At 61.7% G+C, this 114646-nt stretch carries 104 protein-coding genes, 2 pseudogenes and 1 riboswitch (2 of these 107 running past the window's edge); of the genes and pseudogenes, 57 read left to right on the forward strand and 49 right to left on the reverse strand.

Going from position 1 to position 114646, the window contains the following annotated elements; all coding sequences use genetic code 11:
• Both AC245Y_RS11030 and AC245Y_RS11035 read right to left on the reverse strand, forming a co-directional pair.
• Window positions 1-450 carry the 5' portion of a DUF1775 domain-containing protein gene (locus AC245Y_RS11030; RefSeq protein WP_017994168.1) on the reverse strand. It extends 549 nt beyond the left edge of the window, so only the first 450 of its 999 coding nucleotides appear in the window; its start codon is at window positions 448-450; its stop codon lies off the left edge, out of view.
• Between the two features lie 73 nt (window positions 451-523).
• Complete coding sequence (locus AC245Y_RS11035; RefSeq protein WP_017994169.1) at window positions 524-904, reverse strand: hypothetical protein; 381 nt, start codon at window positions 902-904, stop codon at window positions 524-526.
• Window positions 905-1061: 157 nt separating this feature from the next.
• Window positions 1062-1154, forward strand: a riboswitch (glycine riboswitch).
• Between the two features lie 157 nt (window positions 1155-1311).
• Between AC245Y_RS11035 and gcvT the strand changes: the two genes are divergently transcribed.
• From gcvT to gcvP, 3 genes are read left to right on the forward strand one after another with little or no spacing between them, the layout of a single operon-like run.
• Window positions 1312-2448, forward strand: coding sequence for a glycine cleavage system aminomethyltransferase GcvT (gene gcvT / locus AC245Y_RS11040; RefSeq protein ID WP_017994171.1), 1137 nt, complete (start codon window positions 1312-1314; stop codon window positions 2446-2448).
• A 23-nt stretch (window positions 2449-2471) separates the two neighbouring features.
• Window positions 2472-2834 (forward strand): glycine cleavage system protein GcvH, encoded by a 363-nt coding sequence (gene gcvH / locus AC245Y_RS11045; RefSeq protein WP_017994172.1) that lies wholly within the window; start codon window positions 2472-2474, stop codon window positions 2832-2834.
• Complete coding sequence (gcvP, locus tag AC245Y_RS11050) at window positions 2834-5698, forward strand: aminomethyl-transferring glycine dehydrogenase (RefSeq protein WP_017994173.1); 2865 nt, start codon at window positions 2834-2836, stop codon at window positions 5696-5698. The genes gcvH and gcvP overlap by 1 nt, the downstream gene beginning before the upstream one ends.
• Window positions 5699-6005: 307 nt before the next feature.
• On the opposite strand, the gene AC245Y_RS11055 is transcribed toward gcvP, so the two are convergent.
• Window positions 6006-6974, reverse strand: coding sequence for an SDR family NAD(P)-dependent oxidoreductase (locus AC245Y_RS11055; RefSeq protein WP_012757589.1), 969 nt, complete (start codon window positions 6972-6974; stop codon window positions 6006-6008).
• 95 nt (window positions 6975-7069) lie between these two features.
• Here AC245Y_RS11055 and AC245Y_RS11060 point away from each other — a divergent pair, with 95 nt between their 5' ends.
• The 3 genes from AC245Y_RS11060 (at window position 7070) to AC245Y_RS11070 (ending at window position 9151) form a co-directional block, all read left to right on the forward strand.
• Window positions 7070-7693: a TetR/AcrR family transcriptional regulator gene (locus tag AC245Y_RS11060; RefSeq protein ID WP_020486980.1), complete on the forward strand. Its 624-nt coding sequence runs from the start codon at window positions 7070-7072 to the stop codon at window positions 7691-7693.
• 86 nt (window positions 7694-7779) lie between these two features.
• The gene (locus AC245Y_RS11065) at window positions 7780-7941 is read left to right on the forward strand and encodes a hypothetical protein (protein ID WP_162770400.1); all 162 of its coding nucleotides are present in this window, start codon (window positions 7780-7782) and stop codon (window positions 7939-7941) included.
• Window positions 7942-8104: 163 nt separating this feature from the next.
• Window positions 8105-9151, forward strand: coding sequence for a glycoside hydrolase family 25 protein (locus tag AC245Y_RS11070; RefSeq protein WP_017994176.1), 1047 nt, complete (start codon window positions 8105-8107; stop codon window positions 9149-9151).
• A 31-nt stretch (window positions 9152-9182) separates the two neighbouring features.
• Here AC245Y_RS11070 and AC245Y_RS11075 read toward each other — a convergent pair whose 3' ends face one another.
• A complete protein-coding gene (locus AC245Y_RS11075) occupies window positions 9183-11468 on the reverse strand; it encodes an FdhF/YdeP family oxidoreductase (protein ID WP_017994177.1) in 2286 nt (761 codons plus the stop codon).
• A gap of 484 nt (window positions 11469-11952) precedes the next feature.
• Here AC245Y_RS11075 and AC245Y_RS11080 point away from each other — a divergent pair, with 484 nt between their 5' ends.
• The 3 genes from AC245Y_RS11080 (at window position 11953) to AC245Y_RS11090 (ending at window position 13238) form a co-directional block, all read left to right on the forward strand.
• Window positions 11953-12471, forward strand: a complete 519-nt coding sequence (locus tag AC245Y_RS11080; RefSeq protein ID WP_012757593.1) for a Dps family protein — start codon at window positions 11953-11955, stop codon at window positions 12469-12471.
• A 164-nt stretch (window positions 12472-12635) separates the two neighbouring features.
• Window positions 12636-12845 (forward strand): hypothetical protein, encoded by a 210-nt coding sequence (locus AC245Y_RS11085; protein ID WP_113545022.1) that lies wholly within the window; start codon window positions 12636-12638, stop codon window positions 12843-12845.
• Between the two features lie 87 nt (window positions 12846-12932).
• Window positions 12933-13238, forward strand: coding sequence for a flagellar basal body rod protein FlgC (locus tag AC245Y_RS11090; protein ID WP_017994179.1), 306 nt, complete (start codon window positions 12933-12935; stop codon window positions 13236-13238).
• A 58-nt stretch (window positions 13239-13296) separates the two neighbouring features.
• Here the strand turns inward: AC245Y_RS11090 and sufA are convergent, their stop codons facing one another.
• From sufA to AC245Y_RS11130, 8 genes and pseudogenes are all read right to left on the reverse strand, one after another.
• Complete coding sequence (gene sufA / locus AC245Y_RS11095; RefSeq protein WP_017994180.1) at window positions 13297-13689, reverse strand: Fe-S cluster assembly scaffold SufA; 393 nt, start codon at window positions 13687-13689, stop codon at window positions 13297-13299.
• 97 nt (window positions 13690-13786) lie between these two features.
• Window positions 13787-14167, reverse strand: a complete 381-nt coding sequence (locus AC245Y_RS11100; protein WP_003559708.1) for an SUF system Fe-S cluster assembly protein — start codon at window positions 14165-14167, stop codon at window positions 13787-13789.
• 12 nt (window positions 14168-14179) lie between these two features.
• Window positions 14180-15421 (reverse strand): cysteine desulfurase, encoded by a 1242-nt coding sequence (locus tag AC245Y_RS11105; protein ID WP_017994181.1) that lies wholly within the window; start codon window positions 15419-15421, stop codon window positions 14180-14182.
• A gap of 12 nt (window positions 15422-15433) precedes the next feature.
• The gene (sufD, locus tag AC245Y_RS11110) at window positions 15434-16708 is read right to left on the reverse strand and encodes a Fe-S cluster assembly protein SufD (RefSeq protein WP_026157360.1); all 1275 of its coding nucleotides are present in this window, start codon (window positions 16706-16708) and stop codon (window positions 15434-15436) included.
• Window positions 16709-16733: 25 nt separating this feature from the next.
• Window positions 16734-17489 (reverse strand): Fe-S cluster assembly ATPase SufC, encoded by a 756-nt coding sequence (gene sufC / locus AC245Y_RS11115; RefSeq protein WP_003539985.1) that lies wholly within the window; start codon window positions 17487-17489, stop codon window positions 16734-16736.
• A gap of 83 nt (window positions 17490-17572) precedes the next feature.
• A pseudogene (locus tag AC245Y_RS11120) lies at window positions 17573-17817 on the reverse strand (hypothetical protein).
• A gap of 1 nt (window position 17818) precedes the next feature.
• Window positions 17819-19288, reverse strand: a complete 1470-nt coding sequence (sufB, locus tag AC245Y_RS11125) for a Fe-S cluster assembly protein SufB (RefSeq protein WP_012757600.1) — start codon at window positions 19286-19288, stop codon at window positions 17819-17821.
• A gap of 93 nt (window positions 19289-19381) precedes the next feature.
• Complete coding sequence (locus AC245Y_RS11130) at window positions 19382-20599, reverse strand: cysteine desulfurase family protein (RefSeq protein ID WP_012757601.1); 1218 nt, start codon at window positions 20597-20599, stop codon at window positions 19382-19384.
• Window positions 20600-20816: 217 nt separating this feature from the next.
• Between AC245Y_RS11130 and AC245Y_RS11135 the strand changes: the two genes are divergently transcribed.
• Window positions 20817-21494: an alpha/beta hydrolase gene (locus AC245Y_RS11135; protein WP_012757602.1), complete on the forward strand. Its 678-nt coding sequence runs from the start codon at window positions 20817-20819 to the stop codon at window positions 21492-21494.
• Between the two features lie 142 nt (window positions 21495-21636).
• Window positions 21637-22812: an acyltransferase family protein gene (locus AC245Y_RS11140; protein WP_017994183.1), complete on the forward strand. Its 1176-nt coding sequence runs from the start codon at window positions 21637-21639 to the stop codon at window positions 22810-22812.
• On the opposite strand, the gene AC245Y_RS11145 is transcribed toward AC245Y_RS11140, so the two are convergent.
• Both AC245Y_RS11145 and AC245Y_RS11150 read right to left on the reverse strand, forming a co-directional pair.
• Window positions 22809-23336: a GNAT family N-acetyltransferase gene (locus tag AC245Y_RS11145; RefSeq protein ID WP_017994184.1), complete on the reverse strand. Its 528-nt coding sequence runs from the start codon at window positions 23334-23336 to the stop codon at window positions 22809-22811. The two genes, AC245Y_RS11140 and AC245Y_RS11145, sit on opposite strands and share 4 nt — an antisense overlap.
• Window positions 23333-24451: an anhydro-N-acetylmuramic acid kinase gene (locus AC245Y_RS11150; RefSeq protein ID WP_017994185.1), complete on the reverse strand. Its 1119-nt coding sequence runs from the start codon at window positions 24449-24451 to the stop codon at window positions 23333-23335. Before AC245Y_RS11150 ends, AC245Y_RS11145 begins: the two co-directional genes overlap by 4 nt.
• 131 nt (window positions 24452-24582) lie before the next feature.
• Here AC245Y_RS11150 and tyrS point away from each other — a divergent pair, with 131 nt between their 5' ends.
• Complete coding sequence (tyrS, locus tag AC245Y_RS11155) at window positions 24583-25839, forward strand: tyrosine--tRNA ligase (RefSeq protein WP_026157361.1); 1257 nt, start codon at window positions 24583-24585, stop codon at window positions 25837-25839.
• 70 nt (window positions 25840-25909) lie between these two features.
• Here the strand turns inward: tyrS and AC245Y_RS11160 are convergent, their stop codons facing one another.
• Window positions 25910-26221, reverse strand: coding sequence for a hypothetical protein (locus AC245Y_RS11160; protein ID WP_032996376.1), 312 nt, complete (start codon window positions 26219-26221; stop codon window positions 25910-25912).
• Between the two features lie 224 nt (window positions 26222-26445).
• On the opposite strand from AC245Y_RS11160, the gene AC245Y_RS11165 reads away from it, so the two are divergent.
• Window positions 26446-28107, forward strand: coding sequence for an alpha-amylase family protein (locus tag AC245Y_RS11165; RefSeq protein WP_017994187.1), 1662 nt, complete (start codon window positions 26446-26448; stop codon window positions 28105-28107).
• Window positions 28108-28147: 40 nt separating this feature from the next.
• On the opposite strand, the gene AC245Y_RS11170 is transcribed toward AC245Y_RS11165, so the two are convergent.
• Window positions 28148-31546 carry a YhdP family protein gene (locus AC245Y_RS11170; protein ID WP_026157363.1) on the reverse strand — a complete coding sequence of 1133 codons (3399 nt, stop codon included), beginning with the start codon at window positions 31544-31546 and terminating at the stop codon, window positions 28148-28150.
• A gap of 125 nt (window positions 31547-31671) precedes the next feature.
• Here AC245Y_RS11170 and AC245Y_RS11175 point away from each other — a divergent pair, with 125 nt between their 5' ends.
• The 5 genes from AC245Y_RS11175 (at window position 31672) to AC245Y_RS11195 (ending at window position 36531) form a co-directional block, all read left to right on the forward strand.
• Entirely contained in the window at window positions 31672-32145 is a 474-nt protein-coding gene (locus AC245Y_RS11175; protein WP_012757610.1) for a peroxiredoxin, read from the forward strand.
• Window positions 32142-32969, forward strand: coding sequence for a ferritin-like domain-containing protein (locus AC245Y_RS11180; RefSeq protein ID WP_012757611.1), 828 nt, complete (start codon window positions 32142-32144; stop codon window positions 32967-32969). Before AC245Y_RS11175 ends, AC245Y_RS11180 begins: the two co-directional genes overlap by 4 nt.
• A 104-nt stretch (window positions 32970-33073) precedes the next feature.
• A complete protein-coding gene (locus tag AC245Y_RS11185; RefSeq protein WP_012757612.1) occupies window positions 33074-34396 on the forward strand; it encodes a peptidoglycan DD-metalloendopeptidase family protein in 1323 nt (440 codons plus the stop codon).
• 138 nt (window positions 34397-34534) lie between these two features.
• On the forward strand, window positions 34535-36100 hold the full coding sequence (locus tag AC245Y_RS11190) for a DEAD/DEAH box helicase (protein ID WP_012757613.1): 1566 nt from the start codon (window positions 34535-34537) through the stop codon (window positions 36098-36100).
• An 8-nt stretch (window positions 36101-36108) separates the two neighbouring features.
• Window positions 36109-36531: an NUDIX domain-containing protein gene (locus AC245Y_RS11195; RefSeq protein ID WP_017994189.1), complete on the forward strand. Its 423-nt coding sequence runs from the start codon at window positions 36109-36111 to the stop codon at window positions 36529-36531.
• Here the strand turns inward: AC245Y_RS11195 and AC245Y_RS11200 are convergent, their stop codons facing one another.
• Window positions 36532-36849 carry a TfoX/Sxy family protein gene (locus tag AC245Y_RS11200; RefSeq protein WP_003540033.1) on the reverse strand — a complete coding sequence of 106 codons (318 nt, stop codon included), beginning with the start codon at window positions 36847-36849 and terminating at the stop codon, window positions 36532-36534.
• Window positions 36850-36896: 47 nt separating this feature from the next.
• On the reverse strand, window positions 36897-37391 hold the full coding sequence (locus AC245Y_RS11205; protein WP_003559728.1) for a flavin reductase: 495 nt from the start codon (window positions 37389-37391) through the stop codon (window positions 36897-36899).
• A 183-nt stretch (window positions 37392-37574) separates the two neighbouring features.
• Here AC245Y_RS11205 and AC245Y_RS11210 point away from each other — a divergent pair, with 183 nt between their 5' ends.
• The 6 genes from AC245Y_RS11210 to AC245Y_RS11235 all read left to right on the forward strand — a co-directional run bounded on the left by AC245Y_RS11210 (window position 37575) and on the right by AC245Y_RS11235 (window position 42731).
• The gene (locus tag AC245Y_RS11210) at window positions 37575-38657 is read left to right on the forward strand and encodes a branched-chain amino acid ABC transporter substrate-binding protein (protein ID WP_017994190.1); all 1083 of its coding nucleotides are present in this window, start codon (window positions 37575-37577) and stop codon (window positions 38655-38657) included.
• A gap of 64 nt (window positions 38658-38721) precedes the next feature.
• Entirely contained in the window at window positions 38722-39399 is a 678-nt protein-coding gene (gene rpe / locus AC245Y_RS11215) for a ribulose-phosphate 3-epimerase (RefSeq protein WP_017994191.1), read from the forward strand.
• Window positions 39396-40121, forward strand: a complete 726-nt coding sequence (locus AC245Y_RS11220; RefSeq protein ID WP_012757617.1) for a DUF2259 domain-containing protein — start codon at window positions 39396-39398, stop codon at window positions 40119-40121. Before rpe ends, AC245Y_RS11220 begins: the two co-directional genes overlap by 4 nt.
• 32 nt (window positions 40122-40153) lie before the next feature.
• Window positions 40154-40639 (forward strand): hypothetical protein, encoded by a 486-nt coding sequence (locus AC245Y_RS11225; protein ID WP_085989690.1) that lies wholly within the window; start codon window positions 40154-40156, stop codon window positions 40637-40639.
• 118 nt (window positions 40640-40757) lie between these two features.
• On the forward strand, window positions 40758-42065 hold the full coding sequence (purB, locus tag AC245Y_RS11230; RefSeq protein ID WP_017994193.1) for an adenylosuccinate lyase: 1308 nt from the start codon (window positions 40758-40760) through the stop codon (window positions 42063-42065).
• 246 nt (window positions 42066-42311) lie between these two features.
• The gene (locus AC245Y_RS11235; protein WP_017994194.1) at window positions 42312-42731 is read left to right on the forward strand and encodes a hypothetical protein; all 420 of its coding nucleotides are present in this window, start codon (window positions 42312-42314) and stop codon (window positions 42729-42731) included.
• 210 nt (window positions 42732-42941) lie between these two features.
• Here the strand turns inward: AC245Y_RS11235 and AC245Y_RS11240 are convergent, their stop codons facing one another.
• Window positions 42942-43409, reverse strand: coding sequence for a low affinity iron permease family protein (locus AC245Y_RS11240; protein ID WP_017994195.1), 468 nt, complete (start codon window positions 43407-43409; stop codon window positions 42942-42944).
• Window positions 43410-43558: 149 nt separating this feature from the next.
• On the reverse strand, window positions 43559-44365 hold the full coding sequence (locus AC245Y_RS11245; protein WP_012757623.1) for a DUF2189 domain-containing protein: 807 nt from the start codon (window positions 44363-44365) through the stop codon (window positions 43559-43561).
• A gap of 175 nt (window positions 44366-44540) precedes the next feature.
• Here AC245Y_RS11245 and AC245Y_RS11250 point away from each other — a divergent pair, with 175 nt between their 5' ends.
• From AC245Y_RS11250 to AC245Y_RS11280, 7 genes are all read left to right on the forward strand, one after another.
• A complete protein-coding gene (locus tag AC245Y_RS11250) occupies window positions 44541-45095 on the forward strand; it encodes an alpha/beta hydrolase (RefSeq protein ID WP_012757624.1) in 555 nt (184 codons plus the stop codon).
• Window positions 45096-45191: 96 nt separating this feature from the next.
• Entirely contained in the window at window positions 45192-47483 is a 2292-nt protein-coding gene (locus AC245Y_RS11255) for a putative bifunctional diguanylate cyclase/phosphodiesterase (RefSeq protein ID WP_017994197.1), read from the forward strand.
• Window positions 47484-47732: 249 nt separating this feature from the next.
• Entirely contained in the window at window positions 47733-48497 is a 765-nt protein-coding gene (gene purC, locus AC245Y_RS11260) for a phosphoribosylaminoimidazolesuccinocarboxamide synthase (protein ID WP_003540062.1), read from the forward strand.
• Between the two features lie 15 nt (window positions 48498-48512).
• A complete protein-coding gene (gene purS, locus AC245Y_RS11265; RefSeq protein WP_012757626.1) occupies window positions 48513-48755 on the forward strand; it encodes a phosphoribosylformylglycinamidine synthase subunit PurS in 243 nt (80 codons plus the stop codon).
• 44 nt (window positions 48756-48799) lie between these two features.
• The gene (locus AC245Y_RS11270; protein WP_017994198.1) at window positions 48800-49354 is read left to right on the forward strand and encodes an RNA 2'-phosphotransferase; all 555 of its coding nucleotides are present in this window, start codon (window positions 48800-48802) and stop codon (window positions 49352-49354) included.
• On the forward strand, window positions 49351-50022 hold the full coding sequence (gene purQ, locus AC245Y_RS11275; RefSeq protein WP_017960637.1) for a phosphoribosylformylglycinamidine synthase subunit PurQ: 672 nt from the start codon (window positions 49351-49353) through the stop codon (window positions 50020-50022). The genes AC245Y_RS11270 and purQ overlap by 4 nt, the downstream gene beginning before the upstream one ends.
• A gap of 44 nt (window positions 50023-50066) precedes the next feature.
• Entirely contained in the window at window positions 50067-50462 is a 396-nt protein-coding gene (locus AC245Y_RS11280) for a hypothetical protein (RefSeq protein ID WP_017994199.1), read from the forward strand.
• A 126-nt stretch (window positions 50463-50588) separates the two neighbouring features.
• Here AC245Y_RS11280 and AC245Y_RS11285 read toward each other — a convergent pair whose 3' ends face one another.
• The gene (locus AC245Y_RS11285) at window positions 50589-50846 is read right to left on the reverse strand and encodes a DUF1127 domain-containing protein (protein WP_012757630.1); all 258 of its coding nucleotides are present in this window, start codon (window positions 50844-50846) and stop codon (window positions 50589-50591) included.
• Between the two features lie 81 nt (window positions 50847-50927).
• On the opposite strand from AC245Y_RS11285, the gene AC245Y_RS11290 reads away from it, so the two are divergent.
• Both AC245Y_RS11290 and AC245Y_RS11295 read left to right on the forward strand, forming a co-directional pair.
• On the forward strand, window positions 50928-52346 hold the full coding sequence (locus AC245Y_RS11290; RefSeq protein WP_017994200.1) for an aminotransferase-like domain-containing protein: 1419 nt from the start codon (window positions 50928-50930) through the stop codon (window positions 52344-52346).
• A gap of 122 nt (window positions 52347-52468) precedes the next feature.
• On the forward strand, window positions 52469-53047 hold the full coding sequence (locus tag AC245Y_RS11295; protein ID WP_012757632.1) for an acyloxyacyl hydrolase: 579 nt from the start codon (window positions 52469-52471) through the stop codon (window positions 53045-53047).
• 91 nt (window positions 53048-53138) lie between these two features.
• Here AC245Y_RS11295 and lhpI read toward each other — a convergent pair whose 3' ends face one another.
• Complete coding sequence (gene lhpI / locus AC245Y_RS11300) at window positions 53139-54881, reverse strand: cis-3-hydroxy-L-proline dehydratase (RefSeq protein WP_017994201.1); 1743 nt, start codon at window positions 54879-54881, stop codon at window positions 53139-53141.
• Window positions 54882-55140: 259 nt separating this feature from the next.
• Here lhpI and purL point away from each other — a divergent pair, with 259 nt between their 5' ends.
• Window positions 55141-57375: a phosphoribosylformylglycinamidine synthase subunit PurL gene (gene purL / locus AC245Y_RS11305; protein ID WP_017994202.1), complete on the forward strand. Its 2235-nt coding sequence runs from the start codon at window positions 55141-55143 to the stop codon at window positions 57373-57375.
• A 19-nt stretch (window positions 57376-57394) separates the two neighbouring features.
• Window positions 57395-57628, forward strand: a complete 234-nt coding sequence (locus AC245Y_RS11310) for a BolA/IbaG family iron-sulfur metabolism protein (RefSeq protein ID WP_003540079.1) — start codon at window positions 57395-57397, stop codon at window positions 57626-57628.
• A 34-nt stretch (window positions 57629-57662) separates the two neighbouring features.
• Here the strand turns inward: AC245Y_RS11310 and AC245Y_RS11315 are convergent, their stop codons facing one another.
• A complete protein-coding gene (locus AC245Y_RS11315; RefSeq protein WP_017994203.1) occupies window positions 57663-58844 on the reverse strand; it encodes a hypothetical protein in 1182 nt (393 codons plus the stop codon).
• A 151-nt stretch (window positions 58845-58995) separates the two neighbouring features.
• Between AC245Y_RS11315 and AC245Y_RS11320 the strand changes: the two genes are divergently transcribed.
• From AC245Y_RS11320 to AC245Y_RS11345, 6 genes are all read left to right on the forward strand, one after another.
• On the forward strand, window positions 58996-59226 hold the full coding sequence (locus tag AC245Y_RS11320) for a hypothetical protein (RefSeq protein ID WP_017994204.1): 231 nt from the start codon (window positions 58996-58998) through the stop codon (window positions 59224-59226).
• A 61-nt stretch (window positions 59227-59287) separates the two neighbouring features.
• On the forward strand, window positions 59288-60109 hold the full coding sequence (locus AC245Y_RS11325; protein WP_017994205.1) for a c-type cytochrome: 822 nt from the start codon (window positions 59288-59290) through the stop codon (window positions 60107-60109).
• 144 nt (window positions 60110-60253) lie between these two features.
• Window positions 60254-60589 (forward strand): Grx4 family monothiol glutaredoxin, encoded by a 336-nt coding sequence (grxD, locus tag AC245Y_RS11330; protein WP_012757638.1) that lies wholly within the window; start codon window positions 60254-60256, stop codon window positions 60587-60589.
• Window positions 60590-60726: 137 nt separating this feature from the next.
• The gene (locus AC245Y_RS11335) at window positions 60727-61932 is read left to right on the forward strand and encodes a multidrug effflux MFS transporter (RefSeq protein WP_012757639.1); all 1206 of its coding nucleotides are present in this window, start codon (window positions 60727-60729) and stop codon (window positions 61930-61932) included.
• 35 nt (window positions 61933-61967) lie between these two features.
• Window positions 61968-63248: a multidrug effflux MFS transporter gene (locus AC245Y_RS11340; RefSeq protein WP_017994207.1), complete on the forward strand. Its 1281-nt coding sequence runs from the start codon at window positions 61968-61970 to the stop codon at window positions 63246-63248.
• Between the two features lie 102 nt (window positions 63249-63350).
• The gene (locus AC245Y_RS11345; RefSeq protein ID WP_017994208.1) at window positions 63351-64190 is read left to right on the forward strand and encodes an acyl-CoA thioester hydrolase/BAAT C-terminal domain-containing protein; all 840 of its coding nucleotides are present in this window, start codon (window positions 63351-63353) and stop codon (window positions 64188-64190) included.
• Window positions 64191-64231: 41 nt separating this feature from the next.
• On the opposite strand, the gene AC245Y_RS11350 is transcribed toward AC245Y_RS11345, so the two are convergent.
• From AC245Y_RS11350 to AC245Y_RS11400, 11 genes are all read right to left on the reverse strand, one after another.
• Window positions 64232-65056 (reverse strand): inositol monophosphatase family protein, encoded by an 825-nt coding sequence (locus AC245Y_RS11350; RefSeq protein WP_017994209.1) that lies wholly within the window; start codon window positions 65054-65056, stop codon window positions 64232-64234.
• A 40-nt stretch (window positions 65057-65096) separates the two neighbouring features.
• Window positions 65097-65924, reverse strand: coding sequence for an inositol monophosphatase family protein (locus AC245Y_RS11355; protein WP_017994210.1), 828 nt, complete (start codon window positions 65922-65924; stop codon window positions 65097-65099).
• 47 nt (window positions 65925-65971) lie between these two features.
• The gene (gene ttcA, locus AC245Y_RS11360; RefSeq protein ID WP_017994211.1) at window positions 65972-66844 is read right to left on the reverse strand and encodes a tRNA 2-thiocytidine(32) synthetase TtcA; all 873 of its coding nucleotides are present in this window, start codon (window positions 66842-66844) and stop codon (window positions 65972-65974) included.
• A 60-nt stretch (window positions 66845-66904) separates the two neighbouring features.
• Window positions 66905-67834, reverse strand: coding sequence for a glutaminase (locus tag AC245Y_RS11365; RefSeq protein ID WP_017994212.1), 930 nt, complete (start codon window positions 67832-67834; stop codon window positions 66905-66907).
• Between the two features lie 102 nt (window positions 67835-67936).
• On the reverse strand, window positions 67937-68554 hold the full coding sequence (rpsD, locus tag AC245Y_RS11370; RefSeq protein WP_003540107.1) for a 30S ribosomal protein S4: 618 nt from the start codon (window positions 68552-68554) through the stop codon (window positions 67937-67939).
• A 224-nt stretch (window positions 68555-68778) separates the two neighbouring features.
• Window positions 68779-70290, reverse strand: a complete 1512-nt coding sequence (locus AC245Y_RS11375; protein WP_026157365.1) for a helicase HerA domain-containing protein — start codon at window positions 70288-70290, stop codon at window positions 68779-68781.
• Between the two features lie 107 nt (window positions 70291-70397).
• Window positions 70398-71645, reverse strand: coding sequence for an MFS transporter (locus AC245Y_RS11380; protein ID WP_017994214.1), 1248 nt, complete (start codon window positions 71643-71645; stop codon window positions 70398-70400).
• A gap of 24 nt (window positions 71646-71669) precedes the next feature.
• Entirely contained in the window at window positions 71670-72473 is an 804-nt protein-coding gene (gene murI / locus AC245Y_RS11385) for a glutamate racemase (protein ID WP_017994215.1), read from the reverse strand.
• Entirely contained in the window at window positions 72454-73284 is an 831-nt protein-coding gene (locus AC245Y_RS11390; protein ID WP_017994216.1) for an RNA methyltransferase, read from the reverse strand. Before AC245Y_RS11390 ends, murI begins: the two co-directional genes overlap by 20 nt.
• Window positions 73285-73288: 4 nt before the next feature.
• On the reverse strand, window positions 73289-75328 hold the full coding sequence (locus AC245Y_RS11395; RefSeq protein ID WP_017994217.1) for an FUSC family protein: 2040 nt from the start codon (window positions 75326-75328) through the stop codon (window positions 73289-73291).
• Window positions 75329-75425: 97 nt separating this feature from the next.
• Window positions 75426-75953, reverse strand: coding sequence for a hypothetical protein (locus AC245Y_RS11400; protein WP_026157367.1), 528 nt, complete (start codon window positions 75951-75953; stop codon window positions 75426-75428).
• A gap of 186 nt (window positions 75954-76139) precedes the next feature.
• On the opposite strand from AC245Y_RS11400, the gene AC245Y_RS11405 reads away from it, so the two are divergent.
• The 3 genes from AC245Y_RS11405 to AC245Y_RS11415 all read left to right on the forward strand — a co-directional run bounded on the left by AC245Y_RS11405 (window position 76140) and on the right by AC245Y_RS11415 (window position 78582).
• Complete coding sequence (locus AC245Y_RS11405; RefSeq protein WP_012757653.1) at window positions 76140-77351, forward strand: NADP-dependent isocitrate dehydrogenase; 1212 nt, start codon at window positions 76140-76142, stop codon at window positions 77349-77351.
• Between the two features lie 70 nt (window positions 77352-77421).
• Window positions 77422-77868 carry a GNAT family N-acetyltransferase gene (locus AC245Y_RS11410; protein ID WP_012757654.1) on the forward strand — a complete coding sequence of 149 codons (447 nt, stop codon included), beginning with the start codon at window positions 77422-77424 and terminating at the stop codon, window positions 77866-77868.
• Window positions 77869-77955: 87 nt separating this feature from the next.
• Window positions 77956-78582, forward strand: coding sequence for a glutathione S-transferase family protein (locus tag AC245Y_RS11415; RefSeq protein WP_012757655.1), 627 nt, complete (start codon window positions 77956-77958; stop codon window positions 78580-78582).
• Between the two features lie 47 nt (window positions 78583-78629).
• Here the strand turns inward: AC245Y_RS11415 and AC245Y_RS11420 are convergent, their stop codons facing one another.
• The 3 genes from AC245Y_RS11420 to recA all read right to left on the reverse strand — a co-directional run bounded on the left by AC245Y_RS11420 (window position 78630) and on the right by recA (window position 83534).
• Window positions 78630-79481, reverse strand: coding sequence for an AraC family transcriptional regulator (locus tag AC245Y_RS11420; RefSeq protein ID WP_017994219.1), 852 nt, complete (start codon window positions 79479-79481; stop codon window positions 78630-78632).
• A 149-nt stretch (window positions 79482-79630) separates the two neighbouring features.
• Window positions 79631-82285 (reverse strand): alanine--tRNA ligase, encoded by a 2655-nt coding sequence (alaS, locus tag AC245Y_RS11425; protein WP_017994221.1) that lies wholly within the window; start codon window positions 82283-82285, stop codon window positions 79631-79633.
• 154 nt (window positions 82286-82439) lie between these two features.
• The gene (recA, locus tag AC245Y_RS11430; RefSeq protein ID WP_017994222.1) at window positions 82440-83534 is read right to left on the reverse strand and encodes a recombinase RecA; all 1095 of its coding nucleotides are present in this window, start codon (window positions 83532-83534) and stop codon (window positions 82440-82442) included.
• Between the two features lie 229 nt (window positions 83535-83763).
• On the opposite strand from recA, the gene AC245Y_RS11435 reads away from it, so the two are divergent.
• The 3 genes and pseudogenes from AC245Y_RS11435 to AC245Y_RS11445 form a co-directional block, all read left to right on the forward strand.
• Window positions 83764-84708, forward strand: a complete 945-nt coding sequence (locus tag AC245Y_RS11435; protein ID WP_017994223.1) for a carbohydrate kinase family protein — start codon at window positions 83764-83766, stop codon at window positions 84706-84708.
• 88 nt (window positions 84709-84796) lie between these two features.
• Window positions 84797-85723 (forward strand): pseudouridine-5'-phosphate glycosidase, encoded by a 927-nt coding sequence (locus AC245Y_RS11440; RefSeq protein WP_026157368.1) that lies wholly within the window; start codon window positions 84797-84799, stop codon window positions 85721-85723.
• A 273-nt stretch (window positions 85724-85996) separates the two neighbouring features.
• Window positions 85997-87163, forward strand: a pseudogene (locus tag AC245Y_RS11445) (IS481 family transposase); the annotation flags it as partial.
• A gap of 81 nt (window positions 87164-87244) precedes the next feature.
• On the opposite strand, the gene cckA reads toward AC245Y_RS11445, so the two are convergent.
• Entirely contained in the window at window positions 87245-89848 is a 2604-nt protein-coding gene (gene cckA / locus AC245Y_RS11450; protein WP_017994225.1) for a cell cycle histidine kinase CckA, read from the reverse strand.
• 299 nt (window positions 89849-90147) lie between these two features.
• Here cckA and AC245Y_RS11455 point away from each other — a divergent pair, with 299 nt between their 5' ends.
• Both AC245Y_RS11455 and AC245Y_RS11460 read left to right on the forward strand, forming a co-directional pair.
• Window positions 90148-91206, forward strand: a complete 1059-nt coding sequence (locus AC245Y_RS11455; RefSeq protein ID WP_026157369.1) for a flagellar biosynthetic protein FliO — start codon at window positions 90148-90150, stop codon at window positions 91204-91206.
• A gap of 399 nt (window positions 91207-91605) precedes the next feature.
• Window positions 91606-92241 carry a DUF1062 domain-containing protein gene (locus AC245Y_RS11460; protein WP_017994227.1) on the forward strand — a complete coding sequence of 212 codons (636 nt, stop codon included), beginning with the start codon at window positions 91606-91608 and terminating at the stop codon, window positions 92239-92241.
• 100 nt (window positions 92242-92341) lie between these two features.
• Here AC245Y_RS11460 and dksA read toward each other — a convergent pair whose 3' ends face one another.
• The gene (dksA, locus tag AC245Y_RS11465) at window positions 92342-92761 is read right to left on the reverse strand and encodes an RNA polymerase-binding protein DksA (RefSeq protein WP_003559816.1); all 420 of its coding nucleotides are present in this window, start codon (window positions 92759-92761) and stop codon (window positions 92342-92344) included.
• Between the two features lie 276 nt (window positions 92762-93037).
• Here dksA and AC245Y_RS11470 point away from each other — a divergent pair, with 276 nt between their 5' ends.
• The 4 genes from AC245Y_RS11470 (at window position 93038) to AC245Y_RS11485 (ending at window position 96921) form a co-directional block, all read left to right on the forward strand.
• Window positions 93038-93532, forward strand: coding sequence for a SixA phosphatase family protein (locus AC245Y_RS11470; protein WP_012757665.1), 495 nt, complete (start codon window positions 93038-93040; stop codon window positions 93530-93532).
• Between the two features lie 75 nt (window positions 93533-93607).
• Window positions 93608-95083 (forward strand): YcjX family GTP-binding protein, encoded by a 1476-nt coding sequence (locus AC245Y_RS11475; RefSeq protein ID WP_012757666.1) that lies wholly within the window; start codon window positions 93608-93610, stop codon window positions 95081-95083.
• Window positions 95080-96159, forward strand: coding sequence for a YcjF family protein (locus AC245Y_RS11480; protein WP_017994228.1), 1080 nt, complete (start codon window positions 95080-95082; stop codon window positions 96157-96159). Before AC245Y_RS11475 ends, AC245Y_RS11480 begins: the two co-directional genes overlap by 4 nt.
• Window positions 96160-96369: 210 nt before the next feature.
• Window positions 96370-96921, forward strand: a complete 552-nt coding sequence (locus AC245Y_RS11485) for a hypothetical protein (RefSeq protein ID WP_003540146.1) — start codon at window positions 96370-96372, stop codon at window positions 96919-96921.
• Window positions 96922-96989: 68 nt separating this feature from the next.
• On the opposite strand, the gene folK is transcribed toward AC245Y_RS11485, so the two are convergent.
• The 3 genes from folK to folP are packed head-to-tail and all read right to left on the reverse strand — an operon-like array spanning window position 96990 to window position 98732.
• Window positions 96990-97508 (reverse strand): 2-amino-4-hydroxy-6-hydroxymethyldihydropteridine diphosphokinase, encoded by a 519-nt coding sequence (folK, locus tag AC245Y_RS11490; protein WP_017994229.1) that lies wholly within the window; start codon window positions 97506-97508, stop codon window positions 96990-96992.
• Window positions 97501-97866 carry a dihydroneopterin aldolase gene (folB, locus tag AC245Y_RS11495; RefSeq protein WP_003540148.1) on the reverse strand — a complete coding sequence of 122 codons (366 nt, stop codon included), beginning with the start codon at window positions 97864-97866 and terminating at the stop codon, window positions 97501-97503. The genes folK and folB overlap by 8 nt, the downstream gene beginning before the upstream one ends.
• On the reverse strand, window positions 97863-98732 hold the full coding sequence (gene folP, locus AC245Y_RS11500; protein ID WP_017994230.1) for a dihydropteroate synthase: 870 nt from the start codon (window positions 98730-98732) through the stop codon (window positions 97863-97865). Before folP ends, folB begins: the two co-directional genes overlap by 4 nt.
• A gap of 101 nt (window positions 98733-98833) precedes the next feature.
• Between folP and AC245Y_RS11505 the strand changes: the two genes are divergently transcribed.
• Entirely contained in the window at window positions 98834-99460 is a 627-nt protein-coding gene (locus AC245Y_RS11505) for a DUF922 domain-containing Zn-dependent protease (RefSeq protein WP_017994231.1), read from the forward strand.
• A gap of 317 nt (window positions 99461-99777) precedes the next feature.
• Here AC245Y_RS11505 and AC245Y_RS11510 read toward each other — a convergent pair whose 3' ends face one another.
• Complete coding sequence (locus AC245Y_RS11510; protein WP_003540151.1) at window positions 99778-100098, reverse strand: 2Fe-2S iron-sulfur cluster-binding protein; 321 nt, start codon at window positions 100096-100098, stop codon at window positions 99778-99780.
• 262 nt (window positions 100099-100360) lie between these two features.
• Window positions 100361-100744, reverse strand: coding sequence for an Hpt domain-containing protein (locus tag AC245Y_RS11515; protein WP_017964526.1), 384 nt, complete (start codon window positions 100742-100744; stop codon window positions 100361-100363).
• Window positions 100745-101206: 462 nt separating this feature from the next.
• Between AC245Y_RS11515 and AC245Y_RS11520 the strand changes: the two genes are divergently transcribed.
• Both AC245Y_RS11520 and AC245Y_RS11525 read left to right on the forward strand, forming a co-directional pair.
• On the forward strand, window positions 101207-108202 hold the full coding sequence (locus AC245Y_RS11520) for an apolipoprotein A-IV repeat region-like domain-containing protein (RefSeq protein WP_017994232.1): 6996 nt from the start codon (window positions 101207-101209) through the stop codon (window positions 108200-108202).
• A 91-nt stretch (window positions 108203-108293) separates the two neighbouring features.
• Window positions 108294-108854 carry a cysteine hydrolase family protein gene (locus tag AC245Y_RS11525; RefSeq protein WP_012757673.1) on the forward strand — a complete coding sequence of 187 codons (561 nt, stop codon included), beginning with the start codon at window positions 108294-108296 and terminating at the stop codon, window positions 108852-108854.
• Window positions 108855-108909: 55 nt separating this feature from the next.
• Here the strand turns inward: AC245Y_RS11525 and AC245Y_RS11530 are convergent, their stop codons facing one another.
• Window positions 108910-109659, reverse strand: a complete 750-nt coding sequence (locus AC245Y_RS11530; protein ID WP_017994234.1) for an aminoacyl--tRNA ligase-related protein — start codon at window positions 109657-109659, stop codon at window positions 108910-108912.
• A gap of 370 nt (window positions 109660-110029) precedes the next feature.
• On the opposite strand from AC245Y_RS11530, the gene AC245Y_RS11535 reads away from it, so the two are divergent.
• Window positions 110030-110905 carry a D-alanyl-D-alanine carboxypeptidase family protein gene (locus tag AC245Y_RS11535; RefSeq protein ID WP_017994235.1) on the forward strand — a complete coding sequence of 292 codons (876 nt, stop codon included), beginning with the start codon at window positions 110030-110032 and terminating at the stop codon, window positions 110903-110905.
• Window positions 110906-111017: 112 nt separating this feature from the next.
• Here AC245Y_RS11535 and AC245Y_RS11540 read toward each other — a convergent pair whose 3' ends face one another.
• From AC245Y_RS11540 to AC245Y_RS11555, 4 genes are all read right to left on the reverse strand, one after another.
• Complete coding sequence (locus tag AC245Y_RS11540; protein WP_017994236.1) at window positions 111018-112271, reverse strand: sensor domain-containing diguanylate cyclase; 1254 nt, start codon at window positions 112269-112271, stop codon at window positions 111018-111020.
• Between the two features lie 147 nt (window positions 112272-112418).
• On the reverse strand, window positions 112419-113030 hold the full coding sequence (locus AC245Y_RS11545) for an ABC-type transport auxiliary lipoprotein family protein (RefSeq protein ID WP_012757677.1): 612 nt from the start codon (window positions 113028-113030) through the stop codon (window positions 112419-112421).
• A 24-nt stretch (window positions 113031-113054) separates the two neighbouring features.
• Window positions 113055-114425, reverse strand: coding sequence for an MlaD family protein (locus AC245Y_RS11550; protein ID WP_012757678.1), 1371 nt, complete (start codon window positions 114423-114425; stop codon window positions 113055-113057).
• 9 nt (window positions 114426-114434) lie between these two features.
• A protein-coding gene (locus tag AC245Y_RS11555) for an ABC transporter ATP-binding protein (RefSeq protein WP_011652197.1) crosses the window boundary here: on the reverse strand, window positions 114435-114646 show its 3' end. The gene runs 634 nt beyond the window's last position; 212 of the gene's 846 nt are visible here — the last part of the coding sequence; its start codon lies off the right edge, out of view; the stop codon is at window positions 114435-114437.

A 114646-nucleotide genomic window follows, 5' to 3' on the forward strand; every position in this document is an offset into this window, starting at 1 on the left:
GGCCGTGACCGTCTCGCCGCACATCTGCGTCACCGGAAAGGCGAGCGAGGTGCCGGCCTCAACGCCTGATACTTTACCCTGGATGACGAAGGTATCGTAGAAATCGTCGGAGAGATTGCCGTTCTTCCAGCGTACTTCGATCGCGCCGGTTTTCACCTTGTCACCGTGATTGTCGTAGGTCTTCTGGTAGTCACCCTTGATCACCTCGAGCTCCCAGCCTGCCTTCGGCTGCGGCTTGGCGAAGACGAATCCCTCAGGCAGCTTGACCCGCACTTCCGTGGTCGCCTTGCCGTCGCAGCCATGCGGCACCTGCAGCGTGGCGAGAATGGTGCTGTCCTGCGTCGCCTCTCTGTCGAGGAAGGTCACATGCGCCTCGGCGCTGGCAAAGGCGGTCGCGGAAAGAACGGCGGCAAGCCCGAATGTCTTGCCAAATGTCTTGATAGTTTTCATCGGATGTCTCCTCGCCGGCCACGGACCTCTCTCGGGCGGACCGGCATGCTGCATCATGGATTGCGAAGGCAGATCAGGCGAGGATGGGAGGCGCGCGGGAATTCGGCCGGCTGACAGCGCTTGCGCCTGAAACGGCTGATGTTTCGATCGGCGAATTCATCAGCGAAGCGAGTTTGCGCTCGAGCCACGAGCCCGCATCCGGCGTCGGCAGGATGGTGGAGGCCGACAGCCGGCAGGCTTCGCAATTCGGCTTGAAGGCGACGGTCTTGCCGTCGGCATCCTTCACGGTGACGCAGAGCGAGGCGAAGGTGCCGTCGGGCAGCACATAGGCCGCGGCATCATAGCCTTCGGCGGCGACAGCCTGTGGCACCTGATGGGCGAGGCCGAGCAAAAGCAGGCTCAATGCGCAAAGCATGCGCAGGAAGAGCGTCGCTTTCAGTCCGGTCTGCCGCATGAGATCCCCTTCAACAGAAGGCCGCGATAGCCGGTTTTAGCACGGAATGCAAAAGCAGATTTGCCTGAGATCAACGCTTGCTGGGAATAAGACGACAAAAATTTGCCCGGTCACGACATTTGGTCTTGCCAAGTGCTGCACCCGCCGGATAATTGCGCCAACCTTGTTGGGAGAAGCCGGTGCTTTCGCCACCGGTGCCGAAGGAGCAACCGCCCCGGAAACTCTCAGGCAAAAGGACCAGCACGGGGCAGACGGAACTCTGGAGAGAAGCGTTCTCGAAACGCTCGCCGAAGGGATAACAATCTCAGGCAAAGGGACAGAGGGGGCTCAGGAGAGAAGTGCGCAGCCGCGCCTTCAGATTTGAGCCCGCGCCTTCGTGAAGAAGGCGCAAACCCCGGAGGCGTCTTTTGGACGATACTGCTGCCCTGAAAAGAACCCCGTTGCATGCCCTGCATCTCCAGCTCGGCGCCCGCATGGTGCCGTTCGCCGGTTACGACATGCCGGTGCAATATCCGGCCGGCGTGATGAAGGAGCATCTTCATACCCGCGCCGAAGCCGGCCTCTTCGATGTCTCCCACATGGGCCAGGTCATCGTGAAGGCGAAGTCGGGCAGCTATGAGGATGCGGCTCTCGCGCTCGAAAGCCTGGTCCCCGTCGACATATTGGGCCTTGGCGAAGGCCGCCAGCGCTATGGCTTCTTCACCGACGATACCGGCTGCATTCTCGACGACCTGATGATCGCCCATGTCGACGACCACCTCTTCGTCGTCGTCAACGCCGCCTGCAAGGAGGCCGACGTCGCCCATTTGCAGGCACACATTAGCGACCAATGCGACATCACCGTCCTCGATCGCGCCTTGATCGCGCTGCAGGGACCGCGCGCCGTTGCGGTTCTTGCCGAACTCTGGGCCGATGTCGCAGCGATGAAATTCATGGACGTGCGCCACTGCCGTCTGCACGACGTTTCCTGTCTGGTCTCGCGCTCCGGCTATAGCGGCGAGGACGGCTTCGAGATCTCGATTCCATCAGACAAGGCCGTGGATGTCACCAAGCGGCTGCTCGAACATCCGGACGTCCAGGCGATCGGCCTTGGCGCTCGCGATTCGCTGCGCCTCGAAGCCGGCCTCTGCCTCTACGGCAACGATATCGACACGACCACCTCGCCGGTCGAGGCCGCACTCGAATGGGCTATGCAGAAAGCAAGGCGCGGCAGCGGTGCGCGCGCCGGCGGCTTCCCGGGCTCTGGCCGCATCCTCTCCGAACTCGAAAACGGCGCCGCACGCCGCCGCGTCGGCCTGAAGCCAGAAGGCAAGGCGCCAGTGCGCGGCCATGCCAAGCTCTATGCCGATGCCGAGGGCAAGATCGAAATCGGCGAGGTCACCTCGGGCGGCTTTGGCCCCAGCGTCGAAGGCCCCGTCGCCATGGGCTACGTGCAGCTCTCCCATGCTGCGGCAGGCACGCTCGTCTACGCCGAGGTGCGCGGCAAATATCTGCCGACCACCGTCAGCGCCCTGCCCTTCGTCACACCGACCTACAAACGCTAAACCTTTTCCAGAGAGGACCAACCATGCTGAAATTTACCGAAGAACACGAATGGCTGAAGATCGAAGGCGGCGTTGCGACGGTCGGCATCACCACTTATGCCGTCGATCAGCTCGGCGACTTGGTTTTCGTCGAACTGCCGGAAGTCGGCGCGACCTTCTCCAAGAACGGCAATGCCGCGACCGTTGAATCGGTCAAGGCTGCTTCCGACGTCTATTGTCCGCTGGATGGCGAGATCACCGAGGTCAATCCGGCCATCGTTGCAGATCCATCGCTGGTCAATTCCGATCCTCAGGGCGCCGGCTGGTTCTTCAAGCTGAAGCTTGCAAATGCTGCCGACGCCGATGGCCTGCTCGACGAGGCGGCCTACAAGGAGCTCACTGCGTAATGACGACGCCGACAGAATTCCAGTTCACCGACTATCAGCCCTACGATTTCGCCAATCGCCGCCATATCGGCCCCTCGCCGGCCGAGATGACCGACATGCTGAAGGTGATCGGTTATAACAGCCTCGACGGCCTGATCGACGCGACGCTGCCGCCCTCGATCCGCCAGAAGGCGCCGCTCGTCTGGGGCGCGCCGATGACCGAGCGCGAGGCGCTCGACAAGCTGCGCGAGACCGCCAACAAGAACAAGGTGCTGGTCTCGCTGATCGGCCAGGGTTATTACGGCACGATCACGCCGCCGGTCATCCAGCGCAACATCCTGGAAAACCCGGCCTGGTACACCGCCTATACGCCTTACCAGCCGGAGATCAGCCAGGGCCGCCTGGAAGCGCTGCTGAACTACCAGACGATGGTCTGCGACCTCACCGGCCTCGACGTCGCCAACGCCTCGTTGCTCGACGAGGCGACCGCCGCCGCCGAAGGCATGGCGATTGCCGAGCGCGTCGCCAAGTCGAAGGCGAAGGCCTTCTTCGTCGATGCCGACTGCCATCCGCAGACCATTGCCCTGATCCGCACCCGCGCCGAGCCGCTCGGCTGGAGCGTCATCGTCGGCAATCCATTCACCGATCTCGATCCCGTCGATGTCTTCGGCGCGATCTTCCAATATCCCGGCGCGCACGGTCACGTGCATGATTTTACCGGCCTGATCTCGCGCCTGCACCAGACCGGCGCCATAGCGATCGTCGCCGCCGATATCCTGGCGCTGACGCTGCTGAAATCGCCCGGCGAAATGGGTGCCGATATCGCCGTCGGATCCTCGCAGCGCTTCGGTGTGCCGGTCGGCTACGGCGGCCCGCATGCGGCCTATATGTCGGTCAAGGATGTCATCAAGCGTTCCATGCCCGGCCGCCTCGTCGGCGTTTCCGTCGATGCCCGCGGCAACCGCGCCTATCGCCTGTCGCTGCAGACCCGCGAACAGCATATCCGCCGCGAAAAGGCGACGTCGAACATCTGCACCGCCCAGGTACTGCTTGCCGTGATGGCCTCGATGTACGCCGTCTTCCACGGCCCGAAGGGTATCAAGGCGATCGCCCAGCAGGTGCACCAGAAGGCCGTGCTGATGGCCAAGGGCCTGGAAAAGCTCGGTTATGAGGTCGAACCCGAGACCTTCTTCGACACGATCACCGTCGATGTCGGCCATATGCAGGGTCTCATCCTGCGTGCCGCCGTCGCCGAAGGCGTCAATCTGCGCAAGGTCGGCGAAACCAAAATCGGCATGAGCCTCGACGAACGCACCCGGCCGGCGACGCTCGAAGCCGTCTGGCGCGCCTTCGGCGGCAATTTTACCATTGCCGATTTCGAGCCTTCCTACCGCCTGCCGAAGGGCTTGCTCCGCACCAGCGATTACCTCACCCATCCGATCTTTCACATGAACCGCGCCGAAAGCGAGATGACGCGTTACATCCGCCGGCTCTCCGACCGGGATCTGGCGCTCGACCGCTCGATGATCCCGCTCGGTTCCTGCACGATGAAGCTCAATGCGACGGCGGAAATGCTGCCGATCACCTGGCCGGAATTTTCCGACATCCATCCCTTCGTGCCGGCCGACCAGGCGCTCGGCTACCGCGAGATGATCGACGACCTGATCGAAAAGCTCTGCGCCGTCACCGGCTACGACGCCTTCTCCATGCAGCCGAATTCCGGCGCGCAGGGCGAATATGCCGGCCTGCTGACGATCCGCAACTATCATATCGCCAATGGCGACGGCCATCGCGACGTCTGCCTGATCCCGACCTCTGCGCATGGCACCAACCCGGCCTCGGCTCAGATGGTCGGCATGAAGGTCGTCGTCGTCAAGGTGCGCGAAAATGGCGATATCGATCTCGACGATTTCCGCGCCAAGGCTGAGCAGCATGCGGCAAACCTCTCCTGCTGCATGATCACCTACCCTTCGACGCACGGCGTCTTCGAGGAGACCGTCAAGGAAATCTGCGACCTCGTGCACGAGCATGGCGGCCAGGTCTATCTCGACGGCGCCAACATGAACGCCATGGTCGGCCTATCCCGCCCCGGTGACATCGGCTCCGACGTTTCGCATCTCAATCTGCACAAGACCTTCTGCATTCCGCATGGCGGCGGCGGACCCGGCATGGGCCCGATCGGCGTCAAGGCGCATCTGGCCCCCTACCTGCCCGGCCATCCCGAAACCGACGGCCGTCCGGGTGCGGTCTCGGCCGCCGCCTTCGGCTCCGCCTCGATCCTGCCGATCTCCTGGAGCTATTGCCTGATGATGGGCGGCGAAGGCCTGACGCAGGCGACCAAGGTGGCGATCCTCAGCGCCAACTATATCGCCACCCGGCTGAAGGGCGCCTATGACGTGCTCTACAAGTCGTCTGCCGGCCGCGTCGCGCATGAATGCATCATCGACACCCGTCCGCTGGTCGACAGCTCGGGTGTCACCGTCGACGACGTCGCCAAGCGGCTGATCGACTGCGGCTTCCATGCGCCGACCATGAGCTGGCCGGTCGCCGGCACGCTGATGATCGAGCCGACGGAAAGCGAGACCAAGGCCGAACTCGACCGTTTCTGCGAGGCGATGCTGGCGATCCGCGAGGAAGCCCGCGCCATCGAGGATGGCCGCATGGACAAGGTGAACAACCCGCTGAAGAACGCTCCGCACACGGTGGAAGACCTCGTCGGCGAATGGGACCGCCCCTACTCACGCGAACAAGCCTGCTTCCCGCCCGGTGCCTTCCGCGTCGACAAATACTGGTCGCCGGTCAACCGCGTCGACAATGTCTATGGCGACCGCAACCTGATCTGCACCTGCCCGCCGGTGGAAAGCTACGCAGAGGCCGCCGAATAGCGGTCAAGCCTGACGCTGTAGCGACGGGCCCAGCAATCTGAGCCCCTTCCATCAAGGGAGGGGCTTTCCTAATTCTGATAGAAATGTGCGGCTAACCTGTCTTGTTAGCCGATCCAGGTTCAATTCCTCGGCAGGGGCACCAGTTTCCCAGTTCCCCTGCTCTCTATCAGCGTCGAAGCGTGCCGGTTTGCGGGCTAGAACAGGATGATTTTAGGCCGGGTCGGCCTAAAATCTGAATCCTGTTCTACATTATATAGTTAGAGCATGATGTCGTCCGAAAACCGCTTACACTTTTCGGCATCATGCTCTAGAAGCGCTCGCCGACCATATGCTCGCTTTTCGTCCACAATCCCCTGGCCGTCTCGGGATCGAGCGCGTAGGTACGCACGCCTTCGGAAATCGGGCTGATCTCCGCATCCGTCACTTCGGAGACGTGGCAATTCTCGCAATATCTGCCACCGACCGCGTCTGCAGGGGCGACGAAACCTGCCCAGACGGAGGTAGCCGCACCCTGAGGAATCGTCTTCCACTGGAAAGGCGGCTTGCCCTCGGCGGAGAGTGCTGCGTTGATCTGCGTTATCATGCCTTCAATCATGTCAGGGTCGAGATGACGGTCGAGCTCGGTCTGGATGCCGCCGGGATGCAGTGCCGTTGCACGGATGCCGCGCTCCTTGAGGCGCCGGTCGAGTTCCACCGCGAACAGGATATTTGCGGTTTTCGACTGGGCATAGGCCGCCCAGGGCTCATAGGTCTTGCTCTCGAAATTGAGGTCATCGAGGCTGAAAGGTGCCATGCGATGGCCCGAGGATGCGACGATCACCACTCGGCCGCCCGATTTGACGAGCGGTGCGATGCTGTTGACCAGCACGAAATGACCGAGATGGTTGGTGCCGAACTGCGTTTCGAAGCCATCGGCGGTGCGGCCGAAGGGAGCGGCCATCACGCCGGCATTGGCAATGACGACATCGAAGGGCCGGCCATCCGAAATGAGCGCATCGGCACAGGCGCGCACGCTTGCCAGAGAGGCAAGATCAAGCTCGACGATATCAAGGCTGCCGCCATTGGCCGCACCGGCACGCACGACTTCCGTTGCCGCCCTCGCCTTTGCAAGGTCACGTGCCGTACCCGTCACCTGCGCTCCATGGGCTGCCAACACACGCGCGGTTTCCACGCCGAGGCCGGCCGAAACACCCGTCACCAGAACACGCTTGCCCTTGAGATCGACGCCGGCGAGCACCTCATCGGTGGTCGATGTCGCACCAAAAAGTCCACTCATGATTATCTCCTTGATCATGGACGCACCGCTCCAGGCTGGTGGACCATTGCCCGCCGGCCTCAAATGAAATAAAAGGAGGATGCCTCCAGATAAATATGGAGGGTACCTCCGCTTATCAAGGGGACCTCTCGGAAATGGCCGAAAAAAGCGACGAGCCCACCGCCCGAAAGCCGCGTGCGGATGCCGAACGCAATCGTCTTCTGCTGATGGAGACGGCAAAGACCGTCTTTGCCGACAAGGGTTCCAGCGCCAGCCTGGAGGAAATCGCCCGCATCGCCGGCGTCGGCATCGGCACGCTCTATCGCCATTTCCCGACCCGCGACGCACTGGTTTCCGCCATCTACCGCAACGAGACGGCGCAGCTTGCCGCTGCCGCCAAAAGCCTTGCCGAGACACATCCGCCTGTCGAAGCGCTTCGCCTGTGGCTGGTGCAGTTCGTCGACTATGTCGTGACGAAACACGGCATGTCCGAAGTGCTGGATTCTTTGGTCGGCGGCACCTCCGAGCTCTATGCCGATTCTGCCGATTTGATCATAGGTGCCGTCAATCTGCTGGTGGATCGCGCAGTCGCCACCGGTGAAATCCGTCTGGCGATGGACCCGCTCGATATCCTGCGCGCCCTGGCCGGCGGCGCGAGCATCAGCAGTGGCCCCGCCTGGCGGGAGGCGGCAAGGCAACTCATCGATATTCTGATTGCGGGTATGAGAGCCAGTCGCTGAGGCTGTCGTACCATTGCGGCACGGCTGTCTCAGATGACGGTTGGGGACATCGACATGGAGGGTTTCCGCGCGCAAGGTGGAAGAACTTGTCGGCGATTGGGAGCCGCGAACAGGCCTGCTTTCCACCCGGCGCCTTCCGTGTCGACAAATACTGGTCGCCGGTCAACCGCGTCGACAACGTCTATGGCGATCGCAACCTGATCTGCACCTGCCCGCCGGTGGAAAGCTACGCAGAGGCGGCTGAGTAGCAGCGTTAGGCAAAGCTCCTTCCCCAGGTTGGGAGGGTCTGCATGCTTTTGGTGCGCAAGGATCAAATTTAACCTTTCTTAGCAAGTCTCTGTTAGCAATTCAGAAAGGCGGCTTCCATCAACATGGATCTCCGTCGATCCCTTGTTCTGCGTGCAGGTTCTTATGCGTACATCGGCAGTGCCAGCAATCCTCCTCGCCGCCCTGATCCTGTCGGGATGCGCCGCCAGTTCTGGCGCCGAAGATGTGCTGGGCAACGTGCCGTCGTCGGAAACGACCAATGCCATCGCCCAGCCAAGCGGCCCGATTCCTGCCGCTGCCGTGGGCGATCCTGCGCCGCAGGCAAGCCCGCCGCAGCAAGCGTTGCGCTGGGCGGGAGAGGTTCCGGAGCCGCAGGCGCTCGTGTCCGCCGACAGGCCGGTTGGCATGCCGCTGCCGATAGATAAACCGGTCGCGCTGCTGATGCCGGCCAATCCCGCCGGCAATGCAATGCCCGATGTCGGCACGAGATCGCCGACACGCGGCCAAATTTACGGCCACCGCTTCCGCGATGCCAAGCCGATCAACTTCGGCTCCACCTCGCCGAGAAAGCTTGCCGTGCATGGCGTCGATGTCTCGCGTTGGCAGGGCGAGATCGACTGGGAAACGTTGCGGCGGCAAGGCGCCAATTTCGTCTACATCAAGGCGACCGACGGCGGCGATCACCTTGATCCGATGTTCAAGAAAAACTGGCGCCGCGCCAAGGAAGCCGGCCTGAAACACGGCGCCTATCACTTCTTCTATTGGTGCCGGACGGCAGGCGAGCAGGCCGACTGGTTCATCCGCAACGTGCCAAGGGAAGCCAACGCTCTTCCGCCCGTCATCGACGTCGAATGGAACGGCGAATCGAGCTGCAAGAGGCGCATCTCGCCTGCACGTGTCCGGGAAAAGATGCAGGTCTTCATGGACAAGCTGGAGCGCTACTACGGCCAGCGCCCGATCATCTACACGGCGCCGGACTTCTACCGCGACAATTTGAAGGGCCAACTGCTCGACTACCCATTCTGGCTGCGCTCTGTGGCCGCTCACCCCTCCAAGGTCTATCCGGGTCGCAAGTGGCTGTTCTGGCAATATTCCGGATCCGGCCTTTCCGATGGCGTTGACGGCAAGATCGACCTCAACGTGTTCAACGGCAATGAAAGCGATTGGCACGACTGGGTGGCGTCGCGATAGCCGAAGCTTGCAATGGCTCCGCGCCCCGTCCTCACGCGGACTTCTGCACCTTCACCGGCACGCCTTTGTAGGCAGGCGTTCCCGATTTCCGGTCGTAATCGCCAAGCGCGATGACCCTGTTCATCTCGGGATAATATCCGGCGATGGAGCCAACAGGGATGTCGTAGGCCACTGCGGTGAAGCCTCTGACCGCCCTGCTGCTGGTTTCAGCGACCGACTCGATATCAACCTTATCGCCATCGGCGAGGCCGCGTGCGAAGAGATCCCCGCTGTTCATGAAGATCACGTCACGGCGGCCGAAGACGCCACGATAGCGGTCGTCAAGGCTATAGATTGTCGTGTTGTACTGGTCGTGACTGCGCAGCGTTGTCAGAACCAGTGTGTCTGCGTCTGCAAGTCGCGGATCTTCCTCCAGCCCAGGCGCGATGAGGAACTGTGCTTTTCCTGACGGCGTGCGCCATTGCCGGTCGGAGGCCGCCACCGTCAGCCGGAAGCCGCCGGGTTTCCTGACCCGTGTGTTGAAATCATGGAAATCGGGAAAGACCACCTCGATCTTTTCCCGAATGCGATTGTAATCGCTGATCATCCCGTCCCAATCGATACCGTATTTGACGCCGAGCGTTGCCTTGGCGATCCCGGCGATGATCGCCGGTTCGGATCTCAGCTCTTCGCCCGGTGGTTTCAGGAAACCGCGCGAGGCGTGCACCATCGACATGGAATCCTCGACGGTCACCGATTGTGGTCCCGTCGTCTGAATATCCTGGTCGGTGCGGCCGAGAACGGGAAGGATGATGGAGGTTCGGGCGATCAGCAGGTGCGAGCGGTTGGGTTTTGTCGCCAGATGGACCGCAAGATCGAGCTTGCGCATGCCGGCGAATGTCGCCTCCGGATCGGATATGGCGACGGCGAGATTGCCGCCGAGGCAGACCAGCGCCTTCGACCGGCCTTCGATGATCGCCTCGATGGCCTCGACGGCGTTATGGCCCTGCTCCTCCGGCGGGCGAAAGCCAAAGGCCTTTTCCATGCCGTCGAGAAGCGCCTTGTTGGGGATCTCGGTGATTCCGACGGTGCGGTCGCCCTGAACGTTCGAATGCCCCCGCAGCGGGCAGATACCGGCGCCCTGGCGGCCGATATTTCCCCGCAACATCAGGAAATTGGCAAGCTGCTGGACATTGGCAGTGCCGTGGCTGTGCTGGGTGATGCCCATGCCATAGCAGAGGATGACGTTGCGGGCGTTGAGATAGACATCAACGGCGCTGTCGAGCGCCTCGAGCGTCAATCCCGATCTCTTCAGGATCGACGCCCACTCCGTCTTTGCAATATCGGCCTTAAGAGCCTCCAGTCCGATCGTGTGGGCTTCGATGAATTCCCGGTCGAGAAAGCCTTTGCCGCCTGCCGCGATATCGGCATCGTCGCGCTCGAATATCCGCTTCATCAGGCCCTTGAGGGCAGCGAGATCCCCTCCGGTGCGCAGCTGATGATAAGCAGATGCGATCGGCGTCGAAGACATCGTCGCCATTTCCACCGGGTTCTGCGGTGCCGCAAATTTCTCGAGCGCGCGTTCTTTCAGGGGATTGAAGACCACGATCGGGACGCCGCGCCTCGCGGCATCATGCAGAGTGGTCATCATCCGCGGGTGGTTGGTGCCGGGATTGTGGCCGAAGCTGAAGATCGCATCGGCATGATCGAAATCTTCCAAGGTCACCGTGCCCTTCCCGACCCCGATCGAGTCGGGCAGACCGACGCTGGTCGCCTCATGGCACATGTTCGAGCAGTCGGGAAAATTGTTGGTGCCGTAGGCCCTGACGAAAAGCTGGAACAGGAAGGCTGCCTCGTTCGAGGCGCGTCCCGATGTGTAGAATTCGGCCATGTCAGGATCGGGCAGTTTGCGCAGTTCGGCGCCGATCAGCGTGAAGGCTTCCTCCCAGCCGATCGGCAGGTAGCGGTCGCTGGCGTGATCATAGACCAGCGGATGCGTCAGGCGGCCCTGGTCTTCCAGCTGATGGTCGTTACATTGCCACAGTTCGGCGACCGTATGCGCCGCGAAAAAGTCAGGCCCGGCACGTTTCGCCGTGGATTCCCAGGTGATCGCCTTGGCGCCGTTTTCACAGAACTCGAATGAACTCGTATGTTTGGGATCGGGCCAGGCGCAACCCGGACAATCGAACCCCTCGGGCTGATTGGCTTTCAGCAGCGTCGCAGCCCCCTGCGCAATGACCTGCTGGCGCGCAAGGGTTTCGGCGACGGCTTTGAGTGCACCCCAACCGCCGGCAGGGGCCGTGTATTTCTCGATGCCTTTCGGCCGCTTCTTGGTCATCACCTGCTCCACAAATCCGTCCGAGGGCCAGCGCCTATTATCAATGCAAAGGGATGCCATGCGATAGATGGCGCGGACATCCTTTTAAAAGATCGGACCGCTCCGAGGGGGCGGAGCGGTCCTGGCGGATCATGGGATCCACGAGACTCGGCGCGGGAGGGGACATGCCGATGTCTATCGGCACATTCGCGGTGCCGGTCTCCACATGGAAGTCACTTCCGAGAGACAGCCAGACCTTACGTCCCGGCAGCAGACCACGAAACTATACATAGGTATGGGGGATCTTGTTGATACCATATTGCCCAAGCTCGTGGTGCCCGCTGAGACCTAAACAGAAGGATAGGTCCGGCTACACCAGCATTGAATGTCCTGCTTTCCAAACCTGCTCTACGGTTCTTTCAAGGCCAGCGAAGCAGGAACGCCAAATTGACGGCCGCGCAGCCAGATCGCTCATTCCCGAAATCCCCAGCCAGGGAGAACAGCCATGGACCGTATCGAACTCGAAAACCGTCGCAAGGCGTCGCTTGCCACTCCGTCCGACCTTGCCTCCAACGCGACCGCCGACATCTCGGGCCCGCTGGCAGCGCTGCTTGCCGATACCTTTGCCCTCTATCTCAAGACCAAGAACTTCCATTGGCATATGAGCGGCCCGCATTTTCGCGATTATCACCTCCTGCTCGACGAACAGGGCGACCAGATTTTCGCGATGACCGATGCGATCGCCGAGCGCGCCCGCAAGATCGGCGGCATGACGATTCGCTCGATCGGTCATATCGGCCGGCTGCAGCGCCTTCTCGACAATGACGCCGATTTCGTCACGCCGCGCGACATGCTCGCAGAACTGAAAGACGACAACCAGCAGCTCATCTCGTTCATGAGGCAGGCGCACGAGGTCTGCGCCGAGCATAACGACGTCGCCACATCAAGTCTGCTCGAAGTCTGGATCGACGAGACGGAACGCCGCGCCTGGTTCCTGTTCGAAACAACCCGGAACGCCGCATAACCGGCTGACCGTCCGCTGGAAAGGGTAATGTCATGACCACTATCCGGACACTTGAGGATCCTCAACTCGGAAGATTTGGTCTTCTGGCGAAGGCGGCCGCCAACGGATCAGCTTTCGTCGACACTTGTTATGAAGCGCTATGTCACGGACGCGAATGGCCTCCGTTGCGGTCGTTCGGGAACCATGTCAATCGACGCCGGCTGATCATCGGCCAGTTACTCATCCTGGCTGCGGCGCTTGCATTTGCAGCCGCCGCATCGCCCATGTCGGCCCTGGTGGCGGCGTCTCTTATCGCCGCCGCAGGCTCCACTGCCGCCTATCCTGGATACAGTGCCGTGCCGATCCTGAACAGAGGCGACGGCACGAGGCCCTGACCTAAGGCTTTTGCTAACGCAAAGCCTTCAGCATTTCCTAAAGCCTCGCAGCTACAAGCTTACCATCCAGTTCTGGGGAAACGGCTGATGAGCATATCGGGCATTACGAGCACTGCTCTTTCGGGAATGCGGGCACAGACGACGCGAGTTAGCGCGATTGCCAACAACATCGCAAATAGCAGCACGCCGGGCTATGCTAGGCTGAACACCAGCCTCACCTCCGTTGAGTCAGGCGGCGTGCAGGCCGTCGTCAGCCCGACTGCGTCAGATGTCGATCCGGCTGCCGAACTGACCGACCTGATCGAAGCCGATCAGAGCTACAAGGCGAACGCCGTGGTCTTCGAGACCGGCGCCGACATGTGGGAAATGCTCATGAGCATCAAGCGCGACTGAACACGCCCGATTTCATCGGAGACTTGCTGGCCGAGAATTTTCCGCCGCTCTGAAACTGTCAGGAATGCGCCGGTTCGCCCTGGCGCTGGGCGGCAAGGGCCGCGAGATCGGCAGGCTTCAGCTCGACGGATTCACCGCAGCCGCAGGCCGATGTCTGGTTCGGATTGGTGAAGGTGAAGCCGGAGCGGAGCGTCGTCATCTCGAAGCCCATCTCGGTGCCGAGCAGATAGAGAGCTGCGGATGGCTCGACCCAGACTTTGGCACCGTCGCGCTCGATCAGGTCGTCCTTGGCGTTGGGCTCGGTCACCAGGTCGATGGTATATTCCATCCCGGCGCAGCCGCCCTTCTTGATGCCGACGCGCACACCCTTGGCGTCAGGCCCCGAGTTCTCGACGATTGTCTTGACGCGGGCCGCAGCACCGTCCGTCATGCTCATGATTGCAAAGCCCATCGGCCCCATTCTCCTTCCGCAACCGGGGTCAAGATCCGGCGCTTCGTGATTCAAATGTAGTCTTCCGAGGTAAACGGATCAATACCACGGTGCCGTATCAGTACCAGCCGACGGCGACCTGCGCCTCTTCCGACATGCGGTCCGGCGTCCACGGCGGATCGAAGGTCATGGCAACCTCGACGCCCGACACGCCTTCGACGGCGCCGACGGCGTTTTCGACCCAGCCGGGCATCTCGCCGGCAACCGGGCAGCCGGGTGCAGTCAACGTCATCATGATTTTCACCATCCGGTCGTCCTCGATGTCGATCTTGTAGATCAGACCGAGCTCGAAGATGTCGGCGGGAATTTCCGGATCGTAGACCGTCTTCAGCGCGCTGATGACGTCGTCGCTCAGCCGCGCCAGCTCATCGGCCGGAATGCTGGAATGCACGATGCCTTCGCGCACGTCGATCTTCTGTTCGCTTTCGTCCAGGCTCATCACGGACACTCCTCAAGCAAAGAACTTGCGCGCATAATCAAGCGCATCGGCCAGGGCATCGACCTCGGCGCGGGTATTGTACATGCCGAAGGATGCACGGCATGTGGAGGTGACGCCGAAGCGTTTCAAGAGCGGCATGGCGCAATGCGTGCCGGCCCTGACTGCAACACCCTGCCGGTCGATCACCATCGAGACGTCGTGGGCATGAATGCCGGCAAGTTCGAAGGAAAAGATGCTGCCCTTGTCGGGCGCCGTGCCGAAGACTCGCAGCGAATTGACGGATTTCAGCCGCTCGACCGCATAGGCGGCAAGATCGGCCTCATGCCGGGCGATCGCCTCGCGGCCGATCTTCTCCATATAATCGAGCGCATAACCGAGCCCGATCGCCTGCACGATCGGCGGTGTGCCTGCCTCGAAGCGATGCGGCGGGTCGTTATAGGTAACCACGTCCTCGGCGACTTCGAAGATCATCTCGCCACCGCCCTGGAAGGGGCGCATCTCAAAAAGCCGCTCCTTCTTGCCATAGAGCACGCCAATGCCCGATGGGCCGTAGAGCTTGTGGCCGGTCATGACGTACCAGTCGCAATCGATATCCTGCACGTCAACAGGCAGATGCACGGCGCCCTGGCTGCCATCGATCAGCACCGGGATGCCGCGCTCATGCGCGATCCGGCAGACTTCCTTGACGGGAACGATCGTGCCGAGCGCATTCGACATATGGGTGATGGCGACGAGCTTGGTGCGCTCCGTCAGGCTCTTTTCGAAATCCTCGATATGGAAGGCGCCGTCGTCGTCAACAGGCACCCAGACCAGTGTGGCCCCCTGCCGCTCGCGGATGAAGTGCCAGGGCACGATGTTGGAATGATGCTCCATGATCGTCAGCACGATCTCGTCGCCTTCACCAATCTTCGGCATGCCCCAGCCATAGGCGACGGTGTTGATCGCTTCCGTCGAATTCTTGGTGAAGACGATGTCGTTGACCGAGGGCGCATTGAGGAAACGGCGCACCTTCTCGCGCGCTGCCTCATAGGCGTCCGTGGCCGCATTCGAGAGATAGTGCAGGCCACGATGCACATTGGCATATTCATGGGAATAGGCATGCGAGATGGCGTCGATCACCACCTGCGGCTTCTGCGCCGATGCGCCGTTGTCGAGATAGACCAGCGGCTTGCCATGCACCTTCTCCGCGAGAATCGGGAAATCCCGGCGGATGGCTTCGACGTCGTATTGCGTGGCCGGCACTATCTTGTCCATTGATATATCCGATCAGGCGTGCTTTTCGAGCCAGGCCGAAATCACGCCTTCCAGCGCCTCGACCAGGGCTTCATCATCAAGTTCCTCGACGATCTCGGCGACGAAGGCGTTGACGAGCATCGCACGCGCCTTGTTCTCCGGAATCCCGCGCGCCATCATGTAATAGAGATGGTTGGCGTCGATATCGGTCACCGTGGCGCCGTGGCCGCACTGCACGTCGTCGGCGAAGATTTCGAGCTCGGGCTTGACCGAGAATTCGGCATCGTCGGACATCAGCAGCGTGTTGCAGGCCATCTTGGCATCGGTCTTCTGCGCATCGGGCGCCACCCGGATCATGCCCTGGAAGACACCCTTGGCACGGTCGAAGACGACGTTGCGGATGACTTCGGTCGACCCGGTATTCGGCACGTCGTGGCCGAGCACCATCGTCACGTCAGTATGCGTGTCGCCGCCGAGCAGATTGATGCCGCGCAGCGTCAGATCGGCGCCCTCGCCTGTCACCTTGATGTTAAGCTCCTGGCGCACCAGCTTGCCGCCGGCATTGATGACAAAAAGCCGGAGCTTGGCGTCTGCGCCGAGATCGATGCGGATCTGGCCGAGATGCGTATCGTCGGCTCCCTGCTGCTGCAGGATGATCCAGGTCAGCTCGGCGCCTTCGCCGACCGTGATGTCGCTGACGTGGGACACCAGCGCAGCATCGCCGGTCACCGCAAGGTGACGCTCGATGACGGTCGCCTTGACGCCGGGGCCGAAGGACACAGGCAGGCGCGTATGTGTCTGCCCGCCCGCATGGATGAACTGGATTTCGAGCGGGTTTTCAAGCTCGGTCTCGGCAGGCACGTCGATGACATAGCCGTCACGCACGAAGCTGCCATTGATGCGGCCGACCACGTCGTCGCTGCCGAGCGCATCCAGGCCATCCGCGGCGGAGCCGTCGAGCAGATGTTCGGAATAGGCCGAAACGCTAAGACCGTCGGCCGTAGCCTTCTGGTTGGAATGGCCTTGGATCACCGCCAGCACCGTGGCATCAGCAACGAGCGGCTCCAAAGCCTCCGAGCCGGCATCGCCCGCCTGCTGCGGAACGGTGCGCAGCAGATTCTTGAGGTCGGTATAGTGCCAGGCTTCGATCCGGCGCGTCGGCAGGCCGGCCTTCTTCAGGTCGTCGAGAAGCCGGTCGCGCAGTGCCGTCACCGCGCCATTGCCCGGCAGTTCGCCGATCTGCTGGTTGAAGGCCTCGATCAGCGCCGTCTCGGCCGCAGTCAGGCGGCTCGTCGTCTGCATGTTCATGGACGTCGTCCTTTCCACCCGAAACTCAGGCCGCCGTGCCGATGATGTCGGCATAGCCGTTGGCTTCCAGCTCATGCGCCAGCGTCTTGTCGCCCGACTTGATCACCTGGCCCTTGTAGAGCACGTGGACGGTATCCGGCACGATATAGTCGAGCAGGCGCTGGTAGTGGGTGATGACCACGACCGCGCGGTCCGGCGAACGCAACGCGTTGACGCCGTCGGCGACGATCTTCAGCGCATCGATGTCGAGGCCGGAATCGGTTTCGTCAAGCACGCAGAGCTTCGGCTCGAGCAGCGCCATCTGCAGGATTTCGGCCCGCTTCTTCTCGCCGCCGGAGAAGCCGACATTCAGCGGGCGCTTCAGCATCTCGGTATTGATCTGCAGCTTGCCGGCGGCATCCTTGACGCGGCGCATGAAGTCCGGCGTCGTCAGCTCGTCCTCGCCACGCGCTTTGCGCTGCTCGTTCATCGCCACCTTCAGGAACTGCATGGTGGCAACACCCGGGATTTCGACCGGGTACTGGAAGGCAAGGAAGATACCCTTGGCGGCGCGTTCGGCCGGATCGAGCTCGAGAATGCTCTCGCCATTGTAGAGAATGTCACCCTCGGTGACTTCGTAATCGCTGCGGCCGGAAAGGACGTAGGAGAGCGTCGACTTGCCAGAGCCGTTCGGCCCCATGATCGCGGCGACTTCACCGGCCTTCACCGTCAGGTTCAGGCCACGGATGATCTCGGTGCCGTCTTCGGCGATACGGGCATGAAGGTTCTTAATTTCAAGCATCTTTGGTTCCTGCGTTTTTCTCTGCGCAGCTCACTAGGAGCCTCGCGTAATTTCTAAGGGACATCGACATGTTGCGCTCGGCGCTATCGAGCAAAAAAACGGACGACGCGGAAAACCGCGACCGTTACGAGCCCAACCCATTCGAGAAAATCCGAGATCCCCTGAAAGATCATTCCCGGTTTTTCCATGCGCTGCCGGAGAAACACATAAGGCTGCTCCGGCGGCGTTTCGGTCTCGTTTCTTAGCTCGCGGGGCGAATTTTCGCCAATATCTCCCCGCGCATATTCGTCAGACGTTCAAGAATGCGCTTCTTGTCCGCTTCGCTCATGTCAGCCCACAGAGCCTTCCAGCGAAATGCTGATCAGCTTCTGCGCCTCGATGGCAAATTCCATCGGCAGTTCCTGCAGGACTTCCTTGACGAAGCCGTTGACGATCAGTGCGATCGCCGCTTCGGTCGGGATGCCGCGCTGCAGGCAGTAGAACAGCTGGTCCTCGGAGATCTTCGAGGTTGTCGCCTCATGCTCGAACTGCGCCGTCGAATTCTTCGCCTCGATGTAGGGCACGGTATGGGCGCCGCACTTGTCGCCGATCAGCAGCGAATCGCACTGGGTGAAGTTGCGCGCATTCGATGCCTTGCGGTGAGCCGAGACCTGGCCGCGATAGGTGTTGTTGGAAACGCCGGCCGCGATGCCCTTGGAGACGATGCGGCTCGACGTGTTCTTGCCGAGATGGATCATCTTGGTGCCACTGTCGATCTGCTGATGGCCGTTGGACACGGCGATCGAGTAGAACTCGCCGCGGCTATCGTCGCCGCGCAGGATGCAGGACGGATACTTCCAGGTGATCGCCGAGCCGGTCTCGACCTGCGTCCAGGAAATCTTCGAGCGGTCGCCACGGCAATCGCCGCGCTTGGTGACGAAGTTGTAGATGCCGCCCTTGCCGTTCTTGTCGCCGGGATACCAGTTCTGCACCGTCGAATATTTGATTTCGGCATCGTCGAGCGCAACCAGCTCGACCACGGCGGCATGCAGCTGGTTTTCGTCGCGCTGCGGCGCCGTGCAGCCTTCGAGATAGGAGACGTAGGCGCCCTCTTCCGCAATGATCAGCGTGCGCTCGAACTGGCCGGTGCCCTTCTCGTTGATGCGGAAATAGGTCGACAGCTCCATCGGGCAGCGAACGCCCTTCGGCACGAAGACGAAGGAACCGTCGGTAAAGACCGCCGAATTCAGCGTCGCGTAATAATTGTCCGTGGTCGGTACGACCGAGCCGAGGTACTTCTGCACCAGTTCCGGATATTCGCGGATGGCTTCCGAGATCGACATGAAGATCACGCCGGCCTTCTTCAGCTCTGCCTTGAAGGTGGTGACGACCGAGACGCTGTCGAAAACGGCGTCGACGGCGATCTTCGGCCTCTCGACACCAGCAAGGATCTCCTGCTCACGCAGCGGAATGCCGAGCTTCTCATATACCTTCAACAGCTCCGGATCGACCTCGTCAAGCGACTTCGGACCCGGCGTGCTTTTCGGCGCGGCGTAATAATAGATGTCGTTGAAATCGATCTTGGGATAGTCGACGCGCGCCCAGGTCGGCTCTTCCAGCGTCAGCCAGCGACGATAGGCCTCGAGACGCCATTCCAGCATCCACTCAGGCTCCTGCTTCTTCGCCGAAATGAAACGAATGATGTCCTCGGACAGGCCTTTCGGCGCCTTGTCCATCTCGATGACGGTCTCGAAACCGTATTTGTACTGGTCCACATCGATCAGGCGGACCTGGTCGATTGTTTCCTGCACGGCAGCCATCTCATTCTCCAATCTCGCCGGATACAAGGTCCGGCAGCTTGTAGTGTTTGGGCAATTGTCTTGCCCTTTATGTAAGGGGCCAAAAGGGACTTTTCAGCCCGATTGGCAAGCAGAAATTTGCGTTTCCGCAAGTTTTGACACAGGGCAAGCCGCCTCGCCAGCCGACCTGCGTCGGTTGGCGATCTTTGCGAAAGCCGCAATCGCCCTGTCGATATCCTCTTCCGTCGTCGAAAAGCCGAGCGAAATGCGCAGCGCTCCGAGCTTGGCGTCACGTCCCATCGCCGTCAGCACATGGCTTTCGCCAAGCCGGCCCGATGAGCAGGCCGAACCTGCGGAAAGTGCAACGCCTTCGAGATCGAAGGCGATCTGTCCGGTCTCGGCCTTCAGCCCCGGCAGGGTGAAGAAGATCGTATTGGCGACACGCTCGCCACCCTCGCCGTGGATCATCACGTCGGCTGCCGTCTGACGCATGCCGGCTTCGAGCCGCTCGCGCAACGCGCCGATTGCCGCATTGCGCGCCTCGAGTTCGTCGACCGCCGCTTCTGCTGCCGCGCCAAAGCCGATCAGCGCCAGCGAATTCTGTGTCCCCGAGCGGTGACCCCGCTCCTGTCCGCCGCCCTGGATCAGCGGCCTGGGCATCAGCGCCTCGCCGCGCGCAATGAGCGCGCCGGCCCCCTTCGGCCCGCCGATCTTGTGCGAGGAAACGATCATGAAGTCGGCGCCGATCTTCTCTATATCGAGCGCGATGCGGCCGGCCGCCTGCACGGCGTCGACGACGAAGAGGCCACCATGGGCATGGACGATCTTTGCCGCTGCCTCGACAGGCTGCACGATGCCCGTCTCATTGTTGACGAGCATGATAGCGACCATCGGCAGGCCGGCAGCCTTGTCATGCGCTTCGAGCAAGCGGCCGAGCGCATCGAGATCGACGATGCCGGCTTCCGTCACCGGGATCTCCGTCATCGTCTCTCTGGCGAAGCGGCCGCCTTCGCGCACCGCCGGATGCTCGATCGCCGAAAAATAAAGCTGGCCGAGCCGAAGCGGCGTGCGGCCCATGCGGAAATCCGGCGTCAGCACCAGATTGGCGGCCTCAGTCGCGCCGCTGGTAAAGACCACATTGCCGGCGTCGGTGCCGACCAGTGCCGCCACTTTGCGTCGTGCGCCTTCGATCGCAGCGCGGGCGGCACGCCCTTCGCCGTGAACGGAATTTGGATTGCCGAAAATGTCGATGGCGCGCATGATCGCCGCGCGTGCCGTGGGGTGCAGCGGCGCTGTGGCATTCCAGTCGAGATAAAGGCGTGGCGGCGCCATGATCTTCAGTCCTGCGCTTGACGAGCTTGCTTCGGCACCCGCGGCTCATTTTTCTTGAAATTTCCGCCGGGCTTGCCTTATGACACATTCCACGATGCGTGGATCGCCATGCAAGTTTCGAATTGTTCTAAACTGCGTTTTAGAAAAGCTGACAACACTAGTCAAGTCATGTTGTCATCCAACGCAGCGCGAACGCGAAATAAAACCCGGAGTACCAATGCCCGAAGTTATTTTCAACGGCCCAGCCGGCCGTCTTGAAGGCCGCTACCAGCCCTCCAAGGAAAAAAGCGCGCCCATCGCGCTCATTCTGCATCCGCATCCTCAGTTCGGCGGCACGATGAACAATCAGATCGTCTACCAGCTCTTCTATATGTTCCAGAAGCGTGGGTTCACGACGCTGCGCTTCAATTTCCGTGGCATCGGCCGCAGCCAGGGTGAATTCGACCACGGCGCCGGCGAACTCTCGGACGCTGCCTCGGCGCTCGATTGGGTGCAGAGCCTGCATCCTGATTCCAAGACCTGTTGGGTCGCCGGTTATTCCTTCGGCTCCTGGATCGGCATGCAGCTCCTGATGCGCCGGCCGGAGATCGAGGGCTTCATGTCGATCGCGCCGCAGCCGAACACCTATGATTTCTCCTTCCTGGCGCCCTGCCCCTCTTCCGGCCTGATCATTAATGGTGAGGCCGACAAGGTGGCGCCGGAAAAGGATGTCAACGGCCTGGTCGAGAAGCTGAAGACCCAGAAGGGCATCCTCATCACCCACCGCACCGTTACCAACGCCAACCACTTTTTCAATGGCCAGGTGGAAACGCTGATGGGCGAATGCGAGGATTACCTCGACCGTCGTCTCAACGGCGAACTGGTGCCGGAACCCGCCGCCAAGCGGATTCGCTGACACCCAAATCTCGGCCTCATCGAGGCCATGACGGTCCGCAACACAACCGGGCCGGCTGTCCCGGAACAGATCACCTACCGTGTTGCAATCCATGTTGCAGTGCGGTAGGGTCCTCGCGATCCTAACAAAAGCGAGGTCCGTAATGACCAAGTCGTTCGGGGAAGTCCTGGATAAGTATAGGGGAATTGGTCCGGGGTTCGATTTTCTTCGAATAGGGCTCGCCTTTTCCATCGTATTGACCCATTCCTTTTTGTTAACCGACAACAATGACTTCATCAGGGGGTCAGTATTCTGGTTTACTGAATACGCTCTTGTTCCGATGTTCTTCGCTTTGAGCGGATTTCTGATTGCCGGTAGCGCCCAGCGCTTGAGCCTTCGGAATTTTCTGATCAACCGAGGCTTGCGCATCGTCCCGGCCCTTGCCGTCGATATCGTCGTTTGCTCGCTGATCATCGGGCCGATCATTACGGTCGTTTACCACTCCGAATATCTTACCGATCAGCGGTTTTTCAAATACTTCCTGAATATCGTCGGCTGGATCCATTACGAGCTTCCGGGCGTCTTCCAGGACAATCCGAGCCAGCGTGTCAACGGCGCTCTGTGGACGGTTCCCTGGGAAATCTTCTGCTACATCATCATGTCGTTCCTGATGATCACCGCCATCGTCAAGACGCGCTACAAGCTGCTGGCGGTGACGATCGCCTACATCGTCATCGGCCTTATCGTGCAGAAGATGCCCTATCTGCTGCCAGGCTCGATCAAGCCGATCGCTCGCTTCCTGTTCATGAGCCGCGGCTCCCAGCTGATAACGGCCTTCATGATGGGCATCGTCGTCTTTCAGTTCAAAGCGGTCATTCCGCATTCTCGCTGGCTGTTTGCCGCCGCCTGCCTGGTTTGCATCGTCGCTATCCTCACCCTCGACAGCAGTGCGACGGAATCGGTGATGAACCGGCCCCTGGTCATCACCTCTCTCGTTTACATCACCGTCTTCGTCGGCCTGTCCGAGGTGCCCATTCCGGCCTTTTTCAGGAAAGGCGACTATTCCTACGGCGTCTATCTCTATCACGACCCGTTTTTGCAGATCTGGATCAGTTCGTTCCCATCAGTGTTTCTCTACCCGAAATACGGTGCGCTGGCGCTCTATCTCGTCGGCCTGCCATCGGCTCTCGCCGTTGCCGTGCTGTCCTGGCATTTCATCGAGAAGCCGATCCTCGGCCTTCGTAAGAAGTTCTCATTCATCGCCCAGGTCAGGGGCGTCGAGGATGGCAATCAGGCTGGGCGCGAATCCCATGTCCGGCCGGTCGCCGTAAAGAGTTAGAGCTTTGCCGGCCGCATACTGGCGATAAGTTCGAAAGCCGTGCCAAGCACTCCATCGATCAGGATCGGCGCGCGTTCGCGCATGCCGATCTTTCTGAGGACGCATTGCGAGGCAATGTTTTCGGGATGCGTGAAGGCGATGAAGCCGGATGCAAACTGCCGTTCGAAGAACCAGTCGGCCAACGCGCTCGCCGCTTCGGTCGCCAGGCCCTTGCCCCAAGCCTCCTCGCGCAGGGAATAACCGAGTTCGAATTGCTCGTTCCTGAACCTCGAAATCCCCGCGCGGCCGACGAAGCTGCCGTCCTCGGCAAGGAGCTTGTATTTGGTCGTGCCGTCGCGCGCCTGCTCCTCGAACCAGCCCTGCAGCCGCTGCTCAGCCTTCTCGAGGCTCCAGGGTGCGATGCCGGAGAGATAGCGTGTCGTCGCCATGGTCGAATGCAATTGCTCTACGAGGGCGGCATCGCCTTCGTCCCACATGACGAGGCTGAGCCGTGGCGTCTTCAGCATGACCCTCTGCTCTCTCATGCCGTTGCCAGCACCCCACCGCTGACGGGAGCGTCGACGCCCGTCGTGCCCGGAAATGTCAGCGGCAGCCCATCCAGCGACCGGACGGCGAGATAGGCCCAGGCCTCGGCTTCCATCGCATCGCCGTCGAAGCCTGCCTCCTCCGCCGTCAACACCTTCGATCCCAGCCGTTCGGCCATGGCCGAGAACTCCGCCATCACGGTGGCGTTCAGCCGCCCGCCGCCGCAGACGATATAGATCGCTGGGGTCTCGGGAAGGAAGTTGGCAGATATGATGATCGACGCGGCGGCGACATGGGCCAGCGTGCGTGCGCCGTCTTCGAGGCTCGCGTCCTCCGGCCGAAGCGGCGCGAAATCGCCGCGGTCCAGCGAACGGCGAACATTGCCGCGGAAGAACGGGCTTTGCAGATAACGTTCCGCCAGGCTGGCCACCACCCTGCCGCGTCCGCCGATCTCGCCGCCGGGATCATAGGTTTTGCCGGTCTGCATCTCCACCCACTGGTCGATCAGCGTATTGCCCGGACCGCTGTCGAAGGCCGATATCCGGCCGTCCGTGCCGATAAAGGTGAGATTGGAGATGCCGCCGATATTGACGAAGCACACCGCCTGTCCCGCCTGCTGGAATTTTCCTGCAAGTGCTGCGTGATAGGCTGGCACCAGCGGCGCTCCCTGCCCGCCATGGACCATGTCGTTGGCGCGCATGTCGTAGACCACCGATATGCCGGTTCTCTTCGCAAGTTCCTGGCCGTCGCCGATCTGGATCGTCAATCCCTCATCAGGGCGATGAAGCACCGTCTGGCCATGGAAGCCGAGAATATCGACGGCATCGGCAGAAAGCCCGAAACGCTCCAGGAATACCGTAACGGCAATTGCATGCCGCAACGTCAGTTCAAGCTCGATATCGCGAAGCTCAGCCGGTCGCTGGCTTCTCTCACTGAGTGGACGCGACAGTTCCAGCGCCCGTTTGAGCTGCCCGCGAAAATCCGCGCCATAGGGCACGCCCATGAACGGGCCGCGCTCGATAAAGCCGCGGCCGTCGGTCCTGATCAACGCGACGTCGATTCCGTCCATCGACGTGCCGCTCATCAGCCCGATCGCGGTCCTGATGACATCCATGAGGCTTGCCTCCCATGCGATTCCCGGATGCACTTTTATAAAAACAGTGCTAAACGCGCCGCGACAGATCAACAACAACGAACTTGCGCGAGGCCCAGATGGGCGAGCGCAGATATCAAGAGACGAAGGCCATGTCCGAGTTCAAGTCCGATTTCCTCCGCACGCTGAAAGAGCGCGGCTTCATTCATCAGGTCTCCGATGAAAGCGGCCTCGATGACCTGTTCGCCAAGGAAACCGTGACGGCCTATATCGGCTACGACCCGACGGCATCCAGTCTTCACGTCGGCCATCTGACACAGATCATGATGCTGCATTGGCTGCAGGCGACGGGCCACCGCCCGATTTCGCTGATGGGCGGCGGCACCGGTATGGTCGGCGATCCCTCTTTCAAGGAGGAGGCGCGTAAGCTGATGACGATCGAGACGATCGAGCAGAATATCGCCTCGATCAAAAACTGCTTCTCAAACTACCTCGATTATGACAGGCCCGCCACCGCCGCGCTGATGATCAACAACGCCGAGTGGCTGCGCGCATTGAATTATCTGGAGTTCCTGCGCGATGTCGGCCGTCATTTCTCGGTCAACCGCATGCTGTCCTTTGACAGTGTGAAGACGCGCCTTGACCGCGAACAGTCGTTGTCCTTCCTGGAATTCAACTACATGATCCTGCAGGCCTACGATTTCGTCGAGCTTGCCAAGCGCTACGATTGCCGCCTGCAGATGGGCGGTTCGGACCAGTGGGGCAATATCGTCAACGGTATCGATCTCGGTCACCGCATGGGGACACCGCAGCTCTATGCGCTGACATCGCCGCTGTTGACCACGTCGTCCGGTGCGAAGATGGGGAAATCGGCTTCCGGTGCGGTCTGGCTGAATGCCGATCTGCTCCCTGTCTATGACTTCTGGCAATATTGGCGCAATACCGAGGACGCTGATGTGCCGCGTTTCCTCAAGCTCTTCACCACGTTGCCCATGGATGAAATTACACGGCTTTCGGCGATCGGTGGTTCGGAGCTGAACGAGGTCAAGAAGATCCTGGCAACTGAGGTTACCGCGATCCTGCACGGCCGCCCGGCCGCCGAGCAGGCCGCTGAAACCGCGCGCAAAACCTTCGAGGAAGGCAGCCTCTCGGAGAACCTGCCTTCGGTCGATATCCCCGCCACCGAACTCGACGGCGGCATCGGCCTGCTGTCGCTGATCGTTCGTGCCGGCCTTGCCGCCTCGAATGGCGAAGCTCGCCGTCACGTCCAGGGTGGCGCGGTCCGAATCAACGACGAGACGGTCAACGACGAACGCAAGATGATCGGCAGCGGCGAAATCACCGCCGACGGCGTCATCAAGCTCTCGCTCGGCAAGAAGAAACACATCCTGATCCGCCGCGCGGCGTAAGCGGCGTCAAATTTTGAACGGATATCGAAGCCGGCGTCCGCGCCGGCTTTTCTTTGCCTCACTATTCGGGTCAGCGAGCAAGATCGTTCAGCTCCCCGCCGGTATTCCGCGTCATCTCGTCTGGTCTCTTGAGAAGATAGCCGGGCGGATCGACGCTTGAAGCGGGCTTCACCCGCGACCACCAGCTAATCGAGAAGATCGGCGGCGTCATTTCCGCGTCCAGAGGAACCATCAGGACGTGGTCGGAACGGATGACCGCCTCTTGCGATTTCAGCCGCACGCTCTTTTCCGCAGAAAGCGAAGCGTCGGCAATCATGACGGCCATCACGGCGGCCGATGCAAAAGAAACTGTCCGGGCGCACTGCATGGCATCCTCCGACATTGCACCGGCCGTTGCCTGCTGACCGGGGCAGTATAGTACATCAGATTTTCCTAAAATAGGCAAAGCATCACTGCCGGATTTGTCAGCCTGGATTGGAACCGGCTTTGTCGAGGAGGAGCCTGCGCATTTTCAACTGCGAAGTTTAGCGACCCATATAGCGAATGCATTGTCGGAACCTTTTCCGCCCGCCGGGATTTGCGACCAGATTGGATTGGAGCCCCGGCATGATCAACGACCTCTGGTATAAGAACGCTGTCATCTACTGCCTCTCCGTCGAGACCTTCATGGATGCGAATGGTGACGGCGTCGGTGATTTTCAGGGTCTGATGCGGCGCCTCGATTATCTCTCCGGCCTTGGCGTGACGGCGATCTGGCTCATGCCGTTCCAGGCATCGCCCGGTCGCGATGATGGCTACGACGTTTCCGACTATTACAACGTCGATCCGCGTTATGGCTCGCTGGGCGATTTCGTCGAATTCACCCACGGCGCCAAGCAGCGCGGTATCCGGGTGCTGATCGATCTGGTGATTAATCATACATCCAAGGATCATCCCTGGTTCCAGGACGCCAGGACCGATCCGCGCTCGCGCTATCGCGACTGGTACGTCTGGTCGGAGAAAAAGCCTGATAATGCCGATCAGGGCATGGTCTTCCCGGGGGTCCAGAAGACGACCTGGACCTATGACGACAAGGCCAAGGCTTATTATTTTCACCGCTTCTATGATCATCAGCCCGATCTCAATACGTCGAACCCCGAGGTGCAGGCGGAAATCCTCAAGATCATGGGCTTCTGGCTTCAGCTCGGCGTTTCCGGCTTCAGGATGGATGCGGCCCCCTTCATCATCGCGACGAAAGGCGCCGACGTTACCAAGCCTGTCGAACAGTTCGATATGCTGAGGAAATTTCGCGAATTCCTGCAGTGGCGCCTGGGCGATTCCATCATCCTGGCAGAAGCCAATATCCTGCCGAAGGACAATTTCGAATATTTCGGCGATGACGGCGACCGCATGCAGATGATGTTCAATTTCCAGGTCAATCAGGCGCTATTTTATGCTTTCGCCAGCGCCGATACCCGGCCGCTCAAGAAGGCCATGGAGGCCACCAAACCGCGCCCTGCGACCGCGCAATGGGGCCTCTTTCTCCGCAACCATGATGAACTGGATCTCGGCCGGCTGACGGAAAAACAACGCGCCGCGGTATTTGCCGCCTTCGGGCCTGAAAAGGACATGCAGCTTTACGACAGGGGCATTCGCCGTCGCCTCGCGCCCATGCTCGGCGGCGACCACCGCAGGATCGAAATGGCCTACAGCCTGCTGTTTTCACTGCCTGGAACGCCCGTCATCCGATACGGCGACGAAATCGGCATGGGCGACGATCTAGGCCTGGCCGAGCGCAATTGCGCACGCACGCCGATGCAGTGGTCGACCGAACCGGAAGGCGGGTTCACCAAAAGTGAAAAGCCGATCTCGCCCGTTATCAAGGACGGTCCCTACGGTTTCCAGCATGTCAATGTTGCCGAACAGCGGCGCGATCCCAATTCTTTGCTGAACTGGACAGAGCGGATGATCCGGATGCGCAAGGAAGCCCCTGAGATCGGCTGGGGCGACTTTTCTGTAATCGACACCGGGGATGACGGCGTGCTGGCGCTTCGTTATGACTGGCGCGGCAATTCCGTGTTGATCCTGCACAATCTGCATGCGCAGCCGGCGGAAGTGACCTTCGATCCCGAGATAGGCGAAGACGGGCGGCAATTAATCGATATCGCCGATGGCGCGAGCAGCAAAGCGGACGAAAAAGGATTTCATACCGTCACGCTCGATGCCTACGGCTATCGCTGGTATCGCGTCGGCGGTCTCGATTATCTCCTCAGGCGGATGGAGATTTAGGTAGGTCTCGCCACGACCTCTGCCGTAACCGCTTCCCGCCTCACTGGAATTCAAAAATCTGCCGGAAGACGCCCGGCGCGATGATCGACAGCGGATTGATCTGCAGGTTCGGCTGGTCGAACTTGCCTGTCAGCTTGAAGGTGATACCGATCAGGCCGCGGTCGCTGCCATTGCCGAGGATGACCCCGATCAGCGGCAGTTCGGCGAAGAGGCGGTTGAGGCCGTAGGCGGGCATGAAGGTGCCGGTCATGTCCATGTTGCCCTTGCGGTCGCGCACGATGCCCTGGAAGGTCGCGCCGATCTGATCGCCGCGCAGCACGCCGTTCTCGATGCCGACCATGCCATTGCGCGATACGACACGGGCAAAGCCGCGCTGGAAGCGCTGCGACGAGGTATCGATGTCCCGCTTGACGGCTTCGTTGAGGCTGCGCTGCTCATTTCCGACCGGTGTCGAGACGATCGAGCGCAGCCGTTGTTCGTTGACGATCGCGAAGCGGCGCACGTCGAGCGAGCCGTCCCAGCCGCCCTCCGCCCCTAGCCGGATCGCCAGGTTGAGCAGGCCGCCCTGCATGTGCTGGTAGAGATCGGCGAAACGCGATACCGCGCCGGCATCGCCGCTGGTGATGTTGATGACGCCGCCGTCCTTCATCTGGCTGACCACGGCCTCGCCACTGTCGGTAACGGCGGAAAAATTGAGCGCCTGCAGCTTGTCGCCGCGCAGTGATATTTGCGCCTGGAAATTGCCGACCTTCTCGTCGTTGAAACCGATGACGTTTTTCAGCCTGGCGCGCACCGAGACGCCGGTGTCGCCGCCATCCCCGTCACCATCGCCGTCCGAGCCCGATTTCAACCGCTGGATGACCGGTCGCGCATCGGCGCTGTCACCGGAGACCGAGACGTCGAAATTGCCTTTGCTGCGCTTCACCGACAGGGCAAAATCGTCGAGCGAGGAGAGCTTGACGCTGTCGAAATCGGCCGAGATCAGCCCACCCTTGCCGATGTTCAACGATCCATTGGCGCCAAAACCGTCGCCCTTCAGCCGGAAGTTCTTGATCTGGGTATTGTCGGCCGGCCCGGATGTTTCGAATTCGGCCGTGGCGGCAATGCCGCTGCCCTTCGCCCAGCCGATCCAGGGCAGTTCGAGCAGCGACTTGGTGAGGTCGAGCTGGACGTCCTGCCGGTCGTCGTCGATCCGCGTCAGCACCATCTTCACGCTGCCGCCGACGATGCCGGAAAGGCCGGGTATCAGCTTATTGCGCTGGTCCTCGGAAAGGGTCGCGGTGATCACCCGTTGTTTGGCCGCCGCGTCGGATGCCTCGACCGGTTCGGTAAGATCGATATCGGCCGGGACGCCGTCGATCTGGGCTTTGGCGTCAAGCGTGATTCTTTTAGGATTGCCGTTCAGCGTTCCGTCGAGATTGCTGATCATCCTGCCGGAAAACGGCTTGGCAAGATCGATATTGGTGAGCTTCATTGCCGCCGACCATTCGGCAGGCGGCGGGTTTTGCGAGGAAAGCAGACCGAAATGGGCCTTCACATTCGCCTCGATCCGGCCCTTGAGATCGTCGGGCGTAAAGCCGGCGCGCTGCAGCACCCGGATCGGCCGGTAGGTCAGAAGCTCGCCGACGGCGTCCGCCGCCCCGGAGACCGCGAGATCGATATCGGCCATCAGCGGTTTATCGTAGGTGGCGGGCAGGATGAACGTCCCCTGCCCGAGACCGACCGACCGACCGGAGGGGAAATAGGAGGTGCCGCTCTTGATCGCGATCGTCGCAACCGGGCCTGTCAGGTCGAAATGCGCTGACGTGTCGCGGATCGGCGGAATGTCGCCGGCGACGTTCATCCGCGCGCCCGTGATGTCGAAGCCGATGCGGATCTGGTTGGCGTCGAGCTTCAATCCTTTTCCGCCGGCTGCCTCGTCCAGCCTGCCGAAGGGAATGAAGACGGAAATGGAAGCGTCGGTGACGGTGCCTCCGAAGAGATTGCCGTGCACCCAGGTGCGCACCTTGGGCGCCATCCAGAACGGCCAGAGCTGCTTGATCGCAATCGTCTGCAACTGCGCTGACTGGCCGGCGAAGCTGATCTCCGGCGATTTGTCGCCGAGTTTGACGTGCAGTGATCCGTAGAGCGCGCCGAGCGGGCTGGAAACGGTTATGTTGGGAAACTGGAACTCACGGCCGGCGACCATGTAGCGCCCGGTCGCCTGGATGTCGAAGGAGAGTGGCTCCTCGCCGGAGCCGCCGGGGGCAGCCGTGCCGCCACTGACGAGCAGGTCGATGCCGAAGCCTTTGCCCGCCTGCGGGTCGAGCTTGTCGAGATCAATCAGCGCGCCATTGATGGGAAGCGTAGTCGCGCCGAACCGGGCGTTCGATCGGGCAATCTCGAGCTTCTGCTTGGCGAAATCGTAGACGAGATTGATTTGCCCGCCCGAGAGCTGCTGCGGATCGCCGTCCGCATAGATTTGGCCAGGATTGATGTCGACCGTCGCCGTCAGCGCCGGCTGCGCGCCATCGCGCGCCCGGGTGGCCGACACTGTCAGATCGGCAAAGGCGCTCAGTCCTTGCCGGATCATGCCCTGATCGTTGCGTTTCAGCGCGAAGGGGGTGAGGTCGGCATGTCTGAGCGTCGCCACGACTTTGGACACGTGGCCGTCGTCTTTCTCGGCCCGCACGTCGAGCTCCGCCACTTCGCCGTTGAGCGCGACTTCGCCGGTCAATTGCAGCGAGGACGGGCCGGCATGGGCAAAGACGAGATTGTCGATGACGAGCGACAGCGGACCGTTGGCGGTATCGGCAAGCTTGATGTCGAGGCCGGAGATGCGCACCGAATTGGTCGAGCCGCGCGTCACGATGCTGTCGAACATGTCGAACTGCGAGAAGATCTTTTCCATCGCCGCCGGCATGGCGTCGATGCGCAGATCGTCGAGCTTGACGGCATTGCCGGAGGGCAGAAGCGCGGTATCGAGCGCAATATCCTCCGCTTCGATGTCCGCGACGGCGATGCGGCCGCGGAAAAGCTGCAGCGGATCGAGCCCCAGGCGCACCGAACCCGTCGTCGACAGGTGCTGGCCGCTCTCCTGGTCGATCATGTTGACGTTGCGCGCTTCCAGCGCCAGCCGGAAATCCGAGGTGAAGCGGATGACGGTGGAACCGACCTCGGCGCGATAACGCGGTCCGGCTACCCCGTTCAGCGCCGCCTGCGCCTGCTGCGACAGCGGCTTGTCGAACATGCCGCTCTCGACGGTGAAAACGATGCCAGCGAGAATAACGAGGATCAGCCCCAGAAATCCGCAGGTCAGCTTCGCCGTGCGGCGCATCGGCGAACGCGGCGGCGGGCAATGGACGATGATCGGATCCTCGGCCTGGGCGGACGGCAAGCGGTCCAGCGCAACGATATCCTTCTTGCGAAACGTGACCTTTTCGCCGCGGATGGCTGACATGCGCCCTCGGGCTCTCCCTTTAAGTGAAGAATTGAACCCGGCCATGCTGGACGGGTATCCGTCCACTATATAATTCGGGGAGAGAAAGTGTCATCCACAAACCCGGCAAAAGAAAGGTTTTCCTAATGGCGGTTCCCGGCATCGGCGTTTCGGCCCCTGATTTCAACCTTCCCCGCGACGGCGGCGGCCGCGTTTCGCTGGCCGAATTCCACGGCAAGCCGCTGGTGTTGTTCTTCTATCCCAAGGACGACACGACGGGCTGCACCGCCGAATCGCTGGCTTTCACCGCGTTAGCAGCCGAGTTCGAAGCGGCGGGTGCTGCCGTCATCGGCATGTCACCCGATTCGGCCGCTTGCCATGACAAGTTCATCAAGAAGCACCGTCTTTCGGTGGCGCTCGCCTCGGACGAGGAAAAGACGACGCTGCAGGCCTATGGCGTCTGGAAGGAAAAGAGCATGTACGGCCGCAACTTCATGGGCGTCGAGCGTACCACTTTCCTGATCCGCCAGGACGGCACGATCGCCACCATCTGGCAGAAGGTGAAGGTGCAGGGCCATGCCGAAACCGTGCTCGAGGCCGTGAGGAACCTGGCAGCGTGATAGGGGATCTGACGATAACCTCGCTGCGCGGCGGCGCCATCGATGCAATCTCGTCCGCCGATCTCGACCGCAAGACGGCACTTGCACAGGAAAGCGCCACCCGCTGGTTTGCGCGCCGGGTGTCGCTGCGCTCCCCGCTCGATGCAGCCCTGCCCGACAGGCCCGGCCGTCCTGAGAAACCGGTGCTGACGCCGCCGACCCAGGTGGAGAAGCGTTCGCTGCATACGCTCAAAGGCCGGATCGCCCTGCTCCATGCCATCGCCCATATCGAGCTCAACGCCGTCGATCTGGCGCTCGATATCGTCGCGCGATTCGCGACCGAGCAGGTGCCGAATTCCTTTTTCGACGGCTGGATGCTGGTCGCCTTCGAGGAGGCGAAGCATTTCCGCATGGTGCGCGCCAGGCTCAACGATCTCGGCGCCGATTACGGCGATCTTCCCGCCCATGACGGGCTCTGGCAGGCAGCCCATTCGACGCGCAACAATCTGACGGCAAGGCTCGCCGTCGTGCCGCTGATTCTGGAAGCTCGCGGCCTCGACGTCACGCCGTCGCTGCAGGCGAAAATGCGCCAGACAGGCGATCTCGAAAGTGCTGCGGTGCTCGACGTCATCTACAATGACGAGAAAGGCCATGTCGCCGTCGGCGCCAAATGGTTCCGCTTCCTCTGCGCCCGCGAGAAGCGCGATCCAGCAAAGGCCTTCCAGGAGCTGGTGCGCGCCAACTTCCGCGGACCGCTGAAGCCGCCCTTCAACGATCTTGCCCGCGCCGAGGCCGGGCTGACGCCGTCCTTCTACCGCTCGCTCGCATCGATCAGCTACGCTTGAAGTCACTGAAATTTATGACGCGACGACGACAATGAAAGCATTCATTAACCATAACGGTGTCTAATTTCCGAAAGAGGCGTAGAGCATCAATCGGGAGAGCCTGCGTGAACAGCGGACATCAGCACCGGGTATTCGGCAGGCGGGCGCAGGAACATATCCTCATCCTCGCAAGCGGCGACAAAGTCCGCCATATGACGGTCCGGCCGTGGATGGCCGCGCTTGCCTTCTGCTTCGTCGGCGTCTTCTCGATCGGCTACCTCCTGGCCACGTCCTATCTCGTGCTGCGCGACGACCTGATCGGCGCCACCATGGCCCGCCAGGCCCGCATGCAGCACGACTATGAAGACCGCATCGCCGCCCTCCGCGCCCAGGTCGACCGCATCACCTCCCGCCAGCTTCTCGACCAGCAGGTGGTCGAAGACAAGGTCGACAAGCTGATGGAGCAGCAGATGGCGTTGACCTCGCGCCATGGCAAGCTCGACAATCTGCTCGACCGGGCCGAAAGCTCCGGCCTGACGGAAAAGGACGGCGCCCTGCCTGCGCCGTCTTCGCCCGTTCAGTCCTATGCGCCCGATGTCAAGGACAAGCGTGCTTCGCTCTCCGGTAGCGGCATCGAGGCGATCGAGAAACAGCTGGCGAACGGCGCCCCCGCCGATGCGACGCCCGACAATTCGACGCTTGCTTATGTGCCGGCCACCGACACCGTCGGCGATCGTGCCGACCGCATCTTCTCCAAGGTGACGCTGTCGCTTAAAGATGTCGAACAGGATCAGCGCAGCCGTGTCGAACAGCTGACGAGCGATGCCGGCAATGCCGCCAATGCCATCGAGACCGTGCTGACCCGCTTCAAGATTCCGGTACCGGAAGAGACCGCTGCCAAGAAAGACGATGACGATGCCGTCGGCGGCCCCTATGTCGAGCCCGAAAGCAACGACGACTTCAACAATTCTCTGGTGGCGCTCGACGGCGCGCTGACTCGTCTTGAGGAGGTCCGCAGCACCGCCGAATCCCTGCCCTTCCGCAATCCCGCTATCGGCAAGGACGTGACCAGCCCCTTCGGCAATCGCCGCGATCCCTTCCTCGGCCGCCTCGCGCTCCATTCCGGCATCGATTTCCGCTTTTCGCCCGGCGAACGAATTCGCCCGGCGGCACCTGGAAAGGTAGTTTCGGCCGGCTGGACCGGCGGCTACGGCAACATGGTCGAGGTCGATCACGGCAACGGCATCTCGACGCGCTACGGGCATATGTCGGAGGTTCTGGTCAAGGTCGGCGACACGGTCGGCCGTAACGATGTCATCGGCCTCGCCGGCAGCACCGGTCGCTCGACGGGCACGCACCTGCACTATGAAGTGCGCCAGGACGGCCATGCCGTCGATCCAGTATATTTCATGAATGCCGGCCTTAAACTCGCCACCTATATCAAGTAACTCCTGCCCGGTAACCAACGCTTCACTCTGCAATGGGTGCGGCGTCTCTATTTCTTGACTTGCCGGCCATTCGGGGCTATGTCGCGCTGCATTGCGGCATGCAATCCCGCCGACTCGTTCAGAGCTCGGCCGAACGGAATGGAAACAGTTTTCCCTTTGACGACATTTGCTGACCTTGGCTTAAGCCAAAAAGTGCTATCCGCTGTTACGGACGCGGGCTACACGATCCCCACGCCTATTCAGGCGGGAGCCATCCCGTTTGCGCTTGAGCGCCGCGATATTTGCGGTATCGCGCAGACCGGCACTGGCAAGACGGCATCCTTCGTGCTGCCGATGCTGTCGCTTCTGGAGAAGGGCCGTGCGCGTGCGCGCATGCCCCGCACGCTGATTCTCGAACCGACGCGCGAACTCGCTGCCCAGGTCGCCGAGAATTTCGAGAAATACGGCAAGAACCATCGCCTTAACGTCGCCCTTCTGATCGGCGGCGTTTCCTTCGAGGACCAGGACCGCAAGCTCGAACGCGGCGCCGATGTACTGATCTGCACCCCCGGCCGCCTTCTTGACCATTTCGAGCGCGGCAAGCTGCTGATGAGCGGCGTCGAGATCCTCGTCATCGACGAGGCCGACCGCATGCTCGATATGGGTTTCATCCCCGATATCGAGCGCATCGCCAAGATGATCCCGTTCACCCGCCAGACGCTGTTCTTCTCGGCAACCATGCCGTCGGAGATCCAGAAGCTCGCCGACCGTTTCCTGCAGAATCCCGAACGTATCGAGGTCGCAAAGCCGGCTTCCGCGGCCGAGACCGTGACACAGCGTTTCGTCGCCTCCCACGGCAAGGATTACGAGAAGCGAGCGGTTCTGCGAGAACTCGTCCGCGCCCAGACCGAGCTCAAGAACGCCATCGTCTTCTGCAACCGCAAGAAGGATGTCGCCGATCTCTTCCGGTCACTCGAGCGTCATGGCTTCTCGGTCGGCGCCCTGCATGGCGACATGGACCAGCGTTCCCGCACGATGACGCTGCAAAGCTTCCGTGACGGCAATCTCCAGCTTCTGGTCGCTTCCGACGTCGCCGCCCGCGGCCTCGATATCCCTGATGTCAGCCACGTCTTCAATTTCGACGTGCCTATTCATTCCGAGGATTACGTCCACCGCATCGGCCGCACCGGCCGTGCCGGCCGCTCGGGTGCCGCCTTCACGCTCGTCACCAAGCGCGACACTAAGTTCGTCGATGCCATCGAGAAGCTGATCGGCGAAAAGGTCGAATGGCTGAGCGGTGACCTGACGTCGCTGCCGCCGCCGGCAGAAGACAGCCGGGACAGCGAACGCCCGCGCCGCAACGGCCGCGAGCGTGGCGCCAGAGATGGTGCAGGCCGAGATCGTGCGCCGAGAGAGAATGGCGACAAGGATCGTGGACGCGGACGAGGCAATCGCGCCGCCGCGAGTCATAAATCTGATAACGACATACAGGATAATGGCGTCGACGTGATTGAAGCAGCACCAGTAAAGGCCGACATCGTGAAGAACGAGCGCAAAGCAGAGCAGAAGCCGCAGAACAACGCGCGCAACAGTCGGCCTTACCCGGCAAACGACGACAGCCGCGACCGCCGCCGTCATCGCGACCACGACGATGGCCCGACCCCGGTCGGCTTCGGCGACGATATCCCCGCCTTCATGCTGATCGCCGGCAGCGCCAAGGTCTAAGCATTATCATGGGTAGGCCCGGCATTGATTTTCCGGGTCTCGGCGTTGGCCTGGTGATTCTGCGCGACGCCAGGATCCTTCTTTACAAACGCATGCGACCACCTGAAGCCGGCTATTGGAATATCGTTGGCGGCAAGGTGGATCACATGGAGCCGGCTGAGACTGCCGCGCGCCGCGAGGCCGAAGAAGAAACCGGTCTGACGATCGGCCGCATCGAACGAATCGGCATGACCGAACAGATCATCGATGCCGACCGCCAACACTGGATCTCGATTCTCTATCTCGCCCGCGACGTCAAGGGCGAGCCGCAGCTGACCGAACCGGACAAGCTTTCGGATTTCGGCTGGTTTCCGCTGACGGATTTACCCGAGCCACTGTCGGCCTTCACCAAGGCGGCGATCGCAGCCTTGTCGCCCGCTGAACGCGGCTAACTATTCGGCGCGAAGCGACGCCTCATAGGCAAGCCTCACCCATTTCGCCATCAGATCGGGATCGTCGTAGGCCTCGTCGGGGATCGACCAATAGGGCATTTTTACCGGCTTGCCCTTCTTGCCCTCATAAGTCCATTGCGTGGCGCCGGCAGCGGCAAATTCCGGGGCGCTCGTCTCATCGGCCTTCAGCAGCATCTCGTCGCGCACTTCAAGCGCGATGATCCGCCCGAGATGATAGATACCTTTGCCGCCAAACATGCGCTTGACCGTGACGGGGCCGAGCCCCTGAAACATTTCCTCGATCCCGGCATTGTCCATTCTCTACTACCCTCGAAATGCTTCCGAAAGGATGCACGGCGCTCTTATCACAGCGCGTGATAATCCCGGTTCATATAGATGAGCGCCGGGTGCTTTTCGCTGAAGCGGACAGCCGCGACCTCGCCGAAGATGACATTGTGCGTCGGCATTTCCTTGATATCGATCACCCGGCAATCGAAGGCGGCAAGTGCGTCGGCTAGCACGGGCGCACCGGTGGCAAGCATCTCGAAACGGGCGCTGGCGAAACGGTCGTCATTGGCAAGCGACGTGCGCCCGGAAAAGGCATCGGCAACACCCTGATGGTGGGCGCCGAGCGTGTTCAGCGCGAAAATGCCGCTGCGAAAGAAGATCTCGTTCTTCGGATTGGTGTTGTTGAGGCAGATCAGCACCGAGGCCGGATTGTCCGAGACCGAGCAGGCGGCGGTGATGGTGACGCCGCGGCGCAGCTCGCCCATCGCCGTCGTCACGAGCTGCACATGGCCGGCATAACGGCTCATGGCATCGCGATAAAGGCCGGGGTCGATATGCTGCCTGTTCAACACCTGCTTCTCCCGTACGCGCTTACTCTGTCTGGATCCACTTGCTATCGCGCCAATATGGCGAGCATCGGTTACCTTTTCTACAATAGGACCGGTGAAAAGCGCTGTGTTGCGCTTGTTTTTCTTTGACGATCGCGGCCTTGCGGATAAAAGGGCATGGACGATGGCTAGGGATCTCCGCCTTTCATGATCAACCTGCGTGGCATAGCAGCTTTTCTGGCGCTGCTGGGAGCGGCGGCTGAAAGCCATGCGGCCGGCTTGACGATCGGTGTCGTCGCCCCTCAGAACGGACCGCTCGCCCTCCTCGGCGCCCAGATTGCCGCCGGCGCCGGTTTCGAGATCCAGCAATCCGGAAATACCCTCGTCGCCATCAACGAGACCTGCGAGGACAATAGCGGTGCCGCGATCGCCGATGCGCTTGTCAATGCAAAGGTGCAGGTCGCGGTCGGCTTTCTCTGCAGCGAAACGCTGGAAGGCGCGCTGCCGAAGCTGAAGGACGCCAATATTCCCGCGATCACCGTCTCCGTGCGCTCCCGCATCCTGATGGAGGATGCGCTGAAGAACGGTTGGCCGCTCTTTCGGGCAGCGCCCGCCGACGGTGCCGAAGCGGCAAAGATCATCGAGGTGATCTTGAAGGACTGGGCCGCCGATCCGATCGCCTTGATCGAGGACGGCACCATCCATGGTCGCGAACTGACGGAAGCGGTGCGCAATGCGCTGGAGCAGAACGGCCTGAAGCCGGTCTTTACCGACACCTACCGGCCGGGACAGGAACAGCAGATCGCCCTCGTCCGCCGCCTGAAACGAGCCGGCGCCACCAGGGTCTTCATCGGCGGCGACCGCAACGATGTCGCCGTCATCGCCCGCGACGCCAAGGTCGAGAACATCCAGCTATCCATCCTCGGCGGCGATGCCATGCGCGCTGCCGACCAGCCGCTGCCGCTGGATGCCGGCGTGCGTGCCGTCGCCCTGCCCGAATACGCCATCCTGCCGGAAGGCACGGCTGCGGCCGACGCGCTACGCGCCAAAGGCATCGAGCCGGAAGGTTATGTCCTGCCGTCGCTGGCCGCAGCCCTCATTGCCGGCCAGGCCGGGCAAGCCGCCGCTGCGGCGGGCAAACCCCTCCAGGAGACGCTTCTCGGCACGACATTCCAGACAGCGGTCGGCACCATTGCCTTCACCGGTGCGCATGAACTTTCGCAAAATCCCTACCGCCTGCTCGAATGGCGGGGCAACGGCTTTTTTCCACCGGCCGCGCCGACGCAATGAGCGGCGCGCCAGCCTTGAATTCGGGCCCGGCGCTCAAATGGCGGCCCATACGGAGTAAGATTTGATGACGCTGCCCATTCGCATTGCCCCCTCGATCCTCGCGGCGGATTTCGCCAGGCTCGGCGAGGAGGTGCGCGACGTGACGGCCGCCGGCGCCGACTGGATCCATCTCGACGTGATGGATGGGCATTTCGTGCCGAACATCTCCTTCGGCCCCGATGTCATCAAGTCGCTGCGCTCCTATACATCGGCCACCTTCGACTGCCACCTGATGATCTCGCCGGTCGACGACTATCTCGAAGCCTTCGCCAAGGCCGGCTGCGACCGTATCACCGTCCATGCCGAAGCCGGACCGCATCTGCACCGCTCGCTGCAGACCATCCGCAATCTCGGCAAGAAGGTCGGCGTGACGATCAATCCGGCGACGCCGCTCAGCGCTATCGAAAACGTGCTCGACGATGTCGATCTCATCCTGATCATGTCGGTCAATCCAGGTTTCGGCGGGCAGAAATTCATTCCGGCGATGGCGAACAAGATCGCGGCGGCGAAATCACTGATCGGTGACCGGACGATCGAACTCCAGGTCGACGGCGGCGTCACGGTGGAAACGGCGCCTGCGATCGCGCGGGCGGGCGGCAACGTTCTCGTCGCCGGCTCGGCAATTTTCAAGGGCGATACGGTCGAGGATTATCGCCGGACTGTCGCCGATCTGCGTCAGGCAGCCGAAGGGGCACGAGCATGAACAAACGTCTGATCATCGGTGGCATGCTTGCTGCCGCATTTGCCGGCCTGCCCGGCCTGTCACTTGCCGGCGACATCGCCAATATCCAGCCGATCGGCTTTTCCGCGGACGGCAAGGTCTTTGGATTTCAGGAGTTCGGCATCGAGGAGAGCGGCAACCTTCCCTACTCCAACACCTATTTCATCGATACCGAAGACGGCCACTATCTCGAGGGCACGCCCTTCCATACCGAACTGACCGATAAGGACGCCAATCTCTCCAAGGCGCGGCGGCAGAACCTGACGGCGGCGCGCAGCCAGATGGACAAATACGATCTCCTGACCAATCCCGGCCTGATCGCCGCCTTCAATCCGCCGACCGAACTCGGCTCCCCTTCGAAGACGATCCGCTACACGACGCTTGCGACCGACGGCCCGCCGAAAGCGCCTTACACGCTCTCGCTCGGCGAGATGCCGGTGCCGACGCCGAAGGATTGCGCTGCAGTCGACAAGCGGGTCATCAGCTTCAGCCTGCAGATGATCGAGAAGGAAGGCGCTCCGAACCGGCAGGCGGCGCGCCAGGCCACCGCAGTTCCGGCCGAGCGCGTATGTTCCGTCGAATACCGGATCGGCGGCGCCGTGGTCTATCAGCCGGAGGCCGGAAACCAGGTTCACATCGCCCTCGTCCTGGCCTTCGATGCCGACAGGAACGGACGCTGGATTGCCGTTCCGGTTCATCCCTGAGCATGGATCGCCCGAGGACGGATCGCCCCAGGATGGATCGTCTAAGAGCTGCACGGCCGCCCTATCCCGATCTGATTGCCGGTGCGTTGCTTTGGGGCATGCAGATGCTTGCCGCCGCAATGCTCGGCCTTTACCTGCGCAACGGCCTGCAGACGAGCCGCCTTGCCGAGATCGCCGCACTCTATTTCGCCGGCGGCCTGTTCGCCTGGCCGTTCGCCCTGCCGGTCGCCCGCTTCCTCGCCTATGGCAGGCAGCCGGAAGCACGTTTTGCCGCTTTTTTCGTAACGCTGACAGCGGCCACGATCCTGATGACCGCCTTCCTCTTCGCCATGGAATACCGGATCTTCTATTCGCGCTGGCACGCCCCCTTCGGCAGTATCGTCTGGGCCTTCCAGTTCGTCTTCACCAGTATCAGCGCCGTCTACCAGTTCCTGGTGATCGGCCTGCGTCTCTTCCTGCCGCTCGGCCTCGTCTGCCTTGTCGCAAGCAGCTATCATCTTGCCAAACGCATGCGTTGAGATTGCCGCCCGTCTTTGCTACAGGGGCCTAAAGCAATTTCAGCAAAAGTGCCCAGCGGTTTTGCGTCCGGAATTGCGTCTTAGACGCTCAAACCTCTTGAAGTGAAGGCAGCCGCCCATGATCCCGCGTTATTCCCGGCCCGAAATGGTCGCCATCTGGTCTCCCGAAACCAAGTTCCGCATCTGGTTCGAGATCGAGGCGCATGCCTGCGACGCGCTGGCCGAACTCGGCGTCATCCCGAAATCGGCGGCAAAGACGATCTGGGAGAAAGGCGGCGCCGCCACCTTCGACGTCGACCGCATCGACGAGATCGAGGCCGTCACCAAACACGACGTCATCGCCTTCCTCACCCATCTCGCAGAGATCGTCGGCCCGGATGCACGCTTCGTCCACCAGGGCATGACCTCGTCCGACGTGCTCGACACCTGCTTCAACGTCCAATTGGTACGCGCCACCGACATCCTGCTTACCGATATCGACCGGCTGCTCGAGGCGCTGAAAAGCCGCGCCTTCGAACATAAGGACACTGTCACCATCGGCCGTTCGCACGGCATCCATGCCGAGCCCACCACCTTCGGCGTCAAGCTGGCGCTTGCCTATGCCGAATTCGAGCGTTGCCGCCAGCGCCTCGTCGCCGCCCGCGAGGAAGTCGCGACCTGCGCCATATCGGGCGCCGTCGGCACTTTCGCCAATATCGATCCGCGCGTCGAGGAACATGTCGCCGAGGCCCTTGGCCTCAAGGCCGAGCCGGTTTCAACGCAGGTCATCCCGCGTGACCGCCACGCGATGTATTTCGCCACCCTCGGCGTCGTCGCCTCGTCGATCGAGCGGCTGGCGACCGAGATCCGCCACCTGCAGCGCACCGAGGTGCTGGAAGCCGAGGAATATTTCTCGCCCGGCCAGAAGGGCTCTTCGGCCATGCCGCACAAGCGCAACCCGGTTCTGACCGAAAACCTCACCGGCCTTGCCCGCATGGTTCGCTCCTACGCCATGCCGGCGATGGAAAACGTCGCTCTTTGGCATGAGCGCGATATCTCGCATTCCTCGGTCGAACGCATGATCGGCCCAGATGCCACGGTGACGCTCGATTTCGCCCTGTCACGGCTTGCCGGCGTCATCGAAAAGCTGCTGGTCTACCCCGAGAACATGGAAAAGAACCTCAACAAGTTCCGCGGCCTCGTCCATTCGCAGCGCGTCCTGCTGGCGCTGACCCAGGCCGGCACCTCCCGCGAGGATGCCTATCGGCTGGTCCAGCGCAACGCCATGAAGGTCTGGGAACAGGGCAAGGACTTCCTGGAAGAACTGCTTGCCGATGCCGAAGTCCGCGCTGCCCTGTCGGAAGAGGACATCCGCGAAAAATTCGACCTCGGCTACCACACCAAACACGTCGACACGATTTTCCGGCGGGTGTTTGGGGCGGCGTGAGCGGGCTTGAGATCGGTGCTTATCGATTGAAGCGAGCGATAAGCTCGACGTCTGCTTCGGAAGTAGCGCTTTGGATCTCAGTGATGATGATATCCCCACGCCCGGCCGACGCATTTCGCGTTTTTGGATTTGATGAGAGGTGAAAGTCGCCCCCTGCTTCACGGTTCGCTATGACCGGATTCAGCCGCTGACGCAGTGACGCCTGCCACCCAAAACACAATATCAACAATGACAACAGAGATTCTCATGAAGAAAGCATTCATTCTGTCGGTTGCCACGATGTGCGCCAGTGCAGCGTTGACTAGTTGCACGACGACCGGTTCGGATGGATTGTCGCGTCATCAAAAAAATGTCACCGCGGCAAGCGGTGAGCGCACCAAGCTTGGTGTCGCCTTCAGTCTCAATCCTGACTGCAGCGCAAAAGCAGTACCAGAGGTCCGCATTCGCGAGTCCCCTAAGCATGGCAAAGTGGAGAGCCTGCGCGAACTCGCGTTCCCCAACGGCAAGGGCGAATATAAGAAGTGCAATGGTACAAAGGTGCTTGCCACGGTAGGGTACTACACCTCTGACAAGGGCTTTGTCGGCAAGGACAGAATTGTTGTTCGCACGTCCGATAAAAACGGCCATGTCGACGAAGGTGTGTTGAATATCACCGTTGTCGAATAGTCGTGCTGCGATGGCGGCCCGGCATGGTGATCTGAGGATGCCGCCGGCCCAAGAACCAAACTTCGACTGTCTGAACATGCGACACGGGATTTTCTTTGTTCGGCCCTCCATCTCCTTGCGGGGGGGACATGCCCAAGCTCAGGGAGATCAAGACCTCCGCACGCTGATCTCAGGCAGTCGGTAAGCCCAATAAAATTAGTCGACCGATCTCTACCTCTGCTTCACCGGCTTGGCTGAAACCCGTCGTTTGCGCACTTCCGCCTTTTTCGACGGTGTCGCATTTGCTGCTTCGGTTGACTCCTCTGTCCTGCAAGCCTCCGTCTCGCCCCTGCCCTTTGCGGCCTTGGCGACCAGCTCGTCGAGACGTTTCAGCTCCTCCTCGTCGAGATTCTCGATGCCGATGAAACGGTTTTCGGCATGGCTGGTCAGGATGATTTCGTTGAGCTTGGCCTGGATCGCTCGCGTGTCGCGCGTTTGGGCGTTCTGCAGCACGAAGACCATCAGGAAAGTGACGATCGTCGTGCCGGTATTGATGACCAGCTGCCAGGTTTCCGAATAGTCGAAGAAGGGGCCGAGTGCCGCCCAGATGACGACGGCAATCAGTGCCAGGATGAAGATGACAGGCTTGCCCGCCCATTCCGATACCTTGGTTGCGAAGTGGGCAAACAGATGCTTCATCGTCACCTCAAAGATCCTCCCTCGAAGTCTCCAGAGCACGATGCCGACGACATCATGCTCTCGGCTAAACAAACTCCGAGGCAGGTTCGAGGTTCCCCCCGGAATCGAGATTCCTCCCGGTCCGGGATTCCCCGCAGAAAGCGCCGTGGTTACGCTGTGGCTTCCCGCGCAATCAGCTTGCGATAGAGATGCCAGGTCGCATGGCCGAGGATCGGGATGACGAGCGCAAGCCCGGCAAAGACCGGGATCGTGCCGATGAGGAGTAGCGCGGCGACAATCAGGCCCCAGAGCAGCACCGGCACCGGATTGAGAATCGTCGCGCGGATCGACGCCGTGACGGCAGCGACTGCCCCGACATCGCGGTCGAGCAGCAGCGGAAAGGTGATCACGGTCATCGCCAGCACGACGAGCGCAAAGACGAAGCCGGTGAGATTGCCCCAGATGATCAACTGCATGCCCTCTGACGTGCCGAAGACCTGGCGGAAGAAATCCCCCATGCTGCGCGGAAAGACCTCGCCGAGCAGATTGCTATAGAGCGTCTGCGCCGTCACCAGCCAGACGACGAAGAGGCCGCAGAGCATCAGCCCGACCGCGACAATCGACGGCAGCGCCGGTGAATGGCGTACGTCCAGCGCATGCGTCCAGGACGCGTCGAGGCCGGCCTCGCGCCGGCGGCTGATCTCATAGAGGCCAATCGCTGCGATCGGGCCGATCAGCACGAAACCCGCCATCAGCGGGAAGACCATCGGCAAAAGGTTGGCGCCCGAGGTCCACAGCGTCAGGAAGACGCCGGCGATCGGGTACATCAGGCACAGGAACACATAATGGGACGGTTTCTCCATGAAATCTTCGTATCCGCGCTTTAGCGCGTCGAAGACGTCAGCGATACCGATGCGATTGACAACGGGCCGCGCCAAGCTTTCGCTGGCACCCGTCATGACATGAAATGCCGCCATGGTTTTCTCCTCCTCAGCCGAGACCTGATCGGCGGCGGACAGCATCGGCGGCCAAGCCGATACGAATTCCGCAACCGGCACTGGAGCAATATAGCAACTTTCAACGCCTGTGTCGCTCTCTCCCTTGACACTCCCTCTTGACATCTTGGACCAGCTTTCTCACATCGGCGGCACTATGAAAGCCTCAGACGCAGATATCCTCATCATCCCCGGTTACACCAATTCCGGCCCGAGCCACTGGCAAAGCCGCTGGGAGGCAAAGCTCAGCACGGCGCGGCGCGTCGAACAGGCCGAATGGACGAAGCCGGTCCGCGAGGACTGGATCGCCCGCATCGCCGAGGAGGTGAACGCCTCGACCCGCCCGGTCGTCCTCGTCGCCCATTCGCTGGGCGTGCCCTCGGTGATCCACGCCATCCCGCATTTCCGCAATCGCGTGGCGGGCGCTTTCCTCGTCGCCCCGCCCGATGTCGCCAATCCCGACATTCGCCCGAAGCACCTGATGACTTTCGGCCCCTATCCGCGCGATCCGCTGCCCTTCCCGTCGATCACGGTGGCCAGCCGCAACGATCCGTTCGGCAGCTACGAGCATGCCGACGATGTCGCCAGCAGCTGGGGCTCCTTCCTCGTCGATGCCGGCGAGTCCGGTCATATCAATGCCGATTCCGGTCACGGCCCGTGGCCAGAAGGCACCATGGTCTTTGCCCAGTTCCTCGGCCGGCTCTCCCCCTGATCGAGGAAAAGGCGCTATCCCGCTTGTTGAGCAAGTGCTTTCTAAGTCTTTCTTAATGGAATGACAGCAGACTGCGCCGAGGTGAGATAAGCGAGAATGCCCGTGAAGAAAGCCCATCCAGAGGCCGGTGATCCGCATGGCGATGCGGCTGAGGCAGGTATCGGCAATGGGCCGACCGACGATTCCGACCTGGCAGAGCGGGAAACCCGCTGGAACCATGCGCTGGTCGGCTCGGGCCTTGGCGTATGGGATCACAACTACCGTCTCGACCGGAAATATTACTCGCAGACGTGGAAAACCATCCGCGGCATGGCACCCGACGAAGAAGCCGCCGGCGAATACGATACCTGGCTGCAGTTGGTCCATCCCGATGATCGCGATTTCGTCGTCCATGCGATCGACCGGCAGAATGCCGGCGATCCGCATTACCAGATCTTCGAATATCGCGAGCGTCACAAGGATGGCCACTGGGTCTGGATCGAGTGTCGCGGCGCCTGCGTGGAATGGGACGAGAATGGCGTGCCGACGCGCATCGTCGGCACGGATACCGATATCACCGCCCGCAAGCAGGCCGAGGAGACGCTGTCGCGTCTGTCGCGCCGGCTCGATCTGGCGCTGGAGATTTCCCGCATCGGCGTCTTCGAGGCGGATATCGAGCATGATACCGTCGAATGGGACGACCGCCTCATTGCCATTTACGGGCTGCAGGGCGCCTCACGCCAGATCGCCAGCGACGCCTGGGCGAAAAGCCTGCATCCCGACGACCGCGAGCGTGTGCTTGGCTTGTCGGACCGTAGCGTCGAAAGCGGCAGTGATTTCCAGCAGGAATACCGCATCATCCGCGGCGACGGCGCCGAACGCGTCATCCGCGCCCGCTCGGCCTTCTTCATCGACGGCAACGGCCACCGCAAGCTGATCGGCGCCAACTGGGACGTCACCGAGGAAGTCGCACTGCGCAACGAGCTGCGCCGTGCCAAGGATCTGGCCGAGGCGCGCAACCGCGAGCTCGAAGCCGCCAAGGAGAGCATCGAGCATCTGGCGTTGCACGATTACCTCACCGGCCTGCCGAACCGCCGCTATCTCGACAAGATGCTGGACGAGCGTGCGGCCGAATGCCGGGCCAAGGGCATGGCGATGGCGATCCTGCATATCGATCTCGACCGCTTCAAGCAGATCAACGACACGCTCGGCCACCGGGCCGGCGATGCCATGCTGCAGCATGCCGCAAGCGTGCTGAGAACGTCCGTCCGCGCCGTCGACTTCGTGGCCCGCATCGGCGGCGACGAATTCGTCATCCTCTGCATCGTCGATCCCGCATCGAAGAAGATCGCCAGTCTTGCCGAACGTGTCATCCGCGAATTGCGCAAACCCGTCAGATATGAGGGACACGATTGCCGTTTCGGCGCCAGCATCGGCATCGCCATCGATAGCGGACCGACGCTCGACGCCAAGCAGATGCTGCTCGACGCCGATATCGCCCTCTACCGTGCCAAGGGCCTGGGCCGCAACCGCTTCGAATTCTTCTCGGCCGCTGCCCGCCGCGACATCATCTCCGCCAAGCACCTTGCCGACGAGATCTTGATCGGTCTTGAGCGCAATGAATTCGTGCCTTTCTATCAGCTGCAGTTCGATGCCCGCACGCTCGATGTCGCAGGCGTCGAAACACTTGCCCGCTGGCAGCACCCTGTGCACGGGCTGCTGACGCCCGACCGCTTCCTCGACATTGCAGAGGATCTCGACGTCGTCTCGACCATCGACGCCCTCATCCTGGAGCGTGCCATTGCCGACCGGAAGGTGTGGCTGAAGGACGGGCTGGCCATCCCGAAGATATCGGTCAACGTCTCCGCCAGGCGGCTCGCCGATCCCGATCTGGGCAAAAAGCTCCGCGCCTTGAAGATTGAGCCCGGCACCTTCTCCTTCGAGCTGCTGGAATCGATCTCGCTCGACGATTGCGACGAGGCGGTGGTCGCCAACCTGAAAAAGCTGCGCAAGCTCGGCATCGACATCCAGATCGACGATTTCGGCACCGGCCATGCCTCGATCGTCAGCCTGCTGCGCCTGAGCCCGAAGACGCTGAAGATCGACCGCGAGCTGATCCGCATGCTGCCGCAATCGGCAGAGCAGCGCAAACTGGTCGGCTCGATCATCGATATCGGTCGCTCGCTGAACATCCTCGTCATCGCCGAGGGCGTCGAGACGGCGGAGCATATCCGCATTCTCGAAGAACTCGACTGTGACACGCTGCAGGGCTATGCGCTCGCCCGGCCGATGCCGGCCATGCAGATCCCCTCCTTCATCCGCGCCGGAAGCTGGCGCCACGGGCAAATCGCCGCTCGCGCCTTGCAGGCGCAGCTTCGCCGCGCCCTGCCAGGCAGAGCCGCCAAATAAAAACCTGCATAAGCGGCCCGCCATTTCGCCTTCATTCCACCGTAGAGGAAAAGGCGCTAAACTGGTCTTGCGAATTCATTCGATTCTCTTGGCAGTATTCCGTAAAATCGGGAACCGGGCCGCGAAATCCGGAAACCAGGGAAGGAGCGACAGGCGGATTGTGAAACCATCTCTTTTCCTTTAAGGGGACGCCACGAGATCGATCCACTCGCGCTATCCCAAGAGCGCCAACAATAGAGAATGACCACGATGAACCGTCGCCGCCGTATCTACGAGGGCAAGGCAAAGATTCTGTATGAGGGCCCGGAACCGGGTACTTTGATCCAGTTCTTCAAGGACGATGCCACTGCCTTCAACAAGAAGAAACACGAAGTCATCGATGGCAAGGGCGTCCTCAACAACCGCATCTGCGAATATATCTTCAGCCATCTGAACAAGATCGGCATCCCTACTCATTTCATCCGCCGGCTCAACATGCGCGAGCAGTTGATCAAGGAAGTGGAGATGATCCCGCTGGAGATCGTCGTGCGCAATGTCGCGGCCGGTTCTCTTGCCAAGCGCCTCGGCATAGACGAAGGCGTCGTGCTGCCGCGCTCGATCATCGAATTCTATTACAAGTCCGACGCGCTCGACGATCCGATGGTCTCCGAAGAGCACATCACCGCCTTCGGCTGGGCAAACCCCGCCGAGCTCGATGACATCATGGCGCTTGCCATTCGCGTCAACGACTTCATGACCGGCCTCTTCCTCGGCGTCGGCATCCAGCTCGTCGATTTCAAGATCGAATGCGGCCGCCTCTTCGAAGGCGATATGATGCGCATCATCCTCGCCGACGAGATCTCACCGGACAGCTGCCGGCTCTGGGATATCGAAACCCACGAGAAGATGGACAAGGACCGCTTCCGCCGTGACCTCGGCGGGTTGCTCGAAGCCTATTCCGAAGTCGCGCGCCGTCTCGGCATCATCAATGAAAACGAGCCTGTGCGCGGCACCGGCCCGGTTCTCGTCAAGTAAGGCAGGAAAGACAAAGTGATCAAGGCTCGTGTCACCGTCACGCTGAAAAACGGCGTTCTCGATCCGCAGGGCAAGGCTATCGAGGGTGCGCTTGGCGCCCTCGGCTTCTCGGGCGTCGGCCATGTAAGACAAGGCAAAGTCTTCGACCTGGAATTGGAAGGCGCCGACAAGGGCAAGGCCGAGGCTGACCTCAAGGCCATGTGCGAAAAACTGCTCGCCAACACGGTGATCGAGAACTACGCAATCGCGATCGACTGATGATCACAGACCCGTCGTCTGGCGGACTTTGAGGATTTGGCGTCATGATGAAAGCAAAGCTGGAGACGGAAGTCTCGAAATATATGAGCTATGTTTTGCGTCATGCGCCTGATGTCGCGGGCTTGACGCTTGATAGCGAGGGTTGGGTGTCGTTTGACGAACTCGAAAAAGCGTTGGCGTCGAAATACGACGTTTCCCGCGCCGATATCATCGAGATTGTCGAGAACAATCCGAAGAAGCGCTTTACGCTTACCGATAACAGAATTCGCGCAAACCAAGGTCATAGCGTCGACGTCGATCTCGCATTGAACCAGGTTGAACCGCCCGCCGCTCTTTTTCACGGCACGTCTCTGACGAACTGGCAGTCGATCGAGCGCGAAGGCTTGAAGAAGATGCAGCGGCACCACGTTCATCTGTCGGCGGATGTCGAAACGGCGAAAATCGTCGCAACGCGCCGCAAGGGTGAACATATCATCCTAGGTGTGGACGCGGCCCGCATGTTTTCAGAAGGTCATTCTTTCTTTGTCTCCGACAATGGAGTATGGCTCGCCGAAAGCGTTCCAGTTCAATATCTTTCGCGAAACGCAGGGACCCCATGAAATCAGCCGTCGTTCAACTTCCGGGCCTCAACCGCGACCGCGACATGATCGCCGCCCTGACCAAGATCTCCGGCCAGGCACCGGTAACGATCTGGCAGACGGAAACCGAGATCCCCGATGTCGACCTGATCGTCATCCCCGGCGGCTTTTCCTATGGCGATTATCTGCGTTGCGGCGCGATCGCCGCCCGCATGCCGGTCATGCAGGCGATCATCGACAAGGCTGCAAAGGGCGTGAAGGTGCTCGGCGTCTGCAACGGCTTCCAGATCCTCGTCGAGGCTGGCCTGTTGCCCGGCGCGCTGATGCGCAATTCCTCGCTGAAATTCGTCTGCCGCGAGATCAAGCTCGAAGTCGTCAATGCCGAGACGGATTTCACCCGCGCCTATGCGCAGGGTCAGGTCATCCGCTGCCCGGTCGCCCATCATGATGGCAATTATTTCGCCGACGATGCGACGCTGGCTGCGATCGAAGGCAATGGCCAGGTGGTCTTCCGTTATGCCGAGGGCACCAACCCGAACGGCTCGATCAACGATATCGCCGCCGTCATGAACGAAAAGGGCAACGTGCTCGGCATGATGCCGCATCCCGAGAACCTGATCGAGGCTGCCCATGGCGGCTCGGACGGTCGCGGCCTCTTCGCCTCGGCGCTCGACGTCATCGCCGCCTGAACCTCGGCCCACGAAAATCCTTCTGTTCGGACCTGGAGCAATCGATGCGCCCTCGCCTCTCCGTCGCACACGCCGCCCTGTTGACCGCTATCGCAGCCATGGTGGCAGCTTGCCAGACGCCGGCGCCGACAGGCCCGAACCGCGCCGCACTGCCGACGATGGAACGCGTGGCGCTCGGCGCCAATGCCTGCTGGTTCAAATCGGGCGATCCGGCCTTTGCAGCCTACAAGCTCGCGCCGGAACTCAATTCCTTCTCCGGCCGTCCGCGCATCCTGCTCGTCCATAAGGGCAGCCCGGAAAGCCGGCCGCTGCTCGTCGTGCAGGCCGAGGGAAGCCCGTCGCGCCTTCAGGCCTTCGGTCCGATGATGCAGGAACCGGTCGCCGGCCGCATCACCACCGACGTCAATCGCTGGTCCAGCGGCAACAAGGCCTGCAGCTGATTGTCCCGCTGACGGCGCCGCGCGTCTTCCAAGACGCACAAAGGGCGCTGCAACACTTTGAATGCCGGATATTTTTGCTGAAATCGATTCCGTTTTAAGGAATTGTGCAGCAGCTCGAAAGCACGTTCAGTCCCAGAAAAACGACTTGCCGACTTCGCGCGCGGCGTCGGACTGCGACACGCCGATATCCTTGAGCGCGGTCGCAGTCAGCTCCCTCAGCGCGCGCCGGCCTTCCCGCTTCTGATGCCAAAGAAGAATGGCAGCCCAGATCCGGCCCCGGCGTGTCGTCACCTCGGCAGGCGCGGCGGGAAGGATAATCTGCCTCCTGTCTTCGTAAGAGACAATCGGTACAATCGGCATTTTGATCTCAGGTAAGGCAGACATTCCAGGAATCCTCTCGGCTTGCCATTAGAATTGACTCATACTCTTGACCGATACAATGTGCCAATATATACAATTGTCACCATGACAAATTGGCTTCCCGATATTTCCCGCGGTTCCGGGCCGGTCTATCTCCGGCTTGCCGACAGCATCGAATCCGCCATATCAAGCGGCGCCCTGCCCGCCGGCAGCAAACTGCCGCCGCAACGCAACCTCGCCTATGATATCGGCGTGACGATCGGCACGATCGGCCGCGCTTATGCGCTGGTACATGAGCGCGGCCTGGTCGCCGGCGAAGTGGGGCGCGGCACCTACGTGCTGAACCGCTCCGAGACGCAGCCCGGCGAACAGATCGATCCGCTGACTGTCTCGCTCGGCGGCACCCGCGTCCAGGATGCGCCTGCGGACAAGATCCGCTTCGACACGACAGCCGCGCCCGATCTCGGCCAGGGCAAGATCATCGCTGGCATCCTCGCCGAGATCGGTGAGCAGCACCTTGCCGAAATCTCTTCCTATTCCCGGAGTTTCCCGCGCAACTGGTTCGAGGCCGGCCGCCTATGGCTTGCCCGCAGCGGCTGGACGCCGGAGGTCGAAAATATCGTGCCGACGCTCGGCGCCCATGCGGCAGCGATCGCTGTCATCGCCGCCGTCTCAGCGCCGGGCGACAAGATCGTCTTCGAGGATCTCACCTATACCCAGGTTAGCCGCAGCGCCCGCCTTCTCGGCCGCCGCACGCTGACGGTCGATTCCGATGAGCTCGGCGTGATCCCCGAGGATTTCGAGCGGCTCTGTCAGCAGCAGCATCCGAAGATCGCGTTCCTGATGCCGACCGTCCACAATCCAACGCTGGCGATCATGCCCTATGAGCGGCGCGTGGCCATCGCCGCAATCGCCAGAAAACACAGTGTCTGGTTGATCGAGGACGACCTCTACGGCGGCATGGCCGACGACGATACGCCGTTGCTCGCCTCCATTGCGCCCGATCGCACCTTCCTCGTCAACGGCCTGTCGAAATCGGTCGCCGCCGGCGTGCGCGGCGGCTGGGTCGCCTGCCCGCCGCATTTTGCCCAGCGCATCAAGGTAACGCACAGGATGATCACCGGCGGCCTGCCCTTCATCCTGGCGGAGACCTGTGCGCGCCTCGTCGAAAGCGGCGCGGCGCACGAGATTCGCAAGGCAAGTGTCGAGGAACTCTCCCGGCGCGTCCGTCTGGCCCGCGAACAATTGCAGGGCTTCGATTTCGAATCGCACGTACACGCGCCCTTCCTCTGGCTGAAACTGCCGGAGCCCTGGATGTCCGGCACCTTCAAGAATGCCGCCTTCCGCGACGGCGTGCTCGTCGACGACGAGGACGAGTTCAAGGCGGCGCGCGGAGAGAGGCCCTATCATCGCGTTCGCATCGGTTTTTCCTCGCCGAAGACCGGGCAGGAACTGATCTCGGGCCTGATGATCCTGCGCCGTCTGCTGGAAAACGGCGGCTCCGCCTATGATGGCGAAATATGACGTGTTGCAAATACACGCCATAAATCGGAAAAAACGCTGACGCCTATTCGGAGCGCTTTACCGACTCAACCTCCATGTTACCTCTTTGTTGTTCCCGTCTGACGCGAATCAAAGGACAGCAAATGAGGGTCGACTTCGGAAAGATCGCGTTGCGTTTTTTGGGTATGGCATCATTAGCAGCGGCAGCCGCCATCTCGGTTGCGGGCTCGGCAACTGCCGGCGAGCAGATATTTGATGAATTACGCTTCGGCGTCTCGGCCTCGGTACAATCGGGCCATTCCAGAGAAGACGGCGTCTTTCCGGAGATTACCGCTCTCTTCGATCCCTTCGGCTACGATACGGCGGTCGGCTGGCAGCAACAGCTGCTGCATCCTCGTGTGCATCTCGGCACCTCGATCGGCACGTCAGGCGAGGCCACCCAGTTCTTCACCGGATTCACCTGGACGGTCGATTTCAACGAGAAGCTTTTTGCCGAAGCCGGCTTCGGCGGCGTCATTCATACCGGCGAGCTCGACGGTGATGATGACGGCCCGGAACTCGGCTGTCGCGTCCTTTTCCACGAATATCTGGGCGCCGGCTATCGTTTCAACGCCCACTGGAATGTGATGGCCCAGGTCGCCCATTCCTCGCACGCCAATCTCTGCGACGGGCCAAACGACGGCATGACGCGCGCCGGCTTGCAGGTCGGCTACAAATTCTGAGAGTCCGTTCGACAATTTCAGCGGGTTGGCCGACGGATGATTGAACTGCTCATTACGGCCGTCTGATCGGCCATCGGCAGGCGGGAACCGTTCAGTCCCATGTGGGACGAACAGACTTCAACTCGCCCTGACAAGCAGCAGCGACGCAGTCCGCCAGGCTGCCAAACCGAAGCGCCTTACCCGTCAATCCAGGACCGTAGTGAGCGAACTTCGCGGAATTGGTGATAATTGTATCGACCGATTTTGGGATGACAGGCTCCGCAAGTGTGCACCAGCACGCATCGGTTACGAATTCTACGCCGAAGTCCGACAATTTGCCGACGAGATTCGCAGCGGAAGCCCTTTCGAACGTCGCACGGTTGCAGGTAACCAGAACCTTGACGTCGGGATGTTTCGCCAAGCCTTCGCAGAGCGCGGCCAGCCGCTCGCATTCGTCGAAAGAGAAATGGGGATTGCCCAGCGCAACGAACTCGATGGCATCCACAGACCCGCCGTTGAGTTTCCTCCACTCCGCAACGACGTCCTTGGGACAGATTTCGTAGCTCGCCTTGATGTTGCTTCCGACAATGCTCTCAAGGCTGTCGGCCTCCGGCGTGACACCGACGATATGGAACATCGGAGAGCCTGATGTCGTCGCAAAACCCGCCCCGAACGCCTTTAGGTCGTCCAGATTCGGCTTCCAAGTCTCGAGGCCGATCACGACCGGAATTTCATCTCCGACAAGCTTGCCGATGTGGTAGCCGAGAATGGGGTAGACCATGTCATCCCACGACACGAAGCCCGACACATTGACCACGAGGCTGGCGCGCCTGTTGTCGGCGATATGCGGCCCGGTCAGCGGCGCGCGCCCGGTGAGAGCGATGCACAGATCCAGGTAGTCAGGATACTTGGCAGTGCGAGCACCCAAAACACTGTTCGCGAATACGACGGCGTTCGACTCCGCCCAGGCCACCTGCTCACCCTGCCTGGGTGCGGACGACAGCTGATAGGGCGCGCAGGTGAACGTCTTTCGTGCTCCCATGGAGGCGTAAGCCTCACCCAATTCGGATGCGGGTCCGGCGACGCCGGGAGACACGCCCTGCTCCCGCCAACGCATCTGGTCCACCGATATCGAGTTCAGGGTCGTTGGAACGACAACCCTACCCTCCCAGTCCCGCATGCGTTTCGCGAATTCCAGGCTGGTCGGCCCGGTGTAGATGCAGCCATCGATGTGGACCTGGGAGATGTCGATAAGTTCCGTCGCTCCCTGAATTTCAGCCATGCGCGTCGTGGCCCTCATTGCCACCTGCACAGCCTTGCCCATCTCCCCGTTCAAAGCCGACCGATCCCTCGATGTCAGCGCTATCGAATTTCCATAGGTGCGATCGGCGGCATCGAAACCGGGGGCGGTTTCGATCCAGCTCGCGATGACCTTGTCGCCGATGAGGGTGACTTCAGGGATAGAGTGCAGCTCGGCGAAGTCGTCTTCGGAGAGCTGGACAACGGGGATCGATCGGCCGAACACTTCGTCAGCGACGATCACTCCGAGCGACAGTATTTCCTCCTGGCGCGAGACCACGATGCCGGCGGGAGCGTGCCCGTTCATGATCAGCTCCATAAGCACGCTGCTGCCCGTACACGAACCGCGTCCGCCGGGGATGGCGAGAATCTTTCCTGTCAGGACCTGTGTCGACAGGGGATGGTGACGGTCGATGACTTCTCCCGTCTGGGAGTCGACGCCGCCCCAGAAGCTGAGCGCCGTGTCGCTGAATACGATCGACCCCGTAGCGAAGCCAGCGACAAGCGCGCGCCCGGCAAACACCTTTTCGTCTGCCTGTTGTTGTATGTCCGGCATTGTATCTCGATACCATCAACCAAGAAGAAAAGTTTCCTATAGGAAACATCAGCGGCACACAAAAGCTGAGGCCGGAGCCTTGCCCCATTGCTATCGATCGACAACCGAAAGCAAGTTGTCAAACAGACTTTGAGAAGCAGCCGCCTTTACCCAAGACAAAGAAGTCGCCCGCCCTCTGTTGACGGCGGGCATTTTCCTGTCGCGCGCCGTCGCTACATAAGCTAAAGACAGCGCAAAACGCGCCAGGGACTTTCCGCTCATGACCATTTCAAACACCATCCCGATCACGCCGGAACTCATCGCACGCCATGGCCTGAAGCCTGACGAGTACCAGCGTATTCTGGATCTGATCGGCCGCGAACCGAGCTTCACCGAGCTCGGCATCTTCTCGGCCATGTGGAACGAGCACTGCTCCTACAAATCCTCGAAGAAATGGTTGCGCACGCTGCCGACCAAGGGGCCGCGTGTCATCCAGGGCCCGGGTGAAAATGCCGGCGTGGTCGACATCGATGACGGCGATTGCGTCGTCTTCAAGATGGAGAGCCACAACCACCCCTCCTATATCGAACCTTATCAGGGCGCTGCGACCGGCGTCGGCGGCATCCTGCGCGACGTCTTCACCATGGGTGCGCGCCCGATCGCCGCGATGAACGCGCTGCGCTTCGGCGAGCCGGATCATCCGAAGACCCGCCATCTCGTTTCCGGCGTCGTTTCCGGCGTCGGCGGCTACGGCAATTCTTTCGGCGTACCGACGGTCGGCGGTGAGGTCGAGTTCGACGCCCGCTACAACGGCAATATCCTGGTCAATGCCTTTGCCGCCGGCATCGCCAAATCCAACGCCATCTTCCTGTCCGAAGCCAAGGGCGTCGGTCTTCCGGTCGTCTATCTCGGCGCCAAGACCGGCCGCGACGGCGTCGGCGGCGCGACGATGGCATCGGCCGAATTCGACGAATCGATTGAAGAGAAGCGCCCGACCGTACAGGTCGGCGACCCCTTCACCGAGAAATGCCTGCTGGAGGCCTGCCTCGAGCTGATGCAGACCGGGGCGGTCATCGCCATCCAGGACATGGGTGCAGCCGGCCTTACCTGCTCCGCCGTCGAAATGGGCGCCAAGGGTGATCTCGGCATCCTGCTCGAGCTCGACAAGGTGCCGGTGCGCGAAGAGAGAATGACGGCCTACGAGATGATGCTGTCTGAAAGCCAGGAGCGCATGCTCATGGTGCTGCAGCCGGAGAAGGAACAGGAAGCCAAGGCGATCTTCGTCAAGTGGGGCCTCGATTTCGCTATCGTCGGTAAGACGACCGACGACCTGCGCTTCCGCGTCATGCATCAGGGCGAGGAAGTCGCCAACCTGCCGATCAAGGATCTCGGCGACCAGGCGCCGGAATATGACCGCCCCTGGCGCGAATCCGGCAAGCATGGCCCCCTGCCCGCCAATCTCGTCGCCGCACCCGAGGATTACGGCCAGGCGCTGCTGCAACTCGTCGGCTCCGCCAACCAGTCGAGCCGCCGCTGGGTCTATGAGCAATACGACACGCTGATCCAGGGCAATTCGCTGCAGCTGCCGGGCGGCGATGCCGGCGTCGTGCGTGTCGACGGCCATCCCTCCAAGGCGCTCGCCTTCTCTTCCGACGTTACTCCGCGTTATGTCGAGGCAGACCCCTTCGAAGGCGGCAAGCAGGCGGTCGCCGAATGCTGGCGCAACATCACCGCGACAGGCGCCGAGCCGCTCGCCGCCACCGACAATTTGAACTTTGGCAATCCCGAAAAGCCCGAGATCATGGGCCAGTTCGTTCAGGCGGTGAAGGGTATCGGCGAGGCCTGCCGCGCGCTCGATTTCCCGATCGTCTCCGGCAACGTTTCGCTCTACAACGAGACCAACGGTGTCGCCATACTGCCGACCCCGACGATCGCAGGCGTCGGCCTGCTGCCGGATTGGCGCAAGATGGCCCGCATCGGCAGCGCCAACGATGGCGATAAGGTCATCATGATCGGCGTCGACGGCAGCCATCTCGGCCAGTCCGTCTATCTCCGCGACGTGCTTTCCAGCCGCGAAGGTCCGGCACCGGAGGTGGATCTGTTTGCCGAGCGCCGCAACGGCGATTTCGTTCGCTCCGTCATCCGCAACGGCCAGGCAACCGCCTGCCACGACATTTCCTCCGGTGGCCTTGCCGTGGCGCTCGCCGAAATGGCGATGGCCTCAGGCAAAGGCCTGACGATCGATCTGAGCGAAGGCAAGGGTGAACCGCATGCGCTGCTCTTCGGCGAGGATCAGGCGCGCTACGTCCTGACCTTGCCTGCCGATGTCGCCGATTTCGTCTGCGTCAATGCAGAAGGTGGCGGCGTTCCCTTCCGCCGTCTCGGCACGGTCGGAGGAACGGCGCTCGTCGTTGGCGATCTCATCTTGCTGCCGATTCAGCAATTGCGCGATGCCCATGAATCATGGTTCCCTGATTTCATGGAAGGCCGCGGCGAACTTGCCGCTGCGGAATGATGCGCAAGGAGTAACGATCATGGCCATGAAACCCGGCGATATCGAAGACATGATCAAGGCTGGGATTCCCGGTGCCAAAGTGACTATCCGCGATCTGGCGGGCGACGGCGATCACTACGCCGCCGAAGTCGTCGCCGAAGCCTTTCGCGGCAAGAGCCGTGTGCAGCAGCACCAAATGGTCTACGAGGCGCTGAAGGGCAATATGGGCGGCGTACTGCACGCTCTGGCCCTCCAGACCTCCGCGCCGGAATAGAGCCAGACGCAATCCGGATGACGATGCCCGGCCCTCAGCCGGGCATTCTCTTTTCGTCGGGATCGGCAAAGACCGAGGCCGGCATCGGTCCCGCGGTCATCAGCGTGAAATCAAACGATGCCTTGAGGTCCGGCCCAAGCACATATTGCCGGTGGACACGCAGCTGGTCCTTGCGGATCTTGCGGTAGCGTTCGCGCGTCAGCATCTGCTTGACGCGGATCAGGATCATTTTCGCCTGAGGTGCATCCGGATGGCCGGAGACGGCAACGACCGGCACCTTGTAGAAATTGATCGAATCCGTCAGGCACTGCACGTCGAGCCAGGAAATCTCGGGACAGCGGGCGATCAGCCCGACGCGGGCGCGAAGCAGCGTGGCCGATGACATGAGCGCACATTGCAGGATGGCGCTACCGAGTGTGGCAAACACCACGCGCTTGCCTTTGAATATCTCCGGCTCTCTTTCCAGCAATATGCCGATGACATGGGCGGCGACGCTCGATCCCATACTGTGCGAGGAGATCACATATTCGTCCGCCTCTTCCTCAAGCGCCTTGCGCACCGCAATGGCCTGGTCTTCCAGCCAGCCGTTGAAATCGGCTTGGTCCATGCGGCCGAGCGCCACGGCCATTTTCCAATCGGCAAAGAGATGCAGCGTATGGAAGCGTTCGGAAAACGGCAGGAAGGCGAAGATGAAGAAACAGAGCGCCAGCGGCCCGCTCCAGAGCATGTGCCATGGCGAAAAGCTAAGAGCATAGGGCAAGATGGCGATCTGCGCCGTCAGCGCGATCGCCAGCGCCGTCAGCAGGAACGGGAAGAGGAAGAACAGGCCGAAGCGCCAGGCGTGGCGGAAATATCCCCGCATCCCGCCTTCAAGCATGATCTCGGCGCAGCTTCGGAAGCCTGCAATGATCTGGCTCAGCGTGTTGCCGGCACGCAGCTTGCGCACCAGTGTGTCGTGATCGACCATGTGAATCCGGCTCTTCGTCTGCCAGCCGGGGGAACCGGTCTCTGATTCGGGCGCCGCCAACGCCCCAGCCGTCATCACCTCGAAACTGACCGGATCGCTCCCCTCGTCTGCTGCCCCCGTCTCGACCGAATAGCCCCAGACGGCGGCACTCTGCCTGGCCGAGCGCTCGTAGCGTGCCCTGTGGGCAACGCCGTCGAGCGGCTCGAAGCCCGTGAAATGCAGGACGACCCGCTTCTCGATCAGTTTCATTCCACTCTTCCGGCCGGGCGAATAGCCGGCATATTGCTGCGCCACTGATATCAGCAAAAAAGCAGCTATGGTCTCGAAGCCGTCTTGCTAACCGAACTCTTCCGGAATTCAATAGCAGCCATGTCGTTTCCATCACGAACGGAGGGGTTTTGTGGCCGACCTAGTCAAAGAATTGATATCAGGCGTCGTCGACAGCGTGCTGAAGGAGATCCTGAAGAAGACCACCGGCCGCGTCACGACGAAGCGCAAAAGGCATAAGACACGCCTCGCCGCGACAACGAAGGTTGCGCGCAAGACGACCTCGGCCAAGTCCAAGCCCGCTCGCAAACAGATGAGCAAGCGCCGCACCGCCGCCGGCCGCAGCCGCCAGCGACGCAGCTAAGGCACGATCAAAAGTGAGCGGTTTCGGACGAATTCTGCGGCGCTATTGAGGGCCTGAACCGATGATGCGCATTGTGAAAATCATTCTCGCGGCAGTCGTCGCGATCTGTCTCATCGCCGTTGCCGGCGTCTATGCCCTGTCGGAGATGCGTCTCTCCAGGACCTATGATGTCGCAGCGACCGATTTCACCGTCAAGACGACGCTGTCTGCGGAAGAATCCGAACGCCGCGCCCGCACGCTGATGTGCGGCGGCTGCCATCACGACGCCGGTTATGTGCTGCTCGATGAGCCGGGCGTCGGCCGGATCGTCGCGCCGAACATGACCCGCTTCGTGCCGATGTACAGCGACGCCGAACTCGTTCGCCTCATCCGCCATGGCGTCAAGAAGGACGGCACCGGTGCCGTCATCATGCCGGCGAGCAACTTCGCCAATATCAGCGACGACGACATGGCGGCAATCATCACCTGGCTGCGCAGTCTGAAGCAACTGCCCGACGCCGTCGAGGGAACGACACAGTGGGGGCCGCTCGGACGCATCGGCCTGGCGCTCGACAAGATCCCTTTCGAAGCCGATCTGGTACCGGCTGTCATCACCCCTGCCGCCACCCGTCCGGCCGATATCGGCGAATATGCCTTCAAGACGGGTTGCGGCCATTGCCACAATCTCGATACGGCAAAGCAGTCGGAAGCCTTCCTGGCGCCGGCGCTTAAGCCACTGGCACAATCCTATTCGACTGCCGATTTCAAAACGCTGCTGCGCAACGGCAAGGGTGTCGGCGGCCGCGATCTCGGCGTGATGACGGAGGTTTCCCAATGGGACTTCAGCCATTTCACCGATGTGGAAATCGAACAGATTCAGATTTATCTCGCCCGTCGACCGTAACGCGACGGCAACAACCCGGCAGCGGCCTGCCCGAACTGGTCTTTTTTTGGTTCGGGCGGCTGGAATTCCTGCTGTCGCATGCTATCTAAAGGCAACGATTGAAACGGTGGGCCTTTAACCCGCCTGTTGAAAGGATTAGGTCCCATGAGCGGCATTCACGAATTCATCGGCAACGAAATCAAGAGCAACGACGTCGTCCTCTTCATGAAGGGCACGCCGCAGTTTCCGCAGTGCGGTTTCTCCGGCCAGGTCGTGCAGATTCTCGATTACATCGGCGTCGATTACAAGAGCGTCAACGTGCTCGCCGATTCGGAAATCCGCCAGGGCATCAAGGAATATTCCAACTGGCCGACGATCCCACAGCTCTACGTAAAGGGCGAGTTCGTCGGCGGCTGTGACATCGTCCGGGAAATGTTCCAGGCTGGTGAACTGCAGCAGCATCTCCAGGAAAATGGCATCGCCGTGCGCGCCGCCTCCTGACCGGTCACCGGACGTCCGCCCGGTTTCCAAATCTGTTTCTTGAGTTCGAGGCGCTGCGGCTAGCAGCGCCTTGACCTGTTTATGGGAATTTCATTGTGACAGATTCTTCACAAGCCGTGTCCGCGGGCCGCCTGCCCATGGGCAAGCGAGAATTCATCGCGCTCGCCGCCTTCCTGATGGCCATCAATTCGCTGGCGATCGACATCATGCTCCCGGCCTTGCAGCAGATCGGCGCGAGCCTCGGCGTCGAGAGCGAAAACCACCGGCAATTCGTCGTCTCCTCCTATCTGCTCGGCTTCGGCTGCGCCCAGCTTTTCTACGGACCGCTTTCCGACCGCTTCGGCCGCCGCACGCCGCTGTTGTTCGGCCTCGTCGTCTATATCGTTTCGGCCATCGGCATCGTCTTCGTTCCCTCCTTCGCCGGTCTGTTGGTGCTGCGTTTCGTCCAGGGCATCGGCTCGGCGGCCACCCGCGTCATTACCATCTCCATCGTCCGCGATATCTATGGTGGACGGCAGATGGCCGAGGTCATGTCGCTGATCATGATGGTCTTCATGATCGTGCCGGTGATTGCGCCCGGCACCGGCCAGATCGTCATGTTCTTCGGCAACTGGCACCTGATCTTCCTGTTCATCGCCACCATGGCGACCGCTATCGCCGTCTGGGCCTATCTGCGCCTGCCGGAAACCCTGCATCCCGCCAATGTCAGGCCCTTCACCGCCCGCTCGATCTTCGGCGCCTTCAAGCTGGTCCTGACCAATCGCGTCGCGCTCTGTTACACCATCGCCAGCACCTTCATCTTCGGCGCGCTGTTCGGCTTCATCAATTCGGCCCAGCAGGTCTATGTCGGCATCTACGATCTTGGCGTCTATTTCCCCTTCGCCTTCGCCGGCGTGGCGATCTTCATGTCGCTGTCGTCCTTCTTCAATTCGCGCTTCGTCGGCAAGCTCGGCATGCGCCGCCTGTCGCACGGCTCGCTCATCGGCTTCATCGCCATCAACACCATCTGGCTGATTGTCCAGCTGGCCAGCACCGAGCCGATGCCCTTCGCTCTGTTCATCTCCTTCTTCGGCCTTTCCATGTTCCAGTTCGGTTGGATCGGCTCGAACTTCAATTCGCTCGCCATGGAGCCGCTCGGCCACGTCGCCGGCACCGCCTCCTCGGTCCTCGGCTTCATGAGCACGGTCGGCGGCGCCATTATCGGCGCCGGCATCGGCCAGGCCTTCGACGGCACTGCGCTGCCGATGGTCGCCGGTTATTTCACCGTGTCGATCATCGGGCTCGTCTTCGTGCTGATCGCCGAAAAGGGCCGCCTCTTCCAATCGCAGAACCCAGCCGTCTGAACGGCGGGCCTCATTCGCATCCGGGATTTCACCACATGACGCCCCCGCATAAACCGCACCAGGAAAACCAGGGCTCCCGCCGCATCGGCATGGGCTTTGGCGAATTCGTCGTCACCATCGCCATCATGACCGCCAGCGTCGCTATGGCGATCGACAGCATGCTACCGGCATTGCCCAATATCGGCAATTCCCTCGGCGTCACCAATACCAACGACGCGCAGCTGATCATCGGCGTGTTCTTCTTAGGCTTCGGCGTCTCGCAGATCTTCTTCGGCAGCCTTTCGGATACGTTCGGCCGCCGCAACATCCTGCTCGGCGGCTTGGCCTGCTATATTGTCGGAATGTTTGCCGCTGCAGCGACCGGCAGCTTCGAAATGCTGCTCGTCATGCGTTTCGTTCAGGGTGTGGGCGGTGCTGCGGTGCGCATCACCACCATGGCCATGGTACGCGACTGCTTCGGCGGCCGCGAAATGGCCCGTGTGATGTCCTATGTGATGATCGTCTTCATGATCGTGCCGATCGTTGCCCCCTCCGTCGGCCAGCTCATCATCCGCTATGCCAACTGGCACTGGATCTTCATCCTGCTCGGGATCATCGCTACCATCCTGTTCGTCTGGGCTTTCCTCCGGCTGAAGGAATCGCTGCCGCCGGAAGAGCGGCTGCCGCTGTCGGTCGGCTCTGTCGTGGATGGTTTTAAGACCGTGCTCACCAACCGCATCACCTGCGGCTACATGATCGGCCTCACCATGTTCACCGGCGTCATCAGCGCGTATGTGATCTCGGTGCAGCAGGTCTTCGGCGAGGTCTATGGCCTTGGCGACTGGCTGCCGATCGCCTTTGCGGCCACCGCCGGCGGCATCGCCGTCGCCAATTTCGCCAACGGATTCTTCGTCCGCAAATTCGGCATGCGCCGCATCTCGCACGCCGCTCTGCTGATCTTCACGGCGCTGTCGGCTGCCGGCTTTTTCTATTCGCTGGCCGGCAAGCCGGATTTCGCCATTGCCTACGGCATCTTCACCATCGTGCTGATGATGTTTGCCCTGATCGCCACCAATTTCACCGCCATCAGCCTCGAGCCAATGGGTAATCTCGCTGGCACGGCGACCGCCATCACCGGCTTCGTCTCGACGACGGCCGGCGCCATCCTCGGCGGGCTGGTCGGCCAGATGTTCAATGGCACGGTACAGCCGCTCTTCGGTGGCTTCGCGCTCTTCGGCGCGGTGACGATCGCAGCCACCCTCTGGGCCGAAAACGGCAAGCTGTTCACCCATCCCGGCGACAGCCCGCAGCTCGATCCGGGTGCAGCCCATTTCTGAAATGGGAAATCTGCCTGACCGACTGGTCTCCGGCGGCATTGCATTAAGTGGTAAACTCTGCCGTTTCTGAATCTGGAAGTCCCTGGACGAAGGAGCCTGATTTTGGATGCAGAATATCAACGTCTCCCTCCGCCATTGCAGGGCGAGATAATTCAAGTCAAACCGGATACCAGCACCGGCGTAGTGGTGCTCGGCGGCTCCAGTGGCCGGGTCGATGTGGTCCGCGCGAGGTTGTTTGCAAGCCAGGGGGCAACGGTCATAGCGCTTCGCTGGTTCGGCGGCGAAGGCCAGGTGCCAGGCATTTGCGAGGTGCCGCTGGAAACGTTTTTCTCTGCCACGGACTACCTGGTGGGACTCGGCTGTAAACGCATCGTCCTGGTGGGAACATCGAAAGGCGCCGAAGCTGCACTGCTCACGGCCGTATACGATCCGCGCATCAGCGCGGTCGTCGCGATGAGCCCTTCGTCGGTCGTCTGGGGAAATATTGGTCCGGGGCTTGATGGCCTGAGCTGGCCCGAGCGCTCGTCGTGGACATTGCGAGGCACACCGCTTCCTTTTGTTTCGTCGGACCCAGAATGGGTGCGAGAATACAGAGACGGGCTGGTCGCCTATCGGGGCCTGTTCGAAAGATGCCTCGATATGCACGAGTCTGAGATCGATGCAGCGGCTATCCCTTTGGAGAGAACGAATGCCGAAATTCTGCTCGTAGCGGGATGCGATGACGCGCTTTGGCCATCAGACGAATTTGCCGCATCACTTGTTCGGCGGCGCGCAGATTCGGGCTTACTTACCCAGCTTGTGTTGGGAGAAGATGCGGGCCATCGAATTCTGCTTCCGGGCGAAACGAATCCTCGATCATCGCTGCATGCGCACGGTGGAAGTGACGAATCCGACACAGAGCTGGGACGACTGGCGTGGGAGCACATTCTCGCTGTCCTATAGCGTGAGGGCGGCAGCAAGGCTCTACGCTTTAAGGGCGGTGTTCAGACCGTGAAAACCTCACGCCGCAGCACGTCCCACGAGGCCTTGTCAGGGGTAATCAGCAGCCCGCCATCGAGATGGTGCGGCAGGTAGGGCGAGCCGTCGAAGCGCGCCGCATGGGCACCCGCCTCCTGCGAGATCAGCGTGCCGGCAAGGTGATCCCAGGGCATCAGCTTGTTGTACATGAGGTAATGCACATGGCCGCCGGCAAAAGTGCGGTATTCGTGGGCCGCACAGCGGTAATTGGTGAGAAAGCGCACCTTGGCGAGATTGGCGAGCACCTCGGCGCGCTTCTCCTTCGGCAGGTAGCCGGTCGAGGCCATGCCGACCATATGCTCCAGTCCCACGGGAGCTGCAACCGAGAGCCGCTCGGCGCCGCCATCCGGCCGCCGCAGCCAGGCGCCGCCGCCCTTTTCGGCCATCACCCAGTCGTCGCCCATCGGATCGTAGATGATGCCGGCAACCGTCTCGCCGCCGGAGATGACGGATGCCATGACGCCGAAGGCCGGGATGCCGGCGGCGAAATTGAAGGTGCCATCGACCGGATCGACGACGATCGCGAGATCGGCATGTTCGAGGCTGCCGAGCAAATCAGGATCGGCCGCGACCGATTCTTCGCCAAGGAACAGCGCGCTCGGCCAGAGTTGCGCAGCTTCCGCTTTGATCATCCGTTCGGCCTGCTCATCAGCCTCGGTGACGAGATCGGTCGCCTCGCTCTTGGCGCGCACGTCGGCCTGGCCGAGCCGGCGAAAGCGCGGCAGGATCTCCGCCTTTGCCGCGCGGCGCAGCAGATCGGCAAGAATGGTCACGTCGACAGTCGAAGTCATCTCAAATCCTCACGCTTAGGTCTCTCAGGAAAACCTTGAATCAGATGCCGACGATCTCGCGCCGAATGAGCTGCCAGCTCTCCTTGTCGGGCGCGGAGATGATCCCGCCCGTGGTCTCGCCGGGGCGATAGGGCGTGCCGTCGAATTTCGCCGTATGGCCGCCGGCCTCCTGATGCGCGAGCACGCCGGCCAGGTGATCCCAGGGCATCAGTTTCGTATGACCGATGAAATGCAGCTTGCCGGAGGCGACCATCCAATATTCGTAGGCCGAGCAGTTGAAGGCGAAGGTCATCCGGATCTTTGCCATGTTGGCGCAGATACGCGAGCGGTCCGGCTCGTCCATATGCCCCCACGACATGCCGCCGACCATCTGGTTCAGGCTGGCAGGCTCCGCCACCTTCAGCTTTGTCGATTGCCCGTTCTGGCGCATCAGGACGGTGCCCGCCCCTTTGATCGCCGTCACCGTGTCGCCGAGAACGGGATCATGAATGATGCCGGCGACCGTCTCGCCCCTGACCGTCACCGCCAGGATCGTGCCGAAGACAGGAAGCCCAGCGGCAAAATTGAACGTGCCGTCGACAGGGTCGATGACGAAGGCGAGCTCGGCATCGGCAAGTGCCGGCACGACAGACCGGTCGGCGTCATAAGCCTCCTCGCCGACGATGAGCGCTGCGGGAAAGCGCTCCCTCAGCGCCGCGGTGATCCGGTGTTCGGCAAGCAGGTCAGCCTGCGTCACCAGATCGATTGCCGAAGTCTTCTCCGAAACATCGGCAGCGCCGAGATTGCGGAAACGCGGCATGATCTCGGCTTGCGCCGCCTCTCTGACGCAATCGCCGAGAAAGAGAATATCCTGATCTGAAATAGTCATGCGAAATCCTGTCCTTGATGCAATAGCCAGCCTGCTTAGCCGGCATTTCATGAAGGATCGGTGACACCAAGGGTGGAAAAGTCGAACAGTTTCGGGTCGAGCAGATGCGACGGGTTCACATGCGAAAGCGCCCGCAGCATCGTATCCTTGCGGCCCGGCATGCGCCGTTCGATATCGGCGAGCATGTCCTTCATCGCATTGCGCTGCAGCCCATCCTGCGAGCCGCAGAGATCGCATGGGATGATCGGAAACTGCATGGCGGCGGCGAATTTCGCGAGGTCGTCCTCTGCGGCATAGGCAAGCGGCCGGAGCACCATCAGGTCGCCCTCGTCGTTCAAAAGCTTCGCCGGCATCGAGGCGAGCCGGCCGCCATGGAAGAAATTCATGAAGAAGGTTTCGAGAATGTCCTCGCGGTGGTGGCCGAGCACCAGCGCATTGCAACCCTCTTCCCGCGCCACTCGATAGAGATTGCCGCGCCGCAGCCGCGAACAGAGCGAGCAATAAGTGGCGCCTTCCGGCACCTTCTCCTTCACGATCGAATAGGTATCGCGATACTCGATCCGATGGCGGACGCCGATCTTGGTGAGATAGTCCGGCAGCACGTGCTTCGGGAAGTTCGGCTGTCCCTGGTCGAGATTGCAGGCGATCAGTTCGACCGGCAGCAGCCCGCGCCATTTGAGATCAAGCAGCAGCGCCAGCAGCCCGTAGGAATCCTTGCCGCCGGAAAGGCCGACCAGCCAGCGCTTCTGGCCCTTCAGCATGTCGAAATCGTCGAAAGCCTGGCGCACTTGCCGCAGCAGCCGCTTGCGCAGCTTGTTGAAGGAGACTGAGCGCGGCGCATCGGCAAACAGCGCATGGCCGATGTCATCCCCGGCCTCGACGGCTTCCAGATCGTCGGCGATATTGGCTGCGATATTCATTGCTTCGTCCTACAGAAATTCCACACTTGCTCTAGCAGAAACCCGCCTGGCAACACAGCGTCAATCGCCGAAAACCGACCAGCCGGTGCGCGCCGCAAGCATCTCCAGCGCTGCGGCGCCGAGCTGCGAATTGCCAACCTTGTTCAGCCCCGGCGACCACACCGCGATCGAGGCGATGCCCGGCGCCACCGCGAAGATGCCGCCGCCGACGCCGCTCTTGCCGGGCAGGCCGACATGATAGGCAAAATCGCCCGAACCGTCGTAATGGCCGCAGGTCAGCATCAGCGCATTGATGCGCCGCGCCCGCTTCGGCGAAACCACCGAATGGCCGGTCGTCGGATTGCTGCCGCGCGCCGCCAGGAACAGCCCGGCGCGGGCCAGTTGCTCGCAGCTCATCGACAGCGCGCATTGATGGAAATAGACGCCGAGCACGTGGTCGACGGGATGGTCGAGATTGCGGTAGGCGCGCATGAAGTTGGCAAGCGCGAAATTGCGGTATCCGGTCTGCGTTTCTGAGCGCGCCACCTTGTCGTCGATGGTGATCGATTCGTCATCGGCGAGATAACGCACGAAACGCAGCAGCTCGCCGATTGCCTCGCGCGGCGCATGGCCGGCCATGACGACGTCGCTGACGGCGATGGCGCCGGCATTGATGAAGGGGTTGCGGGGGATGCCGCCCTCATGCTCGAGCTGGACGATCGAGTTGAAAGCCGATCCGGAGGGTTCGCGTCCGACGCGCTTCCACAGCCCTTCGCCGACCTTGCCGAGCGCCAGCGTCAGCATGAAGACCTTCGATATGCTCTGGATCGAGAAGGCGGTATCAGCATTGCCGACGCGATAGACTTTGCCGTCGACGGTGACGATCGCCATGCCGAACTGCTGCGGATCGACCTTGGCCAACTCCGGAATATAATCCGCGACCTTGCCCTCGCCGATCCGCGGCTGGATATCGGCGTAAATGCTATCGAGGGTCGCCTGCAAATCTGCCATTGCTTCTCTCCAGATCGCAAAAAAGCCGCTCGAAAGAGCGGCTTTCCGTATATCGACGCATGCTGTTGTCTCGCAATCGGTTTCGACTGCGCGACGAAGGCATTAACGCGAATAGAATTCGACGACCAGATGCGGTTCCATGACGACCGGGAACGGAACGTCGCTGAGCGTCGGGACGCGGCCGAAGGTTGCGACCATCTTGTTGTGATCGACTTCGATGTAATCGGGAACGTCGCGTTCTGCGAGGCTGACGGCTTCCAGAACGATCACCAGCTGCTTCGACTTTTCGCGAACTTCGATGACGTCGCCGGCCTTGCAACGGTAGGAACCGATGTTGACGCGCACGCCGTTGACCGAGACGTGGCCATGGTTGACGAACTGACGGGCAGCAAAGACCGTCGGAACGAACTTGGCGCGATAGACGATTGCGTCGAGGCGCGATTCCAGCAGGCCGATCAGGTTTTCAGAGGTGTCGCCCTTGCGGCGGTCGGCTTCGGCGAAGATCGCACGGAACTGCTTTTCGCGCAGGTCACCGTAGTAACCCTTGAGCTTCTGCTTGGCGCGCAGCTGAACACCGAAGTCCGAAAGCTTGCCCTTGCGGCGCTGGCCGTGCTGGCCCGGACCGTATTCGCGGCGATTCACCGGGGACTTCGGACGGCCCCAGATGTTTTCGCCCATACGGCGGTCAATTTTGTACTTGGACGATTCGCGCTTGCTCATCGTATTTCCTTTCAAAGGTTTATGACGGTTTGTTGCCAAACCGCGCGAAGGAAACACGCCCTCCTCTGATCTCTTTCGAGATCTGACAGGATGCTCCAGTTAGCGAACGGGAACGATCCACGGGACATGTCAAATGAAACACCGGACATTGCTGCCCGGTGCTTGCGGCGGTCTTTAGAGGTCCGTCATGAAAATGTCAACAGCGGCAAACCCGGAAAGCGCCACTATTCCGCCGCCAGCGGCTGGTCGCCCGTGTCGGGGGCATTGGCGTCGCCCGGCGCCGTCTGGCAGTCCATATCAGGGAAAGCGACGATACGCTTGCCGGAAAAATCGGCGTGCACGACGATGATGCCCTGCTCCTCGAAATAGCCAAGCAGGCGGCGGGCGCGGCGGGCGGAATGGGTGCCGTAGGCGCGGGCGATGCGGGCGTCCGACGGACACGGCTCGCCGCAGACGGCGGCCTTGGCGAGCATCAGGAAGACGCCCTGCAGGTCGTCGGTGATGCCTGACGACAGCGACAGCGCTGTCGCCCAGGCATCGGTCGCAGCTGTCGTCGCATCGACGCCGGAACGCGAGATCGCCACGCGCCGGCGGAAATCCGGCAGCGTGATCGGCGGTCCCGGCACGCGACGCATGCGCAGCCTTACCAGAAAATCCTGGTAGAGTACCGAATCGGTACGGAAGGCGGAGGTGGGATCGTCCAGTATCTCGGCCAGCACGCTGGCAAGGCGCTCCTCCCGCTCCTCGACGGAGACTTCCACCTGGCTCGCCCTCGTCTCCGCAGGTACGGCCGATGCCCCCGGCGTCGAGCGCGAGAGTTCGGCCAGAATATCGGTCGTCGGCCGCGGCGCCGGCGGGGCGCGGCGCACCAGCGGGCGCTGGAATTCCTCCGGATCGGGCGTGAAGATCAGGTCTTCGACATCCTGCGGCGCATCCGGCAGCGGCATCAGCTTCGGGCTGGAGGAGCGCGCCGAGGTCTCCACCACACCGATCTGGATCGGCAGCGGGCGGCGCGACAGCGCCGGTCCGAGAGCGACGAAATTGCCGCGCTTCAGATCGCGGAACATCTCGGCCTGGCGCCGGTCCATGCCGAGCAGGTCGGCGGCGCGCGCCATGTCGATATCGAGGAAGGTGCGGCCCATCAGGAAGTTCGAGGCCTCGGCCGCGACGTTCTTGGCGAGCTTGGCAAGCCGCTGCGTCGCGATCACGCCGGCAAGGCCGCGTTTACGCCCGCGGCACATCAGGTTGGTCATCGCGCCGAGCGACATCTTGCGCGCATCTTCCGAGACATCACCGCCGACCGACGGCGCAAACATCTGCGCCTCGTCGACCACGACGAGAACCGGATACCAGTATTCGCGATCGGCATCGAACATGCCGTTGAGGAAGGCGGCGGCAGCGCGCATCTGGTCTTCGAGATCGAGACCTTCGAGCGTAAGCACGCAGGAAACGCGATGCTGGCGAATGCGGTTGGCGATGCCGGCAAGCTCCGCCTCGGTCCGCTCGCCGTCGACCACGACATGGCCGAACCTGTCGCTAAGCGTGACGAAATCACCCTCGGGATCGATGATGACCTGCTGCACCCATTGCGCCGATTGCTCGAGCAGGCGGCGCAGCAAATGTGACTTGCCCGATCCGGAATTGCCCTGCACGAGCAGACGGGTCGCCAGCAGCTCCTCGATATCGAGCGTCGCCGGGCTGCCGGACGCCAATCCCATATCGATGCCAACCTGCACGTCCAATTCCCCTTACAAATTCCCGGCCCGTCTTTAGCAGATTCGCAGGCACTGTTGTCGTCAAACCTTTAAGAACCCACAGGAAAGCTAGCCCTGGGAAAAGAGTTTCACACTGCCTCGCGTTCGACGAGGTCGCCCGCCATGTCCTTCTGCGTCGGAATCAGCAAACGTGTGCAGAGCAGGCTGACGAAAAGCGGTACCAGCAAGACCGCAAGCCCCGCGCGCAAGCCCAGGAATTCGCCGAGAAAGCCGATGATCGGCGGCCCGATGAGAAAACCGGTCAGGGCTGCGAAGGAGAGCGTCGCAACGCTTGAAGCGGGCGGGCGGTCAGTCAGCGAAGCGACGGCCGTCACCGCAAGCGGAAACCCGACCGAGACGCCGACACCGACTGCGGCAAAGCCGAGCAGCGCAAGCGGCGTCGCCGGTGCAAGGAGAACGATGAGCATGCCGGCAAGCGAGGCGATGCCGCAGCCACGGGCAATGGCAACCGCGCCGAAACGGCCTTTCATGTAATCACCGCTGAAGCGCCCCGCCGCAACCATGAAAGCGAAAACCGAATAACCGAGGCCGGTTTGCGCGCCTTCTGCATTCATGACATCGCGGAGATAGACCGCCGACCAATCGGCGATCGCACCTTCGGTCATCGTCACGCCGAAGACGAAGGCGCAGATCCCGAGCAGAGCAAGACTGGGTAACTTGAAGCCGGTCATTGCCTGCGAATTCTCCGCATGGTGACTTTCCGGCAATTTCGGCAGGCGCAGGCTGGCAATCAGCGCAGCCGGCAGGATGACGATCGCCGTGATCAGGATCGACCAGTGCGGCGAAAGCCCGATGGCTATGGCACCAACGCCGATCAGGCTGCCGGCCATGATGCCGAAGCTCCAGAAGCCGTGGCAGCGGCTCATGATGATCAGCCCCGTCGCCTTCTCCGTCACATCGGCCTCGACATTCATGCCGAGTTCCACCGTCGAAAGCGCGACCCCAACGACAATCAAGGCGAAGAATAGAAGCATGACGCTGGGGGCGAAGGCTGGAAGCGAAACCACGGCAAGAAAGAAGATGAAACCATAGATGATCGCCATGCGCCCGCCGATGCGCGAGACGAGGCGGCCGGCAAACGGCAGGGTGATCAGCGTGCCGATCGGCAATCCCAGGAGTGCGACGGCGAGATCGGCGGTGCCGAGTTCAAGCTTCGCCTGGATATCAGGAATGCGCGGCAACCAGACGCCAAAGGCTATCGGCTGCAGAAAGAAGATCAGCATGACAAGTCTTTGCAGCGGCACGGCGCATCCCTTTATGTCTTGAGCGGCAAACACCCGCCCGCGATTCCCCGCGGAGATTTTGCGCGATGACATCGGTGAAATAAAGCGCGCAGTGCCTTATCGCGTGCTGAGACCGAAGCCCTGCATCAGTCGGCGCGTCGCAAAGCCGGGATTGCCGGATGTAAAGACGGCAAAGTCGAAATTATCGGGGTGAACGGCATCGGCGATGTGCGGAACGAGCGTGCGCGCCCGCCGGGCAATGGCTTCTGCCGGATCCAGCCAGTCCACCGGCCAAGGCGCCAGTCTGCGGAACAGATTGGCCATGAAGGGATAATGCGTGCAGGCGAGTACGACGATATCGGTCTTGCGGCCTTCCTTCTCGACGAAACATTGGTCGATTTCGGCAAGCACGGCGTCGTCGGAGACGGCATCACCGCGAATATAGGCCTCCGCCATGCGCGCAAGGTTCTCCGAGCCGACGAGGCGGACATGGCATTGCTGGGCGAAGGACTGGATGAGATCGCGCGTATAGGCCCGCTTCACGGTACCCGGCGTTGCAAGCACCGAGACCAGGCCGGAGCGCGTGCGCTCCGCCGCCGGTTTGATTGCCGGCACGGTGCCGATGAATGTCATCTGAGGAAAAGCGGCGCGCAGATCGGCACCAACAAGCGTGAAGGCGGTGTTGCAGGCGATGATGCAGACTTCGGGATCGTGCTCCTCGAGCAGCCTGCCAAAGAGGCCGATCACTCGTTCCTTCAGCGCCTGCTCCTCCCAGCCGCCATAGGGGAAACCGGCGTCATCGGCGACATAGATGAAGCCGCGTTCCGGCATCAGCACGCGCGCCTCGCGCAAGACGGTCAGCCCGCCGATGCCGGAATCGAAGACGAGGACGGGTTTCAGCTCATGCGTCGGCGCTGTCATCGGATGGTGTTTCCTTGGCCGCTGTCGGGAACCGGCCGCCGCGCGGGCTCTTACGCGAGAAGCGGTCGAGGGAGGAGATGACGCCGCGCAACACGCTGATTTCCTGCTCCGTGAAAGCCCGGCGGGATAGAACAGCGCGCAGATTGTCGACCATTTTCGGCTTTTTCCCGGCAGGATGGAAATAACCGCGCGCATCGAGCGCCTCCTCCAACTGGTCGAACAGGCCGAACAGCTGGTCCTTGGTCGAAGGCGTCTGCCCCATCGCCTGGAAGGGCACGGCGCCGAGATCCTCCATGCCTGATTTCATCCATTCATAGGACATCAGCAGCACGGCCTGGGCAATGTTCAGCGACGCAAAGGCCGGATTGACGGGGAAAGTGACGATCTCGTCGGCAAGCGCCACTTCCTCGTTGGTCAGACCCCAGCGCTCGCGCCCGAAGAGGATGCCGGTGCCCTCGCCGGCGCGGAACCTCGCCCGTAGCGTTTCGGCGGCGATGACGGGCGAGCGGACCGGCTTGTAGCCGTCACGCTCGCGCGCCGTCGTCGCATAGACAAAATTAAGATCGGCGACCGCCTGTTCCAGCGTATCGTAGACCTTGGTCGCCTCGATGACGTGATCGGCCTTGGAGGCGGTCGCCAGGGCTTTCTCGTTCGGCCAGCCGTCGCGCGGATTGACGAGGCGGAGTTCAGCAAGGCCGAAATTCGCCATGGCACGCGCCACCATGCCGATATTCTCGCCCATCTGCGGCTCGACCAGAATGATGGCCGGCCCTTCGGCCAGAAGTTGACGCTCGCTGTTCGTGCCTGCCATGGTTCTATCCCTGTTTCGAGCGCGCAATAACCTCGCCCGGTGCAAACGGCAAGACATCAGCCTGCGGATAAAGCCTTTCCAGCGCAGAACCGATCATTTCGAGCCCCAGTCTCGCGCCCTCGCGCGACAGCGGCAGGTGCCGCCCTGTCGTCCGCGACGCCTTGCGCTCAATGAAGAAACAGGTCGAGCCGCGCGGGGCCGCATCCTTCATCAGCGCCAGATCCGACGCGATCAGCCTCTTCAGCTCGTCGGCCTCGGCCCGCGCTGTGGAACTCTTCGCCAGGATGCGCGCCCAGTAGGTGCAGGAAAGGAAGATCGCCAGCGTCTGGCGGATCTGGCCCGGCCGCGTCACCACCGACCAGGACGAGCCGAGCGGCTTGGCGGCCACCGTCACGTCGCGGTAGCAGGCATCGATCTTCTGCGACAGGGCGATCAGCTCGAAGCCGCTCTTGCCCTCACCGATCGCGTTCAGCAGGTCCTCCAGCGCCTGGAACCAGCGGGCAAGTGCAGCATCGAGCGCACCCCGCGTGCGCGCCGGAAAGACGAGGAAGGCGACCGCCGTTCCGGCCACCGCGCCGATCACGGTCTCCCCGATGCGCAGTTGCAGGAGATCAAGCGTCAGCACCCCGGTCATGCCGTAGACCAGGCAGAGCACGATCGAGATGAAGAAGGTCATCGTCGCGTAGGAGACCTGCAGGAAATAGAAGGCGAGGAAAATGCAGACGGCCGCAACCGGAATGGCGATCGCCAGCTGCCCCGAAATCAGCGTCGCCAGCAGGAGGCCGATGGCGATCCCGAACACCGTGCCGAGCGAGCGCGACAGCGCCTTCATCGCCGTGTCGCCGCGCGAATTGGTATTGGTGAAGACGAGGAAGGCGGCCAGCACCGCCCAGAACCAGCGCTCGCGCGACAAAAGCAGGCCGAAGCCCATGGCGATCGCCGAAGCGAGCGTGATCTGCAGCGCCGAACGCAGCAGCGGATTGGCAAAGGAAAAGTCGATCTTTTCAGGCTGCGCAGTATCCCTGACGGCATCGATGCCGGCAAAGCCGGAGACCTGCCCCTCGCCAATCGCCTGCGTTAGCTGCCGCCGCGCCTCGCCGAGCCAGAGAAGCGCCCGCACAGTTTCGCCCTGCGGCTCGTCCTTGATGGCTTCCGCCATGGCGCTATAGGGTGCAAGTTCGGCTGCATCCGCCTCGATCACCGCATGGACGAGTGCGAAGGGCGGCGGGCTCTGGAAGCTCAGCACGATCGCGCTCTCAGCAGCAAGATGCGCGTCGAAGAGCCGGATTGCCAGCTCTGCGGCGGGATCGGCGGTGGCATCGAAAACCCCGCCGGCCGGGCGTGGAATGAAGGTTTCGGCCATCAGTACCACTTCCTTCAGGCGGTCTTCCAACTGACGCAGCTCCTGCCTGTCGGCTTCGCCGATCTCGGCGCCACCGGCAAGGGCGGCGAGCTTGAAGAGGATCTGGTTGATCCGGCCGCGCACGCTTTCGAGCGACCGCAGCAGGTCGCGCCGCCAATCGTCCGGCAGGAGCACGGCTCTCACCAGATGCCCGAAGAGCACCGAAACGACGGGGCCGATCGCCACATCAGGCAGCTCGGCAAGAGAAGGCCGGAAATAAGACCCCATGAAATAGGAGGTGAAGGCGAACATGCCGATCGCAAAACCGCGCGGCCCGAACACGCGGCCCGCCGATGCGAGCGCGATCACCACCAGGAAGACGAGATCGGAGAGAAAGCGGTGATCTTCGAGGCCCGCCGCGATGGCGACAACGCCAAGGCTTGCGGCACAACCGAAGAGCCGCGTCACCAGTTGTCGCGCATTGCCCTTGTCGCGAACCGCCACCCCGCCCTCGATCGACAGCACGATGCCAAGGCCGAAAGCCGCCGTCGGCAAAGGCAGGATGAACATCTGGATGGCGAGGAGGACTAAAAAGGAGAAAGCGATCGTCAGCGTCACCCGCGAGGCCATCCGCAGGCGCGATAGCGCCGGATCGTTGGCAAGCAGCCAGTCGCGGAACTGAAAACCGGAAAACAAGTGCAAGAGCCCCTCATGCTGCCCAGGGATCGACAGATACCGCCGCAAGAGCGGAAATCAAACCACCGGAGATCGAATCCAGATGCTCTCGAATGTCGCGCGCCTATTGGCCCTTGGCAATCAGCGCCATCGTTGCCTTCAGGGAATCGCGCGCCTGCGTTTCGATATTTTCGGTGACGATATCGTCGATGACGGTTTTGCCGCCCTCTTCGACCACTTGGAAATGAACAGTCGTATAATCCTTGGCGTCAGCAGCGTCCGAGCAGGCGGATTTCTTGAAGCGCACGGTCACCTCGGCCACGCCGTCGACCACAGGCGCTGCCGCCATCGTCAGATCCTCCAGCGGGCAGGCATCCTGGCCGTTGACGATGACGTCGTAGTCGAAGGGCGAAATGCCGTCGTCGTCGATGGCGGGAAATTGCGCCGCCGCCTGGTATTTCGCGACGAAATCGCGGCTGTAGAGATGGTCGAGCCGGCTCGCATCGAAGATGTCGGTCCAGTCGCTGTTATTGTCGGCCCAATTGCTCTTGGTCGCGTCCATGATCTCCTTCACGGGAGCGATGATATCGGCGGCATGGCCGGTGCCGGAAAAGGCAATAAGACATGCGATAACAACGGCGATTGTCTTCATGGTCGAATGTCCGGGGCGGCAGATCGTGGCGGACAATAACCAAATTCCAGCACTTGGCAATGGCGGCAAAAACGCATTCTGAAACCCGTTGCAGCTTTGCGTTCCCGGTTCACAATGCTATAGCGCTCCTCATCACATCACCCACCCGGGACCCCGTCCCCATTCAAGCTCGAACGAGGCAGATACATGAACAAGATCAAGGTCGCAAATCCCGTCGCCGATCTCGACGGCGATGAAATGACGCGCATCATCTGGCAGCTCATCAAGGATAAGCTGATCCATCCGTATCTTGACCTCGACATCGACTATTTCGACCTCTCGGTCGAAAACCGCGACGCCACCAACGACCAGGTCACCGTCGACGCCGCCAACGCCATCAAGAAATACGGCGTCGGCATCAAGTGCGCGACGATCACGCCGGATGAAGACCGCGTCAAGGAATTCAATCTCAAGCAGATGTGGAAGAGCCCGAACGGCACGATCCGCAACATTCTCGGCGGCGTCATCTTCCGCGAGCCGATCATTTGCCAGAACGTGCCGCGCCTCGTTCCCGGCTGGACCAAGCCGATCGTTGTCGGTCGTCATGCCTTCGGCGACCAGTACCGTGCCACCGACTTCCGCTTCCCCGGCAAGGGCAAGCTGACGATCAAGTTCGTCGGTGAAGACGGCACGGTTATCGAGAAGGACGTCTTCGACGCCCCCGGCTCCGGCGTTGCCATGGCCATGTACAATCTCGACGAGTCGATCCGCGAATTCGCCCGCGCCTCAATGATGTACGGCCTGATGCGTAAGTGGCCGGTTTATCTGTCGACCAAGAACACCATCCTCAAGGCCTATGACGGTCGCTTCAAGGACATCTTCGAAGAGGTGTACCAGACCGAATTCAAGGATCAGTTCAAGGAAGCCGGCATCACTTACGAACACCGCCTGATCGACGACATGGTCGCCTCGGCGCTGAAGTGGTCGGGCGGCTATGTCTGGGCCTGCAAGAATTATGACGGCGACGTCCAGTCCGACACCGTAGCCCAGGGCTTCGGCTCGCTCGGCCTGATGACCTCGGTTCTCTTGACGCCCGACGGCAAGACGGTCGAAGCCGAAGCCGCCCACGGCACGGTGACGCGTCACTATCGCCAGCACCAGAAGGGCCAGGAAACCTCGACGAACTCGATCGCCTCGATCTTCGCCTGGACCCGTGGCCTGGCGCACCGCGCCAAGCTCGACGACAATGCCGAGCTCGCCCGCTTCTCCTCGACGCTGGAAAAGGTCTGCGTCGACACCGTCGAATCCGGCTTCATGACCAAGGACCTGGCGCTGCTGATCGGCCCCGACCAGCCGTGGCTGTCGACCACCGCCTTCCTCGATAAGATCGACGAGAACCTGCAGAAGGCCATGGCGTAAGCCGGTCTTTTCGGTATAGCATTGAAACGGCGGGGCTTTCCCCGCCGTTTTCATTTGCGAGGATGAACCGATGACGGCAACCGTGCGCCCGCTCGAAGCCTCTGACCGTGCCGCCTGGGAACCTTTATGGGCTGCCTATCAGCACTTCTATGAAGTGGTCATCCCGCCTGAAACCACCGATCTCACCTGGGCTCGCTTCCACGACCCTGACGAACCGATGCATGCGCTCGGCGCCTTCGACGAAGACGGCCGCCTCGTCGGCATCGTCCATGCCATCTTTCACCGTTCCTGCTGGCTGCCGCAATGGACCTGCTATCTGCAGGATCTTTATGTCGAGAGCAGCCAGCGCGGGCTCGGCACCGGTGCTGCACTCATCGACGCCGTCGCAGATCTCGCGCGCGGAAACGGCGCAGGCAGGCTCTATTGGATGACGCACGAGGCCAACGCGACGGCGCGCCGGCTCTATGACAGCATCGCCGAGCGCTCCGGCTTCATCCAGTATCGCAAGGCGCTCTGACTGCTGCCGAAATTTGACATCAAGGGTTGATAAGTGTTGATTCTCGAAGGGGTGGTTCCGCAAACATAGGAACAACAGGAGGATCTCATGACCGAAGAACTGGTATTCTATACCAACCCGATGTCGCGCGGCCGCATCGCGCGCTGGATGCTGGAAGAGATCGGCCAGCCCTACCGCACCGAATACCTGACCTTCGGCGAGACGATGAAGGCGCCGGAATATCTCTCCGTCAATCCGATGGGCAAAGTGCCGGCGATCCGCCACGGCGATACCGTCGTTACCGAATGCGCGGCGATCTGCGCCTATCTCGCCGAAACCTTTCCCGACAAGGCGCTGGCGCCGAGGCCGGAAGAGCGCGCGGATTACTACCGCTGGATGTTCTTTGCCGCCGGTCCGCTCGAATCGGCGGTGACCATGAAGGCTCTCGGCTTCGAAATTCCGCAGGAACGCCTGCGCATGGCCGGCTGCGGCGGCTTCGGCGACGTGATGAACACACTCGAGAAAGCCGTCTCCGGTTCGACCTACGTCACCGGCGAGCGCTTCACCGCCGCCGACGTCTATGTCGGCTCCCATATCGCCTGGGGCCTCGGCTTCGGCTCCATCGAGAAGCGCCAAGCCTTCATCGACTATTTCGGCCGCATCAACGAGCGCGAGGCCTACAAGCGGGCGAACGCCCTCGATGACGAAGCCATCAAGACCATGCAGGCCGCTTGAGAGCTCGGGGACGCGGCAGATCCGCCGCCCCCCCCCAAATAGCGACCTCAGACGAGCGGCATATGAATATCCGTCAGAAGCTCGGTCGGCGACACCTCTCGCGGGTTGTTGAGGTATTCCTCGAACATCACCCTGTCCTTCAACTGCCGGCCGGATTTCGGCAGCCATTCGGCAAAGAGCCACTGATAGGACTTCGGCATATTAGCATAGGGACCCTTGTGGCGCAGCACCGCATAATCGCCGCCGTCGATGGTGCGCCGCTCGAACGGCGCCTCGACCGGCACGTCGGAAGCGCCGGTGACGCAGGCGATCGACCGCAGCTTCTCTTCAGGCACGATGTCGGGATCGTCGAGATAGACGCCGATCATCCGCATGTCGGGCCTGGCGAGGCCGCGAGCATAAAGCGTGCCGAACAGCGTCTCGAAGGCCTTGTCGATATGCATGTAGGAACCGGTATGGGCAACGCCGATCAGCTCGATCGGTCCGATCTCGCGTATGGTAACGTCTAACATTGCTTTGGTCTTTCCGTTGGGTGAGGGTTCAAAGGCTGTATGGCTTCCCTCTTTCCGGTAGCGCGCCGGCGGCATGCCGTAGACCGACTTGAAGATACGATTGAAGGATTGGAGATTGGGATAGCCTGATCGCTTCGCAATTTCACTGACGGCAAGTTCCGTGCGGACGATCTCGCCAGCCGCGTGATGCAGCCTGAGCCGCTTGACGGTGGCCGCCAGCGTCTCGCCGTAAATCGCCCGGTAGATCCTGTGCCAGTGATAGCTCGACATGCAGGCGATTTCGGCAAGGCGTTCCATATCCAGCTCCTCGTCGAGGTGGTCGTGAATATAGGCCGAAACCCGTCTCAGACGGTTTTCATAAAGTGCCCATGCCGTTTCGCCATTCATCTCGGAACCTCGTGCAAATCGATCGGCTTGAGAGAACCATATCCCGATTTGACAAATCCTGCTGACTTGCCCTCGGCAGTGAGCCGATGAAATGAGAAAGGCGGAAGCCAAGCCTCCGCCTTTTCGAAACGCATTGATTAGCCGGCTAATCAGCCGGCGAGTGCTACGGCAACAGCCTCGATCGCCTCGTCGGCCTTCGACCCATCGGGACCGCCGGCCTGGGCCATGTCGGGGCGGCCGCCGCCGCCCTTGCCGCCGAGGGCGGCAGAGGCGATGCGGACGAGATCGACGGCGCTGTAGCGTTGCACCAGATCCGGTGTCACCGCCACAACAGCACTTGCCTTGCCGTCGTCGGAAACGCCGACGAGGGCAACGACGCCCGAGCCGATGCTGGTCTTGCCGTCATCGGCCAGTCCCTTCAAATCCTTGGGATCGACACCCGAAATCGCCTTGCCGAGGAACTTGACGCCAGCAACTTCGCGCACGGCATCGACCGAGCCGCCCTGCCCGCCGCCCATGGCGAGTTTGCGCTTGGCGTCAGCCAATTCCTTTTCGAGCTTGCGGCGCTCGTCCATCAGCGCTTCAACACGTGACAGCACTTCGCCCGGCTGCACCTTCAGCGAGGCGGCCAGTGTCTTCACGCGTTCGTCCTGTTCGGCCAGATATTCGCGCGCCGATTCGCCGGTGACGGCCTCGATGCGGCGAACGCCGGCGCCGACGGCACTTTCACCGAGAACACGGATCAGGCCGATCTGGCCTGTGGCCCCGACATGCGTGCCGCCGCAGAGTTCGATCGAATAGGCTTTGCCGGCCTTGGCGCCGCGCACACCCTCACCCATCGCCACGACCCGGACTTCATCGCCATATTTTTCGCCGAACAGCGCCATCGCGCCTTCGGCGATCGCATCGTCGACGCTCATCAGCCTAGTTGTAACCGGCGAATTCTGCAGCACGATCTCGTTTGCCATGTCCTCGACGATCTTCAGCTCCTCGGCCGACATCGGCTTCGGATGCGAAACGTCGAAACGCAGGCGCTCGGGCGCAACCAGCGAACCCTTCTGCGCCACATGGGTGCCGAGCACTTCGCGCAAAGCCTCGTGTAGCAGGTGGGTCGCTGAGTGATTGGCGCGCAGCCGCGAACGGCGAGCATGATCGACCGTCAGCACGACTGCATCGCCATCCTTGAACACGCCGTCTATGACAGTACCCTGATGCACGAACAGGCCTTCGCCCCTCTTCTGCGTATCTGAAATCTCGATCTTGCCGTGGTCGGACGAGATTACGCCGGTATCGCCCATCTGGCCACCGGATTCGCCGTAGAATGGCGTCTGGCTGACGACGATCTGCACCTTGTCGCCGGCCTTGGCCGCGGTCGAAACCGCGCCCTCTTTGACGATCGCCTGCACGACGCCTTCAGCCGTTTCGGTGTCGTAGCCGAGGAATTCGGTCGCACCGTGTTTTTCCTTGAGCTCGAACCAGATGGTTTCCGTCGCCTTCTCGCCGGAACCGGCCCAGTGCGAGCGGGCTTCGGCCTTCTGGCGCTGCATCGCATCGGTGAAACCGGAGATGTCGACGCCGATCTCACGGGCACGCAGTGCATCCTGCGTCAGATCGAGCGGGAAGCCGTAGGTGTCGTAGAGCTTGAAGGCGGTCTCACCATCCAGCATATCGCCCTTGGAAAGATTCGTCGTCGCGTCTGACAGAAGCGACAGGCCGCGTTCCAGCGTCTTGCGGAAACGGTTTTCCTCCAGCTTCAGCGTTTCCGAGATCAGCGCCTCGGCGCGCACCAGTTCCGGATAGGCGCGGCCCATCTGCTGCACCAGCGTCGGCAGCAGCTTGTAGACCAGCGGTTCCTTGGCGCCGAGCAGTTGTGCATGGCGCATGGCGCGGCGCATGATGCGGCGCAGCACATAACCGCGGCCCTCATTCGACGGAAGCACGCCGTCGGCGATCAGGAAGGCTGAGGAGCGCAGATGGTCCGCAATGACGCGGTGGCTGGCGCTGCCTTCCGCCTTGACGCCCATCGTGTCCTCGATGGTGCCGATCAGCGTGCGGAAGAGATCGGTGTCAAATACGCTCTGAACGCCCTGCAGAACGGCGGCCATGCGCTCCAGGCCCATGCCGGTATCGATCGATGGGCGCGGGAGCGGCGAACGCTCGCCGGGTGCGGTCTGCTCGAACTGCATGAAGACCAGGTTCCAGAATTCCAGGAACCGGTCGCCATCTTCCTCCGGGGAGCCCGGAGGACCGCCCCAAACATTCTCACCCTGATCGATGAAGATTTCCGAGCACGGGCCGCAGGGGCCGGTATCGCCCATCTGCCAGAAATTGTCGGAGGTTGGAATGCGGATGATCTTATCGTCGGAAAAGCCAGCGATCTTCTTCCACAGCGTCGCAGCTTCTTCGTCCTCGGAATAGACGGTCACCAGCAGGCGGTTCTTCGGAAGGTCGAAGCCCTCGGTGACGAGCTTCCAGGCAAGCTCGATCGCATTCTCCTTGAAATAGTCGCCGAAGGAGAAGTTGCCGAGCATCTCGAAGAAGGTCAGGTGGCGTGCAGTATAGCCGACATTGTCGAGATCGTTGTGCTTGCCGCCGGCTCGCACGCATTTCTGCGAAGTCGTCGCCGTCGAATAGGGACGCTTTTCGAGGCCGGTGAAGACGTTCTTGAACTGCACCATGCCGGCATTGGTGAACATCAGCGTCGGGTCGTTGCGCGGCACGAGCGGGCTCGACGGAACGATCTCATGGCCGTTCTTCTTGAAATAGTCGAGGAAGGTCGACCGGATATCGTTCACGCCGCTCATGCTATGCCCTTCAATGCTGCCGGAGGCAGGTAAATACAAATCCATCGGCTTTTAACGTTCGCCCCCGCCACTGTCCAGCAGACAAACAAAACCGACCGAATTCTCATCAGGAATGCGGCCGGTTGGAACTGTCCGATGAGTTTAAGCGCGAAAATTACATTTCCGCGGAGGCATCGCCATCGCCGTCATCGGGCTCCGGTCCGCCATTCTGCAGGAAGCGGTCGGCGATCAGGCCGGCATTCTGGCGCAGCGACAGTTCGATCTCGCGGGCGAGGTCCGGATTATCGCGCAGGAAGGTCTTGGCGTTTTCGCGGCCCTGGCCGAGGCGCTGGCTGCTATAGGAGAACCAGGCGCCCGACTTTTCGACGATACCGGCCTTGACGCCGAGATCGACCAGTTCGCCGGTCTTGGAAACACCCTCACCATACATGATGTCGAACTCGACCTGCTTGAAGGGCGGCGCCATCTTGTTCTTGACGACCTTGACGCGGGTCTGGTTGCCGATCACCTCTTCGCGCTCCTTGACCGCGCCGATGCGGCGGATGTCGAGGCGTACGGAGGCGTAGAATTTCAGCGCATTGCCGCCCGTCGTCGTTTCCGGCGAGCCGAACATGACGCCGATCTTCATGCGGATCTGGTTGATGAAGATCACCATGGTGTTCGACTTCGAGATCGAAGCGGTGAGCTTGCGCAGCGCCTGGCTCATCAGTCGTGCCTGCAGGCCGGGAAGGCTGTCGCCCATCTCGCCTTCGATTTCGGCACGCGGCGTCAGGGCAGCGACCGAGTCGACGACGAGAACGTCGACGGCGCCGGAGCGCACCAGCGTATCGGTGATTTCGAGCGCCTGCTCGCCGGTATCGGGCTGCGAGATCAAAAGGTTCTGCAGGTCGACGCCAAGCTTGCGGGCATAGACGGGATCGAGCGCATGTTCGGCATCGACGAAGGCGCAGATGCCACCCTTCTTCTGCGCTTCGGCAATCGTCTGCAATGCAAGCGTCGTCTTACCGGAGCTTTCCGGCCCGTAGATTTCGATGATGCGGCCCCTCGGCAGGCCACCAACGCCGAGTGCAATATCGAGGCCAAGCGAGCCGGTCGAGATCGTCTCGATCTCGACAACATTCTCGTTGGAGCCGAGTTTCATGATCGAGCCCTTGCCGAACGACCGCTCTATCTGTGAGAGTGCCGCTTCAAGCGCCTTGCTTTTGTCCACCGATTTGTCCTCTACCAGCCGCAATGAATTCTGAGACATCCGATCCACCTTTAGGTTATTGAAGCCGCTCTAGCAATGTCGAGTTTGTACCCTATTTGTTCCATTTTCGCAATAGGCGATCAAATAATTGAAAGAAAAAGGTAAAACGACCCGTGTTCTGTATTTGTTTTATCGATGAAAAGCAACGACTTAGGTTTGAAGTGCTGGCACGAGCGGCACAAGGCGCATCGCATCGATTCGCCTTTCGGGCATCGGGAGAGCGGCTCGGATGAAGAAAAAGATTCTTGTTCTCGGCGGCGCCCATATCGATCGGCGCGGCCGTATCTCCGGCGAGACGGCGCCTGGCGCCAGCAATCCCGGCACCTGGTTCGAGGAGCCGGGCGGCGGTGGCTTCAATGCGGCGCGCAACCTGGCAAGGCTCGGTTTTCAGGTGACGATGATCTCGCCGCGCGGCGGCGATCCGATGGGCGAGACGGTCGGAGAAGCTGCCGATTTCGCCGGCATCGACGACCGGCCCTTCGTCTTCCTCGACCGCAAGACGCCGAGCTATACGGCAATCATCGAGAAGGACGGCAATCTGGTGATCGCCCTTGCCGACATGGATCTTTACCGCTTCTTCGTGCCACGGCGTCTCTCCATCCGCTGGGTGCGGGAGGCCTTCGCCGCCCATGACTTCATCCTTTTTGACGCCAACCTGCCGGAAGAGACGATCGCGGCGATCGTCGCGAAGGCGCACTCGCTAGGCAAGCCCGTCGCGGCAATCGCCATCTCGCCGGCCAAGGTCGTCAGGCTGAAACCCTGCATCGGGGATATCGACTACCTGTTCCTGAATGAGGCAGAAGCTGCCGCCCTTGCCGGTGAGCGGCCGGAAGGGGCTGCAGGCTGGCCGCCGTTGCTGAACGAGATCGGCATCAGGAACGCCGTGGTCACCCGCGGCCGGCGCGAGCTCGTCGCGCTTTGCGACGGCCGCGCCGTGACGCTACAGCCGCCGATTGCCGACATCGTCGCCGATGTCACGGGTGCCGGCGATTCCCTTGCAGCCGGCACGCTCGCCGCATTGATATCAGGCCTGCCGCTCGAAGAAGCCGTCCGCCACGGCACTGCGGCCGCCATACTGACCGTGCAGTCGCGGCACGCCGTCAACGAAAATCTGACGCCCGATCTCCTGAATGAGGCGCTTGCCCTTGTCCCCAAGGTCAGAATTCTGCATTGAAGCGGCGAATTAAATAGTTGAGCATGATGTCGACCGAAAACCGCTCACCCTTTTCGGCATCATGCTCTGTCGATCACAGGACAAGACCATGACCAAGCCCATCTCCCCTCTTCTGCCGATCGCCTATTCGAAGGAAGTCGCCAGCGCCAAGCAGCGCGGCGCGCCGCTGGTGGCGCTGGAATCCACGATCATCACCCACGGCATGCCTTATCCCGGTAATATCGAGATGGCCCGCAGCGTCGAGGCGATCATCCGCGAACAGGGTGCGGTGCCGGCAACGATCGCCGTCATTCACGGCACGCTGCATATCGGCCTTGAAGCCGCGGAGCTGGAACAGTTGGCCAAGGCCACTGAAGTCATGAAGGTGTCGCGCGCCGATCTCGCCTTCGCCATCGCCGAGCGCCGCACCGGCGCCACCACGGTTGCGGCGACGATGATCGCGGCGGCGCGCGCCGGCATCCGCGTCTTTGCCACAGGCGGCATCGGCGGTGTGCATCGCGGCGCCGAGGAAAGCTTCGATATATCAGCCGATCTCGAGGAACTCGCGCGCACCGGCGTCATCGTCGTCTGCGCCGGCGCCAAGGCGATCCTCGACATTCCGAAGACGCTGGAAGTGCTGGAAACCCGCGGCGTGCCTGTCGTCACTTATGAGAGCGAGGAATTCCCCGCCTTCTGGTCGCGCTCCTCGGGCATCCGCAGCCCGCTGTCGCTGAACAGCCCGGCCGCCATCGCCAACTTCCAGACGGTGCGCGAACAACTCGGCGTCGACGGCGGCATGCTCGTCGCCAACCCCGTGCCTGAGGCCGACGAAATCGCGCGCGAGGAAATGGAAATCTATATCGAGCGGGCGCTCGACAGCGCCGAGCGCGATGAAGTCACCGGCAAGGCGGTCACACCCTATCTTCTGTCGACCATCTTCGACCTGACGGATGGCCAGAGCCTCAAGACCAACATCGCGCTCGTCGAGAACAACGCGCGGCTTGCCGCTGAGATTGCGGTGGCGCTGGGTCAATGAGGATTGACGGGGCCGGCAGGAATCGCCTTTCCAGATAGGTGGTGCCGTTCCAGCCCCCCTCTGCCCTGCCGGGCATCTCCCCCACAGGTGGGGAGATCTGCTGGAAGCACCGGCTTTCTGAACAAATATCCCTTTCAACTCGGTGAAGCGTTGATGTGATGGGAAGCGTTCGCCCCTTGTGATCTCCCTCCTTGTTGTACGGCCTTGATACATAGCTGACAGATGTTCGGAGACATACCTGACACTTCCGGAATGATTTTTCGGGAGGTCGGCATGGTTTGGCGGTCGAGGTCAGTTGTGGATGAGCGTTTGGAATTTTGCCGGTTGGCTGGGCTGGAGGGGACGAACGTCTCTGAGCTTTGCCAGCGCTTCGGCATCAGCCGGCAGACAGGCTATGTCTGGCTGCGGCGCCTGCAAGCGGGCGAGCCGGTGGAGGACCGCTCCCGCCGGCCGCATGCGAGCCCGCGGCGGACCGGAGCCGATCTCGAGCGCGCCGTGCTTGATATCCGCGACGAACATCCGGCCTGGGGAGCGCGCAAGATCGCCCGCCGGCTGCAGGATCTGGGCACAGAGCCGCCGGCAGCCTCCACCGTCCATGCCATCCTGGTGCGCCACGATCGCATCGAGCCGCAGGTGGGTGGGCGGCCAGCGCTCGGCCGCTTCGAGCGCGAGGCGCCCAACCTGCTCTGGCAGATGGACTTCAAGGGCCGCACGCAGCTCGTCTCAGGCATCTGGTGCCATCCCCTGACCATCATCGACGACCATTCCCGCTTCGCCGTCGGCCTCGAAGCCTGCGCCGACGAGCGCATGCAGACCGTCCGCGGCCGGCTGGAGCCTATCCTGCGCCGCCACGGCCTGCCGATGGCCATCTATACCGACAACGGCAACCCATGGGGCACCGGCGTGCCCAACCAATGGACAAGGTTGCGTGTCTGGCTGCTCAAGCTCGGCATCGACCTCATCCATGCCAGACCCTACCACCCCCAGGGCCGCGGCAAGAACGCGCTTCCACCGCAGCCTCAAGGCCGAGGTCTTCGATTTCGCCGCGCTCGCAAGCCACGCCCAAGCGCAAAGGGCTTTCGACCGCTGGCGCGACATCTACAAACATTGTCGCCCCCACCAGGGTATCGACATGGCCGTGCCGGCCAGCCGTTACAGACCTTCACCGCGCCCGTTTCCCGACCGCCTGCCCGAACCGGCCTATGACAGCTCGGAGATCGTGCGCCGCGTCGGAACAACCAAGGGCTATGTCAGTTTCAAGGGACGGGCCTGGCGCGTGCCCAACGCCTTCAAAACCGAATGCCTCGCCATCCGCCCGCTCCAGCGCGATGGTCTCTACGGCGTCTTCTTCGGCGCAACACAGGTCGCAAAAATCGACCTCAAAAGCCAAGACTGACTGTCAGGCATGTCTCCGAACATCTGTCAGCTATGTCTCCGGGCTTTACACTTGTGGGGGGAGATGCCCGGCAGGGCAGAGGGGGGTGCGGCACGGCACAGCGTGCTCTCCCAGGCCCCCTTCACTCACCCGTCCAACGTCTCCTTCACCACAACAGCGAGCTGCTTCAGCGAAAACGGCTTCGGCAGGAAGCCAAATTTCGCTTCCGGCGGCAGGTTGCGGGCAAAGGCATCTTCGGCATAACCCGAGACGAATATGAACTTCATGTCGGGATAGGTCTTGCGCAGCTCGCGCAGCAGCGTCGGGCCGTCCATTTCGGGCATGACGACGTCGGAGACGACGATGTCGACCTTGCCGTCGAGTTCTTCCAAGATAGCCAGCGCCTCGACGCCCGAGCCCGCCTCGTGGACGGTGTAGCCGCGCGTTTCCAGCATGCGCTTGCCGCCGCGGCGCACCGCCTCCTCGTCTTCGACGAGAAGGATGACGGCCGATCCCGTCAGGTCCTCGGGCTGCTGCGGCGATACCGGCAGCGGCACCACTTCGGCTCCGGCGATGGCGCCGTCGATCGAACCCGCTTCGGCCGCAACCGCCGGCTCCGGGATGTGGCGCGGCAGGAAGACGCGGAAGGTCGTGCCCTTGCCGACTTCGGATTCCGGCTGGATGTAGCCGCCCGACTGTTTGACGATGCCATAGACCATGGCGAGGCCAAGACCGGTGCCCTTGCCGACATCCTTGGTGGTGAAGAACGGCTCGAAGATCTTGTCCATGATTTCAGGTGCGATGCCTGTGCCGTTATCCGCAACCTCGACCAGCACCATGTCCTCGGCCGGCATGTAGGAGTAATTGAAGGCCGAGACCTCGGCAGCGGTCAGGTTTCGGGTGCGCAATGTCAGCGTGCCACCCTCTGGCATCGCGTCGCGCGCATTGACGCAGAGATTGATCAGCACCTGCTCGAACTGCGAAAGGTCTGTTTTGACAGGCCAGAGGTCGCGGCCATATTGCACGTCGAGCTTGACATTGGTGCCTGATAGCAGCCGATCGACCAGCATACGCAGGTCGCCGACGACATCGGTGAGGTTCAGCACCGAGGGCCGCATCGTCTGCTTGCGTGAGAAGGCGAGCAGCTGGCGCACCAGCACTGCGGCGCGGTTGGCGTTGCGCTTGATCTCTATCAGATCGGCGAAGCTGGCATCGGCCGGCCGCGCCTGCAGCAGCAGATGGTCGGAGGAAAGCAGGATAGCCGTCAGCACGTTGTTGAAATCATGCGCGATGCCACCGGCGAGCGTTCCGACCGCATTCATCTTCTGCGTCTGCGCCATCTGCGCTTCCAGCGCCTTCTGCTCGGTCACCTCGACGGCATAGACGATCGCCGCTTCCTCGGGCGCCTCGTCGCTCTGGTCGATGACGGCATTGACATAGAAGCGGAAATAGCGCGCCTCGTCGGTCGGTGTGCGGGTGTCGAGCGGCGCGATGTCGCCCTGCCGATCCTTGGCCGCCGCCAGCGCCGCGGCCAGCTGTGGCCGGTCGCTTTCCTGCACGATGGTTTCAAGATGCGGCGCCTTTTCGAGATCGTCGCGAGAGACGACGCCGGAGAACATCTTCAGGAACGGCGCATTGGTTCGCAAGATGCGCCCGTTGCCGTCGACCGAGGCGATCGCCATCGGCGTATTGTTGAAGAAGCGGGTGAAGCGCATGGCGGCGGCCGAAGCGGACTGGCCGCCGGCATCGCTCTTTTCACGTGCCAGCACGATCGTCCGGCTTTCGCCGGGTGCGCCGTCGCGCATCGAGGTGACGCTGTGGATGATTTGCACCGGCAGGCTCTGGCCATTGCTCTTGCGCAGGTCGAGATCGAGCGTCACTGTCTTTTTCAGGCCGGGTTCGGCCTGCACCGACTGAATCAGCGCCAGCCCCTCGCCCGCCACAACATCGCCGATCGTCATCGAGCCCGGCACGAACTTGGTGAGGTCGAGGCCGAGCCACTCGGCAAGCGTCGCATTCAGGTAGAAGATCTCGCCCTTCCTGCCGGCGGAAAAGAAGCCGGCCGGCGCGTGGTCGAGATAGTCGATCGCGTTCTGCAATTCCTTGAAGAAGCGCTCCTGGTCGTCGCGCTCAGTGGTGATGTCGGTGATCTGCCAGATCTGCAGCGGCTTGCCGCCGTTTTCCTCCGGCTGCAGCAGCCGCGCCTTCAGCCGGTACCAATGCGCACCGGAGCTGTTGCTGCCAGGCCCGACGGCGCGCAGCAGGCGGAACTCCTCGCGGCCTTCCTTGCCCTCGCGCAGGCCGTTGACCAGCCTGTAGAGCGCTTCGTTGGATTCACGGTGGCGCGACAACAGCGTTTCCAGCGTCTGCACCTCGGTCGCCTTGCGCGCGCCGGTCAGCGCGCCATAGGCGGCATTGGCATAGATGATCCGGCCTTTTTCGTCGGTGATCAGCGTGCCGTCGGGATGGCTGTTGAGGAAGGCGCGCGCCAGACTGTCGGACTGGCGCTGCGGCATCACCTCGATGAAGCCGATGACCGAAGACACCAGGAAGAAAATGCCGACCATGGCGAGCACGCCGAGACCGCCAAGAACGACCTCGTTGTCGAGCGATTTTTTGAAGAAGACGAAGGCGCCGGCAGCCGCGATCAGCACGAGCGCCAGCAGAAGAATGCGCAAGACCGTGCCAGAACGCCCCCCACGATCCACAAGCGGTGCGTTATAGTCGTCGGCCTGACGCGGTTTCGTCATGTATTCCTCACAAAAGCCCTCCCGCTTCGTAGCACGAACACGAAGCAGGAATCAGGCACTCTTTCCTTCTTAGCAATTTGCCGCGTCGGCAAAAACACCGCTAGCCGGCAAGACTGCTTGAATTCACAGGCAACAGCGCCATCTGCCCCAGAAACCCAAAGCTGCCGCCTGTGTGTGAGGTCGCCGAGTGCCAAGCAGCGGAACACGAAATCGCGTTCTCGCGTGACTGGACAGCACCGGCGGCCCTTGCCTAAGGAACGGAAAAGTCGTCAATATGTGCTGAATGCGAAATGGAGTGAGTGATTATGTTGGATGATGTTGTCGGAGCTTATGGCAGCCGTTTCCTGCTTGCGGCCGGTGGCGTCGGTCTGGCGCTTCTCCTGCTCATCATCGTGCTCTGGGTGATCCGCAGCCGGGCGCCCTCTCCCTTCGTGCGCGGCGGCCGCAACCGCCAACCACGCCTGCAAGTGCTGGATGCCGCAGCCGTCGATGCTCGTCGGCGGCTGGTGCTGGTGCGCCGCGACGATGTCGAGCACCTGATCATGATCGGCGGCCCGAGCGATATCGTCATCGAAAGCCGTATCCTGCCGGCAGCGGCCGAACAACCGGAAAGCGCCGCCCGCCCGCAGCCCGTCGAGCAGCGTCCGATATCGGTCGCGCGACCGGAGACGCCACCGGTTGCTCCGTCGCGCCCGCCGGTCGCAGCCCGCGTAGAGCCGGCCGCCGAGCCCTCTTTCTCGGCACCGGCTTCGCCAGAGCCGCGCCCTCGCCCAGAACCGTTGGTTCAACCGCCGTCCCCGCCAGCCGTGGCACCGCTGGTGGTCACGAGCCCTCTTCCGGCAGAGCCTGTGACAGCTCCCTTGTCGGCCGAACGCGACAATCTCCTGCGTGCCGCCCCGCTGCCGCCACGCCCACCGGAGCGTCCCGTCGCTCCCCCCGCCGCGCAGCCCGCACAGTTTCACGATGCCTCAAGTGCCGCCGAGATCCTCGATGCCGCCCGCCAGCGCGTGCTGCCGCAGCAGCGCATCGAACCCGAGGTCTCCGCCCCGCCTGTCCAGGACATGCCGGCGGCCGCGCGCGCCGCACCAGGTAGCGCCGAAGACGATTCGGCTGCGCAGTCGGCAGCAGCGAGCCGTCTTGATTTCCAGCGGGTGCTGGAACAGGAAATGTCGAACAATCTGACGGCCGAACGCATCGTGCCGGCGCCGGCAAACCAGTCGCCTCGCCAAGCGGTGCCGCAGCCGGCCAACCTGCCACGCCGTGATCCCGAGCTTGCCCCGATCACCGGCGCCGATACCGAGCTGCAGAAGGAAGTCGCCCGCATCTTCGGCGAAATGAGTGTCAATCGCGACAAGTGATGTCGGATTGATAGAGCGCCCCTCCTTCATCATTAAGTTGCATAAAAGCCGCATTGCCCTGGCTTTCAGCACCCCGAACGGGCTTGGGGGCTCCCTTTCATGCCGATCATTTGTTATCCCTAGGGTTGAAGAGCGTTGGCGCATTTGAGGTTGCACTTTGCCTAAGTAAATACCGGTCTCACTCCAGTTTCACCCGTACTGCCGCAGAGCGACACGCTGGCGGCATGCGAACATGTTCATCGGGTGGTGGCGAGAGACCGGTTTGGCATTGTTACAATGTGCCATGTGCAGCTCCGCTATCTCAGCTCTTCAGCCGCCCACAACATCGCCACACCGCGCCCGCAAGGGGTTTTCTCATGCACCATCTTGGTGGACTTCCGAACGGAAGACCAAGACGGTATGTGCAATACGCTTCGGGTCCGATGGACCATTATTCCCAGGACAGCTCCCCAGCCTTGGATTGCATGTGGCGGATGCGGAGGCTTGAGAGCTTTCCAATCCAGCGGCAAGATCCGGCTCAACGCCAACGGTCGCAAGCTTGATGCCTGGCTTATCTACAAATGCCTGACCTGTGACAGGACGTGGAACCGGCCAATCCTCGAGCGCCGCAATGTTCGCGACATCGATCCTGCCGTCCTTGACGCGTTACAGTCCAACGATCCTGACTGGATCCGGGCAGAAACCTTCAAGCTCGATGCTCTCCGACACAAATCACAGCGTGTGGACGAGTTTGCAGAATTTGAAATCGCAAAGGAGATGCAAAGCGAAACTGCATATTGGACGAGATTGGCTATCGAACTGATGGTCCCGTTTCCAACCAGCACACGGCTTGACCGCCTGCTGGCGTCCGAGCTGAAGGTTTCACGCGCGCGGCTGCAGGCTCTTCATGAAGAAGGCATGGTTCGGACAGATCCTGACCGATCAGACGTGATGCGGCGACGAATCAGGAATGGCACCCTTGTTGTGATCGACCTCGCCATGCAGGCCGATCGAGAGCAATCGTGGAAACCTCTGGCATCCGGAGATCCGCTATAATCGTCGAAACCCGCCCAACACGCGAGAACAATGGATAAACGAAAAAGCGCCGCGATCTGATCACGGCGACTCTTTTGCTTTCATGCCTGCATGAAAACTCTCATTCGTCGCGATAGACCTTTTCGCGGCGTTCGTGACGCTCCTGCGCTTCGATCGACAGTGTCGCGATCGGGCGGGCATCGAGACGCTTGAGGCCGATCGGTTCGCCGGTTTCCTCGCAATAGCCGTAGGTGCCGTCGTCGATGCGCTGCATTGCCGCGTCGATCTTCGAAATCAGCTTTCTCTGCCGATCACGGGCGCGAAGTTCGATCGCCCGATCTGTTTCCGACGACGCCCGGTCGGCGAGGTCGGGATGGTTTGCGCTTTCCTCGGCCAGATGGTCGAGTGTCTCACGCGCTTCTCTAAGGATATCATTTCTCCATGCAACCAGCTTGGCCCTGAAATAGGCGCGCTGGTTTACGTTCATGAACTCTTCCTCTTCCGAGGGAACGTAATTGCTAAGATCGATCTTCTCACTCAACGCGATTCTCCTGAAGAACATCTCATCTGGCCGGGTGTATATCCCAAGCGCTAGTCGCGATTCAAGCCAAATACGACAGGTAAACAGATTTTTAAATCTGTTACAATTTTCGGCTAACGATCTATTTTGTCATGGTTATTCCGGCCGCCGTTTTTTGCTTCGCCTTCAAAACGCCGTGTTGTCAGCCAGGTTTTAGGGAGTTGCGGCCTGACTGGCGATTGACGGCGGCCAATTACAACCGCTACTGAAAAGACCCGCCCGATCCTGGATTTGCCCATGACCGTACCCGTGCCTCCGCCCAACCGCATCTATCTCCTGCGTCATGCCGAGGCCGGCTGGGCCGAATCCGGACAGCGCGATTTCGACCGGCCGCTCAATGAAAAGGGCTTCGGCGATGCTGAGATCATCGCCGATAAGGCCGCCGACAAAGGCTACCGTCCCGATCTTCTGATCAGTTCGACGGCGCTGCGCTGCCGCGATACCGCCGATGCGGTCTACCGGGCGATAGGCCTCACGCTTGAGGTTCGTTATGTCGACGCGCTCTACAACGCCACGGTCGACACCTATCTCGAGATCATCGATGCGCAGGACGAATCTGCCGTTATGCTGGTCGGCCACAATCCGACCATGGAGCAGACGCTGGAGGCGCTGATCGGCCATGAGGCGATGGCAAGCGCCCTTCCCGGCGGCTTCCCGACGGCAGGCCTTGCCGTTGTCGATTACGACGCTTCGGGCGCCGTCTGGCGCCTTATCGATTTCGTGGTCGTCTGAAGACTTTCGCGCCGCTTCTTTTGCAGGCGGGGCGCCCTCCCTATATTGCGGGCAGTCACCAACCGGAATTGCGCCTTGCCGCCACGCCTGACATCTTTTGCCGATGACGCCCGCATCGCCTTCGACAATCTCGCCGATCGGGCGAGCGGGATCGTCAATCCGACCGTGCGGCTCGGCGTTACCGGCCTCTCCCGCTCCGGCAAGACGGTCTTCATCTCCTCGCTGGTCCACAATCTCCTACATGGCGGCCGACTGCCGCTGTTCGAGCCGGTCCAATCCGGCCGCGTCTCGGCGGTGCGGCTGGAACCACAACCGGACGATGCCGTGCCGCGCTTCCAGTACGAGGACCATATCCGCGCACTGGTGAAGGACCGTATCTGGCCGGATTCGACCCGCGCCATATCAGAATTGCGCATCACGCTGGATTATCAGAGCGCCAGCGGCTGGAACCGGTTGTTTTCGCCCGGCCGCTTGTCGATCGATATCGTCGATTATCCCGGCGAATGGCTGCTCGACCTGCCGCTGCTCGGCAAGGATTATCGCACGTTCAGCGAGGAAACGTTGGCACTTGCCGAAACGGGCGTCCGCTCCGAACTGTCGCGCCCATGGCTGGCGCTGACGCGCGCCACTGACATCCATGCCGGCGCCGACGAGATGATCGCCCGCGACCTCGCCACCGCTTTTGCCGATTATCTCAAAGCCTGCAAGGCCGACGAACGCTCGCTTTCCACCCTGCCGCCTGGCCGCCTGCTCCTGCCCGGCGATCTCGACGGGTCGCCGGCGTTGACCTTTGCGCCGCTGGCTCTGCCGCCGGACGGGCGTCCCGGCCGCGGCTCGCTCTGGACGATGATGGAGCGGCGCTACGAGGCTTACAAATCGGTCGTCGTCAAACCTTTCTTCCGTGAGCATTTCGCCCGGCTTGATCGCCAGATTGTCCTCGTCGATGCGCTGCAGGCGATGAACCGCGGCCCCGAAGCAGTGCAGGATCTGGAACGCGCGTTGACCGATGTGCTCGCCTGTTTCCGCCCCGGCACCAATTCGCTGCTCTCCTCCCTGCTCGGGCGCCGCATCGACCGCGTGCTGGTCGCCGCCACCAAAGCCGATCATCTCCATCATGAAAGCCACGACCGGCTCGATGCGCTGACCCGCCGCCTGGTGGATCGCGCCATCGACCGCATCGGCATGGCTGGCGCCGGCATCGACGTCATGGCACTTGCTTCCGTGCGCGCCACCCGCGAGGCGACCGTCAAACGTGACGGCCATGAACTTCCGGTCATCGTCGGCACGCCGATAGAGGGCGAAACCATCGCCGGCGAACGCTTCGACGGCCAGAGAAAGACCGCGATCTTCCCCGGTGACCTGCCGGAGGATCCGGAAAGCCTGTTCGACCGCATCGCCTCGGGCGAGACCGGCCTGCAGCTGCCCGATGTTAACGTCGTCAGGTTCCGCCCGCCGCATCTCGAAGAAACCGGCGGCGGCATCAAGCTGTCGGTGCCGCATATCCGCCTCGACCGCGCCATGCAGTTCCTGTTCGGAGACCGTCTCGCATGAGCAAGCCCCCGTCCGATCCGCCGCGCCGCGCACCCGCCGCCTTCATCTATGAGGACGAAGCCACCGAGCGGCGTGACAACGGCCGGCAAGGAGGTGAGCGGCGCAAGCCGGAAAGCTTCTCCGAGAATGTCGTCGTGACGCCGGATGAGGACGATCCCTTCCTCAATCCCGACAAGGATCTGAGCGCGGTCCCCGTTGCAGCGCCGCGCAAGCGGCGGACCTCCTTCGGCAAGATCGCCGCCGGCGCCTTCGGCATCCTGCTGTCGCTCGCCATCGGCCTCTGGACCGATAGCCTGATCCGCGATCTCTTCACCCGCGCCGACTGGTTAGGCTATGCGGCCCTTGCCGTGCTCGCGGTAGGCATCCTCGCCGTGCTGGCCCTCGTCATCCGCGAAACATCAGGCATGATGCGCCTTGCCGCCGTCCAGACGATCAAGGCCGAGGCAGACGCGGCGATGCTCGAAACCCGACCAGTGAAGGCGCGTGCCGTCGTCGCACGCCTTACCACGCTCCTTTCCGCCAATCCTGAGACGTCGAAGGGCCGCGCGACGCTGAAGGCGACCGAAGGCGAGGTCATAGATCCCCCGCATCTGATTGCGCTTGCCGAACGCGAACTGCTCGCTCCGCTCGACCGCAAGGCCCGCGCCCTGATCGTCAACGCCTCGAAGCGCGTCTCGATCGTCACCGCCGTCAGCCCGCGCGCCGTGGTCGACCTGCTCTACGTGCTCTACGAGGCCGTGCGCCTCATCCGTGCCATGGCCGAGCTTTACGGCGGCCGGCCCGGCACGCTCGGCATGTTCCGTCTGTTGCGTGACGTGTTGGCGCATCTGGCCGTCACGGGCTCGATCGCCGTTGGCGACAGCCTCGTCCAGCAGGTGCTCGGCCACGGGCTGGCCTCGAAGCTCTCGGCACGACTGGGCGAAGGCGTCATCAACGGCCTGATGACCGCCCGCATTGGAATCGCGGCGATGGATCTCTGCCGCCCGCTCGCCTTCCGCGCCCTGAAGCGGCCGGGAATCGGTGATTTCATCGGCGATCTCACCCCATCCATGTCGCCGCGCGGCAACAATCCTTGAACGAAGCAGCGATTCCGCAGTTTTCGCTTGCCGTAGCGTAATGCCGGAGAAATTTCAGCAGATTCAAGGCTCTAGTGACGGGATTTTAAAACCATCACCGCGCGAAAACCCTGTACTACCTTGCATTTCGGCACAATCGAAAGGAAGGATTAACCATTCTTCGGCAAAACTTGCAGCCAGTTCGTGAGTGGTGTTTGCCAAGGAAAATCCATGTATTCGCGCAAGTTTCTCATCGTATGCGGCCTGGCCGCCGCGGCATTGTCTCCCGTCGCAGATGTCGCACCGGCAGCCACCGCTGCAACCCGTGACAAGGCCTTCTTCGATTCCGTCGCCGGCTCCTGGAAGGGGCCTGGTGAAATCGTCGCCGGCAAGTACAAGGGCACGAAATTCACCTGCAACCTGATCGGTGAGCCCACCGGCGACAGCAGCGCCGGCATCAAGCTCGACGGCACCTGCCGCGTCGGCGTCTTCAAGCAGCCGATGACCGCCGTCATCTCTCAGTCGGGCTCGAGCTACAAGGGCAAATTCCTCGACGGCGCCGCCGGCAAGGGCCTTGACGTCGTCTCCGGCGCCGTCAGCGAGGATACCGTCGTCGTCGGCATCAACCGCGCCAAGCTGAATGGTGCGATGATTGCCCGCGTGCGCGATGACAAGACGATGAACGTCACCGTTTCGGTCAAGGTCGAAAGCCAGATGATCCCGGTGATCGGCCTGACGCTGACCCGCCAGGTCGACGAGATGGCCGTGGGTTCCATCCAGTAGACAAATCGCACAGCGGATTTTCCTGAAGCGGCGGGTTTCCCGCCGTTTTCCGTTTCAGCTTCCCTGCTTCAAGCGCTCCGCCACCAGCCGCGACTGTCGTCGGCAACCACGATGCCGGTCACATCGGCATCCGACAGCCAGTCACTGACCGCCCTGCCCCTGACGAGAAGACCCGGCGCGATATCGGCAAGCGGCATCAGCACGAAACCGCGATCGGTCATGCGTGGATGCGGCAGTTCCAGCCGCGGCGCATCCTGGATCACGTCGCCATAGGTCAGCACGTCGATATCGAGCGTGCGCGGCCCCCAGCGCTCGATGCGCTCGCGTTTCATCTCACGTTCGATCGACAGGCAGATATCGAGCAAAGCCTCGGGTTCCAGCCTGGTCTCGACCGCGGCGCAGGCGTTGAAGAAGAAGGATTGGTCGGTCTTGCCCCAGGGCGGCGTGCGATAGAGCCGCGACACCGCCGTAACCCGGCAGTCGTCCCGCCCGTCCAGCCTCTGCAGCGCGGCTGCCATCGCCTTCACGGGGTTGCCGATATTGCCGCCGAGACCGAGTGTGGCGGATTGCAATGCGGCCTCAGGCAAAGTGCTCAACGCTCACCTGCACGAAATCAAGCACGCCGGGCACCGGCGCGTTCGGCTTGCGCACCGTGATCTTCGCCCGCCGGATCTGCGGGAACGTCTCGCAGAGCCCCTTGGCGATATCGAGCGCCAGGGACTCGATCAGGTAGCGCCGCTTGCCGGTGACGATCTGCTCGATCACGGTGAAGGCGATGCCGTAATTGACGGTATCGTTGATCGAATCGCTTTCTAGTGCCTCGCCGGCGACGACATCGAGCTCGGCATCGACGAAGAAGCGTTGGCCGAGGAATTCCTCCTCGTCATGCACGCCGTGGCGCGCAAAAAAGGCGCAGTTCTGCAGCGTGATCGTGTAGGTGGTCATGTCGGCCGCTTCCTCTCGAATTCCTGGCGCGCATTGAGCATAGCATCGGCGATATCGAGCGCATCCCTGTTGATTGCGACATTGTGCACCCGGAAAACCGCAGCCCCTTGAAGTCTGAGCAACGCGCTGGTCACAGCCGTCGCCGCATCTCTGTCCTGTGCCTCACGGCCCGTCACCGCGCCGAGGAAGCGTTTGCGCGACGTGCCGGCAAGCAGCGGCAGGCCGAAGCGGGAAAGTTCGGAAAACCGCGCCATCAGTTCCAGGTTCTCCTCCGCCGTCTCCTTGGCGAAGCCGAAGCCCGGATCGAGGACGATGCGGTCGCGGTTGACGCCTGATACAGCGGCGATCGCAAGCGACCTTTCGAGAAAATGCACCTGATCGTCAATCACATCGACGAGTTTTACTCTGTCGCGGCCGGTGTGCATGATACAGAGGCCGGCTCCGGTCACCGCAGCAATATTGGCAATATCGGGCTCCTTCTGCAGCCCGAAGACGTCGTTGACGATATGGGCGCCGGCGCCGATCGCAAGTCGTGCCGTCTCGGCGCGATAGGTGTCGATCGAGATCAGCGCCTGGGTGCGCCCGCGCAGTGCCTCGATGACGGGCAGCACACGCGCCTGCTCCTCGGAAGGGCTGACGGTTGCTGCGTTCGGCCGGGTCGATTCGCCGCCGATATCGACAATGCAGGCACCCTCGCTCACCGCACGCAGGGCGTGTTCGACCGCCGCATCGACGGTTTCAAAGCGACCGCCGTCCGAAAAGGAGTCCGGTGTCACGTTGATGATCGCCATGATCGTCGAACGACGGCCGAGTTCGATCTCCCGGCCATGGCCGACACGCCATATACTGCCTTCGAGCCCTGTCACCAGACTTATCCCATTGATGACGAAAAAAGCGCCATCCGATATTGCGCTTGGGGTGGCTATGCCCCAAGCTCCTGTCGATTTCAACACGGGTTGCGTTCAGAATGCCGCTTGCAGTGCGTTATATGGTCCTTCCTATCGCCTTTTCCATTGCTCTTTCCCTTTGCAGCCCCGTGGCAGCCGAAGTGATCGCATCGAAAAGCTATTCCTATTTCGACATTCGCGGCAAAACCGCGGATGAGCTCGACCGCGAACTCAGCCGACGCGGCCCGACGGCGAGCGGTTCCTCGGCGCGCCATCCCGGCGCCACGAAGATCCGCTTCGGCGGCGAGGCAACCTATATCCAGGATAACGGGCGTTGCCGCGTCGGCAACGTCAAGGTCACGGTCCACACCCAGATCATCCTGCCGCGCTGGAGCAGCCGCAAGGGCGCCAGCAAGGAGCTGTCGATGATCTGGGACGCGCTCTCGAGCGATATTAAGCGCCACGAGGAACGCCATGCCGAGATCGCCCGCGATCAAGCCCGCGCCATGGAGCGTGCCATTCGGGCGCTACGGCAGCAGCGCAGCTGCGAAGCCATGCAGGAACTCGTCTCCGACGAATCAGCTCGCGGTATAGAGGAGCACGACCGGCAGCAGGCGCGATTCGACCGGGTCGAGGCGGTTAATTTTCAGAAGCGAATGTTGAGGTTGCTGAATAATCGAATCAACGGTCGAGCCGGCGAAAAATAAGGCTTTTTCAATCTGGTTGCGAGCGGAAAACCTTAGCTGCACAACGAAACTTGTGCGAAACTTGCCCCCTCCCCAGCGATTGAATGGTCATTTTTCATCCTGGCAGACTCAACCGGAACGCGTTAATATGAATACATTCGAAAGTTCAGGTACGGCATCTGCACTTTCATCGCTGGGTTCTCCTGGCGCGTTCCGAAGCCGCGGATGTTCCTCCCTCATCCGTAGGTAATGCGCCCGCCTCGCCTCGCTCGCTCAAGCGCGCGAGGCGTCTTTTTTTGATATCGAAATTCTTGGCGACGTTTGAAGCGTAACCTGCTTCAGGCCTGGCGTTCCGGCACGTGGACCACAAGCCCGTCATAGACAGCCTTCATCCGGATCTGACAGGACAGCCGCGAAGTCGGGCGTACATCGAAGGCGAAGTCGAGCATGTCCTCTTCCATCGCTTCCGGCTGGCCGACCTTCTCCGTCCACTCCTCGTCGACATAGACATGACAGGTCGCGCAGGCGCAGGCGCCGCCGCATTCGGCCTCGATGCCGGGCACCGAATTGCGCACGGCATTCTCCATCACGGTGGAGCCTTGGTCGACGTCGAGGTCGAAGCGCGTGCCGTCGAAGGCGACGATGGTAAGTTTGGGCATCAGGACTATTTCCGGTCTTCAGGTGGGTGGGCGGATTTTCTTCCGACAATTCGGCGCGTCAGTCAATATTGGCGAAATCCGCCATAGCCTCGCAGATCGGGCCTTCGCCCGCCGTCTTCAAAGCGTCATGCGGGACGTCGCAAAAAGACCCGCGGTTCCGCAATGGAACAACGGGCCTCGTTAAAACACTATCTCCTACATGTCGCCTAAAAATGTGCAGCGGTTTTGGGACAATGACATGCATTAAATAAAGGCCTAGAGATCAGCCGCGGCAGAGCTTCAGGATGAAATTTTCGGCGTCGATGACGGCGGCACCCAGCGCTGCCGTCGCACCGGCATCGCCGCCGGTTTCCTCGACGGCTTCCGCCGTCTGCGACACGCGGAACGCGCCAACCGAGCTTGCTGCGCCCTTCAGCCGATGCGCGGCTGCGCCGATACGGATGGTTTCACCGCTGGCAATATCCTGGAGACATGCACGGGCCTGGCGCGCAAACATCTGAAGGACTTCGATTTCCAGCGTCTTGTCGCCCATCGTCTGCTTTGCGAGATGGACCAGATCGATCGGCCGGACCTTCGAGGGACACGGTCCCTTTGCATTATCCGGCGCCTCGAATACGATGTTCAATGCTGCCATCTGGGCTGCCATTGCCAATTCTCCCGTCTCTGTCGTCCGCAGTTGCAACAGTTCTGCGTCAGGAGGGTGGCTATCACGTTAAATTCCGGCACACTCCAGCCGGAAATCTCGCCATATGGTTAACGTCCGTTAAACATCCCTAAATTATTGGTTTTTAAGCCGTGTCTAGGATTCAAAGATGTTAACAACGGGTTAACGGGCCGTGAATCTCAAGCCTTCATTAATTGTGTGAAGAGCCCAGATGTGTCACTACGATACTGGTGGAGCGGGTTTATGGTACGCGCCTTTGCCGAGCGAGTGGATAATGGTAGTGTTTTGATACCTTCCGTTTGAAAAAGCGGCTATCTACTCTGAAATGACATGCTTATCCGTCCTTCGTTGGGATGGGAGGCTGGAACGGCAAAGTTGTTCCCGGGTGAGGCGGAAGCCCCGGATGCGCGGTTGGGCCGGCTGACAGTAACGAGGCATACCCGAATGGCGAACAACAAATATAACGAGTCGATTGAGGACAAGGCGTTCAAGGCATTGGACGAGGCGCTCCAGATCGACTTTAGCAAGGATAACGTACCGTCTCGCCGCGGCGACGCGCCCCAGGCCCCGGAGGCTAATGTGTCTGATCCAGTAAATGCGCGCAATCAGCAGACCCAGGAAGACGCGCAGCGCCGCAGCCGCCGCGGTGCCGCCGGCGAGCAGACTTCCAGAGGCCCGACCTTCGCGCCCGCCAACGATGCCAGCCGCAATACGCCCGCCTCGATCCTGAAATCCTTTGACGGCGCCTCCAGCCGCTCGGCGGTGCGCACCGCCACCCTGTTTTCCGTGCTTTGGGTCATGGCCGGCCTCGGTCTGATGTCGCTGCTTTATTCTCCGCAGATCTGGCAGATCCGTTCGCTCGCCGATCTCGTCGCCCTGCCCGGCGTCATCGCCGGCCTCGTCGGCATCATCATTCCCGTGATGATGTTCTATGCCTTCGCCATTATGATCTCCCGCGCCCAGGACATGCGCAACGCCGCCCGCTCCATGGCAGAGGTGGCATTGCGCCTGGCAGAGCCGGAAACCATCGCCTCCGAGCGCATCATGACGGTTGGCCAGGCCGTGCGCCGTGAGGTCTCGGCCATGAATGAGGGCATCGAGCGCACCATCGCCCGTGCCTCCGAGCTGGAAACGCTCGTCCATTCCGAAGTCAATGCCCTTGAACGTTCCTATGCCGACAACGAATTGCGCGTGCGCGGCCTCGTCCACGAACTCGGCTCCGAGCGCGAGGCGATCGTCAATCATGCCGATCGTATCCGCACCTCGATCGGCAGCGTACACGACCAGTTGAAGGAAGAGCTGTCGCTTGCGACCGAAGAGATCGCGGTGCGGCTTGCCACATCGGGCGAAGCCTTCGCCTCGCTGATCGATACACGCGCCGCGACGATCCTGGAGAAGTCGGATAGCGCCCTGCAGTCGATGGGCAGCCTGCTCGCAGCCAAGACCGATACCCTGTTGCAGACACTGAACGCATCGGGTTTTGCGCTGGCCACCGAATTCGACAACCGCCTCGAAGCCCTCTCCGTCAATCTCAACGATCATGGCGAAAGGCTGCTCAGCCAGTTCGAGACGCGCGCCTCGACCATGGACAGCAGCACGGAAAAGCTGAATGCGGCACTGAACGAGCGTACGCACCAGCTCAACGAGATCCTGATTGCCCGAACCCGCGAAATCAACGAGAGCCTGACGTCAGGCGAACGCACGATCGGCGGCACGCTCGACGACGTGCTGTCGAAGCTGAACAGCGCCCTCGACGAAAAGGGTGCAAGCTTCCGCCAGAGCCTGCAGACGACCGCCGACGACGCCGTCATGGATCTCGACGTGCGCTCCGGCTTCTTCGAGGAGCGGCTGCAGACAACTGTCGCCCAGCTGTCGACCGCCTTCGACGAACGCGTCGCCGAATTTACGAGCGCCTTCGACAAACGCACAGGCTCGCTGGACACCAAGCTGATGGAGAGCCTCGCTCGTATCAACGAGACGCTGACCGGCGGCTCGGATTCGATCGACGGCATCCTGAATTCCGGCATCGACCGCCTTGGTTCGTCGATGACCGATCAGTCGCTGGCACTCGCCACCGCGCTCGCCACCAGCCACGAAGTGCTGGAAAGCACGCTCGGCAGCCGCGCGGACGAAATCACCACAGCACTCACCAGCCGCACCGGCGAACTGACCTCGGCGCTGCAGAGCGCTACGTCTGACATCGCGCTGACGCTCGCATCGGGCACCTCCGAGCTGCAGAACAACCTTCAGACACGCTCGGCCGAATTCCGCGACGCGCTGCGCACCACCACCACCGATCTGACGACTGCCGTTGCCGCTGGCACCGAACAGGTCACCTCTGCCTTCGGCGGTCGCGCCGAGGAGCTGAGCGGCGTGCTTACCGCCCGTGCGGCCGAAATCAGCGAGGCGCTCGGCACGGCCCACGGCCGTATCGACAGCGTCATGGCAGAGCGCGGCGGCGCATTGCTCGAGGCGCTCACCACCCATCACGGCCGCTTCGAGGAAGCGCTGACGACCCGCTCCGACGCCATCATCAATGCCGTCTCCGGCACCCATGACCGTCTTGCCGAGACGCTCGACGAAAAGGCGATGGCGCTCGCCATTTCCTTGAACGAGAGCCAGGCTCGCATCGAGGACACGCTCGAGACCCGCTCCGAGGCCTTCCTCAACGCCGTGTCCGGCACGCATGATCGCCTGTCGGAAACGCTGGACAGCAAGGCGGCGGCCCTTACGACCTCGCTCGACGAGCGCCATGCCCGCATCGAGGATGCGCTTGGAACGCGCGCCGAGGCACTGCTGAACACTGTATCCGGCACGCGCGACCGTCTTGCCGAAACGCTCGACGAAAAGGCGATGGCGCTCGCCATTTCCTTGAACGAGGGCCAGGCCCGTATCGAGGATACGCTGGAAACCCGCTCCGCGGCGCTGCTGAACGCCGTCTCCGGCACCCATGATCGTCTCTCGGAGACTCTGGACGGCAAGGCGGCAGCTTTTGCCACCTCGCTCAGCGAAGGCCATGCCCGGATCGAGAATACGCTCGAAACCCGCTCCGCAGCGCTGCTGAACGCCGTCTCCAGCACCCATGATCGCCTCTCCGAGACGCTGGACGAAAAGGCGATGGCCCTCGCCATCTCGCTCAACGAAACCCAGACGCGTATCGAAGACACGCTGGAAACCCGCTCGGCAGCCCTGCTGAATGCGGTCTCCGGCACCCATGACCGCCTGTCCGAGACGCTGGACGAGAAGGCGATGACGCTCGCCATCTCGCTCAATGAGAGCCAGTCGCGGATCGAAGACACGCTGGAAGCACGCTCTGAAGCCTTCCTCAAGGCCGTGTCCGGCACGCACGACCGACTCTCGGAAACGCTCGACGAAAAGGCGACGGCGATCGCCGCCTCCCTGAACGAGGGCCAGAGCCGCCTGCAGGACACCCTGGAGAGCCGCTCGGAATCCTTACTCAATGCGGTCTCCGCCACTCACGACCGCCTGTCCGAGACACTCGACGATCGGGCGATGGCGCTTGCCATTTCGCTGAACGAGAGCCAGAGCCGTCTTGAGGAGACGCTGACAACAGGCGCCGAGGCGATCACCAATGCGGTTTCCGGCACGCATGTCGGCCTGAACGGAGTGCTCGACCAGAAGGCCGCCGCCCTCGCCGCCTCGCTAACCGAAGGCCAGGCTCGCCTCGAGGAGGCCTTGGGCCACCGCACCGCCGCGATCATCGGCGCCGTAACGGCAACCCACGATCGGCTCACCGATACGCTCGATGAAAAGACCATGGCGCTCGCCATTTCGCTCGACGATAACCAGAGCCGCTTCGACAGTGTGCTCGAAGCCCGCAGCAACGCCATCATGGAGGCCGTCTCCGGTGCCGAAGCCCGAGTCGCCGGCGCCTTCTCCGACAAGACCGATGCAATCCGCACCGCCTATACTGACAATCAGCAGCGGCTCGAAAATGCGCTTTCCGAACATAGCGCCGCCCTCTCAGGCGTTCTCGATACCGGCGGCGCCCGCTTCGAGGATCTCGTCGGCGGCTTGACCGGCCGCATCGAAGGCCGTCTGACCGATGCACATACACGGCTCGGAGGCCTCGCCGACGAGGCCGCAGCGCGCATCGAGGGCGGGCTCGCCTCTGCCCATGAGCGCATCCGCACGACGCTCGAAGACCGCGCCAACGCCATCGACCTATCGCTGAACCAGGCCCATGCGCTGATCAGCGATACGCTGGCCGAACAGGCGACCAGCATCGGCACCTCGGTGGCGACAAGCGTCGGCATGCTCGAATTGTCACTGGAGCACCGTGAAGCGGCGATCCGCCAGGCGATCGATGCCGGCGCCCAGACATTGGAAGATCGCATGCATGCCGGCGCCGGCCAGATCGCCGGTCGCTTCCAGGAGGCGGCACGTGCGATTTCGAGCTCCACCCAGGATTTGTCCACCCATCTCGATCGGTCGGTCGAAAGCCTGACGGGCCGTTTTGAAGAAACCGGATCGCGTGTGGAAGCCGGCCTTGCGGCGATCGAGACCCGCATCCGCGACGGCGTCGGCGGCGTTGCCGAAAAGGTCGAAGCGGCCAGCGGCCAACTGTCCGGCGTGCTTGCCGACGGCGTCTCCCGTATCGGCGCGCTCAGCAACGACGCCACACAGCGCATCTCGGCGACGCTCGAAGGCAGTGCCGCAAACCTCACTCAGGCGATCGACAGCCGCACCGCCAATCTGGCCGAGACGCTGGACAGCCGCACCACCAGCCTGACCGGCGCCATCGATGGCCGCACCGCGAGCCTCGCCGAAACGCTCGACCGCGGCAATGAACGCATCGAGGAACGCCTCTCCACCATGGACCGTGCGTTGACTGTCGGCCTCGATGCCGTCAATCGCACCATCGAAGGCAAGGCCGCCGGTCTCGCCTCGACGCTGCGCAGCGCAGTTGCCGACGCGGCCCAGGGAATGGAAGGCGAAGCGACGAGAACCACCGAACTGCTTGGCAAGACCGGCCAGCAATTCGCCGAGGATCTCAATGTGAAAAGCGACGAATTCACCCGCACCATGGATGAGCGCTCGTCACAGATCGTCACCCGCGTCGCCGAAGCTCAGAATCGGCTGGCAAGCCAGGCCGCTGCCGTTGCCCAGACCTTCTCGGAAGCCGGTAACGCCATCGTCAACAAGGTCGCCGAGGCCGAGACCATCGTCGGCACGCAGGTCAATGCCATCTCCAAGGTGCTGTCGGATGCTGGCCAGTCTCTGGAGACACGCGGCAATGCCATCCGCTCGACCCTGTCGGGCGCCGGCACCGAGATTTCCGCCACCATGGCGGATGTCGATCGCTCGCTGGAAGCACGCAGCAGCGCCATTCGCACCAACCTTGAAGAGCGTGCCCGCGAGATCGATACGACGTTCTCCGAAATCGACCGGGCGCTCGAAGCGCGCGGCAACTCGATCCGCTCGACGCTCGAGGAGCGCACCCGCGACCTCAACTCGATGCTATCAGGCCGTTCGGTCGAATTGACGCGCATCCTCGACGAAACGGCCCGCCCGATCATCGACCGCTACACCGATGCCGGCGAGCAGGCCGCCGCCCGCATCACCGCCGCGGCGAACCTCAGCGCCGACCGCCTGCGCGCCGAAAACGAAGCGCTCGCCAGCGCCGTTGCCGCCCGCACCGAGAATGTCGCCAATGCCGTCAGCGCCATCGAGAACAGCCTGGTCGGCAACGTCAACGGCCTCGTCGAGCGCATGTCGGAAAGCAGCGCGGCGATGGCGATGATGATGAACCGCGCCGCCGAGCAACTGACCAGCGTCGACGGTCGTCTCGGCGATACCACCACGCGCTTTGCCGACTCCGCCACCAAGGCCGCTGAAATGGTCTCCGCCTCGACCAGGCTTCTCGAAGGCAAGGTCGACCGCCTCTCCGACATTTCGGGCCAGACGCTGGCACAGGTCGGCGGCATCATCGGCCGCTTCGACGAACACTCCAAGGTTCTGACCCAGGCTTCGCAGCTTCTCGGCGCCGCCCAGTCCAACCTCGCCTCGACGCTCGAGGAACGCGAGAGCGCGCTGCAGACGCTCTCGGTCGGCCTCGTCTCGCGCTCGGCCGAGATCGAAAAGACCATGCAAGGCCTCGGCAGCATGATCGAGACCGTGTTCGAGCGGGCAGAGCAACGCTCCAACCAGGTTACCGGCAATTTGCGCCAGGGCGTGCAGTCCTCCTTCGCCGATATCGGCCGCATTCTCACCGAAACCGAGAAGCGTGCCCAGGAAGCGGCAGAGACGATGCGCGAGGCGATCACCCGCGCCGGCGACGAGGCCAATACGACGATCGACGGCACCTTCGCCAATGTCGAGCGCCGCTCCGGCGATCTCTCCAATCGCATTCGCGGCGGTCTCACCGCCTCGCTGTCGGAAGTCGATCGCATGCTCGGCGAAGCTGGCCGCGCCTCAGACGGCGCCGCCCAGCACATGCGGGAAGCGCTGCGCGAGGCGATCGATGATGCCGTCGGCCGCTTCTCCGGCGCCACCGAGGATATCCGTCGCTCTGCGGCCGACATCCGCAACGAGCTTGACGCCACCCGCGCCGAACTGAAGCGCGGCGCCTTCGATCTTCCCGAGGAAGCCAAGGAAAGCGCCTCGGCCATGCGCCGGGCCGTCGCCGAGCAGATCAAGGCGCTGCAGGATATCTCCCAGCTGGTCGGCCGCTCCAGCCAGCAGCTCGAGATCTCCGAGCCCGTCGCCCGCACACTCGCTCAGGTGCAGCCGGCCCCGCGTCCTGCCCAGCCGGTCGCAGCCCAGCCGCCGCAGCCGGCAGCACCGCCGCCGATCGAAGCGACAGGTCTGCGCGGAGCGATCGCACCGTCTGCGCCGGCTGCCGCCCCCCAGCGCGCCGCGCCGCAGCCTGCCCCCGCTCGCCAGGAAACAGGCCGCCCGGAAACAGGTCGCCAAGAGCCGGCTCGTCCGGAAAGCGGCGGCTGGATCAGCGATCTCCTGCGTGGCGCATCGCGTGAGGACGCCGCCGACGAGGCCGCGGCCGCCCGTGTTCCTGCCCGCCCGGCGGAAACTGCCGCGCCGGCCGCGCGCAGCAACGACAGCCGCAATCCGCGCCACGTCGTCGAATCGCTGAACTCGCTCTCGGTCGATATCGCCCGCGCCATCGATCACGACGCCTCGGTCGATCTCTGGCGCCGTTACCAGCGCGGCGAGCGCGACGTCTTCACCCGCCGCCTCTACACGCTGAAGGGCCAGCAGACCTTCGACGAGATCAAGCGCAAATACGACCGCGAACCGGAGTTCCGCACCGCCGTCGACCGCTACATCGGTGATTTCGAAAAGCTGCTCGCCGACGTCGCCCGCACCGACCCGAACCGGACGGTGACGCAGTCCTACCTCACCTCGGACACGGGCAAGGTCTACACCATGCTCGCTCATGCCGCAGGCAGGCTCGGCTGAACTCGCTGATCTGAACTGGAATTACCCGGGAAAGCCGCTTGAACATGTGTCAGGCGGCTTTCGCCATCCAGCCACGGAAACTTCGCCCGAAATGACCAAAGCCCTCGTGATCATCGACGTCCAGAATGCCATCCTCTCCGGCAAAGCCTCGCCAGAGCGGCAGCCCCAAGTCGATGCCGCACTCGACCAGACCGTCGCACGGCTGGCCGCGCTACAGGAAAAAGCTCGGCAGGCGGGCGCGCCGATCGTACTCGTTCAGCATGACGGCGACAGCGGCCATCGATTGGCTGTCGGCACGCCAGGTTGGGCGCTACGCGACGAGATCGCGCCGAGGCAGGCCGAGGTCGTTGTGCGCAAGAAAAGCGCCGACTCCTTCTTCGAGACCGATCTTGGAGAACGCCTGGGCGAACGATCGGTCACTCACCTCGTCGTGGGTGGATGCATGTCCCAATTCTGCGTCGACACGACAGTCAGGCGAGCCGTGTCGCTCGGATATGATGTGACGTTGATTGCCGATGGTCACACGACCAGCGACACGGCGACCTTAGCCTTCTCCGAGATCATTGCCCATCACAATGAAACACTCGATGGTTTCGATGCGGGCAAGGCGACGGTAGAAATCCGCCCCGCTGCCGAGATCGACTTTTCCTAAATTTTCGGACCACATGGGAACCCGGGACCGTTTGGCGGCCCCGGGTTCCGATATCTCACCGATCGGCCGCTATATTCCAGTTGTAGACGCACCGATCGAGGCCGATGGCGATCTCAAGCACCAGCACGTCGTGGTCGACGGCCGCTCCCTTCCTCGGCTGCGACCGGTAGCGCTGCGGAAAATCCGTGCGTCGGGAGATCGAGCAGACCTCCATCCATTTGTCGCCATTGTCGACCTCGATATCGACAGTCACCTCCGAATAGGCCGGCAGCCGGTCGGAGGGCACGATCCGGGTCGGCAGATGGATCAGCGATGCGATCATCCGGCGGACCGGCTCGAGGCAGGCGGCGTGATAGTCGTTGCCGCTGTCGGCCGTGAAGGCGCATTGGAATTCGAGCTGCCAGAATTCCTTCAGCCGCATGTGTTTGGTCGGCTGCTCCTGCTCGCGACGATAGGATCTGCCGGCCTGCCAGACGCAGAGCGGCAACCATGTCTTCGAATGATTGCCGAGAATATGCTGCATGTAGATGTAGGTCGACGGCGTGGTCTCCGGTCTCAGCACCAGCGCGGTCTCGCTGGTGGAGAGCTGTTCCTGGACCCAGATATCGGCGTTCGAATAGGCGCTTGAAACCAGCGACCGCGGCATCAACGCCGGCGCCTCGACCCTCCTGACATCCCAGGCTGGATTGACGGATCTGAGGAAACTGCGGACCTCTTGCGAGAAGAAGCCGATCATATGATCGCGCAGCTGGATCTCGCGCTCCTCCCAATGGACGAGCGAATTGACATGATAAATATTGAGCACGGTGCCTGTCTCCCTGGCAACCTTGATTGACGTGGTGAGGGGCTTTACGTCCAGCAGCGCGCCGGACGCGGAGCGCCCTGACGTCACAGCAGGACGCGAAGACCTCGCCCGCCAAGAGCGCGCACGATCGCGACCTGCAGGCAGGTGCTGATATGACGAGAGAAAGACGCGCGCTTCATGCTCATGGCGAGTTTTCTACGAGCCGTGCGCATCATTGTCAAAACCGAAGAGGGTGAGACAAAAGGAATCAGCTGTGGATGACCCTTTTTTATTGCCCCCTGTCCTTCATTCCGTCACAAACTTTTCTGATCCGCTCACATTAAAGCGAATAGCTCACTCCACCATCCAAACGATCGAGACAGCAACATTGATGACCAAGACGACATCCCGGCTCCTTGCCACCGCGCTCTCCTCCGTTTTCCTGATGGGCGCCTTCACTCTGGCCCAGGCAGGTCAGGCAAGCTTCGTCGTTGATGTGCAGTCCGGTCAGGTCCTCGAAGGCTCCAATCAGGACGATCTGAACTATCCGGCGTCGCTGACCAAGATGATGACGCTCTATCTCGCCTTCGAGGCCCTGCATGACGGACGTCTCAACTGGGACCAGAAGCTCACCATGTCGGAAAATGCCGAGAGCAAGGAGCCCTTCAAGCTTGCTGTCGGTGCCGGCCGCAAGGTGACGCTGCGCGAAGCGGTCGAAGGAATTGTCGTGCTCTCCGCCAATGATGCGGCTGTGGCGATCGCAGAACAGCTTGGCGGCTCTGAACAGGTTTTCGCCAAGGCGATGACCGACAAGGCACACCAGCTCGGCATGAAGGATACGGTCTTCAAGAATCCGTCGGGGCTTCCCGATCCGGAGCAGGTCACCACGGCGCGTGATATGGCGACGCTCGGCGTTTCGCTGATGCGGGACTTCCCCGAGGAGTTCAAGCTCTTCTCTATGCGCGGCTTCCAGTTCCGCGGCATGAAGCTGCGCGGCCACAACAACCTCATGTATCGCTATGACGGCGTCGACGGCATCAAGACCGGCTACACCGATGCATCGGGCTACAATGTCGTGACATCGGCATTGAAGGATGGCCGCCGCGTGGTCGGCGTCGTCATGGGCGAAAAGACCGCGAGCATACGCGACGACAAGATGGCAAGCCTGCTGGACAGCACTCTGCAGTCGTCATCGACCGCCACAGCTTCCACGACACCGGTCAGCCAGCCAGGCGCGACGATGACGGATTCGCAGCCGACGAAGTAGATCGACCAGCGGAGACCTGCCGAAAGGTCGCTAGCGCGTCGGCCCGATGCGTAGATTCAAAGAGTGAGAGCGTCCTTTATACGTCCGAAAAGACGCACGGCGCTCTGACGGGTTATCTGAAGGCCACTTCCAGATGCTGCCGGTCTTGCGCGATCACCTTGCAATTCGTTTCGAATCCTTCGCCTTTGATGGCCAGGACGAATTCCGAAGGAATGCCTGATGTATTGGAGACTGAAATGCCGGCGCTCTCCGATCCAATGGATTTGACGGTGCAGTCGATGGTCGAGCGTCGATCGTTGAACAGGATCGAACCCGCCTTCAGCACCCGCCGTCGAGCCCCAATGGCGTGATCGGCGTGGATCGAACTCCACGACACGCAACGATTCCGTCCGCCATGCTTGGCCTGATACATCGCCGCATCCGCTTGAGCCAGCAGGGTCTCGATCTCCTTGCTGACAATCGAGAGTGCAGAAGTTCCGAAGCTGGCTGTGACGGTCAGGGCGCCATGATCGCCGCGTATGATGTGAGAAGCGACGGCGGCTCTGAGTTTCTCGGCGACCGCGGCAGCACCCTCCCGATCGACATGCGGCAGGATGACGGCAAATTCCTCCCCGCCAAGACGGCCGAACAGATCGCCGGCTCGAAGGGTCGTCTTGCAGGTCGATGCGACCGCCTTGAGGACCTCATCTCCGGCCGCATGCCCATGCGTATCGTTCACCTTCTTGAAATGGTCGATATCGAAGACGATACACGATAGGTCGTGCTTGTGCCGCAAAGCGAGCGAAATGAGCTGATCTGCCTCCTGCTTGAAGGCGCGCCGCGTCATCGCCTCGGTGAGGCTGTCGATCGCGGCCGACTGCATGAGCTCGATGCGGTCCATAGCAGCCCCCGCCAGCTCCTCGAGAATGCTGAGATCTCTGTTGCCGAACGATCTTGGCCTGCGGTCGATCGCGCATACCGTTCCGATCATGTGCCCGGCTTTTGTTCTCAACGGCACGCCGGCATAAAAACGGATATGGTTCTCGCCCGTCACCGCAGGATGTTGTGAAAACCGCGAATCCTTGGTGGCGTCTTGCACGACAATAGGCTTTTCACAGTCCACGACATAGCGGCAGAACGTGTCTTCGCGCGACACCTCGTCGCCCGCGAGGCCGGAGCAAGCCTTATACCATTGCCGATGCGCATCGATCAGCGACACGATGCCGATGTCGATGGAAAAGATCTCCTTTATCAGGCGTACGATCCGCTCGAAGCCCTCGTCCCTCGGAGTGTCGAGGATATCGAGCTGCTGCAACACAGCCAGGCGATCATTTTCGCGTTGGATCGCCTCCAATGACGATTTCCCGAAGACCCGTGCAACCACCATGCAACATTCCTCCTGAATGGGACTGCATGATGCGTTCCATAAATTCATGAAGAAATTGAATACGATGACGGCCCGCATACCATGGGGTCAAATATTTTTCAGAATCGACAACCCCTGATATTCAAGGGGCGGTCTGGGAATTCCAGTTCAGATTGAGCGCAGCGTCCAGGTGACGATTTCGGAGGCAACCGTGGAGAAGGCGCGGTCGAGGCCTTTGACGAAGCCGTCATTGTCGCCGCCGGCCGGCGCCATGGCGCGGAACACCTTCTGAGCGCGCACCGAGCCGTTGCGATCGTTGAGGATCTTGGCGGAGATCTCGACCACCGCCTGGTTGCCGCGCGAAGCATCGATCTCGAAGGAGCGGATATCGGTGACGATCTGGTAGTCGATCGCCAGCCCCTGCCCCGGCATGCCGACGCCGCCGAGCTTGCCCGAGTTCTCGAAAGCTTCCACCAGCTTCGACTGCACTATGCGCGGCAGCTTGTCGCCCCACTGCGCCTTTGAGAGATACTGGATTTCCGAAGGCGAAACACGGATGACGATCTGCTCGCTGTCGAGCGACCTTAGCGCCGTCGGGCTGGCGATCAGGATCTGGCGGGATTTGGCCGCGGGTCCGCTGCCATCGACGGCGGCGGGCAGGTCATAGGTGTCGTTCTTGGCCGCGGTGCCGCACCCCGAAAGGATCAGCGCCGTCAGCGGCAGCGCGATCACCGTTCCCCTGATCCAAGAACGGCGCGACAACAGATGCGATGCGACCATATTAGGCTACCCCTGACTTCCCAGTTAACGCCGCGTCCGGCCGTCATATTGCTTCACCGTGTCCCCGCCGAAGATCAGGCGTTGCGGATTGCGGTCGAAGTTGGTGATCGTATCGTTCAGATTGCTCACGGTCCCGCGCATGTCGTTGACGAGAGTCTGCACGTCGCGCAAGCCGCCGCTCGAGAATTTCTGCAGATTGTCGGCGATCGGCCCGATCCGCGAATTGAGATTGTCGGCGACCTTCTTGAAGGATTCCAGCGTGTCGCGCGCTTCAGTGAACAGCGATTGCGTATTGTCGGTGCCGAGCAGCGCATCGACCTTGATGAGAATGCCGTCGATGCGGGTCGAGGCCGAATTCAGCTTGTTGGAAAGCTGCGACACGTCCTGGATCGTCTGGTCGATATCTTTCTGACGCGCCGAAACCGTGTTGGCGACCTCGCGGATCGAGGCGACGGCGGCGCGCGCATCCTTGGTCGCCTGCGAGATATCGTCGACAGAGCCCTTCACCTTCGCCGGGTCGATCTGGGCAACGAGCGTATCGACGCGGTCGAGTGTCGCCTGCGCCTGCTTGCCGAAATCATTGAAGGTGGTGGCCGTCTGGTCGAACTTCTGGATCGCGCCCTTGAGGTCGCCTGAGGCATCGGCGACATTGGCGGTAATCTTCTCGGCATTGGAGACGATGTTATCGATCTTCTGCGCATCGACTGCCTTGACCAGCGACTCGACGGCTTGAAGCGTCGAATCGACACGGCTGGAGACCGCCTTCACCGTATTGGAGAGCTCACCCACGCTCTGCAGGAAGGCGTCAATATTGCCGGAATTCTTGGCAAGCGCATCCGAAAACGTCTCGGCATTCTTGAAAGTCTCGGTCAACGGCCCGCGCGAATCTTCGATGAATCCCTGAAGCTCGCCGACCGCGTCGTTGGCGCGATCGAGGATCTTGTCGGCGGTCGCCAGAAGATTGGTGACGCTCGACTGGTCGGCAACGATGACGGCGCGTTTGCCGTTATCGATCGCATGCTGGAGGATGCTTTCCTCGCCCTTGCGGCCGCCCGAGAGTTCGATATAGGCAGCCCCGGTCAAACCCTGGATTTCAAGGGCGGCCTTGGTCGAGGGGTAGATCGGCGCATCGGTGCGCACCTGGGTGAAGGCCAGCGAATATTGCGGATCGTCGGCATCGATCGACAGCGTTTGCACCGAGCCGATCTGGATGCCGTTGAAGCGCACCGGCGAGCCGACGCTGAGGCCGTTGGCCGAGCCCGGAATACGCACGATCAGTTCCGTCATCGGGCCGCCGCGGCCATATTCGGCCATCCAGTAGACGAAGCCGAAGGCAGCCGCGATCACCAGCACCGTGAAAAAACCGACAATCGTGTAATTGGCTTTGGTTTCCATCTTATCCGGTCACTTTCCGCTGCTGTCGTGCCGCGCGGCAGCATCGTTCTGCGGCACAATCGACCGCGCGCGTTTGCCCTTGAAATAGGCCTGCACCCACGGATCGTCATAGGCCAGCATGTCGTCGATCGTGCCTTCCACCATTACTCGCTTCTTTCCGAGCACGGCAATACGGTCGCAGACCGAAAATAGGCTGTCGAGGTCGTGCGTGACCATATACA

Source organism: Rhizobium sp. SRDI943 (assembly GCF_057653695.1).

Excerpts from the sequence above, each read along its gene's own strand:
- AC245Y_RS11270 (WP_017994198.1), top strand. The coding sequence starts at position 48,800 with ATGATGAAAGCAAAGCTGGAGACGGAAGTCTCGAAATATATGAGCTAT.
- AC245Y_RS11460 (WP_017994227.1), top strand. The coding sequence starts at position 91,606 with ATGTGCAATACGCTTCGGGTCCGATGGACCATTATTCCCAGGACAGCT.
- AC245Y_RS11160 (WP_032996376.1), bottom strand. The coding sequence starts at position 26,221 with ATGTCGGAGGATGCCATGCAGTGCGCCCGGACAGTTTCTTTTGCATCG.
- gcvP (WP_017994173.1), top strand. The coding sequence starts at position 2,834 with ATGACGACGCCGACAGAATTCCAGTTCACCGACTATCAGCCCTACGAT.
- rpe (WP_017994191.1), top strand. The coding sequence starts at position 38,722 with ATGACGCTGCCCATTCGCATTGCCCCCTCGATCCTCGCGGCGGATTTC.
- AC245Y_RS11545 (WP_012757677.1), bottom strand. The coding sequence starts at position 113,030 with ATGGTCGCATCGCATCTGTTGTCGCGCCGTTCTTGGATCAGGGGAACG.
- AC245Y_RS11535 (WP_017994235.1), top strand. The coding sequence starts at position 110,030 with ATGACCAAGACGACATCCCGGCTCCTTGCCACCGCGCTCTCCTCCGTT.
- AC245Y_RS11035 (WP_017994169.1), bottom strand. The coding sequence starts at position 904 with ATGCGGCAGACCGGACTGAAAGCGACGCTCTTCCTGCGCATGCTTTGC.
- AC245Y_RS11335 (WP_012757639.1), top strand. The coding sequence starts at position 60,727 with ATGGGCAAGCGAGAATTCATCGCGCTCGCCGCCTTCCTGATGGCCATC.
- AC245Y_RS11485 (WP_003540146.1), top strand. The coding sequence starts at position 96,370 with ATGTATTCGCGCAAGTTTCTCATCGTATGCGGCCTGGCCGCCGCGGCA.
- sufC (WP_003539985.1), bottom strand. The coding sequence starts at position 17,489 with ATGCTTGAAATTAAGAACCTTCATGCCCGTATCGCCGAAGACGGCACC.
- AC245Y_RS11100 (WP_003559708.1), bottom strand. The coding sequence starts at position 14,167 with ATGAGCCTGGACGAAAGCGAACAGAAGATCGACGTGCGCGAAGGCATC.
- AC245Y_RS11505 (WP_017994231.1), top strand. The coding sequence starts at position 98,834 with ATGCCGCTTGCAGTGCGTTATATGGTCCTTCCTATCGCCTTTTCCATT.
- AC245Y_RS11310 (WP_003540079.1), top strand. The coding sequence starts at position 57,395 with ATGGCCATGAAACCCGGCGATATCGAAGACATGATCAAGGCTGGGATT.
- purQ (WP_017960637.1), top strand. The coding sequence starts at position 49,351 with ATGAAATCAGCCGTCGTTCAACTTCCGGGCCTCAACCGCGACCGCGAC.
- AC245Y_RS11210 (WP_017994190.1), top strand. The coding sequence starts at position 37,575 with ATGATCAACCTGCGTGGCATAGCAGCTTTTCTGGCGCTGCTGGGAGCG.
- AC245Y_RS11145 (WP_017994184.1), bottom strand. The coding sequence starts at position 23,336 with ATGAGAGAGCAGAGGGTCATGCTGAAGACGCCACGGCTCAGCCTCGTC.
- AC245Y_RS11235 (WP_017994194.1), top strand. The coding sequence starts at position 42,312 with ATGAAGAAAGCATTCATTCTGTCGGTTGCCACGATGTGCGCCAGTGCA.
- AC245Y_RS11150 (WP_017994185.1), bottom strand. The coding sequence starts at position 24,451 with ATGGATGTCATCAGGACCGCGATCGGGCTGATGAGCGGCACGTCGATG.
- murI (WP_017994215.1), bottom strand. The coding sequence starts at position 72,473 with ATGACAGCGCCGACGCATGAGCTGAAACCCGTCCTCGTCTTCGATTCC.
- AC245Y_RS11380 (WP_017994214.1), bottom strand. The coding sequence starts at position 71,645 with ATGTCATCGCGCAAAATCTCCGCGGGGAATCGCGGGCGGGTGTTTGCC.
- AC245Y_RS11480 (WP_017994228.1), top strand. The coding sequence starts at position 95,080 with ATGAGCAAGCCCCCGTCCGATCCGCCGCGCCGCGCACCCGCCGCCTTC.
- cckA (WP_017994225.1), bottom strand. The coding sequence starts at position 89,848 with ATGACGAAACCGCGTCAGGCCGACGACTATAACGCACCGCTTGTGGAT.
- AC245Y_RS11315 (WP_017994203.1), bottom strand. The coding sequence starts at position 58,844 with ATGAAACTGATCGAGAAGCGGGTCGTCCTGCATTTCACGGGCTTCGAG.
- AC245Y_RS11055 (WP_012757589.1), bottom strand. The coding sequence starts at position 6,974 with ATGAGTGGACTTTTTGGTGCGACATCGACCACCGATGAGGTGCTCGCC.
- AC245Y_RS11540 (WP_017994236.1), bottom strand. The coding sequence starts at position 112,271 with ATGGTGGTTGCACGGGTCTTCGGGAAATCGTCATTGGAGGCGATCCAA.
- AC245Y_RS11255 (WP_017994197.1), top strand. The coding sequence starts at position 45,192 with ATGCCCGTGAAGAAAGCCCATCCAGAGGCCGGTGATCCGCATGGCGAT.
- AC245Y_RS11165 (WP_017994187.1), top strand. The coding sequence starts at position 26,446 with ATGATCAACGACCTCTGGTATAAGAACGCTGTCATCTACTGCCTCTCC.
- AC245Y_RS11175 (WP_012757610.1), top strand. The coding sequence starts at position 31,672 with ATGGCGGTTCCCGGCATCGGCGTTTCGGCCCCTGATTTCAACCTTCCC.
- AC245Y_RS11525 (WP_012757673.1), top strand. The coding sequence starts at position 108,294 with ATGACCAAAGCCCTCGTGATCATCGACGTCCAGAATGCCATCCTCTCC.
- AC245Y_RS11410 (WP_012757654.1), top strand. The coding sequence starts at position 77,422 with ATGACGGCAACCGTGCGCCCGCTCGAAGCCTCTGACCGTGCCGCCTGG.
- AC245Y_RS11070 (WP_017994176.1), top strand. The coding sequence starts at position 8,105 with ATGCGTACATCGGCAGTGCCAGCAATCCTCCTCGCCGCCCTGATCCTG.
- AC245Y_RS11280 (WP_017994199.1), top strand. The coding sequence starts at position 50,067 with ATGCGCCCTCGCCTCTCCGTCGCACACGCCGCCCTGTTGACCGCTATC.
- AC245Y_RS11075 (WP_017994177.1), bottom strand. The coding sequence starts at position 11,468 with ATGACCAAGAAGCGGCCGAAAGGCATCGAGAAATACACGGCCCCTGCC.
- AC245Y_RS11140 (WP_017994183.1), top strand. The coding sequence starts at position 21,637 with ATGACCAAGTCGTTCGGGGAAGTCCTGGATAAGTATAGGGGAATTGGT.
- AC245Y_RS11435 (WP_017994223.1), top strand. The coding sequence starts at position 83,764 with ATGAAGAAAAAGATTCTTGTTCTCGGCGGCGCCCATATCGATCGGCGC.
- AC245Y_RS11420 (WP_017994219.1), bottom strand. The coding sequence starts at position 79,481 with ATGAATGGCGAAACGGCATGGGCACTTTATGAAAACCGTCTGAGACGG.
- AC245Y_RS11405 (WP_012757653.1), top strand. The coding sequence starts at position 76,140 with ATGAACAAGATCAAGGTCGCAAATCCCGTCGCCGATCTCGACGGCGAT.
- AC245Y_RS11250 (WP_012757624.1), top strand. The coding sequence starts at position 44,541 with ATGAAAGCCTCAGACGCAGATATCCTCATCATCCCCGGTTACACCAAT.
- sufD (WP_026157360.1), bottom strand. The coding sequence starts at position 16,708 with ATGAACATGCAGACGACGAGCCGCCTGACTGCGGCCGAGACGGCGCTG.
- grxD (WP_012757638.1), top strand. The coding sequence starts at position 60,254 with ATGAGCGGCATTCACGAATTCATCGGCAACGAAATCAAGAGCAACGAC.
- gcvH (WP_017994172.1), top strand. The coding sequence starts at position 2,472 with ATGCTGAAATTTACCGAAGAACACGAATGGCTGAAGATCGAAGGCGGC.
- AC245Y_RS11060 (WP_020486980.1), top strand. The coding sequence starts at position 7,070 with ATGGAGGGTACCTCCGCTTATCAAGGGGACCTCTCGGAAATGGCCGAA.
- AC245Y_RS11295 (WP_012757632.1), top strand. The coding sequence starts at position 52,469 with ATGAGGGTCGACTTCGGAAAGATCGCGTTGCGTTTTTTGGGTATGGCA.
- purL (WP_017994202.1), top strand. The coding sequence starts at position 55,141 with ATGACCATTTCAAACACCATCCCGATCACGCCGGAACTCATCGCACGC.
- AC245Y_RS11105 (WP_017994181.1), bottom strand. The coding sequence starts at position 15,421 with ATGGACAAGATAGTGCCGGCCACGCAATACGACGTCGAAGCCATCCGC.
- recA (WP_017994222.1), bottom strand. The coding sequence starts at position 83,534 with ATGTCTCAGAATTCATTGCGGCTGGTAGAGGACAAATCGGTGGACAAA.
- sufA (WP_017994180.1), bottom strand. The coding sequence starts at position 13,689 with ATGGGCTTTGCAATCATGAGCATGACGGACGGTGCTGCGGCCCGCGTC.
- AC245Y_RS11520 (WP_017994232.1), top strand. The coding sequence starts at position 101,207 with ATGGCGAACAACAAATATAACGAGTCGATTGAGGACAAGGCGTTCAAG.
- AC245Y_RS11515 (WP_017964526.1), bottom strand. The coding sequence starts at position 100,744 with ATGGCAGCCCAGATGGCAGCATTGAACATCGTATTCGAGGCGCCGGAT.
- lhpI (WP_017994201.1), bottom strand. The coding sequence starts at position 54,881 with ATGCCGGACATACAACAACAGGCAGACGAAAAGGTGTTTGCCGGGCGC.
- purB (WP_017994193.1), top strand. The coding sequence starts at position 40,758 with ATGATCCCGCGTTATTCCCGGCCCGAAATGGTCGCCATCTGGTCTCCC.
- AC245Y_RS11285 (WP_012757630.1), bottom strand. The coding sequence starts at position 50,846 with ATGTCTGCCTTACCTGAGATCAAAATGCCGATTGTACCGATTGTCTCT.
- ttcA (WP_017994211.1), bottom strand. The coding sequence starts at position 66,844 with ATGAATATCGCAGCCAATATCGCCGACGATCTGGAAGCCGTCGAGGCC.
- AC245Y_RS11440 (WP_026157368.1), top strand. The coding sequence starts at position 84,797 with ATGACCAAGCCCATCTCCCCTCTTCTGCCGATCGCCTATTCGAAGGAA.
- AC245Y_RS11390 (WP_017994216.1), bottom strand. The coding sequence starts at position 73,284 with ATGGCAGGCACGAACAGCGAGCGTCAACTTCTGGCCGAAGGGCCGGCC.
- purC (WP_003540062.1), top strand. The coding sequence starts at position 47,733 with ATGAACCGTCGCCGCCGTATCTACGAGGGCAAGGCAAAGATTCTGTAT.
- AC245Y_RS11195 (WP_017994189.1), top strand. The coding sequence starts at position 36,109 with ATGGGTAGGCCCGGCATTGATTTTCCGGGTCTCGGCGTTGGCCTGGTG.
- alaS (WP_017994221.1), bottom strand. The coding sequence starts at position 82,285 with ATGAGCGGCGTGAACGATATCCGGTCGACCTTCCTCGACTATTTCAAG.
- AC245Y_RS11550 (WP_012757678.1), bottom strand. The coding sequence starts at position 114,425 with ATGGAAACCAAAGCCAATTACACGATTGTCGGTTTTTTCACGGTGCTG.
- AC245Y_RS11245 (WP_012757623.1), bottom strand. The coding sequence starts at position 44,365 with ATGGCGGCATTTCATGTCATGACGGGTGCCAGCGAAAGCTTGGCGCGG.
- AC245Y_RS11365 (WP_017994212.1), bottom strand. The coding sequence starts at position 67,834 with ATGGCAGATTTGCAGGCGACCCTCGATAGCATTTACGCCGATATCCAG.
- AC245Y_RS11350 (WP_017994209.1), bottom strand. The coding sequence starts at position 65,056 with ATGACTTCGACTGTCGACGTGACCATTCTTGCCGATCTGCTGCGCCGC.
- AC245Y_RS11170 (WP_026157363.1), bottom strand. The coding sequence starts at position 31,546 with ATGTCAGCCATCCGCGGCGAAAAGGTCACGTTTCGCAAGAAGGATATC.
- AC245Y_RS11190 (WP_012757613.1), top strand. The coding sequence starts at position 34,535 with ATGGAAACAGTTTTCCCTTTGACGACATTTGCTGACCTTGGCTTAAGC.
- sufB (WP_012757600.1), bottom strand. The coding sequence starts at position 19,288 with ATGGCTGCCGTGCAGGAAACAATCGACCAGGTCCGCCTGATCGATGTG.
- AC245Y_RS11400 (WP_026157367.1), bottom strand. The coding sequence starts at position 75,953 with ATGAAGACAATCGCCGTTGTTATCGCATGTCTTATTGCCTTTTCCGGC.
- AC245Y_RS11240 (WP_017994195.1), bottom strand. The coding sequence starts at position 43,409 with ATGAAGCATCTGTTTGCCCACTTCGCAACCAAGGTATCGGAATGGGCG.
- AC245Y_RS11090 (WP_017994179.1), top strand. The coding sequence starts at position 12,933 with ATGAGCATATCGGGCATTACGAGCACTGCTCTTTCGGGAATGCGGGCA.
- AC245Y_RS11340 (WP_017994207.1), top strand. The coding sequence starts at position 61,968 with ATGACGCCCCCGCATAAACCGCACCAGGAAAACCAGGGCTCCCGCCGC.
- AC245Y_RS11290 (WP_017994200.1), top strand. The coding sequence starts at position 50,928 with ATGACAAATTGGCTTCCCGATATTTCCCGCGGTTCCGGGCCGGTCTAT.
- AC245Y_RS11130 (WP_012757601.1), bottom strand. The coding sequence starts at position 20,599 with ATGGCGCCGCCACGCCTTTATCTCGACTGGAATGCCACAGCGCCGCTG.
- AC245Y_RS11510 (WP_003540151.1), bottom strand. The coding sequence starts at position 100,098 with ATGCCCAAACTTACCATCGTCGCCTTCGACGGCACGCGCTTCGACCTC.
- AC245Y_RS11355 (WP_017994210.1), bottom strand. The coding sequence starts at position 65,924 with ATGACTATTTCAGATCAGGATATTCTCTTTCTCGGCGATTGCGTCAGA.
- rpsD (WP_003540107.1), bottom strand. The coding sequence starts at position 68,554 with ATGAGCAAGCGCGAATCGTCCAAGTACAAAATTGACCGCCGTATGGGC.
- AC245Y_RS11220 (WP_012757617.1), top strand. The coding sequence starts at position 39,396 with ATGAACAAACGTCTGATCATCGGTGGCATGCTTGCTGCCGCATTTGCC.
- tyrS (WP_026157361.1), top strand. The coding sequence starts at position 24,583 with ATGTCCGAGTTCAAGTCCGATTTCCTCCGCACGCTGAAAGAGCGCGGC.
- AC245Y_RS11080 (WP_012757593.1), top strand. The coding sequence starts at position 11,953 with ATGGACCGTATCGAACTCGAAAACCGTCGCAAGGCGTCGCTTGCCACT.
- AC245Y_RS11325 (WP_017994205.1), top strand. The coding sequence starts at position 59,288 with ATGATGCGCATTGTGAAAATCATTCTCGCGGCAGTCGTCGCGATCTGT.
- AC245Y_RS11200 (WP_003540033.1), bottom strand. The coding sequence starts at position 36,849 with ATGGACAATGCCGGGATCGAGGAAATGTTTCAGGGGCTCGGCCCCGTC.
- AC245Y_RS11225 (WP_085989690.1), top strand. The coding sequence starts at position 40,154 with ATGGATCGTCTAAGAGCTGCACGGCCGCCCTATCCCGATCTGATTGCC.
- AC245Y_RS11470 (WP_012757665.1), top strand. The coding sequence starts at position 93,038 with ATGACCGTACCCGTGCCTCCGCCCAACCGCATCTATCTCCTGCGTCAT.
- folB (WP_003540148.1), bottom strand. The coding sequence starts at position 97,866 with ATGACCACCTACACGATCACGCTGCAGAACTGCGCCTTTTTTGCGCGC.
- AC245Y_RS11135 (WP_012757602.1), top strand. The coding sequence starts at position 20,817 with ATGCCCGAAGTTATTTTCAACGGCCCAGCCGGCCGTCTTGAAGGCCGC.
- AC245Y_RS11415 (WP_012757655.1), top strand. The coding sequence starts at position 77,956 with ATGACCGAAGAACTGGTATTCTATACCAACCCGATGTCGCGCGGCCGC.